106 protein-coding genes, 1 tRNA gene and 1 pseudogene (2 of these 108 running past the window's edge) are annotated in these 114,464 nt (G+C 61.0%); 59 read left to right on the forward strand and 49 right to left on the reverse strand.

The genetic code is table 11. The features are described from left to right. On the forward strand, positions 1–590 hold the 3' end of the coding sequence (locus F8N62_RS09410; RefSeq protein WP_150710705.1) for an arsenic transporter. Its footprint begins 694 nt before the window's first position; only the last 590 of its 1,284 coding nucleotides appear in the window; its start codon lies beyond the left edge, outside the window; it ends in the stop codon at positions 588–590. A gap of 112 nt (positions 591–702) precedes the next feature. Here F8N62_RS09410 and F8N62_RS09415 read toward each other — a convergent pair whose 3' ends face one another. After that, positions 703–1,653, reverse strand: a complete 951-nt coding sequence (locus tag F8N62_RS09415; protein ID WP_150710706.1) for a DUF1853 family protein — start codon at positions 1,651–1,653, stop codon at positions 703–705. Positions 1,654–1,776: 123 nt separating this feature from the next. On the opposite strand from F8N62_RS09415, the gene F8N62_RS09420 reads away from it, so the two are divergent. Genes F8N62_RS09420 through pepN form a run of 6 tightly spaced genes read left to right on the forward strand, consistent with a single transcriptional unit; the run spans position 1,777 to position 8,285 of the window. Then, positions 1,777–2,667 carry an NAD(+) kinase gene (locus F8N62_RS09420; RefSeq protein ID WP_007906781.1) on the forward strand — a complete coding sequence of 297 codons (891 nt, stop codon included), beginning with the start codon at positions 1,777–1,779 and terminating at the stop codon, positions 2,665–2,667. Further along, on the forward strand, positions 2,664–3,638 hold the full coding sequence (locus tag F8N62_RS09425; protein ID WP_412071973.1) for a metallophosphoesterase: 975 nt from the start codon (positions 2,664–2,666) through the stop codon (positions 3,636–3,638). The genes F8N62_RS09420 and F8N62_RS09425 overlap by 4 nt, the downstream gene beginning before the upstream one ends. Continuing rightward, positions 3,635–4,516 (forward strand): rhomboid family intramembrane serine protease, encoded by an 882-nt coding sequence (locus F8N62_RS09430; protein WP_150710708.1) that lies wholly within the window; start codon positions 3,635–3,637, stop codon positions 4,514–4,516. Before F8N62_RS09425 ends, F8N62_RS09430 begins: the two co-directional genes overlap by 4 nt. A 13-nt stretch (positions 4,517–4,529) precedes the next feature. Continuing rightward, the gene (locus F8N62_RS09435) at positions 4,530–4,790 is read left to right on the forward strand and encodes a YeaC family protein (protein WP_150710709.1); all 261 of its coding nucleotides are present in this window, start codon (positions 4,530–4,532) and stop codon (positions 4,788–4,790) included. Further along, positions 4,787–5,617 carry a DUF2797 domain-containing protein gene (locus tag F8N62_RS09440; RefSeq protein WP_150710710.1) on the forward strand — a complete coding sequence of 277 codons (831 nt, stop codon included), beginning with the start codon at positions 4,787–4,789 and terminating at the stop codon, positions 5,615–5,617. Before F8N62_RS09435 ends, F8N62_RS09440 begins: the two co-directional genes overlap by 4 nt. Before the next feature lie 10 nt (positions 5,618–5,627). Next, positions 5,628–8,285: an aminopeptidase N gene (gene pepN, locus F8N62_RS09445; RefSeq protein ID WP_150710711.1), complete on the forward strand. Its 2,658-nt coding sequence runs from the start codon at positions 5,628–5,630 to the stop codon at positions 8,283–8,285. Between the two features lie 908 nt (positions 8,286–9,193). On the opposite strand, the gene F8N62_RS09450 is transcribed toward pepN, so the two are convergent. The 11 genes from F8N62_RS09450 to nirS are packed head-to-tail and all read right to left on the reverse strand — an operon-like array spanning position 9,194 to position 18,092. Then, entirely contained in the window at positions 9,194–10,687 is a 1,494-nt protein-coding gene (locus F8N62_RS09450; protein ID WP_150710712.1) for a cytochrome D1 domain-containing protein, read from the reverse strand. After that, positions 10,684–11,523, reverse strand: coding sequence for a uroporphyrinogen-III C-methyltransferase (cobA, locus tag F8N62_RS09455; protein ID WP_150710713.1), 840 nt, complete (start codon positions 11,521–11,523; stop codon positions 10,684–10,686). Before cobA ends, F8N62_RS09450 begins: the two co-directional genes overlap by 4 nt. A gap of 53 nt (positions 11,524–11,576) precedes the next feature. Next, entirely contained in the window at positions 11,577–12,755 is a 1,179-nt protein-coding gene (nirJ, locus tag F8N62_RS09460) for a heme d1 biosynthesis radical SAM protein NirJ (protein WP_150710714.1), read from the reverse strand. 25 nt (positions 12,756–12,780) lie between these two features. After that, entirely contained in the window at positions 12,781–13,284 is a 504-nt protein-coding gene (locus tag F8N62_RS09465; protein WP_150710715.1) for an Lrp/AsnC family transcriptional regulator, read from the reverse strand. Further along, positions 13,259–13,702: an Lrp/AsnC family transcriptional regulator gene (locus F8N62_RS09470; RefSeq protein ID WP_150710716.1), complete on the reverse strand. Its 444-nt coding sequence runs from the start codon at positions 13,700–13,702 to the stop codon at positions 13,259–13,261. The genes F8N62_RS09465 and F8N62_RS09470 overlap by 26 nt, the downstream gene beginning before the upstream one ends. Next, complete coding sequence (locus F8N62_RS09475) at positions 13,695–14,210, reverse strand: Lrp/AsnC family transcriptional regulator (RefSeq protein WP_150710717.1); 516 nt, start codon at positions 14,208–14,210, stop codon at positions 13,695–13,697. The genes F8N62_RS09470 and F8N62_RS09475 overlap by 8 nt, the downstream gene beginning before the upstream one ends. Further along, complete coding sequence (locus F8N62_RS09480) at positions 14,207–14,665, reverse strand: Lrp/AsnC family transcriptional regulator (RefSeq protein ID WP_150710718.1); 459 nt, start codon at positions 14,663–14,665, stop codon at positions 14,207–14,209. Before F8N62_RS09480 ends, F8N62_RS09475 begins: the two co-directional genes overlap by 4 nt. 1 nt (position 14,666) lies before the next feature. Then, complete coding sequence (locus F8N62_RS09485; RefSeq protein ID WP_150710719.1) at positions 14,667–15,845, reverse strand: cytochrome D1 domain-containing protein; 1,179 nt, start codon at positions 15,843–15,845, stop codon at positions 14,667–14,669. Further along, positions 15,842–16,168, reverse strand: coding sequence for a c-type cytochrome (locus F8N62_RS09490; protein WP_150710720.1), 327 nt, complete (start codon positions 16,166–16,168; stop codon positions 15,842–15,844). Before F8N62_RS09490 ends, F8N62_RS09485 begins: the two co-directional genes overlap by 4 nt. Positions 16,169–16,184: 16 nt before the next feature. Beyond that, complete coding sequence (locus F8N62_RS09495) at positions 16,185–16,499, reverse strand: c-type cytochrome (protein WP_150710721.1); 315 nt, start codon at positions 16,497–16,499, stop codon at positions 16,185–16,187. 24 nt (positions 16,500–16,523) lie between these two features. Next, a complete protein-coding gene (gene nirS, locus F8N62_RS09500; protein WP_224791360.1) occupies positions 16,524–18,092 on the reverse strand; it encodes a nitrite reductase in 1,569 nt (522 codons plus the stop codon). A 315-nt stretch (positions 18,093–18,407) separates the two neighbouring features. Here nirS and F8N62_RS09505 point away from each other — a divergent pair, with 315 nt between their 5' ends. The 6 genes from F8N62_RS09505 (at position 18,408) to F8N62_RS09535 (ending at position 24,896) form a co-directional block, all read left to right on the forward strand. Continuing rightward, a complete protein-coding gene (locus F8N62_RS09505; RefSeq protein WP_150710723.1) occupies positions 18,408–19,211 on the forward strand; it encodes a CbbQ/NirQ/NorQ/GpvN family protein in 804 nt (267 codons plus the stop codon). Continuing rightward, positions 19,195–19,782, forward strand: coding sequence for a cytochrome c oxidase subunit 3 family protein (locus tag F8N62_RS09510; RefSeq protein ID WP_150710724.1), 588 nt, complete (start codon positions 19,195–19,197; stop codon positions 19,780–19,782). The genes F8N62_RS09505 and F8N62_RS09510 overlap by 17 nt, the downstream gene beginning before the upstream one ends. A gap of 11 nt (positions 19,783–19,793) precedes the next feature. After that, positions 19,794–20,051, forward strand: a complete 258-nt coding sequence (locus F8N62_RS09515; RefSeq protein ID WP_150710725.1) for a cytochrome C oxidase subunit IV family protein — start codon at positions 19,794–19,796, stop codon at positions 20,049–20,051. Between the two features lie 1,053 nt (positions 20,052–21,104). Then, complete coding sequence (locus F8N62_RS09525) at positions 21,105–21,545, forward strand: c-type cytochrome (RefSeq protein ID WP_150710726.1); 441 nt, start codon at positions 21,105–21,107, stop codon at positions 21,543–21,545. A gap of 3 nt (positions 21,546–21,548) precedes the next feature. Further along, entirely contained in the window at positions 21,549–22,976 is a 1,428-nt protein-coding gene (locus F8N62_RS09530) for a cbb3-type cytochrome c oxidase subunit I (protein ID WP_150710727.1), read from the forward strand. Between the two features lie 78 nt (positions 22,977–23,054). Further along, on the forward strand, positions 23,055–24,896 hold the full coding sequence (locus F8N62_RS09535) for a nitric oxide reductase activation protein NorD (RefSeq protein WP_150710728.1): 1,842 nt from the start codon (positions 23,055–23,057) through the stop codon (positions 24,894–24,896). A 134-nt stretch (positions 24,897–25,030) separates the two neighbouring features. On the opposite strand, the gene F8N62_RS31845 is transcribed toward F8N62_RS09535, so the two are convergent. Beyond that, entirely contained in the window at positions 25,031–25,222 is a 192-nt protein-coding gene (locus F8N62_RS31845; protein ID WP_150710729.1) for a protein DnrP, read from the reverse strand. Continuing rightward, positions 25,219–25,902: a Crp/Fnr family transcriptional regulator gene (locus tag F8N62_RS09545; RefSeq protein WP_150710730.1), complete on the reverse strand. Its 684-nt coding sequence runs from the start codon at positions 25,900–25,902 to the stop codon at positions 25,219–25,221. The genes F8N62_RS31845 and F8N62_RS09545 overlap by 4 nt, the downstream gene beginning before the upstream one ends. Before the next feature lie 582 nt (positions 25,903–26,484). Here F8N62_RS09545 and F8N62_RS09550 point away from each other — a divergent pair. Together F8N62_RS09550 and F8N62_RS09555 are read left to right on the forward strand one after the other, a co-directional pair. Then, positions 26,485–27,675, forward strand: a complete 1,191-nt coding sequence (locus F8N62_RS09550; protein WP_150710731.1) for an NnrS family protein — start codon at positions 26,485–26,487, stop codon at positions 27,673–27,675. A gap of 28 nt (positions 27,676–27,703) precedes the next feature. Next, positions 27,704–28,141 carry a hypothetical protein gene (locus F8N62_RS09555; protein ID WP_150710732.1) on the forward strand — a complete coding sequence of 146 codons (438 nt, stop codon included), beginning with the start codon at positions 27,704–27,706 and terminating at the stop codon, positions 28,139–28,141. Positions 28,142–28,261: 120 nt separating this feature from the next. Here the strand turns inward: F8N62_RS09555 and ytfE are convergent, their stop codons facing one another. Then, positions 28,262–28,936 carry an iron-sulfur cluster repair protein YtfE gene (gene ytfE, locus F8N62_RS09560; protein ID WP_150710733.1) on the reverse strand — a complete coding sequence of 225 codons (675 nt, stop codon included), beginning with the start codon at positions 28,934–28,936 and terminating at the stop codon, positions 28,262–28,264. 153 nt (positions 28,937–29,089) lie between these two features. Here ytfE and norR point away from each other — a divergent pair, with 153 nt between their 5' ends. From norR to ubiT, 7 genes are all read left to right on the forward strand, one after another. Beyond that, positions 29,090–30,619, forward strand: coding sequence for a nitric oxide reductase transcriptional regulator NorR (gene norR, locus F8N62_RS09565; protein ID WP_150710734.1), 1,530 nt, complete (start codon positions 29,090–29,092; stop codon positions 30,617–30,619). Positions 30,620–30,697: 78 nt separating this feature from the next. Further along, positions 30,698–31,345 carry a pyridoxamine 5'-phosphate oxidase gene (gene pdxH, locus F8N62_RS09570; RefSeq protein ID WP_150710840.1) on the forward strand — a complete coding sequence of 216 codons (648 nt, stop codon included), beginning with the start codon at positions 30,698–30,700 and terminating at the stop codon, positions 31,343–31,345. Positions 31,346–31,559: 214 nt separating this feature from the next. After that, the gene (moaB, locus tag F8N62_RS09575; RefSeq protein WP_150710735.1) at positions 31,560–32,114 is read left to right on the forward strand and encodes a molybdenum cofactor biosynthesis protein B; all 555 of its coding nucleotides are present in this window, start codon (positions 31,560–31,562) and stop codon (positions 32,112–32,114) included. Continuing rightward, the gene (glp, locus tag F8N62_RS09580) at positions 32,111–33,346 is read left to right on the forward strand and encodes a gephyrin-like molybdotransferase Glp (RefSeq protein WP_150710736.1); all 1,236 of its coding nucleotides are present in this window, start codon (positions 32,111–32,113) and stop codon (positions 33,344–33,346) included. Before moaB ends, glp begins: the two co-directional genes overlap by 4 nt. A 75-nt stretch (positions 33,347–33,421) precedes the next feature. Further along, positions 33,422–34,417, forward strand: a complete 996-nt coding sequence (ubiU, locus tag F8N62_RS09585) for a ubiquinone anaerobic biosynthesis protein UbiU (protein ID WP_150710737.1) — start codon at positions 33,422–33,424, stop codon at positions 34,415–34,417. 10 nt (positions 34,418–34,427) lie between these two features. Beyond that, the gene (locus F8N62_RS09590; protein WP_150710738.1) at positions 34,428–35,318 is read left to right on the forward strand and encodes a U32 family peptidase; all 891 of its coding nucleotides are present in this window, start codon (positions 34,428–34,430) and stop codon (positions 35,316–35,318) included. Beyond that, positions 35,312–35,782 (forward strand): ubiquinone anaerobic biosynthesis accessory factor UbiT, encoded by a 471-nt coding sequence (gene ubiT, locus F8N62_RS09595; protein ID WP_150710739.1) that lies wholly within the window; start codon positions 35,312–35,314, stop codon positions 35,780–35,782. The genes F8N62_RS09590 and ubiT overlap by 7 nt, the downstream gene beginning before the upstream one ends. 512 nt (positions 35,783–36,294) lie before the next feature. Here the strand turns inward: ubiT and F8N62_RS09605 are convergent. The 3 genes from F8N62_RS09605 to F8N62_RS09615 all read right to left on the reverse strand — a co-directional run bounded on the left by F8N62_RS09605 (position 36,295) and on the right by F8N62_RS09615 (position 39,502). Then, the gene (locus F8N62_RS09605) at positions 36,295–36,969 is read right to left on the reverse strand and encodes a Crp/Fnr family transcriptional regulator (protein ID WP_150710741.1); all 675 of its coding nucleotides are present in this window, start codon (positions 36,967–36,969) and stop codon (positions 36,295–36,297) included. Between the two features lie 86 nt (positions 36,970–37,055). Next, positions 37,056–37,703, reverse strand: a complete 648-nt coding sequence (narL, locus tag F8N62_RS09610; protein ID WP_150710742.1) for a two-component system response regulator NarL — start codon at positions 37,701–37,703, stop codon at positions 37,056–37,058. After that, positions 37,700–39,502: a HAMP domain-containing protein gene (locus tag F8N62_RS09615; protein WP_150710743.1), complete on the reverse strand. Its 1,803-nt coding sequence runs from the start codon at positions 39,500–39,502 to the stop codon at positions 37,700–37,702. The genes narL and F8N62_RS09615 overlap by 4 nt, the downstream gene beginning before the upstream one ends. 304 nt (positions 39,503–39,806) lie before the next feature. On the opposite strand from F8N62_RS09615, the gene F8N62_RS09620 reads away from it, so the two are divergent. From F8N62_RS09620 to F8N62_RS32290, 13 genes and pseudogenes are all read left to right on the forward strand, one after another. Continuing rightward, a complete protein-coding gene (locus tag F8N62_RS09620) occupies positions 39,807–41,111 on the forward strand; it encodes an MFS transporter (RefSeq protein ID WP_150710744.1) in 1,305 nt (434 codons plus the stop codon). Beyond that, on the forward strand, positions 41,089–42,486 hold the full coding sequence (locus tag F8N62_RS09625) for a NarK family nitrate/nitrite MFS transporter (RefSeq protein ID WP_150710745.1): 1,398 nt from the start codon (positions 41,089–41,091) through the stop codon (positions 42,484–42,486). The genes F8N62_RS09620 and F8N62_RS09625 overlap by 23 nt, the downstream gene beginning before the upstream one ends. 69 nt (positions 42,487–42,555) lie before the next feature. Then, positions 42,556–46,329, forward strand: a complete 3,774-nt coding sequence (locus F8N62_RS09630; RefSeq protein WP_150710746.1) for a nitrate reductase subunit alpha — start codon at positions 42,556–42,558, stop codon at positions 46,327–46,329. A gap of 1 nt (position 46,330) precedes the next feature. Then, positions 46,331–47,869 carry a nitrate reductase subunit beta gene (gene narH, locus F8N62_RS09635; RefSeq protein WP_150710747.1) on the forward strand — a complete coding sequence of 513 codons (1,539 nt, stop codon included), beginning with the start codon at positions 46,331–46,333 and terminating at the stop codon, positions 47,867–47,869. Between the two features lie 2 nt (positions 47,870–47,871). Continuing rightward, positions 47,872–48,627, forward strand: a complete 756-nt coding sequence (narJ, locus tag F8N62_RS09640; RefSeq protein WP_150710748.1) for a nitrate reductase molybdenum cofactor assembly chaperone — start codon at positions 47,872–47,874, stop codon at positions 48,625–48,627. Then, positions 48,620–49,300 (forward strand): respiratory nitrate reductase subunit gamma, encoded by a 681-nt coding sequence (narI, locus tag F8N62_RS09645; protein WP_150710749.1) that lies wholly within the window; start codon positions 48,620–48,622, stop codon positions 49,298–49,300. The genes narJ and narI overlap by 8 nt, the downstream gene beginning before the upstream one ends. A gap of 10 nt (positions 49,301–49,310) precedes the next feature. Then, positions 49,311–50,255, forward strand: coding sequence for a peptidylprolyl isomerase (locus F8N62_RS09650; protein WP_150710750.1), 945 nt, complete (start codon positions 49,311–49,313; stop codon positions 50,253–50,255). A 25-nt stretch (positions 50,256–50,280) separates the two neighbouring features. After that, positions 50,281–51,273, forward strand: coding sequence for a GTP 3',8-cyclase MoaA (moaA, locus tag F8N62_RS09655; RefSeq protein WP_150710751.1), 993 nt, complete (start codon positions 50,281–50,283; stop codon positions 51,271–51,273). A 261-nt stretch (positions 51,274–51,534) separates the two neighbouring features. Continuing rightward, the gene (locus F8N62_RS09665) at positions 51,535–53,544 is read left to right on the forward strand and encodes a ribonucleoside triphosphate reductase (protein WP_150710753.1); all 2,010 of its coding nucleotides are present in this window, start codon (positions 51,535–51,537) and stop codon (positions 53,542–53,544) included. A 167-nt stretch (positions 53,545–53,711) separates the two neighbouring features. Then, positions 53,712–53,879 carry an anaerobic ribonucleoside-triphosphate reductase gene (nrdD, locus tag F8N62_RS09670; protein WP_150710754.1) on the forward strand — a complete coding sequence of 56 codons (168 nt, stop codon included), beginning with the start codon at positions 53,712–53,714 and terminating at the stop codon, positions 53,877–53,879. Then, positions 53,876–54,571 carry an anaerobic ribonucleoside-triphosphate reductase activating protein gene (locus tag F8N62_RS09675; RefSeq protein ID WP_191632366.1) on the forward strand — a complete coding sequence of 232 codons (696 nt, stop codon included), beginning with the start codon at positions 53,876–53,878 and terminating at the stop codon, positions 54,569–54,571. Before nrdD ends, F8N62_RS09675 begins: the two co-directional genes overlap by 4 nt. A 92-nt stretch (positions 54,572–54,663) precedes the next feature. Further along, positions 54,664–55,188, forward strand: a pseudogene (locus F8N62_RS32285) (MCP four helix bundle domain-containing protein); the annotation flags it as partial. Between the two features lie 390 nt (positions 55,189–55,578). Then, entirely contained in the window at positions 55,579–56,283 is a 705-nt protein-coding gene (locus F8N62_RS32290) for a methyl-accepting chemotaxis protein (protein ID WP_412071974.1), read from the forward strand. Positions 56,284–56,316: 33 nt separating this feature from the next. Here F8N62_RS32290 and F8N62_RS09685 read toward each other — a convergent pair whose 3' ends face one another. The 5 genes from F8N62_RS09685 to F8N62_RS09705 all read right to left on the reverse strand — a co-directional run bounded on the left by F8N62_RS09685 (position 56,317) and on the right by F8N62_RS09705 (position 59,859). After that, entirely contained in the window at positions 56,317–57,696 is a 1,380-nt protein-coding gene (locus F8N62_RS09685; RefSeq protein ID WP_150710756.1) for a 4Fe-4S binding protein, read from the reverse strand. Next, entirely contained in the window at positions 57,684–58,538 is an 855-nt protein-coding gene (locus tag F8N62_RS09690; RefSeq protein WP_150710757.1) for an FTR1 family iron permease, read from the reverse strand. Before F8N62_RS09690 ends, F8N62_RS09685 begins: the two co-directional genes overlap by 13 nt. Positions 58,539–58,559: 21 nt before the next feature. Beyond that, positions 58,560–58,892, reverse strand: coding sequence for a cupredoxin domain-containing protein (locus tag F8N62_RS09695; RefSeq protein WP_150710758.1), 333 nt, complete (start codon positions 58,890–58,892; stop codon positions 58,560–58,562). Beyond that, positions 58,893–59,417 carry an iron transporter gene (locus F8N62_RS09700; protein ID WP_150710759.1) on the reverse strand — a complete coding sequence of 175 codons (525 nt, stop codon included), beginning with the start codon at positions 59,415–59,417 and terminating at the stop codon, positions 58,893–58,895. It lies immediately after the preceding gene. An 88-nt stretch (positions 59,418–59,505) separates the two neighbouring features. Next, entirely contained in the window at positions 59,506–59,859 is a 354-nt protein-coding gene (locus F8N62_RS09705; RefSeq protein WP_150710760.1) for a hypothetical protein, read from the reverse strand. A 146-nt stretch (positions 59,860–60,005) separates the two neighbouring features. Here F8N62_RS09705 and F8N62_RS09710 point away from each other — a divergent pair, with 146 nt between their 5' ends. Next, positions 60,006–60,236: a DUF3079 domain-containing protein gene (locus F8N62_RS09710; protein WP_150710761.1), complete on the forward strand. Its 231-nt coding sequence runs from the start codon at positions 60,006–60,008 to the stop codon at positions 60,234–60,236. 126 nt (positions 60,237–60,362) lie between these two features. On the opposite strand, the gene F8N62_RS09715 is transcribed toward F8N62_RS09710, so the two are convergent. From F8N62_RS09715 to F8N62_RS09750, 8 genes are all read right to left on the reverse strand, one after another. Continuing rightward, on the reverse strand, positions 60,363–60,809 hold the full coding sequence (locus F8N62_RS09715; RefSeq protein WP_150710762.1) for a GNAT family N-acetyltransferase: 447 nt from the start codon (positions 60,807–60,809) through the stop codon (positions 60,363–60,365). A gap of 63 nt (positions 60,810–60,872) precedes the next feature. Then, positions 60,873–61,259 (reverse strand): DUF1850 domain-containing protein, encoded by a 387-nt coding sequence (locus F8N62_RS09720; RefSeq protein ID WP_150710763.1) that lies wholly within the window; start codon positions 61,257–61,259, stop codon positions 60,873–60,875. Continuing rightward, positions 61,256–63,283 carry a TRAP transporter permease gene (locus F8N62_RS09725; protein WP_150710764.1) on the reverse strand — a complete coding sequence of 676 codons (2,028 nt, stop codon included), beginning with the start codon at positions 63,281–63,283 and terminating at the stop codon, positions 61,256–61,258. The genes F8N62_RS09720 and F8N62_RS09725 overlap by 4 nt, the downstream gene beginning before the upstream one ends. A 77-nt stretch (positions 63,284–63,360) precedes the next feature. Next, the gene (locus tag F8N62_RS09730; protein WP_150710765.1) at positions 63,361–64,314 is read right to left on the reverse strand and encodes a TAXI family TRAP transporter solute-binding subunit; all 954 of its coding nucleotides are present in this window, start codon (positions 64,312–64,314) and stop codon (positions 63,361–63,363) included. 97 nt (positions 64,315–64,411) lie between these two features. Beyond that, positions 64,412–65,695 carry a C4-dicarboxylate TRAP transporter large permease protein DctM gene (gene dctM, locus F8N62_RS09735; RefSeq protein WP_150710766.1) on the reverse strand — a complete coding sequence of 428 codons (1,284 nt, stop codon included), beginning with the start codon at positions 65,693–65,695 and terminating at the stop codon, positions 64,412–64,414. Then, the gene (locus F8N62_RS09740; RefSeq protein WP_150710842.1) at positions 65,692–66,324 is read right to left on the reverse strand and encodes a TRAP transporter small permease; all 633 of its coding nucleotides are present in this window, start codon (positions 66,322–66,324) and stop codon (positions 65,692–65,694) included. Before F8N62_RS09740 ends, dctM begins: the two co-directional genes overlap by 4 nt. Positions 66,325–66,386: 62 nt before the next feature. Beyond that, positions 66,387–67,382 (reverse strand): TRAP transporter substrate-binding protein, encoded by a 996-nt coding sequence (locus F8N62_RS09745; protein WP_150710767.1) that lies wholly within the window; start codon positions 67,380–67,382, stop codon positions 66,387–66,389. Between the two features lie 614 nt (positions 67,383–67,996). Beyond that, a tRNA-Ser gene (locus F8N62_RS09750) sits at positions 67,997–68,084 on the reverse strand. Between the two features lie 123 nt (positions 68,085–68,207). On the opposite strand from F8N62_RS09750, the gene F8N62_RS09755 reads away from it, so the two are divergent. Further along, positions 68,208–68,879: a Bax inhibitor-1/YccA family protein gene (locus F8N62_RS09755; RefSeq protein WP_150710768.1), complete on the forward strand. Its 672-nt coding sequence runs from the start codon at positions 68,208–68,210 to the stop codon at positions 68,877–68,879. A 65-nt stretch (positions 68,880–68,944) separates the two neighbouring features. Here F8N62_RS09755 and F8N62_RS09760 read toward each other — a convergent pair whose 3' ends face one another. After that, a complete protein-coding gene (locus F8N62_RS09760) occupies positions 68,945–69,382 on the reverse strand; it encodes an Lrp/AsnC family transcriptional regulator (RefSeq protein WP_059182827.1) in 438 nt (145 codons plus the stop codon). 135 nt (positions 69,383–69,517) lie between these two features. Between F8N62_RS09760 and F8N62_RS09765 the strand changes: the two genes are divergently transcribed. Next, complete coding sequence (locus F8N62_RS09765; protein ID WP_150710769.1) at positions 69,518–70,411, forward strand: DMT family transporter; 894 nt, start codon at positions 69,518–69,520, stop codon at positions 70,409–70,411. 39 nt (positions 70,412–70,450) lie between these two features. Here the strand turns inward: F8N62_RS09765 and F8N62_RS09770 are convergent, their stop codons facing one another. Together F8N62_RS09770 and F8N62_RS09775 are read right to left on the reverse strand one after the other, a co-directional pair. Then, positions 70,451–71,494: an FUSC family protein gene (locus tag F8N62_RS09770; protein ID WP_150710843.1), complete on the reverse strand. Its 1,044-nt coding sequence runs from the start codon at positions 71,492–71,494 to the stop codon at positions 70,451–70,453. A gap of 44 nt (positions 71,495–71,538) precedes the next feature. Continuing rightward, on the reverse strand, positions 71,539–73,164 hold the full coding sequence (locus F8N62_RS09775; protein WP_150710770.1) for an NADP-dependent glyceraldehyde-3-phosphate dehydrogenase: 1,626 nt from the start codon (positions 73,162–73,164) through the stop codon (positions 71,539–71,541). A gap of 185 nt (positions 73,165–73,349) precedes the next feature. Between F8N62_RS09775 and F8N62_RS09780 the strand changes: the two genes are divergently transcribed. From F8N62_RS09780 to F8N62_RS09820, 9 genes are all read left to right on the forward strand, one after another. Further along, the gene (locus tag F8N62_RS09780; RefSeq protein WP_150710771.1) at positions 73,350–74,237 is read left to right on the forward strand and encodes a Dyp-type peroxidase; all 888 of its coding nucleotides are present in this window, start codon (positions 73,350–73,352) and stop codon (positions 74,235–74,237) included. A gap of 191 nt (positions 74,238–74,428) precedes the next feature. Next, positions 74,429–75,181 carry a GntR family transcriptional regulator gene (locus tag F8N62_RS09785; RefSeq protein ID WP_150710772.1) on the forward strand — a complete coding sequence of 251 codons (753 nt, stop codon included), beginning with the start codon at positions 74,429–74,431 and terminating at the stop codon, positions 75,179–75,181. Next, positions 75,178–76,923 (forward strand): fumarate reductase/succinate dehydrogenase flavoprotein subunit, encoded by a 1,746-nt coding sequence (locus tag F8N62_RS09790; protein ID WP_150710773.1) that lies wholly within the window; start codon positions 75,178–75,180, stop codon positions 76,921–76,923. Before F8N62_RS09785 ends, F8N62_RS09790 begins: the two co-directional genes overlap by 4 nt. A gap of 26 nt (positions 76,924–76,949) precedes the next feature. Then, entirely contained in the window at positions 76,950–77,195 is a 246-nt protein-coding gene (locus F8N62_RS09795) for a ferredoxin family protein (protein WP_008060065.1), read from the forward strand. 233 nt (positions 77,196–77,428) lie between these two features. Further along, on the forward strand, positions 77,429–78,835 hold the full coding sequence (locus tag F8N62_RS09800; RefSeq protein WP_150710774.1) for an ABC transporter substrate-binding protein: 1,407 nt from the start codon (positions 77,429–77,431) through the stop codon (positions 78,833–78,835). Between the two features lie 133 nt (positions 78,836–78,968). Further along, entirely contained in the window at positions 78,969–79,751 is a 783-nt protein-coding gene (locus F8N62_RS09805; protein ID WP_150710775.1) for an ABC transporter permease, read from the forward strand. Beyond that, on the forward strand, positions 79,751–80,599 hold the full coding sequence (locus tag F8N62_RS09810) for an ABC transporter ATP-binding protein (RefSeq protein WP_150710776.1): 849 nt from the start codon (positions 79,751–79,753) through the stop codon (positions 80,597–80,599). Before F8N62_RS09805 ends, F8N62_RS09810 begins: the two co-directional genes overlap by 1 nt. Beyond that, complete coding sequence (locus F8N62_RS09815) at positions 80,596–81,558, forward strand: HEAT repeat domain-containing protein (RefSeq protein ID WP_150710777.1); 963 nt, start codon at positions 80,596–80,598, stop codon at positions 81,556–81,558. Before F8N62_RS09810 ends, F8N62_RS09815 begins: the two co-directional genes overlap by 4 nt. Then, the gene (locus F8N62_RS09820) at positions 81,555–81,830 is read left to right on the forward strand and encodes a DUF971 domain-containing protein (RefSeq protein ID WP_150710778.1); all 276 of its coding nucleotides are present in this window, start codon (positions 81,555–81,557) and stop codon (positions 81,828–81,830) included. The genes F8N62_RS09815 and F8N62_RS09820 overlap by 4 nt, the downstream gene beginning before the upstream one ends. 153 nt (positions 81,831–81,983) lie before the next feature. Here the strand turns inward: F8N62_RS09820 and F8N62_RS09825 are convergent, their stop codons facing one another. Continuing rightward, positions 81,984–82,721 carry a TorF family putative porin gene (locus F8N62_RS09825; RefSeq protein ID WP_150710779.1) on the reverse strand — a complete coding sequence of 246 codons (738 nt, stop codon included), beginning with the start codon at positions 82,719–82,721 and terminating at the stop codon, positions 81,984–81,986. A 105-nt stretch (positions 82,722–82,826) separates the two neighbouring features. Then, entirely contained in the window at positions 82,827–84,569 is a 1,743-nt protein-coding gene (locus F8N62_RS09830) for an amidohydrolase (protein WP_150710780.1), read from the reverse strand. 103 nt (positions 84,570–84,672) lie between these two features. Here F8N62_RS09830 and F8N62_RS09835 point away from each other — a divergent pair, with 103 nt between their 5' ends. From F8N62_RS09835 to uvrA, 7 genes are all read left to right on the forward strand, one after another. Next, positions 84,673–85,593 carry a LysR family transcriptional regulator gene (locus F8N62_RS09835; protein WP_150710781.1) on the forward strand — a complete coding sequence of 307 codons (921 nt, stop codon included), beginning with the start codon at positions 84,673–84,675 and terminating at the stop codon, positions 85,591–85,593. A 176-nt stretch (positions 85,594–85,769) separates the two neighbouring features. Beyond that, entirely contained in the window at positions 85,770–86,387 is a 618-nt protein-coding gene (gene lexA / locus F8N62_RS09840) for a transcriptional repressor LexA (RefSeq protein WP_150710782.1), read from the forward strand. Then, positions 86,387–87,004: a translesion DNA synthesis-associated protein ImuA gene (gene imuA / locus F8N62_RS09845; RefSeq protein ID WP_150710783.1), complete on the forward strand. Its 618-nt coding sequence runs from the start codon at positions 86,387–86,389 to the stop codon at positions 87,002–87,004. Before lexA ends, imuA begins: the two co-directional genes overlap by 1 nt. A gap of 7 nt (positions 87,005–87,011) precedes the next feature. Continuing rightward, the gene (locus F8N62_RS09850) at positions 87,012–88,427 is read left to right on the forward strand and encodes a Y-family DNA polymerase (RefSeq protein WP_150710784.1); all 1,416 of its coding nucleotides are present in this window, start codon (positions 87,012–87,014) and stop codon (positions 88,425–88,427) included. Further along, positions 88,403–91,501 carry an error-prone DNA polymerase gene (locus F8N62_RS09855; RefSeq protein ID WP_224791356.1) on the forward strand — a complete coding sequence of 1,033 codons (3,099 nt, stop codon included), beginning with the start codon at positions 88,403–88,405 and terminating at the stop codon, positions 91,499–91,501. The genes F8N62_RS09850 and F8N62_RS09855 overlap by 25 nt, the downstream gene beginning before the upstream one ends. A gap of 481 nt (positions 91,502–91,982) precedes the next feature. Then, the gene (locus tag F8N62_RS09860) at positions 91,983–94,094 is read left to right on the forward strand and encodes a PAS domain-containing sensor histidine kinase (protein ID WP_150710786.1); all 2,112 of its coding nucleotides are present in this window, start codon (positions 91,983–91,985) and stop codon (positions 94,092–94,094) included. A 147-nt stretch (positions 94,095–94,241) separates the two neighbouring features. Then, positions 94,242–96,878 carry an excinuclease ABC subunit UvrA gene (gene uvrA / locus F8N62_RS09865; protein WP_150710787.1) on the forward strand — a complete coding sequence of 879 codons (2,637 nt, stop codon included), beginning with the start codon at positions 94,242–94,244 and terminating at the stop codon, positions 96,876–96,878. 85 nt (positions 96,879–96,963) lie between these two features. On the opposite strand, the gene F8N62_RS09870 is transcribed toward uvrA, so the two are convergent. The 6 genes from F8N62_RS09870 to F8N62_RS09895 are packed head-to-tail and all read right to left on the reverse strand — an operon-like array spanning position 96,964 to position 102,391. Next, complete coding sequence (locus F8N62_RS09870) at positions 96,964–98,907, reverse strand: response regulator (RefSeq protein WP_150710788.1); 1,944 nt, start codon at positions 98,905–98,907, stop codon at positions 96,964–96,966. Then, positions 98,897–99,772 carry a sensor histidine kinase gene (locus tag F8N62_RS09875; protein ID WP_150710789.1) on the reverse strand — a complete coding sequence of 292 codons (876 nt, stop codon included), beginning with the start codon at positions 99,770–99,772 and terminating at the stop codon, positions 98,897–98,899. The genes F8N62_RS09870 and F8N62_RS09875 overlap by 11 nt, the downstream gene beginning before the upstream one ends. Further along, positions 99,765–100,775: an ATP-binding protein gene (locus F8N62_RS09880; RefSeq protein WP_150710844.1), complete on the reverse strand. Its 1,011-nt coding sequence runs from the start codon at positions 100,773–100,775 to the stop codon at positions 99,765–99,767. Before F8N62_RS09880 ends, F8N62_RS09875 begins: the two co-directional genes overlap by 8 nt. After that, positions 100,772–101,176, reverse strand: a complete 405-nt coding sequence (locus tag F8N62_RS09885; protein ID WP_150710790.1) for an anti-sigma regulatory factor — start codon at positions 101,174–101,176, stop codon at positions 100,772–100,774. Before F8N62_RS09885 ends, F8N62_RS09880 begins: the two co-directional genes overlap by 4 nt. Next, positions 101,173–101,535 carry an STAS domain-containing protein gene (locus tag F8N62_RS09890; RefSeq protein ID WP_150710791.1) on the reverse strand — a complete coding sequence of 121 codons (363 nt, stop codon included), beginning with the start codon at positions 101,533–101,535 and terminating at the stop codon, positions 101,173–101,175. Before F8N62_RS09890 ends, F8N62_RS09885 begins: the two co-directional genes overlap by 4 nt. A 4-nt stretch (positions 101,536–101,539) precedes the next feature. After that, positions 101,540–102,391 (reverse strand): STAS domain-containing protein, encoded by an 852-nt coding sequence (locus tag F8N62_RS09895; RefSeq protein WP_150710792.1) that lies wholly within the window; start codon positions 102,389–102,391, stop codon positions 101,540–101,542. Between the two features lie 215 nt (positions 102,392–102,606). Between F8N62_RS09895 and F8N62_RS09900 the strand changes: the two genes are divergently transcribed. Next, positions 102,607–102,795: a hypothetical protein gene (locus F8N62_RS09900; RefSeq protein ID WP_150710793.1), complete on the forward strand. Its 189-nt coding sequence runs from the start codon at positions 102,607–102,609 to the stop codon at positions 102,793–102,795. Between the two features lie 57 nt (positions 102,796–102,852). On the opposite strand, the gene F8N62_RS09905 is transcribed toward F8N62_RS09900, so the two are convergent. Next, positions 102,853–103,374 carry a DUF4142 domain-containing protein gene (locus F8N62_RS09905; RefSeq protein ID WP_150710794.1) on the reverse strand — a complete coding sequence of 174 codons (522 nt, stop codon included), beginning with the start codon at positions 103,372–103,374 and terminating at the stop codon, positions 102,853–102,855. A gap of 217 nt (positions 103,375–103,591) precedes the next feature. Here F8N62_RS09905 and F8N62_RS09910 point away from each other — a divergent pair, with 217 nt between their 5' ends. Next, a complete protein-coding gene (locus F8N62_RS09910; protein ID WP_150710795.1) occupies positions 103,592–103,825 on the forward strand; it encodes a DUF465 domain-containing protein in 234 nt (77 codons plus the stop codon). A gap of 110 nt (positions 103,826–103,935) precedes the next feature. Continuing rightward, on the forward strand, positions 103,936–104,154 hold the full coding sequence (locus F8N62_RS09915) for a hypothetical protein (protein WP_150710796.1): 219 nt from the start codon (positions 103,936–103,938) through the stop codon (positions 104,152–104,154). A gap of 119 nt (positions 104,155–104,273) precedes the next feature. Here the strand turns inward: F8N62_RS09915 and F8N62_RS09925 are convergent, their stop codons facing one another. The 6 genes from F8N62_RS09925 to F8N62_RS09955 all read right to left on the reverse strand — a co-directional run bounded on the left by F8N62_RS09925 (position 104,274) and on the right by F8N62_RS09955 (position 111,213). Continuing rightward, positions 104,274–105,326, reverse strand: a complete 1,053-nt coding sequence (locus F8N62_RS09925) for an SMP-30/gluconolactonase/LRE family protein (protein ID WP_412071975.1) — start codon at positions 105,324–105,326, stop codon at positions 104,274–104,276. A 29-nt stretch (positions 105,327–105,355) separates the two neighbouring features. Then, entirely contained in the window at positions 105,356–106,495 is a 1,140-nt protein-coding gene (locus tag F8N62_RS09930; RefSeq protein WP_150710799.1) for a sterol desaturase/SRPBCC family protein, read from the reverse strand. A 104-nt stretch (positions 106,496–106,599) separates the two neighbouring features. Continuing rightward, complete coding sequence (locus F8N62_RS09935) at positions 106,600–107,463, reverse strand: LysR family transcriptional regulator (RefSeq protein ID WP_150710800.1); 864 nt, start codon at positions 107,461–107,463, stop codon at positions 106,600–106,602. A 196-nt stretch (positions 107,464–107,659) separates the two neighbouring features. Next, a complete protein-coding gene (locus F8N62_RS09945; RefSeq protein WP_150710845.1) occupies positions 107,660–109,507 on the reverse strand; it encodes an amidohydrolase in 1,848 nt (615 codons plus the stop codon). Positions 109,508–110,123: 616 nt separating this feature from the next. Further along, the gene (locus F8N62_RS09950; protein ID WP_020293838.1) at positions 110,124–110,438 is read right to left on the reverse strand and encodes an SCP2 sterol-binding domain-containing protein; all 315 of its coding nucleotides are present in this window, start codon (positions 110,436–110,438) and stop codon (positions 110,124–110,126) included. Positions 110,439–110,502: 64 nt separating this feature from the next. Beyond that, the gene (locus tag F8N62_RS09955; RefSeq protein WP_150710801.1) at positions 110,503–111,213 is read right to left on the reverse strand and encodes a histidine phosphatase family protein; all 711 of its coding nucleotides are present in this window, start codon (positions 111,211–111,213) and stop codon (positions 110,503–110,505) included. Positions 111,214–111,414: 201 nt separating this feature from the next. Here F8N62_RS09955 and sohB point away from each other — a divergent pair, with 201 nt between their 5' ends. Both sohB and F8N62_RS09965 read left to right on the forward strand, forming a co-directional pair. Then, positions 111,415–112,437: a protease SohB gene (gene sohB, locus F8N62_RS09960; protein WP_150710802.1), complete on the forward strand. Its 1,023-nt coding sequence runs from the start codon at positions 111,415–111,417 to the stop codon at positions 112,435–112,437. A 184-nt stretch (positions 112,438–112,621) separates the two neighbouring features. Next, positions 112,622–114,464, forward strand: the 5' end (the start) of a protein-coding gene (locus F8N62_RS09965) for a leucine-rich repeat domain-containing protein (RefSeq protein ID WP_224791357.1). The gene runs 2,042 nt beyond the window's last position; the window shows 1,843 of its 3,885 coding nt (coding positions 1–1,843); its start codon is at positions 112,622–112,624; its stop codon lies off the right edge, out of view.

Raw genomic sequence — 114,464 nt, forward strand, 5'->3', positions numbered from 1 at the left:
TGATCCTCTTGCTTGGCTGCTTCGCGCTTGAGCCGCTGGGGATTCCGATCAGTGCGATCTCGGCGGTGTGTGCGGCATTGCTACTGGCTATCGCGGCCCGGGGCCACAAGATTTCAACGCGCAAGGTGATGAAAGAGGCGCCTTGGCACATCGTGGTTTTCTCGCTGGGCATGTACCTGGTGGTGTACGGCCTGCGCAACGCCGGGCTCACCGATTATCTGGCCGGTTGGCTGGACGGTTTTGCCGGTTACGGCATCTGGGGCGCGGCCATGGGCACCGGGGTGCTGACGGCGCTGCTGTCGTCAATGATGAACAACATGCCCACGGTGTTGGTGGGTTTGCTGTCGATCGATGCCAGCCAGGCGACGGGCGTGATCAAGGAGGCGATGATTTATGCCAACGTCATTGGCAGCGACCTGGGGCCGAAGATTACCCCGATTGGCAGTCTGGCGACGTTGTTGTGGTTGCATGTGCTGGAGCGCAAGAACATTCGGATCGGCTGGGGGTATTACTTCAAGGTCGGGATTGTGTTGACGGTGCCGGTGTTGTTGGTGACGTTGGCGGCATTGGTAGTGCGGTTGTCCTTTTAAACCGAGCTGGCCCTTTCGCGAGCAGGCTCGCTCCCACAGGGGGGGCGAACGCCGCTGGTCCAATGTGGGAGCGAGCCTGCTCGCGAAGAGGCCGGACCAGACAGCAAAAATCTTACCCACTGCCCGGCACATTCGGCCAAAGATCCGCCACCAGAAACAATCGCTCCGCTTCCTCCCAATCCCCCTCGGCATTCTCGATCAGCCTCACCAGCAACTGCGCCGGCGCCAGCGGTTCCAGCGCGCCGATCCAGGTGTCCAGCTGTTCCGCGCTCCAGGTCTGTTCCGCCGGATAATGCGCCGGCGCCAGCCAGGCGTGGCGGGGCAGGGGTTGCCAACGCCCGAACGGACGTTGCGCGACAAAATCCTGCCAATCCTTTTGATGCAACCAACTGCCACGCAAATGCTGCGGATGCGCGCCGCTCGGCGACTCGGCTTGCCCCGGCCACGGGTACAGCAGATAACCGCCCAGCCACAACTGCGCACTGAATTGCTGGATGTCCAGCGCGGCCAGCACTTCGCGGCTCTCGGGGCGTGCGGAGATCGGCAACTGATGCTCGCTCAGGTGCGCCAGTTTGCGGTCGAGCCGGTCGTGGCAACCGGGGCCGAGCCACTGCGCCGTGTCCTGCCCGTCGCCCTGCTGCGGACCGAGGTAAAGCTTGATCGCCAGTTCCAGATGATGCACACCGTCGCGATCGCGCAGCAGCATGTCCAGCTCGCCCAGCGTGTGCCCTTCGCGGCGGATCGGCAGATTGGCCGCAATCAGATCGATCCCCGGCGCGTGACGCACGGCGTATTGCCACAGGCGTTCATAGTACAAACCCAGACGCCGGGTCCGCGCTTGGGCCAGCCAGTGCAGCAAATCATAACTGTCGCGATCCAGCTGTCGCAGCCACAGCTCCAGGCGTTCTGGAGCCTGTACCCAATCGCTGCCGGCCAACGGATGACGCTGCGGCCACGGCGTGACGTCGAGCATCGGCGGCGCGAGGATGACCCAGGCCAGATCGCGCACTTCAGGGTGGCGCAACTGGTGGGGTAACTGCAGCAAATCGGGAAATAGGATCATCTTGCGAGCATAGCCCTAATCGTCAGTACGCCGTCGTGGCTGAAAGGATTTTGTCTATCCCGCGCTTTCGCCCATAATCGTGTCTTTCGCCGTCGCAGGCCGCCGCGTCCCTCTAGGAGCCCCATGGAGCAATTTCGTAATATCGGCATCATCGGTCGCCTGGGCAGTTCACAGGTGCTGGATACCGTCCGCCGACTGAAACGGTTTCTGCTCGATCGTCACCTGCACGTGATCCTCGAAGACACCATCGCCGAAGTCCTGCCGGGTCATGGCCTGCAAACTTCGTCGCGCAAGATGCTCGGTGAAGTCTGTGACATGGTGATTGTGGTCGGCGGCGACGGCAGCCTGCTCGGTGCCGCGCGCGCCCTGGCCCGCCACAACATCCCAGTGCTCGGCATCAACCGCGGCAGCCTCGGCTTTCTGACCGATATTCGCCCCGACGAGCTGGAAGTCAAAGTCGCCGAAGTGCTCGACGGCCACTACCTGGTGGAGAATCGTTTCCTGCTGCAAGCCGAAGTTCGCCGTCACGCCGAAGCGATTGGCCAGGGCGACGCGCTCAACGATGTGGTGCTGCACCCCGGCAAATCGACGCGGATGATCGAGTTCGAACTGTACATCGACGGCCAGTTCGTCTGCAGCCAGAAGGCCGACGGCCTGATCGTCGCCACTCCGACCGGCTCGACCGCTTATGCGCTGTCCGCCGGCGGACCGATCATGCACCCCAAGCTTGACGCTATTGTGATTGTGCCGATGTACCCCCATACCTTGTCGGGTAGACCCATTGTGGTCGATGGCAACAGTGAGCTGAAAATCGTCGTGTCCAAGGATATGCAGATTTACCCGCAAGTCTCGTGTGACGGGCAGAACCACTTCACCTGTGCGCCCGGCGACACCATCACTATCAGCAAAAAAGCGCAGAAGCTGCGGCTGATTCATCCGCTGGACCACAACTATTATGAAGTCTGCCGGACCAAGCTCGGCTGGGGCAGCAAGTTGGGGGGTGGAGGCGACTGATGCTCGATCCCGCGCGTAGCTACGACCTGATCGGTGACGTGCACGGTTGCGCTCTGACCCTTGAGCACCTGCTCGACCGGCTCGGTTATCACAAACAAGGCGGCGTCTGGCGGCACCCGTCGCGCATGGCGGTGTTCGTCGGCGACATCATCGACCGCGGCCCGCGGATTCGTGAGGCGCTGCACATCGTCCACGATATGGTCGAGGCCCGGCAGGCGTTGTGCATCATGGGCAACCATGAATTCAACGCGCTGGGCTGGAGCACCCCGGCGCCTCCCGGCAGCGGCAAGCAGTTCGTTCGCGAGCACACGCCGCGCCACGCGCGCCTGCTCGGTGAAACCCTGACCCAGTTCGAAGATCATCCGGGCGACTGGCACGACTTCCAGCAGTGGTTCTACGAATTGCCGCTGTTTGTCGACGCCGGACGTTTTCGCGTGGTGCACGCCTGCTGGGATGCCGGGCTGATCGGTCCGCTGCGTGCGCTGTTTCCCGACGGCTGCGTCGATGAACATTTCCTCCAGGCCTCGGCCGTGCCGGGCAGTTTCGCCTGCACCGTGTTCGATCGCTTGCTGCGCGGCACCGACATGCGCTTGCCCGACGGCTTGACCATGACCAGTGGCGATGGCCTGACGCGCTCGTTCTTCCGCACCAAGTTCTGGGAAGACGACCCGCAAACCTACGGAGACATTGTGTTCCAGCCTGATGCCTTACCGGAGCCCGTGGCCCAGACGCCGCTGTCTTCCACCGAAAAAACCACCTTGCTGCGTTATGGCGTCGATGAGCCCTTGTTGTTCGTCGGCCATTACTGGCGCAGCGGCAAACCGGCGCCGATCCGCCCGAACCTCGCCTGCCTCGATTACAGCGCCGTGCTCTACGGCAAACTGGTCGCCTACCGGCTGGACCAGGAAACCCGGCTCGATCCGCATAAATTCGTCTGGGTCGATGTCGAGCGGCCGGAGGTGCTGCGATGAGTACGGTGGCGGTATTGCGCTTGCCGCTGGCGGTGGATCTCAGCGGGTTCGTCAACTTGCTGCAACGCATGCAGGTGCCTCACCGCGTCAGCGAAGAAGCCGGCGAACAGGTGCTCTGGGTGCCGGCCAATATCAGTGAAGACGTGCGCTCGCTGTACGAACGTTTCCCCGCCGGCGACCCTGAGCACCAGCTGGACATCCCCGTTGCGCAAACCACCTCGCGTCCCGGTTTCGCCGAACAGCTGCGCCACGCCAAGGCGACCGCGCTGGTGCTGCTGTTGAGCCTGATCGTCGGCGCGGTAACGCTGTTGGGCGAAAACCTCGACACGATGCGCTGGCTGACGTTCCTCGATTTTCGCGTCATCGGCGAGTACATCCATTTTGTGCCCCTGGCCGACAGCCTGGCAGCGGGGCAGTGGTGGCGTCTGGTGACGCCGATGCTGATTCACTTCGGCATCCTGCACCTGGCCATGAACGGCATGTGGTATTGGGAGCTGGGGCGGCGCATCGAGTCGCGCCAGGGCAGCATCAACCTGATCGGCCTGACCCTGTTGTTCGCCCTGGTGTCCAACTACGCGCAGTTTTATTTCAGCGGCGCGACCCTGTTTGGCGGGTTGTCCGGCGTGCTGTACGGCCTGCTCGGGCATTGCTGGATCTTCCAGTTGCTCTCGCCGAATCGCGCGTATCGCCTGCCGCGTGGCGTACTGGTGATGATGCTGGTGTGGCTGGTGCTGTGCCTGTCCGGGCTGGTCTCGATGATCGGCTTCGGTGAAATCGCCAATGCGGCACATGTCGGCGGGTTGCTCGTCGGATGCCTGACCGGTTTCTTGGGTGGTTTGTACAACCGCCGTAAACTGCCGTCCAAAACTGTTATGTGAGCGCGGAGAATCAATGTCCTCTTTCAACGAAATGATCAACAACATCACCCCGGAGATCTACCAGAGCCTGAAACTGGCGGTGGAAATCGGTAAATGGTCCGACGGTGGCAAACTCACCGCCGAGCAACGCGAGCTGTCGCTGCAAGCGATGATCGCCTGGGAGATTCAGAACCTGCCCGAAGACCAGCGCACCGGTTACATGGGCGTTCAGGAATGTGGCTCCAAGTCGATTGAAGTGCCGAATATCCTGTTCAAGTCGGATGCCATCCATTGATCGAGATTGGCCGCGGTGCAATCAGCAAAATGTCGGCGCGCCTTGACGGAGCCGACGTGCAGTATGCGTTTCGACTGGGCGACGCCGAGGTGCCGGTCAATCCGTTGATCGGCAGCACGATCCGCCTGGAATACCTGGGAGCGATTTTCTGCTCGCATTGCGGGCGCAAGACCAAAACCAGTTTCAGCCAGGGCTACTGCTACCCGTGCATGACCAAACTGGCGCAATGCGACCTGTGCATCATGAGCCCGGAGCGCTGCCATTACGACGCGGGCACGTGCCGCGAGCCGGAGTGGGGCGCGACGTTTTGCATGACCGATCACGTCGTCTATCTGTCCAACTCGTCCGGGGTGAAAGTCGGGATTACCCGCGCCACCCAGCTGCCGACCCGCTGGATCGATCAGGGTGCCCGTCAGGCGTTGCCGATCATGCGTGTATCGACCCGCCAGCAATCTGGTTTCGTCGAAGACCTGTTCCGCAGTCAGGTGGCTGACAAGACCAACTGGCGTGCTTTACTCAAGGGCGAAGCCGTTTCGGTGGATTTGGCTGAAGTTCGCGACCGCTTGTTTGAAAGCTGTGCCGAGGGCCTGCAAACCTTGCAGGAACGATTTGGCCTGCAGGCGATCCAGACCATTGCCGATGTCGAACCGCTGGAGATTCGCTACCCGGTCGAGCAGTACCCGGCCAAAATCGTCAGCTTCAACCTGGACAAGAACCCGATTGCCGAAGGCACGCTGCTGGGGATCAAGGGCCAATACCTGATTTTCGACACCGGCGTGATCAATATTCGTAAATACACGGCTTATCAGCTCGCCGTGCATCAGTAAGGACTCCAGCATGCGCACCGAACAACCGAAGATGATCTATTTGAAAGACTATCAGGCGCCCGAATACCTGATCGACGAGACGCACCTGACCTTCGAGTTGTTCGAGGACCACAGCCTGGTCCATGCGCAACTGGTGATGCGCCGAAACCCTGACCGTGGCCCGGGCCTGCCGCCGCTGGTGCTGGACGGCCAGCAACTCGAACTGCTGTCGGTGACGTTGGCCGACCGCGAATTGAGCGCCGCTGATTACCAGCTGACCGACAATCACCTGACCCTGCACCCGGCCAGCACCACCTTCACGGTCGACACCAGCGTCAGGATCCACCCGGAAACCAACACCGCCCTGGAAGGCCTGTACAAATCCAGCGGCATGTTCTGCACCCAGTGCGAGGCCGAAGGCTTCCGCAAGATCACCTATTACCTCGACCGCCCGGACGTGATGAGCAAGTTCACCACTACGGTGGTCGCCGAACAGCACAGCTATCCGGTGCTGCTGTCGAACGGCAACCCGATTGCCAGCGGCCCCGGTGAAGAAGGCCGGCATTGGGCGACGTGGGAAGATCCGTTCATGAAACCGGCGTATCTGTTTGCGCTGGTGGCCGGTGACCTGTGGTGCGTCGAAGACACGTTCACCACCATGACCGAGCGTTCGGTGGCGCTGCGCATCTACGTCGAGCCGGAAAACATCGACAAGTGCCAGCACGCGATGAACAGCCTGAAAAAGTCGATGCGCTGGGACGAAGAGGTCTACGGTCGCGAGTACGATCTGGACATCTTCATGATCGTCGCGGTCAACGACTTCAACATGGGCGCCATGGAGAACAAGGGCCTCAACATCTTCAACTCCAGCGCCGTGCTGGCCCGCGCCGAAACCGCCACCGACGCCGCGCATCAGCGGGTTGAAGCGATTGTCGCTCACGAATACTTTCACAACTGGTCGGGCAACCGCGTGACCTGCCGCGACTGGTTCCAGTTGTCGCTAAAGGAAGGCTTCACCGTGTTCCGCGATTCCGGTTTCTCTGCCGACATGAACTCGGCCACCGTGAAACGCATCCAGGACGTGGCTTACCTGCGCACCCACCAGTTCGCCGAAGACGCCGGTCCCATGGCCCACGCCGTGCGCCCGGACAGCTTCATCGAGATCTCCAACTTCTACACCCTGACCGTGTACGAAAAGGGTTCGGAAGTGGTCGGCATGATCCACACCCTGCTCGGCGCAGACGGCTTCCGCAAAGGCAGCGACCTGTATTTTGAACGCCACGACGGCCAGGCCGTGACCTGCGACGATTTCATCAAAGCCATGGAAGATGCCAATGGCGTTGACCTGACCCAGTTCAAACGCTGGTACAGCCAGGCCGGTACGCCACGATTGGCGGTGAGCGAGTCTTACGATGCGGCGGCGAAAACCTACAGCCTGACCTTCCGCCAGAGCTGCCCGGCCACCCCGGACAAAGTAGAAAAACTGCCGTTCGTGATTCCTGTGGAGCTGGGCCTGCTCGATTCCAAAGGCGCGGCGATTGCCTTGCGCCTTTCCGGCGAAGCCAGCGCTCAGGGCACTTCGCGGGTGATTTCGGTGACTGAGGCCGAGCAGACCTTCACCTTCATCGACATCGCTGAGCGGCCGCTGCCTTCGTTGCTGCGCGGCTTTTCGGCGCCGGTGAAACTGAGCTTCCCGTACAACCGCGATCAACTGATGTTCCTGATGCAACACGACAGCGACGGTTTCAACCGCTGGGATGCAGGCGAGCAATTGTCGGTGCAAGTGCTGCAAGAATTGATCGCTCAACAGCAGAAGGGCGAACGACTGGTGCTGGATCAGCGCCTGATATCGGCGTTGCGCAGCGTGCTGTCGGACGAGACGCTGGATCAGGCGATGGTCGCCGAAATGCTCTCGCTGCCGGGCGAGGCGTACCTCACCGAAATCAGTGAAGTGGCTGACGTTGACGCCATCCACATCGCTCGCGAGTTTGCCCGCAAGCAATTGGCCGACGGTCTGTTCGAGGCGTTGTGGCTGCGTTATCAGGCCAATCGCGACCTGTCGAAGAAGACGCCCTACGTGGCCGAGGCCGAGCACTTCGCCCGGCGCGCGCTGCAGAACATTGCGCTGTCGTACCTGATGCTCAGCGGTAAACCCGAAGTCCTGGCGGCAACACTTGAGCAGTTCGAAACCAGCGACAACATGACCGAGCGCCTGACGGCGTTGGCGGTGTTGGTCAATTCGCCTTTCGAAGAGCAGAAGGCTGCGGCGCTGGCGAGTTTTGCCGAACACTTCAAGGACAACCCGCTGGTCATGGATCAGTGGTTTAGCGTGCAGGCGGGCAGCACGTTGCCGGGTGGTCTGGAGCGTGTGCGTCAGTTGATGCAGCATCCGGCGTTCAACCTCATGAACCCGAACAAGGTGCGGGCACTGGTTGGCGCGTTTGCCGGGCAGAACCTGATCAACTTCCATGCGGCGGATGGCTCGGGCTATCGTTTCCTGGCGGATCTGGTGATCGAGCTGAACGGCTTCAATCCGCAGATCGCTTCTCGTCAATTGGCGCCGCTGACGCGCTGGCGCAAATATGACGACGCTCGTCAGGCGTTGATGAAAGGCGAACTGGAGCGGATTCGTGCTTCGGGTCAACTGTCCAGTGATGTGTTTGAAGTGGTCAGCAAAAGCCTGGCGTGATACTGGCTTCGCTCCCATAGCGTTTACCCCGAACCCTGTGGGAGCTGGCTGGCTACGGTTTTGATGGTGTACATATCCGTTTCTGCGGTAACGGCTGATATTGGTTTCGCCCTTACGGCGAGTCACTTTGAAAAGCGCAAAGTAACCCAACGCTCTTGCCCCACCACTCGGCACCTCGCCTGGGCTCGGTGTGCCCTCACTCCGGCATTGCTCCGCGGGTCGCCGCGAAGGGCCATCCCTGGCCCAGCGCGGCTAAACCGGCATCCTTGCCGGTTTCCCCGCTGCGCAATGCCTGCGTTCGGCCAGCGTGGTTTTATGGGGCGCCTAAAATCAAAATCAAAACCGAGGCGGCCTTAGAGCCGACCTGACGGTGAGTTCGATCAAGTCATCGGCGCCGAACACAAATACCGTCGCCAACAACAATCACCTGTGGGAGCGAGCTTGCTCGCGATAGCGGAGGGTCAGCCGACATCGATGCTGGATAATAAATCGCCATCGCGAGCAAGCTCGCTCCCACAGGGAATTTGCTCGGCCCAGAGGTTGTGCATGATCAAGGCAGCGAAGCGCGCCCACTTGATACCCCGGTCGGCCCGGAGGCCGCCGCGGTTGTGATTTTGATTTTGATCTTGAGCGCCCCGTTAAACCACGCTGGCCGAACGCAGGCATTGCGCAGCGGGGAAACCGGCAAGGATGCCGGTTTAGCCGCGCTGGGCCAGGGATGGCCCTTCGCGGCGACCCGCGGAGCAATGCCGGAGTGAGGGCACACCGAGCCAGAGCGAGGTGCCAAGTGGTGGGGCAAGAGCGTTGGGTTACTTTGCGCTTTTCAAAGTGACTCGCCGTAAGGGCGAAACCAATATCAGCCATCACCAAAAAAACGGATATACACCCCAAAACAAAGCACAAGAAGCCTAGTGCGAAGTCCCCTCAACAAACTCAATCTTGTTCCCCACGTTGTACTTCCCCGAAGGCTTGTTCATCGGGATCCGCTTAATCTCCTCCAACGTCCCGCTGTCATAAACAATCAAAGCCCCCTCATTCGCCCAAATACTCAGCAACAAATAACGCCCGTCACGAGTGAACTCCACGTGCGCCGCCGTCTTCCCAGGCATCGGCCGCAAAGTGTGGGCAATTTCCAGCGTCTGTTTATCAATCAAATGAATCGCATCGTTATCCGGCCCAAAGAACACATCAGTCCAGGCATACCGCGAATTGACATGACTGCGCATAAAGAAACCCGGCCCCAACGTCGGGATCTCCTTGATCAAGGTCCAGGTCTTGAAATCGATCACCGAGATCAGCCCCTTGCTGATATTGGGCGTGGCAAACACCCACTCACCGTTGCGCTGCCAATAAGTCCCGGACCCCAGGTGCGGCATGCCTGGCAGCGGTATGTCGGTCACCACCTTGCCGCTGTCGAGATCGATCACCTGACCACCCTTGGCCTTGCGCGAAGTCGCCAGCAACTGCTTGTAGTCCGGCGAAAAGGAAAAATCGTCCAGCACATCCTCGGCGTGGATTCGTCGCGGTTCGAAGTCTGGTGTACCGGCGCTCGAGAGCTCCCAGACTTCCTTCACGTCCTTGAGCGCAACGATGAAACTGTCCCGAGGCGGGGCGGTGTAGACCGCGCTGACCCGTGACGCAGTGCCGTCCTGACCGACCGCAGGAATGGTTTTCACCAGCGACAGGTCGCGGGCATCCAGCACCACAAGGTTGCCCGGCAAATAATTACCCACCAGCACCCAGCGCCCATCCTTGCTCACCGCCAGGTTGCGGGTGTTCAGCCCGGCGCGGACCTCGGCGATCAGCTTGAGGTTGTGCAGGTCGTACAGGCTGATCCAGCCATCACGCGAGGCGACGTAGACGAAGCGCCCATCCGGCGAAAACTTCGGCCCGCCGTGCACGGCAAAGTGCGAAGAGAACCGCGCCAGCACCTCGAATCGATCGCCATCCAGGATGTCCAGGTGGTGATCGCCGGCTTCCACCACGACGAACAGGTTCAGCGGGTCGGCACCGTGCTGCGGCGTGGCGGGGAGCTTGCTGAGGTCCGCGAGTATCGAGTGACTGCCACGAATGTCGTCGTTGTTCCAGGTCGGCGGGGTGGCGGGCGGTTGCTGAAGGTAATTCACCAGCGCGTCGATGTGTGCCGGGTCGAGGACCTTGGCAAACCCGGCCATCTGGCTCGCCGGGCGACCGTTCTGAATCACGCTGCGGACCTCCTCGGGTTTGATCCGGCTCAGACTCTCCGGCAGCAACGCCGGCCCGGCACCGCCGAAACGATTGGCACCGTGGCAGCTTTGGCAATGCTGCCGGTAGTTGTCCGCTGCTTGTTCAAGTGCCGCAGCAGCAGCGCCGGCCTGGGCGACACCGATCCATAAAAAGGGCACCAGCAGCCCGCGCTTCATAGCGCCACCCTGGCATGGCGTTGCCGCGTCTGAACCGGATAGAAGCGCGCCGGGTGTTCCATCGGTTGCGCGGCGAACAGGTCGACCACTTTGCCGATCACCGTCAGCGTCGGAACTCCGGGTGGGCAATCCAGCGCCAACGTCGGCAGTTGGTGCAGCAGGCCACGAGCCACGTGCTGGTCGCTCCGCGTGCCGTTGCTGATCAACGCAGCCGGGGTGTCGGCGGCGAGCCCGGCTTCAATCAGGCGCTGGGCGATTAGCCCGAGATTAGATAAGCCCATGTAAAACACTAAAGTCTGGCTGCTGTCGGCGAGGTCGCGCCAAGGCAGTTTCAGCTCGCCATCCTGTTGCAAATGCCCGGTGATGAAACGACAGGAATTGACCAGATCGCGATGCGTCAGCGGGATGCCGGCGTAGGCACTGCAACCGGATGCGGCGGTAATGCCCGGCACTACCTGGCAGTCGATGTTGCGTTGCAGCAGGTACTGTAATTCCTCGGCGCCGCGCCCAAAAATGAACGGGTCACCGCCCTTGAGCCGGACCACGCGCTGGCCTTGATCGGCGAGGTCTGCCAGCAGTTCGTTGATCTGCGCCTGGGGCAGGCTGTGGCAGCCGCTGGCCTTGCCGACGTAATGCCGGGCGCAGGTGAGGGGGATCAGCGTCAGCAGTTCGGGGCTGATCAGGCGGTCGTACACCACGGCATCGGCCTGCATCAACAGGCTCCAAGCGCGCAGGGTCAGCAGGCGCGGATCGCCGGGCCCCGCGCCGACCAGAGCCACTTCGCCCGGTCTGAACAGGGACGCCAGTGCGGCCGGTAAAACAATTGATGGGTACATGGGACGTCCTTGGTTTTTTCATCAGGTTGGCCGGGGCTCGCCGGGCGGATGCTTCAATGCATAACGCAAGGGATGGTCGTGACCGGCGGCATGCCGATTTCTTCATCGCTGAGGTGGCAACCGGGGTCTTGGCCCCAGAGATCGCCTTCGGCCCAGGCGCGGGTTCGGGTGTTGCCGTTGCAGATACTCAACCAGCGGCATTGCCCACAGCGGCCACCAACGGCGCGCGGATGCGTTCGCAGTTGCTGCAGCAAGGCGTCCGGCCGGTCCAGCCACAGCGTGCGAAACGGTGTGCGCCGCACGTTGCCGACCGAGTGCTGCCACCAATAGGTGTCCGGGTGCACTTCGCCGGTGTTGTCGATGTTGGCGATGCCGCTGCCGGAGGCATTGCCGCCCCAGGCGCGCAGCATGTGTTCCAGACGCGGGTAATGTTCGGGGAGGTGCAGACCCACCCATTGCAGCAGGAGAACGGCGTCGGCATCGTTGTTGCCGCTGACGAAATCGCTGTCGCGGCCCTCGGCGATGTCGTCCCAGGCCTGCTGGAAAATCAGCGTCATCGCCTCGCGGCTCATCTGTTGCCGGGCGTCGAGCTGGCGGCTGCGTTTGCCGCGACCGCTGTAGTTGAGGTGCGACAGGTAAAACTTTTGCACGTCGTACTCGCGCATCAGCGCCAGCAGTTGCGGCAGTTGCCCGTGGTTTTCCTGGGTCAGGGTGGTGCGCAGGCCCACGCGAATCCCCTGTTCGCGACAGAGGCGGATCGCCCGCATGGAACTGGCGAAGCTGCCCTTCAGTTGGCGGAAGGCGTCGTGAGTGGCTTCCAGACCGTCGATGCTGATGCCGACATAATCGAAGTTCGCCGTGCGGATTTGCGTGATGTTTTGCTCGTTGATCAGCGTGCCGTTGGTGGACAACGCGACAAAGAAACCCTTGGCGCGGGCGTAGGCGCTGAGCACAAACAGGTCGTCACGCAACAGCGGTTCGCCGCCAGACAGAATCAGCACCTTGACGCCGGCAGCGTGCAGATCGTCGATCACGGCGAGTGCGGCGGGCGTATCCAGTTCATCGCGAAAGACACTGTCGGCGGAGGTCGCGTAACAGTGTTTGCAGGTCAGGTTGCAGCGTCGCAGCAGGTTCCAGATCACCACGGGTGGCCGGTTGCTGCCCGGTGGGCTGGTTCGGGGGGCAGGCGTCTGGCTGGCCAGCGCGCGCAGGTATTGGCTGATCCTCAACATGCAACTCTCCTTGAGTCGCGCCTGTTCAGCGCGACGCGGGTGGCAGGCGCAATCCGGTTTTTTTCAGGATGCGGCTGCTCACCAGCATCTCGTCGGCGGCGCAGGCATCGCCCAGTAAATAGCGCAGGTGTTCACGGTAACTGTCGATCTCTTCGCTGCTGCGCCCGTGGACCATGGCGAACAGGTTGTAGCGCCAGCCCGGTCGGCGTGGGCGTCGATAACAATGGCTGACAAAGGGCTGCGCGCCGATCAGGGCGCCCAGGCGCGAGATGTCCGCGTCGCGGATATCCCAGACCGTCATGCCGTTGTAGCGGTAGCCCAGACGATAGTGATTGGGGACCGCCGCGATCCGGCGGATAGCGCCTTCGGCTTGCAATCGTTTCAACAGATCCAGGGTGGATTCAATGCTCAGGTCGAGCTGTTCGGCGAGCCAGGCCCACGGGTCGTCCAGCAACGGCAACCCCGCTTGGGTCAATTCGATCAGGCGGTGAGCCAGGGTGTCTTCAGACCGGGAAATACAAACCGACATGGTAGGTCTCCTCTTTGGGCAGGTTCAGCGGCGGCAGGCCGGTCAGGGTTTCGATGTGCTGCAGGGTGTCGGCAATCCCTTGTTCGGTGGCGCAGCCGAGCACAAACCACATGTTCCACGGGTGCTCGCGGCGATAGTTGTGCGCCACTTCCGGCAGTGCATGCAGCTGCGCGGCGACGTCTTCGAAGCGGTCTTCCGGCACCGCCAGCGCGGCGAGGGTGAAGGCGCCGCCGAGGCGTTCGATGTCGAACATCGGGCCGAAGCGGGTGAGCACGCCGTCTTCGAGCAGGGCGTGAAGGCGATCGAGCAATTCGGCGCTGCTGCTGTGCAGTTCGGCGGCCAGCACCTGCCACGGGTGACGCACCAGCGGCAGGCCCAGTTGCAGGCGATTGATCAGTCGGCGGTCGAGGTCATCCAACGTCGGGCGCTCCTGTCGATGCGGGGGCAAAGCGGCCACCGCATTGTTTGAAGGCGTGGGTGGTGAAGAGCAGTTGGTGCGGCAGATCACTCAACAGATGTTCCTCCAGCAACGTCTGTATCTGCGCCACGACTTGCTCTCGCTTACGCCCGTGGACCATGCAGAACAGGTTGTAGCGCCACTGCGGCAAACGCCGCGGCCGTTGATAGCAAAGGTTGATGCCGGGCGCTCGGCCGAGGCGCTGGCCGACTTCGTCGATCAGGGCGTCGGGTACGTCGAGGACCAGCATGGCGTTGGCGGTGAAGCCCAGCGCCCGATGGTTGAGCACCAGGCCAATCCGGCGAAACAGCCCCTGCTCGTGCCAGGCGTGCATTTGTTCGAGCACCTGTTTTTCGTCGGCGTCGATCCGTTCGGCGAGGGCCTGATAGGGGCGCGGGGTCAGCGGCAATCCGCCTTCGAGATGCCGACGCAGGGCCAACGCTTGCCTGGGGCTCAATCCCGATTTCATGGCTGTTCTCCGAGGGCGAAGCCGAGGTCGATGCGGTACGCGGTCAACATCGGCAAATCCAGCGGGGTGAGGCCGGTGTCGCGCTCCAGTTCTTCGAGTATGCGTTCGAGGTGCTGGCGATCAGGGCCGGTCAAAACGAACCACAGGTTGTAGTAATGCTCCCGCGCATAGTTGTGATTGACCTCCGGGTACTGGCTGACGCGTTCGGCGATCTGTTGCAGGCGTTCGGCGGGCACGGCGAGGGCGGCGAGGGTGCTGGCCCCGGCGCGGCTGTGTTCGAACACCGGGCCGACCCTCGACAAGGCCCCGGCCAGTTCCAGACGTTGCAGGCACGCCATCACGTGCGCCTCGCTGCAACCGAGAACCCGGGCCATCTCACGGTAAGGTTCCGCGCACAGCGGCATGCCGTGCTGGAAGCGGTCGATCAGTTGGCGGCTGAGCAAGTCAAGGTTCATTTCAATAGCCCATTTTTTGCGCGCGACTGCTGAAGAAGATGCCGCTCGGTGCGGTGGCCGGCAGGGTGCTGATCAATGTGAGGCTGTACGGGTCCCAGACCTGCACCTGATTGCCATCGCGCAACGACAGCCATAGCTGATCGCCGCGCGCGGTGAATTCCATGTGCAGTACGGCGGGGCCCGGTTGCAGATCGGCGACGATGGCGTGGGTCTCGGTGTCGATCACTTGCACCCGATCATTGTCCGGGTAGGCGAAATTGACCCACAGCTGCCGACCGTCCGGGCGCGACGTGACGAACACCGGTTGCCCGGCCACGGCGATGGCCGCGCTCTGCTGCCAGGTGCGCGCATCCATCACCAGTACCTGATGGCGCCCGACGGCGGGCACAAAGGCCTGGTTGTCGGCGACGGCCCAGCCTTCCAGATGCGGCATCTTGTAGACGGGCAGTTTTGCCTGGCCACGTCCGTAGTCACCGAGCACGCGTTTCACCCCGCGCTCCGGGTGCCAGAGGTCGAGTTGCGCCATGCCGTCTTCGCCGAACAGCCCGGCCATGTAGTAGCGGCCGTCCGGGGTGATCAGCGCATCGTAGGGTTGCTGGCCGATGGCGGTGAAACGGCTGATCTGCGGGGAGGTGCTCTGGCTGAAATCGAGGGTCCAGATCTCGCCGGTATCGAACAGGCTGAAGACGAAACGTTGGCCCGGCGCGTCGACCAGCCCGACCACGCGAGAGCGTTTGCTGCCGTCGGCCAGCGGTGTCGCCGGAATGTCCGCCACCAGCGCCAGGGTTTGCGCATCGAATACCTTGACCCCGCCGGGCACATAGTTGGACACCGCGATCAACTTGCCGTCCTGACTGATCGCGCCGCCGATGCTATTGCCGCCCTGGATCACGCGATGGTCGATGCGTTGGGTCAGCAGGTCGAGCTTGCTCAACCCACCGTCGCGGCCAAACACATAGGCGTAACGCTGGTCGCGGGAGAACACCACCGAGGCATGGGACAGGTCGCCCAGGCCCTCGAGCCTGGCCAGCGTGGTGCGGGTGTCGCTTTCGATGATTTGCACACTGCCGGTGGCGCGCTCCACCACCACGCCCAGATCGCCGGTGCCACGCAATGGCGGCTGGACACACGCGGACAACAACAGCGCGCTCGCCGCGCACAGCAGGGTTGATCGGATCATGGTGCGGGGTATCCCTGTAGAAGAAGGTCGACCAGCCAACGGATGTCATCCGCGCCGAGCAACGGCGCCCAACCGGGCATGGCCGTGCCGGTGCGGCCATGGGTGACGGTGGCGATCAGGCTGTCCCGGGATTTGCCGGCCAGCGCCGCGCGAGTCAATTCCGGACCCAGCCCGCCGGTCATGTGCAGGCCATGGCAGGCGCCACAATCCTGCGCCAGCAAGTGTTCGAGTTGCGCCTGACGCGGGGCGTCCGGCGCGGCAACCGTGGTTGCGCAAATGAGGAGGAGGGCCGCCAGAACCACCGCGTGTCGATAAACCTTCATGGCGCCCTCCAGGCGTTTACTTGAGTGTCAGGACCCAGGTCGCGAGCAGCTTCGCTTCCTCATCCGTGACCGGGTTTGCCGGCATTGGCATTGGCCCCCAGTTACCTTGGGTGCCGTTCTTGATGTGGCTGGCCAGGGTGTCCACGGCTCCGGGTACACCCGCGTTTTTTGCCGCGACCTCCTTGAGCGCCGGGCCGACCAGCTTGGTGTCGATGGAGTGGCAAGCCGCGCAGGGTTTGCTTTTGAATAGTTCCAGTGCGTCTTGAGCCAAGGCCGGTTGCACACTGAGCGCAGCCGTCAGGGCGAACAGTGAAAACAGAGTATTTTTCATGGTGTTTCCTTGCATTGATGGAGCTCAATAGATGTCGTGTTGGGTGTTGTAGACGTTGAACTTTCCGGTGGGTGTGATCAGTCGTTTGTCCTTGATGACTGACTTGAGCTTCAGCGTTTTGTCGTCGATCACCACCAACGCCGATTCTTCGGCCTGACCGCTCCACACGGAGAACCAGACTTCATCACCGGCCTTGTTGTATTCCGGCTGCACGACGCGCATCGCCCCTTGCTTGATGCCCGCGTATTCGGCGATCGGCAGCACGGTGTAGCCGGCGTCGAGCTTGTCGATGTTGAACACCGCCACCGATTGGCTGAGCTTGGCGTCCGGGTTCAACGTGGTGTCGACATACAGGTGGCGGGAGTTGGGGTGGGTCTTGATGAACAGCGATCCACCGCCCTGGCCCTTGATCGAAGCGACCTGTTTCCAGGCGTATTGCGCATGCTTGACCGGGTCGGTGCCGATCAGCGAAATGCCTTCATCACCCAGGTGACTGGTGGCCCAGACCGGCCCGTAGGTCGGGTGGTTGAAGTTGGCGCCGCGCCCCGGGTGCGGGGTTTTGCCGACGTCCACCAGCGCGGTCAATTTGCGCTCCTTGGAGTCGATCACGGCGACCTTGTTGGAGTTGTTGGCGGCGGTCATGAAGTAGCGGTGGGTGCTGTCCCAACCGCCGTCATGCAGGAACGGCGCGGCGTCGATGTAAGTGACGGTGAGGTTTTTGATGTCCTGGTAATTGACCAGCATGACCTTGCCGGTTTCCTTGACGTTGACGATGAACTCCGGCCATTCGTGGGAGGCGATGATCGCCGCGACGCGTGGCTCAGGGTGATATTCCTGCTTGTCGACGGTCATGCCCCGCGTCGAGACGATCTGCTTCGGCTCAAGGGTTTCGCCATCCATGATGGTGAACTGCGGCGGCCAGTAGGAACCGGCAATCGTGTATTTGTCTTCGTAGCCCTTGAACTTGGAGGTCTCGACGGAGCGCGCCTCGATGCCGACTTTGACTTCGGCCACCTTGGTCGGCTCGACTGGCCACAGGTCGATCATGTCGATGCGTGCGTCCCGGCCAATCACCAGCAAGTAACGACCCGAAGCGGAGATCCGCGAGATGTGCACCGCGTATCCGGTCTCGATCAGCTTGACGATTTTCTTGCTGTCGCCGTCGATCAGGGCAATCTTGCCGTCATCGCGCAACGTCACTGAAAACAGGTTGGGCAGGTCGAGTTTGCTCAGTTGTTTTTTCGGACGATCCTCGGGTTTGACCAGCACCTTCCAGGTTTTCAGCGTCTCGGCCATGCCCCATTCCGGTGGCGTCGGCGGCGTGTGCTGAACGAACTTGGCCATGGACGTGATCTGATCCTTGGTCAGCGCATTCGACGTGCCCCAGTTCGGCATGCCCGCCGGTGAGCCGTAGGTGATCAACGCCTCGAGGAACGGTTGCCCGCGGGACTGGGTGATGTCCGGGGTCAGCGGCTTGCCGGTCGCCCCTTTGCGCAGCACGCCGTGGCAGCCGGCGCAGCGCTGGAAATAGATTTCCTTCGACGAGTCGAACTCGCTCTGGCTCATGTCGGGAGCGCCGGCGGATTTGACCATGGGCGGTGAGGCGGCGGCGGGATCGTCGGCCCAGGCTGCGTGAGACACCGCGAAGGCCAGTGTCGAACACAATGTGGCGACGGTCAGGGCCAACGTTTTTCTATTGCTGATCAGCATTCCATTTCTCCTCAGGCAAGACCTTTGCGATGCACTGAAACCACAGCACAGGACGCAGGTTCTTAATGCGTTGCAAGGCTATGCCCGAGCGGGCCAATGCCCGCTTGACGGCGATCAAGTTTGCCGCTCATGTCACTTGCCAGTTTGTCGCAGGGGCCCGTAGCGTGTGCCTCAATTCCGCTGTGAAACAGGTGCCCCATGGACCCCATCCCGTCAGGCGAACACAAGGCCGAACCCTTCTACCAACCGCTGAACAATGAGCAGGCACTGTTCGAACAGGCCTGGCGCCACGGCATGCCCGTGCTGATCAAGGGACCGACCGGTTGCGGCAAGACCCGGTTCGTCCAGCACATGGCCCATCGCTTGAATCTGCCGCTGTACACCGTGGCGTGCCACGACGATTTGAGCGCGGCCGACCTGATCGGCCGTCACCTGATCGGTGCCCAGGGCACGTGGTGGCAGGACGGACCGCTGACCCGGGCGGTGCGCGAGGGTGGCATTTGTTACCTCGACGAAGTGGTTGAAGCGCGCCAGGACACCGTGGTGGTACTGCACCCGCTGGCCGATGATCGTCGCGAGTTGTTCCTGGAGCGCACCGGCGAAGTGTTGCAGGCGCCGCCGTCATTCATGCTGGTGGTGTCGTACAACCCCGGTTACCAGAACCTGCTCAAAGGCATGAAACCCAGCACCCGCCAGCGTTTCGTGGCGATGCGTTTCGGCTACCCACCCGTGGCGGAGGAAGAGCGCATTGTCGCCCGTGAGGCGCAGGTGGACAGCGCGCTCGCGGCGCAAGTGGTGAAGCTGGGACAGGCGTTGCGCCGGCTCGATCAACATGATCTGGAGGAGGTCGCCTCGACGCGGCTGCTGATTTTCACCGCGCGGATGATCCGCTCCGGCATGAGCCCGAAAGAAGCGTGCATGGCGTGCCTGGCCGAGCCTTTGAGTGATGATCCATTGACCGTTGCGGCGCTGATGGACGTGGTTGATGTCCACTTCGGCTGAATCCGGTGGCGTTGCGCCGAGGGCATTGCCGGGCGATCTGGCTATGTGGTTTTTCATCCTCGCCGAGCTGTCGGTGTTCGCCATTCTGATTCTCGCGTTCGCCGTGACCCAGGCACTCAAGCCGCAGCTGTTCAGTGAAAGCCGCCTGCTGCTGAACACCTCGACCGGGCTGGCAATGACCCTGAGCCTGCTCACCGCCGGACTGTTCGCGGCGCTGGCGCAGGAGCACGTCAGGCACTCGCGACCCCGTCGTGGCGCGGTGTTCCTGCTCGCAGCGTTGCTAGTCGCCAGTGTCTACGTGGTGTTGAAACTCTCCGAGTACCGCCACTTGCTGGCCTCGGGTCTGGGCATGGAGCACAACACGTTTTTCACGCTGTACTGGATTCTGACCGGCTTTCATTTTCTGCATGTGTTGCTCGGCCTGTTCATCCTCGGATGGCTGGCCGAGCGTTGCCGTTGTGGTCTGTACGACGCCGGTAATCGAAGCGGGTTTGAATCCGGCGTGTTGTATTGGCACATGGTCGATCTGATCTGGGTGGTGCTGTTTCCGCTGGTCTATGTATTGGGATGACGGGAGGTTTTATGTCTGCTTCCAGATTATTGCTCGTCTGCTGGGCCGCACTGGCCACGTTGAGCGTGAGCACCGTGTTGCTCGCGCAATCCGGTGGCACCTGGGTGCTGTCTGTGGCGATTTTGCTGGTGGCGGTGGGCAAGGCGTGGCTGATTACCGACGGTTTCATGGAAATGCGCCACGCGCCGCGATTGTGGCGGCGGTTGATGGTGGGGTGGGCGGTGGTGTTGGCGGTGGTTGTGGGGTTGACGTTGGTGTTGGTTCGCTGAAGATCTGATGGCGGCTTCATGGCCTACCGTTTTTTCGGTGGTGTACATATCCATACCTGCGGTAACGACCGCTAGTGGTTTCGCTCTTACAGCGAGTCACTTGCAAAAGCGGCAAGTAACCAAGCGCTTTTGCCCCTGTCGTTCGGTGCCTCGCCAAGGCTCGGCATGCCCTCACTCCGGTCCTGCTCCGTGGGCCCGCCGCCATCGGCCATCCATGGCCGAGGGCGGCTAACCCGGCATCCTTGCCGGGTTACCCACTACGCAGAACCTGCGCTCGGCCTCTCGATGGGGCGGGTGCCTCAAAAGCAGATCAAAAGCCCGCGAGGCGGCCTACGGGCCGACCTGACGTTTAGTTCGGGCAGGTCATCGGCGGGTTACCCAAATGCCATATCCAACAAAATTTCCCTGTGGGAGCGGCGGTGCGACGATTCGACTTGCTCGCGGACGCGGTGTGTCATTCAACAATGAAGTCGACTGACACGTCTCTTCGTGAGCAAGCCCACAGGTACGCATTGCAAGTCGAGTGTGTGCGCACGATCAACCCAGCGAAGCGCGCCCGCTTGATGCCTCGGTCGGCCCGCAGGCCGCCGCGGTTTTGTTGTTGCGGTGAGCGCCCCCTCGAGAGGCCGAGTGGAGGTTCTGCGCAGTGGGTACCGCGGCAAGGATGCCGCGGTAGCCGCCCTCGGCCATGGATGGCCGATGGCGGCGGGCCCACTGAGCAGGACCGGAACGAGGGCATGCCGAGCACTAGCGAGGCACCGAACGACAGGGGCAAGAGCGCTTGGTTACTTGGCGCTTTTCCAAGTAACCCGCTGTAAGAGCGGAACCAATAGCAGTCGTTACCGCAGGAATGGATATGTACATCAAAAAACCCGTCGCCTGACCCCCGTATTCGCGAGCAGGCTCGCTCCCACAGTTTGAAGTTTGTGGGGCATGGCAATCTGCGTTGCCCCCAATACCCGACCATAACCATCTGGCTTTCTTGATCGCCATCAAGCAGGTTTCAACCCTTCGCTTCCTATCATGGACGGGCCAAGCAAAGAGGAAGCGACCATGTCAGAGACCTTCACCAAAGGCATGGCCAGGAATATCTATTTCGGAGGGAGCGTTTTCTTCTTCCTGATATTCCTGGCCTTGACCTATCACACGGAACAGACCTTCCCGGAGCGCAGCAATGAAGCGCAATTAACCGAGTCGGTGATTCGCGGCAAGACAGTCTGGGAGCAAAACAACTGCATTGGCTGCCATACGCTGCTGGGCGAGGGCGCGTACTTTGCGCCTGAGCTGGGCAACGTGTTCCAGCGTCGCGGCGGTGAGGAGGGGTTCAAGCCTTTCCTGCATGCCTGGATGAAAATGCAGCCGCTGGGTGTGCCAGGCCGGCGCGCGATGCCGCAGTTCAAGTTGAGTGAGCAAGAGGTGGATGACATCGCCGAGTTCCTCAAGTGGAGCTCGAAAATCAACACCAATGGCTGGCCGCCAAACAAGGAGGGCTGAGCGATGAGTATTGCCAATCCACATCTGAAATTCGCCTCGCAAGCCGTGGCCAAACCGTACTTCGTGTTTGCCCTGATCCTGTTTCTCGGTCAGGTGCTGTTCGGTTTGATCATGGGCTTGCAATACGTGATCGGAGACTTTCTGTTCCCGATCATTCCCTTCAACGTGGCGCGGATGGTGCACACCAACCTGCTGATCGTCTGGCTGCTGTTCGGCTTCATGGGCGCGGCTTACTACCTGATTCCGGAAGAAGCCGACCGTGAGCTGCACAGCCCGAAACTGGCGATCATCCTGTTCTGGGTGTTCGCAGCGGCCGGTGTGCTGACCATCCTTGGTTACCTGCTGGTGCCTTACGCGGGCCTGGCCCGGCTGACCCACAACGAGTTACTGCCGACCATGGGCCGGGAGTTCCTCGAGCAACCGACCATCACCAAGATGGGCATTGTGGTGGTGTGCCTGGGTTTCCTCTACAACATCGGCATGACCCTGCTCAAAGGGCGCAAAACGACCGTCAGCATGGTGATGATGACCGGGCTGATCGGCCTCGCGGTGTTCTTCCTGTTCTCCTTTTACAACCCCGGCAACCTGGCGCGTGACAAGTTCTACTGGTGGTGGGTGGTGCATCTTTGGGTGGAAGGCGTGTGGGAACTGATCATGGGTTCGATGCTCGCGTTCGTCCTGATCAAGATCACCGGCGTGGACCGGGAAGTCGTCGAGAAATGGCTGTACGTGATCATCGCGATGGCGCTGATTACCGGGATCATCGGCACCGGTCACCACTTCTTCTGGATTGGTGCGCCCGAGGTCTGGCTGTGGGTCGGCTCGATCTTCTCCGCGCTCGAACCGCTGCCGTTCCTGGCCATGGTGATCTTCGCCTTCAGCATGGTGAAGAACCGTCGCCGGCAACACCCCAATCGCGCAGCCACGCTGTGGGCCAAGGGCACCACGGTGACGGCGTTCTTCGGGGCTGGCGTCTGGGGTTTTCTGCACACACTGGCACCGGTCAACTTCTACACCCACGGTTCGCAACTGACGGCCGCTCACGGTCACCTGGCCTTCTACGGTGCTTACGCGATGATCGTAATGACTTTGATCAGCTACGCCATGCCGCGCTTGCGCGGGTTGGGTGAAGCCGGTGACGAGCGCTCGCAGACCCTCGAAATCTGGGGGTTCTGGTTGATGACACTGTCGATGGTGATGATCACGCTGTTCCTCACCGCTGCCGGTGTCGTGCAGGTCTATCTGCAACGCTGGCAGGCCGACGGCATCGCGTTGCCGTTCATGGCCACGATGGAACATTTGCAGGTGCTGTTCTGGGCCCGACTGGGTTCCGGTGTGGGTTTCCTCGCCGGGTTGCTCTGCTACTTGTTCAGCTTCAAGCAACGTGGCCGCGCGGCCTTGCGCGCCCCGGCCGCCGTGGTTCCGTCATGAGTCTGCATCAGCGCTAGAAAAGGTCGGCCCGGCTGAGACAGCGGGCCGTTTTTTTTGCTTTGCAAGAGGGTAAACAGCATGGCCTTTACCGTCGAACTGGAAGAGTGGGTCGGCAGTGTCTGGCACCGTTTCATCACCCGACGCGCCAGCCCGGATTTTCCCGAAGCGCGGGTCGAACTGATCAGCCAGCAACGCCCGTTGGCGCTGTTGTTTCGCGCCATGGGCGGCGCCAATGGGGTCGGTGTGGAAGCGGCCAGCGACCGCGATCTGCTGCTGCGGCGCAACGTCTTGCAGCAGATCGCCGGGACCTGCAAGCAAGTGCCGCTGGCGTGGTGTGATGCGGCCAACCTGCGCTTGCCGTCGAGCCTCGCGGTGTTTCCTGAGGTGACGCTGAACGAAGAGCTCTATCGTTGGCTCGCGCTGCTGGCCGCGCAGGCCGGTCCGATGCGCCACTGGGGCCGGGACAATCAGCGCTGGACGCAACAACTGCTGCAGCGATTCCCGGCGTTGCGCGCCCGCTACAAGCGCCTGGTCGATGCGCACCTGCAATTGCGCCCCGATCCCGCTTCGATGAACCAAAGCGAAGCCGCACTGGAACGAGCGTTATGCCAGGCCTTGCGCGAGCCGGGCAGCGTCGAACATTTTCCGCGCAGCGACCGCGCCGCATGGCCGCTGCCGCTGTGGCTGTACCCGCCGCAACACCTCGCCAGCCCGCAGGCTGCCGACCTCGGCGATGAATCTGAAGAGTCGTTGACCACGCCGCCTGGTGAACAGAAAGGCGGGCGCAAACGGGCCACGCGGATCGATGAAAGCAGCCGCGATGGCGGGCTGTTGGTGGTGCGCCTGGAAAACCTGTTCAGCTGGACCGAACATGTCGATCTGGATCGCTGGTCGGACGACAGCGAAGACCCGGACGCCGCCAGAGTCGCCGATGACCTCGATGAACTGACCCTGTCGCGCACCCGTCTGCGCAAGGGTGGCGGTCTCAAGCTGCACCTGGATCTGCCGCCGACGGATGTCGACGATATTCCGCTGGGCGAGGGCATCAAATTGCCGGAGTGGGACTATCGCCAGCAGCGCCTGCAAGACGGTTTCGTCAACCTGCAAATGATGGTGCCCCGCGATTGTGAAGCGCAGCCATTGCCGCAACGGCTGAAAGCTTCGGCTCACCGCTTGCGGCGCCAGTTCGAGCACCTGCGCAATGACCGGCAGTGGCTACGCCAGCAACCCCAGGGCTCGGAACTGGACATGCAGGCCTGGCTGGATTTTCACGTCGAGCGCGAGCATGGCCAATCTGCCGAACGCGGGTTGTTCATGGAACAACGGCAAACCCGTCGCGACCTCGCCTGCCTGTTGCTGGCCGACGTGTCGATGTCCACCGACGCGCACCTGAACGATGAGCACCGGGTGATCGATGTGATCCGCGACAGCCTGCTGCTGTTCGGCGAAACCCTGTCGGTGCTCGGTGATGATTTCGCCCTGTACGGGTTTTCCTCATTGCGTCGCCAGCAAGTGCGGATGCAGGAACTCAAGTCCTTCACCCAGCGCTATGACGACCACACCCGCGGTCGTATCCAGGGGCTCAAGCCGGGTTACTACACCCGGATGGGCGCTGCGATTCGCCAGGCCACCCAACTGCTGGGCAGCAGTAAACGACGCAGCAAGCTGTTGCTGCTGCTGACCGATGGCAAGCCCAATGATCTGGATCTGTACGAGGGGCGTTACGGTGTGGAAGACACCCGCGAGGCGGTGCGGGAAGCGCGGCGCCAGGGGTTGACGCCGTTCTGTATCACGATTGATCGCGAGGCCGGGGATTACCTGCCTTACATGTTCGGCGCCAATGGCTACACCTTGATCCGCCAACCGGAACAACTACCGCTGCGCTTGCCGCAGTTGTATCGCCAGCTGACCCAGCCTTGAGCCGTTCTGTAGGAGCAGCCGGTCGACGCTCGATTGCTCGCGATGAACGTTAACGATAACGCGTGTTACCTGGGTAAACGCATCGCCCTCAGGTCCATCGCGAGCAAGCTCGCTCCTACAGGTCCATCGCAGCTTTAGCGTGGCAACCAGAAAAACATCGCCACGCAAAAGATCGTCAGGCCGATGCAAAACCACGTGAACCTACGCTGCCGGCGTTCCCCGGCGCGCGCGGCCAATGCCGGCAGGGGCATGCCGCATTGGCGGCATTCGGTTTCAGTGGATCGATTGGCGTGTTGGCAATACAGGCAGACGGGCTTCGCGTTCACTCGAATTGCTCCAGACGCGGACGATCGAGAATGGCGATCTGGCGGCCGTCCTGGGTAATGATTTTTTCATCGATCAAGCGGCGGATGATCCGCGAAAAAGTTTCCGGCTGGATCGACAGGTGACCGGCAATCAATTGCTTGGCCATCGGCAGTTCGAACTGGCTGCCGACGGTTTGCTGGCGCACCAGTTGCGTCAGCAAATAACGCACGACCCGGTGCGTGGCGTTTTTCAGCGACAGGGTTTCGATTTCGTTGACCCGTTGATGCAGACGCACGCAGAGCTTGCCCAGCAGCGCAAAGGTCAAACGGCTGTTGCTCTGCAGCAGGCGCATGTAAGTGCTGTTGGATAACCGGTAGAGCTGAGTCGGGCACACCGCCTCGGCCGAGGCCACGTAGTTCGGCGTGTCCATCAGCATCATCGCTTCGGCGAAGGTTTGCCTATCGCTGATGACCTCGAAGACTTTCTCCTGCCCGTCGGGTGTCAGGCGGTAGATCTTCACCGCCCCGGCAATCACAAAGTAAAACGAATCGGCCGGCTCGCCCTGACGGAACAGCGGTTCGCCTTTGTCGATGCTGAGGAGGTGGCTGGTACTCATCAATTCATCCAGTTGTTCGTCGTTCAACGGCTCGAACAAATGATGGCTACGCAAAATCTGGTGATGGACGCGATGAAGCACCATGGGAATTCATCCTGAAAAGGGGGAGGGCTTTGCGATCAAAAAATCAGACGAGGCCGAGAGAGATGCCGCTGGCCAACGCCAGAACGGAGGTCAACACCACAAACCAGGCCAGTGGCTGGACAACTTTTTTCATGACGGCTCCCGGAAATTGAAACGTTAAGATTTTCCTGAGCTTGAGCAAGACGCGGGCCATGCGTTGAGGGCTTTGTTTACTGCGGTTATTTAACATCAGGGTTAAAACAACCCTCTCAATAAGGGTAAAAAAGACCCTGCTAGGGTCATTTAAACCCTGTGAAGAAATTCTGTGGTGAGGGGATTTATCCCCGCTGGAGCGCGAAGCGCTCCCAAAAATCCTGCACCGCTACACCTTCAAGAACGCACCAGCCGTTATTAACGACTGCTGCGCAGTCAACGGGGATAAATCCCCTCACCACATGGTTTCCAATCAACTCCGAGGCACGCCCCTTGCACACTTGATCTGCGACAAAGGCAATGCATCGGCAATGCCCGATAATTGCACCTGCATTACCACGGCGCATGCAGCCGGGCGCCGGGTTTGCAACACGTTAAAGGAGTGGCTTTATGCAAGTGCTTGACCGCCGTAAAGCAATGGCCATCGCGCCGCTGTTCCGTCTGGCCTTTCGGCCCTTTTTCCTCGCCGGCTGCCTTCTCGCCGTGTTGGCCATTCCCCTGTGGCTGGTGGCCTTCAGCGGGTCGTTGTCCGGTTGGCAGCCGGCCGGTGGCTGGTTGGGCTGGCACCGCCATGAACTGCTGTTCGGCTTCGGCCTGGCGATTATCGCGGGCTTCCTGTTGACGGCGGTGCAGACCTGGACCGGTCGCCCCGGGCTCAGCGGCACACCGCTGGCCGCGCTGGCGTTGCTGTGGTTGTTGGCGCGCGTGGCCTGGCTGGTGAATGCGCCTTGGCCGGTACTGGTGGTGCTGGAAATGGCGTTTCCGCTGGCGGTCGCGGTCTTGATGGGCTTCACGCTGTGGAAGGTTCGGCAGCAACGTAACTACCCGATTGTGGTGGTGCTGTTGCTGCTGGCCGGGGCCGACGCGTTGTCTATGTTCGGGCTGATCGAAGGGCATGAAGGCTGGCAGCGCCAGGGCGTGCTCACCGGCCTCTGGCTGGTGGCCGCGATGATGGGGTTGATCGGCGGCAGGGTGATTCCGTTTTTCACCCAGCGCGGCCTCGGTCGGGTTGACGCCGTTGCGCCCTGGCCGTGGCTGGATTGGCTGCTGCTGATCGGCTCGCCACTGGTTGCGTTGTTGTACGCCGTCGGGCCTGCGCTCAACCCCAATGTCTGGGTGGGCCTGCTGTTCGCAGCGCTGGGTGCCGGGCATCTGGTGCGTTTGGTGCGCTGGCATGATCGCGGACTGTGGCGCGTGCCGTTGTTGTGGTCGCTGCACTTGGCATACGGCTGGTTGGCGCTGGCGTGCGTCGGCATGGCGCTGTGGCATTTCGGCGTGTCGATCAACCCAAGCCTGGCGGTGCATTGCCTGACCATCGGCGCCATAGGCGGTCTGGTGCTGGCGATGATTGCGCGGGTCAGCCTCGGGCATACCGGACGTGCGCTGGAGCCGCCGTCAGGCATGACGTTGGCGTTCATTTTGCTCAACCTGGCGTGTCTGAGTCGGGTCGTGCTGATCGTGTTTTTCCCGTTGCCCGCCTTGTGGCTGGCCGGCCTGTGCTGGACGCTGGGCTTTGCGCTGTATGCCTGGCGTTATGGGCCGATGCTGTTGCGGGCCCGGGTAGACGGTCATCCGGGATGAGCAGGCCAACGAATGGAGGCTGTCGCTGATGTACCCCTTTTTACTGGTTACGCATTTGCTGGCAGCCATCGCTTTTATCGGCACGCTGTTTTTCGAGGTGGTCATTTGGCATCACGCTCGCCAGCCGTTGGCCGCCACCGCGCAAGCAACGGCGGATCAAGCGATTGCCGTGCGTTCGCGCAAGGTTCTGCATGGCGTGGTGTTGCTGTTGTACGGCGCCGGCATCGCGCTGGCGTGGCAGCACCGCGGCGCATTGAGCCAGCCGCTGGCCAGCAGCTTTGGCACATTACTGAGCCTGAAAATCATTCTGGCGCTGAGCATCATCGGCCATTATTTGCTGCTGGCGTTTTGGCTGAAACGCGCACGTCTGTCCACGACCCGAGCGAGCTGGATTCGCCGCAGCATTCTTGCGCACATGGTATTGATCGTGATCCTGGCCAAGGCGATGTTCTATTGGCAGGGTTGATTGCGCCGGACAACCTGTGAATCGGTGTGACGCCATTCGCGAGCAAGCCCGCTCCCACATTGGAATACGTCCACCCTGTGGAAGCGGGCTTTCTCGCGAAAGCGATCTCACTGTCTTCGATCAAGGACGCGGGTTAAGGGCATTGATGAACAGCACATTGTTTTCCAGATGGATGTGTTGCATCAGGTCATCCTTGAATTCCAGCAACCCGCGATAGAGCGCGCGCCAGGTGTTACAGGCATCGGCCGGCGGGGTGATGTGGTGGGTCAGGGCGAGCATCTTCTCCAGCGCTTCGCCATGTTGATCGTGTTCGAAACGCAGCACCTGAATCGGCGGTGCGGCCTGGGGGCCGATGCCTTGTTGCAGCATCGGGAACAGCACTTGTTCTTCCTTGAGCATGTGGCCTTCGAGTTCTTGCTGCATGTCGGTCAGCAGGTCGGCCAGGCCGTTGGGGCAGCTGCTGCGGGCACCATGTACGTGCTCGACGCGACGAGCGAGGCGGATCAGTTCCGGCAGTTGCTCGCGGTGGCGGGCGTGATAGCGCGCAAGGAGGTGGGCGATCAACGCCTCGGTCGTTTCTGTGCGCCAGTCGTGCTGGGTTTCGCCGGTGTCTTGCAGCGTGTGCAGGGCATCGGCTATCAGCAGCGGATCGAGGTCTTTGCCGAGGGCCGCTTCGCGCAGGCTTTTATGACCGCCGCAGCAAAAGTCCAGTTTGAACGAGTGAAAAATCCGGGTGGCGCCGGGAATGTCGCAGGCCAGTTGGCCGAGGCTTTGTTCCAGCAGGGGATGGTTCATCAGGGTTCCTTGTTTGGGTTTCAACGGTTCCCAGACTCATTGCATCTGCCATGCCACAGTTAACCGATTGATAATTCGCAATTAAATTTTAGGTGTGGTGATGTGCACCCCGACGCATTAGGGTGAATCCCACCATAGAGGGTAATTACTACCATGCTGCGTGAAAGCCTGGCCGCCGACCTGATCGTCGAGTTGCCCAATGCCGTGCGGTTACAAAGACTGGTGCAAACCCTGCGCGAATACTTCAACAGTGGCGCGGTGGGATTGTTGCGTCTGGACGACGACAGCCTGAGGCCGGTGGCGACGGTCGGGCTGGTGCATGAAGCGTTGGGACGCCGGTTCGTCATCGCCCAGCATCCACGGCTGGCGGCGATCATGGCGTCGCGCGAGCCGGTGTGGTTCGAGCCCGACAGCCGCCTGCCGGACCCTTACGACGGCTTGCTCGACAACCACGTCGGCGAACCTCTGCCGGTGCATGACTGCATGGGCGTCAGCCTGTATGTCGAGGGCCGGATCTGGGGCGCGATCACCCTCGATGCGCTGCACGCCGGGACCTTCGACAGCCGTGCGCGGGAGGAACTCAAACGCTGCACCTTGCAGATCGAAGCGGCGGTGCGGGTCACCCGGCTGGAACAGGAAAACCGCAGCTTGCGCCTGTCCCGCAGCGATCCCCAGGATTTGCGCATGCCGGTCGAGGAGGGCGAGATCCTCGGGCAAAGCGAGGTACTGCACCAGTTGCTGAATGAGCTGGACGTGTTGGCCGACTCCGATTTGCCGGTGTTGCTGTTGGGTGAGACCGGCGTTGGCAAAGAGCTGTTCGCCCGGCGCTTGCATCGTCTTTCCCGGCGCAGCCACAAGCCGCTGATTCAGGTCAATTGCGCGGCGTTGCCGGAGTCGTTGGCGGAGAGTGAATTGTTCGGGCACGTCAAAGGCGCCTTTTCCGGCGCCACCAGTGACCGCGCCGGGCGGTTCGATGCGGCCAACGGTGGCACGCTGTTTCTCGATGAAGTCGGCGAGTTGCCCTTGAGTGTGCAAGCGAAGTTGCTGCGCACCCTGCAGAATGGCGAGATCCAGCGACTGGGGGCCGACAAGCCGCTGCACGTCGACGTGCGTATCATCGCCGCCACCAACCGGCACCTGCCGGACAGCATTCGCGAAGGCTTGTTTCGCGCCGATCTGTATCACCGGCTCTCGGTGTACCCGGTGCCGATCCCGTCGTTGCGCGAACGCGGTAATGACGTGTTGATGCTCGCCGGGCATTTCCTCGAGCTCAATCGGGCGCGACTGGGGCTGCGTGGTTTGCGCCTGTCGCCGGCAGCTGAGCGCGCTTTGCTGGCCTATACTTGGCCGGGCAATGTGCGCGAGCTGGAGCACGTCATCAGTCGAGCCGCGTTGAAGCAGCTCAGTCGCGGTACGAGTCGCGCGTTGATCATGACCCTGGAACCGGAGATTCTCGATCTCGACAGTGCGACGAGCGCCCCCGGGGTGGTTGTCGAGCCGTCCGCAGACGTGACACCTGATCTGCCGTTCCAGCCGCTGGGTGAAGCGGTCGATGATTACCAGCGCAAGAAAATCCTCCAGGCCCTGAGCCTGTCCGGGGAAAACTGGGCCAGCGCCGCACGGATTCTGGAAGTCGACCCGAGCAACCTGCACAAACTGGCGCGGCGGCTGCGGCTCAAGTAATCGGTAGTGTTGATGGTGGTCAATGTCCAGGTGCGCAGTGCCTCGCACACTGCGCAAAACCTTCCGGAGATCACTGTCATGCCGCTGTCCCTGGCCCAGATGCGCCGCAACTACACCCTGTACGGCTTGCAGGACGAGCACGCGCTGGATGATCCGTTGGCGATGTTCAAGCAATGGATGCAACTGGCTCGCGACACCGAGCGCGCGCCTGTCGAAGCCAATAGCATGACGTTGGCGACCGTCGACAGTGAAGGGCGGCCGCACTGCCGCGTGCTGCTGCTCAAGGGCTTCAGCGAGCAGGGTTTTACTTTTTTCGGCAACTACCAGAGCGGCAAGGGTCAGCAACTGGCGGCCAATCCTTATGCCGCCATGACGTTTTTCTGGCCGGCACTGGAGCGCCAGGTGCGGATCGAAGGCCGGGTGTCCAGGCTTGACCCGACGCTGTCGGACGCCTACTTCGAGTCCCGTTCCATGGCCAGCCGTCTCGGCGCCTGGGCTTCCCCGCAAAGCGCTCCGCTGGCGAGTCGGGCTGCGCTGGAGTCGATGCTGGCCGAGACCATCAAGCGCTTCGTCGGCCACACCGTCTCGCGCCCCGAACATTGGGGCGGTTACTGCCTGCTTCCGGATCGCATGGAGTTCTGGCAGGGCCGGACCGACCGGTTGCATGACCGGATGGATTACCGGTTGCATGAGGGGGTGTGGAAACGCAATCGCCTGGCGCCTTGAAGCGTAAAAGATCGCAGCCTTCGGCAGCTCCTACATTGAAAACGCGTACGCCTGTAGGAGCTGCCGAAGGCTGCGATCTTTTGGGCACCTTGAAAACCTGGCCGACGCCCATCAACTCATTCCGCCCAACGAGGTACCTCCTTCGAGGAATAGGCTCATCGCGCAATCCGGTTCAGGCTTTGCGTCATACCCTAATCCATGGGAAGACCTGACTATGGCCCATCTGGCGCAACGCACCTTTGAACCCCTGAACATCGCCGTGCTGACCATCAGCGATACACGCACGTTCGACACCGACACCTCCGGACAAACCCTCACCGATTTGCTGCAAACCACCGGGCATGTGTTGATCGATCGTGAGCTGGTCAAGGACGATATTTACCAGATACGCGCCACCGTTTCCCGGTGGATCGCCGACCCTGAAGTGCAAGTCATCCTGATGACCGGCGGCACCGGTTTCACCGCTCGCGACAATACGCCGCAAGCTGTTTTGCCTTTGCTGGACAAACACGTGGAAGGCTTCGGTGAACTGTTCCGCCAGGTGTCCCTCGAAGAAATCGGCATGTCCAGCCTGCAATCCCGGGCATTGGCCGGCATGAGCAACGGCGTGCTGGTGTGCTGCGTCCCCGGTTCGCCCGGTGCCTGCCGGACCGCGTGGAACAAGATCCTGCTCGAACAGCTGGACAGTCGCACCGGCCCCTGCAATTTCGCCCCGCATCTGAAACCTCAGGCGCAGCGCGCCATTGAGGCCTGCGAGACTCGCTCATGACCGGCCGGGTGTGTGACCTCGTCCACCTGATGCCGGTGGACGAGGCGATCAGCCGTCTGCTCGATCAGGCTCCGCCGCCGCCTCAAGTGCAAACGATCAGCCTCGATCAAGCGATGGGTCGGGTGCTGGCTGCGGATATCCATTCCCCGGTCAACCTCCCGGCCTGGGACAACAGTGCCATGGACGGTTACGCGCTCAGGGCCTCTGACCTGCCAGCGGATGGCGGTGGTTTGTCGATTGGCGGACGAATTGCTGCGGGCGATCAGGCATCTTCGCCCTTGCTTGCGCAGCAAGCGGTGCAGATTTTTACCGGCGCGCCTTTGCCGCCGGGCGCCGATACCGTTGTGCCGCAAGAGCGTTGCCGCGTCGATGGCGAGCGCGTCTGGTTTCCACCGGTCTGCGTGGGCGATCACGTTCGCAAGGAAGGCGAGGAGGTTCGCCGCGGTCACCTTTTGCTCAAGGCCGGCAAGCGCCTGCGCGCTCAGGAGCTCGGGTTGCTGGCCGGTGCCGGCATTGCGCAGGTCGAGGTCTATCGACCGCTGCAAGTGTGCCTGCTCAGCAGCGGCAATGAATTGCGCGAGCCGGGCGATCTCCTGGCACCGGGGCAAATCTACAACAGCAATCGCTATTGCCTGGCGGCGTTGTTGCGCGGCTGGGGCGTCGAAGTGCACGACTATGGCGTCATGGCCGATGAGTTGGCGGCCAGTCGGCATGCCTTGAGTCTGGCGTCGTCCGAATGCGACCTGTTGCTCAGCACCGGCGGCGTTTCGGTCGGTGAGGAGGATCATCTCAAGCACGCTATCCAGGAACTGGGCAGCGTCGATTTCTGGCGGCTGGCGATTCAGCCCGGCAAGCCGCTGGCCTTCGGCGAAGTGGCAGGCAAACCGTGGATCGGCATGCCGGGCAATCCGTCGGCGGCACTGATTACCGCGCTGGTGGTGGTGCGTCCGTTTCTGCTGCGGGCCCAAGGTGTGACCGACGTGATGCCGCGACCATTGGCCGTGCCAGCCGGCTTCGACTGGCTGCAACACAATAAGCGTCGGCAGTACCTGCGGGCGAAACTGGCGCCCGGCGCCGATGGCCAATTGCACGTTGAACTGCACCCGCAGCAAAGCTCGGCGATGTTGACGGCCGCGTGCTGGGCTGACGGGCTGGCGGTGATCGAGTGCGAACAGCAGGTGCGCAAGCACGACAACGTGATGTTCCTGTCTTTCGCCGACCTGATGCAGTGAGGGCAATTGATTGCCGTCAAGGCTGTGCCTGCCGGTCTGGCTAGACTGGCAGCGCGATTTTTCTGAGGATTACCCATGCAACTGGTCTGCCCGGCAGGGAATCTGCCTGCACTGAAAGCGGCGGTGCGCCAAGGCGCGGATGCCGTGTATGTCGGTTTTCGCGATGACACCAACGCCCGGCATTTCGCCGGGCTGAACATGGATGACAAACAGTTCGACGCCGCCGTCGCTCACATCCGCCAGCACCAGCGCAAGCTGTACGTCGCGGTCAATACGTACCCGCAACCCAAGGGCTGGGAGCGCTGGCAGCGAGCGGTGGACCGGGCCGCCGATTTCGGCGTGGATGCACTGATCGCCGCTGACCCCGGGGTGCTCAACTACGCCAGTCAACGCCATCCGCAACTGGCCCTTCACCTGTCGGTTCAGGGTTCGGCGACTCACGCCGCCGCGCTGGAATTTTACGCGCAGCGCTACGGGATTCGCCGCGCGGTGCTGCCACGGGTGCTGTCGTTGGCGCAGGTGCGTCAGGTCGCGGCCAGCAGCCCGGTACCCATCGAAGTGTTTGGCTTCGGCAGCCTGTGCATCATGGCCGAAGGACGCTGCCACCTGTCTTCGTACATCACCGGCGAGTCGCCAAACCTGTGCGGCGTCTGTTCGCCGGCCAAGGCGGTGCGTTGGAGCGAGGACGCCGAAGGCTTGAGTGCGCGGCTCAGCGAAGTGCTGATCGACCGCTACACCCCCGACGAACCGGCCGGTTACCCGACCTTGTGCAAGGGCCGGTTCCTGGTGGACGGCAAACGCTTTCACGCGCTGGAAGAACCCACCAGCCTCGACACCCTGGACCTGCTGCCGGAGCTGACCGCCATCGGCGTCGAAGCCGTGAAGATCGAAGGCCGCCAGCGCAGCCCGGCCTATGTTGAACAAGTGACCCGGGTCTGGCGTGCGGCGCTGGATGCCCATCGCGGCGCACCGGGCAGTTTTCGCGTCAAGGAGGAATGGCGCCAGGTGCTGGCCGGTCTGTCCGAAGGCAGCCAGACCACCCTGGGTGCTTACCATCGATCATGGCAATGAGGGACGCGACATGAAGCTCAGCCTGGGACCGGTCCTGTTTTATTGGGACAAGGAACAACTCAGCAACTTTTACGCCGAGATGTCGGCGCTGCCTCTGGACGTTATTTACCTGGGGGAAACCGTGTGCTCGAAACGCCGGGCCTTTTCACTGGATCAATGGCTGGGACTGGGGCGCGAGTTGCAGGAGTGCAGTCAGGCGCAACTGGTCATTTCCAGCCTGACCCTGATCGAAGCGGCGTCGGAGCTGTCCAGCCTGCGCCGGCTGTGCGACAACGGCCAACTGTTGGTGGAAGCCAACGACATGGGGGCGGTACAGTTTCTCGCCGATCGGCAGTTGCCGTTCGTGGGCGGCCCGGCCCTAAATTTATACAACGGTCATGCATTGGCGCAGTTGATCGACAGTGGAATGATCCGTTGGGTGCCGCCGGTGGAATGTTCGGCGGCGCTGATCAAAGATGTGATCGGCCAGGTGCGTGAATTGGGCCTGGCGGTGCCGGAAGTGGAAATCTTTGCCTACGGGCATTTGCCCCTGGCCTATTCCGCACGCTGCTTCACTGCCCGCGCGGAAAACCGGCCCAAGGACGACTGCCAGTTTTGCTGCATCAACTACCCCGACGGCATGGCGCTGACCAGCCAGGAAGGGCAGCCGCTGTTCACCCTCAACGGCATTCAAACCATGTCGGCGGACGTGACCAATTTGCTCGCCGATTATTCCGGGCTGGTGGCCTGTGGCGCTGATGTGTTGCGTTTGAGTCCGCGCGCCCAAGGCATGACCGAGGTGATTGCGGCTTATCAAAGGGTGCGTCTGGGCGAAACACCGCCGCTGTTTGTCGAGGGCTGCAATGGCTACTGGCATGGTCAGGCCGGCATGTTGCGCGTCGAGGAGGTCGGCCTGTGTTGAACCGTAAAAAATGGCTGTTGAAAGGGGCCGACCGGTTATTACCGCTGGTGCGGCGGGTGCCTTTCGCGGTGCAGCGCCTGGCGTTGCATCAGGCGCTGAACCGCTGCCTCGCCGAGCCGTTGCGCGATGGTGAGTTCGAGGTGCTGCGCGGACGCTGGTTGTGCCTGCGGATTCCGGATCTGGGCTTGTCCTGGTTTCTGACGCTCACTCGTCAGGGCCTGCGAATCGCCGAACGCGGCACGGCGGACGTGACCATCAGCGGTAACTGGCGCGAGTTTCTGCTGCTGGCCAGCCGTCAGGAAGATCCGGACACGCTGTTCTTCCGCCGGCGTTTGGTGATCGAGGGCGACACCGAGCTGGGGCTGGCGCTGAAGAACCTGATCGACAGCCTTGATCCTGATGTGTTGCCCGTGTGGTTGTGGCGCAATCTGGAGCGGGCGGGGAAGGGGTTGGCGGCGCAGTAGAACCTGCTGACACCGATCAAAATGTGGGGCAGCGGTGCGACGATTCGACTTGCTCGCAAAGTGGGAGTGTCAGTTGCCATAGATGTTGAATGCCAGTCCGCCTTCGCGGGCAAGCCCGCTCCCACATTGGAATCACTTCAAGTCCGGAATAGGCGAACGATCAAACCAGCGAAGCGCGCCCGCTTGACGCCCAGGTCGGCCCAGAGGCCGCCTCGGTTTTGATGTTGATTTTGACCTTAGGCACACCGAGCCCAAGCGAGGTGCCGAGTGGTGGGGCAAGAGCGTTTGGGTTACTTTTGCGCTTTCAAAAGTGACTCGCCGTAAGGGCGAAACCAATAGCCGCCGTTACCCCAGGAATGGATATGTACACCATCAAAAAACCCATCGCCTGACACAACGCTTTCGCGAGCAGGCTCGCTCCCACAGGGGATTTATGTTGTCGTTCAGACCATAGTTTCCTGGCGATTCCTATGCTGGCGAACCCAATGCGCATTGACCGCATTCAATTGTGCCTATTGGAACGCTGCCAGATCCTCCTCCAGGAGGATGCTGATGTTGCGTCGTTCCATGGCAATCAGCCCACCGTCCACCAGGCGATGGAGGATCCGCGAAAAGGTTTCCGGCTGAATCCCCAGCTTCGACGCCACCAGGCGTTTGGACATCTGCAAGACGATCTGGCCGGTGACCGGGTGACGTTCCTGAAACAGAAAGTTGATCACCCGCCGGCTCGCGCTGGCCATGGTCAAGGTGTCGATATCGCGCAGCCGCAGGTGCAGGTGAATGCTCATGCTGGCGAGAATGGCCAGGCAGACTTTCGGCTGGTCCTCAAGGGCATTGCGATAGTGGTTGCCCTCGATGCTGACGAGCACGCTGTCCTTCAGGGCGGTGGCGCTCACCGGGTACAGACGGGCCTGGCTGAACAGCAGGGCTTCGGCAAAGGTTTGCCCGGGCAGGATGATTTCCACCAGGTTTTCCTGGCCTTCACCCGTCAGCCGGTACAATTTGATCTGGCCGCTGACCAGCAGGAAAAAGCGTTTCGCCGGATCGCCCTGGTGCATCAGCGTGCTGTGGCAGGGCAGGCGTTTGAGCATCGCCAGGGCACAGACTTCCTCGAAGACGGACTCCGGCAACTGGCTGAACAGATGATGACGGCGCAACGTTAAAACGATGGAAGGGTGGGTCAGCATGGCGTACCTCCGCTGACGGTCATAGTAAAGAGCGCAGGCCGGTTGACCTATGCCTCTGCCGGCCTACCTCCAAGGAGGCATGCGCCTCAGCCGGCATTGCGCAGATGCTCCATGGCCCACACGGCAGCCTCGACCCGCGAGCGCAAACCGAGTTTGTGCAGCAGGTTCTTGACGTGCACCTTGACCGTCCCTTCGGTGATGCCCAGCTTGTGCCCGATGACCTTGTTGCTGAAGCCGCTGGCGATGGTTTTCAACACCTGGCGTTCGCGTTCGGTCAGTTCCACTACGGCCTGGCGCGGCGGTGAACGCAGCGCCTGCGCCATGACCTGAGTCAGGCCGGGGCTGATCACCAGTGCGCCATCGAGGGCATCGCGGATGTACTGGATCAACAATTCAGGTTCCATGTCCTTGAGCAGATAGCCGTCGGCATCGAGGCGCAGGGCGTCGCGAATATCGTCTTCGGCGTCCGACACGGTGAACAGCAACACTTTGCCGGTGTAGTGCATCGCCCGCAGGCGGCGCAGGGTTTCAATGCCGTTCATTTGCGGCATGTTGTTATCGAGCAACACCAGGTCCGGTTGCAGCGGTTCGATCAGGGTCAGGGCTTCTTCGCCATGGCTGGCTTCGCCGACGATGAGGAAATCCTCTTCCAGTTCGAGCATCTGGCGGATGCCGCGACGCATCATCGGATGGTCGTCTACCAGCAGGATTCGGTGTTGCGGGGACGTGTTCATGTGACGCTACCTTGTGTGTGCCGTCCGAGAAACTCCGGGTGGAATTCCAGTTGGACGAGGGTGCCTTGCGGCTCCCTGGAAAAGATCTGCAATTGCCCACGCAAGCTGCGCGCCCGCTCATCCATGATGTTCAGGCCGTGATGCTCGCGCTGGTCGACGTTGCCGCTGAAACCACGCCCGTCGTCTTTGACCAGCAGCCGGACGGTTTCGCCGTCCTGACGCAGTTCCAGCCAGGCGTTTTGCGCATGGGCGTGGCGCAGGCAGTTGGAAAGGGCTTCGCGGGTAATCTGCAGAATGTGAATTTGTTCGCTGGCCGACAGCTGAAACGCCAGCGCATCGACGTGCAGGTGCACCTGGAATTGTCCGCGCCGGGTGAACTCCTCGGCGGTGTCTTTTAGTTCCTGCACCAGCCCGGCGTCGTGAATCTGCAAACGGAACGTGGTGAGCAACTCGCGCAATTGGCGATAGGCATTGTTCAGCCCCTCGCGCAATTCGGCGGCGACGGTTTCCAGGGTCGGCACCGGTTCGCCCCGACGCATCAGGGTTTGCAAGCGGCTGACTTGCAGCTTCATGTAGGACAAGGCCTGCGCGAGTGAGTCGTGCAGCTCGCGGGCGATGATCGTGCGTTCTTCAAGCAGTAGCAGGCGATGGTCCTGTTCCCGCTGACGCTTGAGCGAGAGCGAGGTGCCGATCAGGTTCGCCAGCGCCTGGATCAGTTGGGTTTCCCAGGCTTGCGTGGGATGGCCGTCGACAAAGTGCGCCTTGAGTTCCCCGAGTTCGCTGCCCTGGTTGCTGATGCTGAAAGTTTGCGGGTTGGCATCGTGGTGTTTCTCGCACGTGGCGCAGTCGCTGCTGGCGCAGACTTCACGGATGTCCGCCCCATGCAGGGCAATCAATTGCTGGGCCGGCGCCTGCGTTTCGCCTTGCAGGCACAGCGACAGACGCAGGCCGGGCAGACGCTGCTGAAAGCGCCGGATCAACTCATCCAGCCCTTCGGCATTGGCCAGGCGCGTGGCCAGGCTGCGGCTGCTTTGATACAGCAACTCCAGGGCGGCATTGGCTTGTTGCAGGTTCAGGGTCTTTTGCTGGACCTGGCTTTCCAGCGTGCGGTGCGACTCTTCGATGGTCTCGGCCATGGCGTTGAAACTCATGGCCAACTGGCCCAGTTCGTCCTGGGACTGATGGTTGACCCGCACCTTAAAATCGCCGCGACGAAAGCGCTGGGTCGCGTCCACCAGTTCTTTGAGCGGCGTGACCACGCCGTATTGCAATTCGTACAGTCCGATCAGCAAGACAATCATGGTGGTGAACAGGGCCATGCCCTGAATCACTTGTTGCCAGCCTTGCTTTTGCTCGCTCTGGCGCTGCAGCAGGCTGACGAACTGGTTCAGTTGTTCCACGAACGGCTGGGCCTGCGCGTGAAAGGCCGGGGCGTCGCCGCGCTCCAGTGCCGGGCGCAATGCCTCGTCCCATTGTTGCTGGATGCGCGCGTAACTGATTTGCAGTGCCGTGCTCGGGCCATCTTCCAGCACGGCCTTGAGCGACTGGCTGTTGAGGCGACGTTGCAGGCTGTCGGTGATGCCGGCGAGTTCTTCGGGCGTGGCGCCGGCGGCGAGCTTCCAGTTCAGGTGATAGGTCTCCATGCGCACCGAACCTGCGGTGTTGATGGCGGCGCCATCGCCCTGGCTGAACCAGGCGATGAGCCCGGCGCTTAACGAGCTGGCGAGGGCGAGCACGGCGATCAGGATCACCGCGAGCCCGGCGCGCGCGGGCAGGGAGCTGCGCAACCAGCGAATCATCGGCGCAGGCCCGTGGAAAAGACAGGAAAGTAGAGCATGTGCAGCTCCAGAGTGAGGTGGGCCACCGATCCCGGTCGCGCTACCTCTAAAGAGTTGCCGACGGATCCCTGTCGACAGAACACTGGGTAGAAACAACTAAAACGCTGATAAACAAAGGGTTTCAAGCATTCTCTGAACTACCTCCTTGGAGGTAGGCCGCGCAAGCATAGGCCTGTGCCCCCTTGGGCTTCGTTGACATGGATCAAGTTTTTGCAGGGTTGCCCTCTCTAGTCTGCCGCCATGGCTAACTGACTGGAGAGCATTTGTGACCCAACCCCGTGTACAACAAGGCTTCGTGCTGGGCATGAGCACACTGGCCTTCACCGTGTGTTTCATGGTCTGGATGATGTTTGCCGTGCTCGGCGTGCCGATCAAGGAACTGCTCCAGCTCAACGAAACCCAGTTCGGCCTGCTGGCTGCGACCCCGGTATTGACCGGCTCGCTGGTGCGCTTGCCGCTGGGTCTGCTGACCGACCGCTTCGGCGGGCGCAGCGTGTTCTTTCTGCTGATGCTGTCCTGCGTCGCGCCGCTGTACCTGATCAGCCACGCCACCGCCTACTGGCAGTTCCTGGTCCTGGGTTTGTTCGTCGGCCTGGCCGGCGGCTCGTTTTCGGTCGGGATCGCCTACGTCGCCAAATGGTTCGACAAAGAGAACCAGGGCTTCGCCATGGGCATCTTCGGTGCCGGCAACGCTGGAGCGGCGGTGACCAAGTTTCTCGCCCCGGCGTTGATTGCCGCGGGCAGCTGGCAGCTGGTGCCGAAAGTCTTCAGCGCCATCCTCTTTATTACTGCGCTGCTGTTCTGGTTTCTCAGTGCCGAAAACAAAGACCACCGCAGTGCCTCGGGCGCCACGTTGCGTGAGCAGTTGAGTTCGCTGAAAGACCCTGCGGTGTGGCGCTACTGCCAGTACTACTCGATCGTCTTTGGCGGCTATGTGGCCCTCGCGCTGTGGATGACCAAGTACTACGTGCAGGAATACGGTTTCAGCCTGCAAAGCGCGGCGCTGCTGGCGGCGTGTTTCTCGCTGCCTGGTGGCGTGCTGCGTGCGGTCGGCGGCTGGATGTCGGATCGCTGGGGCGCGCAAAGCGTGACCTGGTGGGTGTTGTGGGTCAGCTGGATCTGCCTGTTCCTGCTCTCGTACCCGCAAACCCAACTGCAAGTGCAGACCATCAACGGCACCGTGGACTTCCACATCGGCCTCAATCCCGCGCTGTTCACCGTGCTGCTGTTTGTCATGGGCATTGCCTTCGCGTTCGGCAAGGCCTCGGTCTTCAAATACATCGCCAATGACTACCCGAAAAACATGGGCGCGGTCTCCGGCATCGTCGGTCTGGCCGGCGGCCTCGGCGGTTTTGTCCTGCCGATCATGTTTGGCGCCCTGGTGGACCTCACCGGCGTGCGCTCTTCCTGCTTCATGTTGATGTACGGCGTGGTCTGGGTCTCCCTCACCTGGATGTACTTCAGCGAAATACGCAAAAGCCCGGTGCTTGGTAAAGAACCGCCGCTGCGCCTGTCCCCGATTTCCAGCATTGCCCAAGGAGAAGAACATGTCCGTTCTGCAAAAGCCTGACAAAGGGCCGGTCATACATGACTGGCGCCCCGAAGACCCGGCGTTCTGGGGAAGCAGCGGCAAACAGACCGCCACGCGCAACCTGTGGATCTCCATCCCCGCACTGCTGTTGGCCTTTGCGGTGTGGATGGTCTGGAGCACGGTGATCGTGCGCCTGAACGCCATCGGCTTCAGCTTCACCACTGACCAGTTGTTCTGGCTGGCGGCGTTGCCGGGCTTGTCCGGGGCAACCTTGCGCGTCTTCTACTCCTTTATGGTGCCGATCTTCGGTGGCCGGCGCTGGACCGCCCTGAGCACCGCGTCGCTGTTGTTGCCGTCAATCTGGATGGGCTTCGCCGTGCAAGACCCGAGCACCTCGTACAGCGTGTTCGTGCTGATCGCCTTGCTCTGCGGTTTCGGTGGCGGCAACTTCGCATCGAGCATGTCCAACATCAGCTTCTTTTACCCCAAGTCGCAGCAGGGCACAGCCCTGGGCCTCAATGCCGGGTTGGGTAACCTGGGCGTGTCAGTGATGCAGTTCTGCGTGCCGCTGGTGATTACCTTCGGCGTGTTCGGCTTCATCGGTGGTGAACCACAAACCCTGCCCGACGGTGGCCAATTGTGGCTGCAGAACGCCGGGTTCATCTGGGTGCCGTTCATTGTGCTGGTGACGGTGCTGGCCTGGTTCGGCATGAACGACCTGTCCAGCGCCCGCGCCTCGTTCAGCGAGCAGGCGGTTATCTTCAAACGCAAGCACAACTGGCTGATGTGCTGGTTGTACCTGGCGACGTTCGGCTCGTTCATCGGTTTCTCCGCCGCATTTCCATTGCTGATCAAAACCTCCTTCCCTGACGTGATCGCCTTGAAATTCGCCTTCCTCGGTCCGTTAGTGGGCGCGCTGGTTCGGCCATTGGGCGGCTGGCTGGCGGACAAGCTCGGCGGCGCGAAAGTGACCTTGTGGAACTTCGTGGCGATGATCGTGATGGTCTTCGGCGTCATGCACTTCCTGCCGCAGAACGGCGAGCCCGGCAACTTCTACGGCTACCTCGGCATGTTCATGCTGCTGTTCATTACCACGGGCATCGGCAACGGCTCCACCTTCCGCATGATCCCGGTGATCTTCCGCACCCAGCATGAAAAAGCCGCTGTGGGCAAACCGCCTGCCGTGCGCGAACAGGCGCTCAAGGATGCCGGCAAAGAATCGGCCGCCGTCCTCGGTTTCAGCTCGGCCATGGGCGCCTTCGGTGCGTTCTTCATTCCCAAATCCTTCGGCACTTCGATGGCCCAGACCGGCGGCCCGGAGATGGCCTTCTACATGTTTGTCGGTTTTTACCTGAGCTGCATCGTCGTGACCTGGTGGTGGTACGCCCGCAAAGGCGCCGCGACACCCTGCTGAGACGACCCGAATCCAACCATTGCGTGGGCGGGGCACAGAACCCCGCAGCAAGCCTGAGAGGACTACAACGTGAGTCATTTACTGGATCAACTGCGGTTTTTCAATCGCAAGCAAAACGAGTTTTCCGACGGTCACGGAGAGACCCGCAAAGAGTCTCGCGACTGGGAGAACGTCTACCGTTCGCGCTGGCAGTACGACAAGATCGTGCGCTCCACCCACGGGGTGAACTGCACCGGCTCGTGCTCGTGGAAAATCTACGTCAAGAACGGCCTGATCACCTGGGAAACCCAGCAGACCGACTACCCGCGCACCCGCAACGATTTGCCCAATCACGAGCCTCGTGGTTGCCCGCGTGGCGCCAGTTACAGCTGGTACATCTACAGCGCCAACCGGCTCAAGTACCCGAAAATCCGCAAGCCGTTGCTCAAGCTGTGGCGCGATGCGCGGCTGACCATGGCGCCGGTGGAAGCCTGGGCCAGCATCGTCGAGGACAAGGCCAAGGCCGACTCCTATAAAAGCAAACGCGGCATGGGTGGCTTCATTCGTTCCAACTGGGAGGAAGTCAACGAGATCATCGCTGCGGCCAACGTCTACACCATCAAGCAATACGGCCCGGACCGTATCGTCGGCTTCTCGCCGATCCCGGCCATGTCGATGGTCAGCTACGCTGCGGGTTCGCGTTACCTGTCGCTGATCGGCGGCGCCTGCCTGAGTTTCTACGACTGGTACTGCGACTTGCCGCCAGCCTCGCCGATGGTCTGGGGCGAGCAGACCGACGTGCCGGAATCGGCCGACTGGTACAACTCCAACTACATCATTGCCTGGGGCTCCAACGTTCCGCAGACCCGCACCCCCGACGCGCACTTCTTCACCGAAGTCCGCTACAAGGGCACCAAGACCGTGGCGATCACTCCGGACTACTCGGAAGTCGCCAAGCTCACCGACCTGTGGCTGAACCCGAAGCAGGGCACCGACGCGGCGCTGGCGCAAGCGTTCAACCATGTGATTTTCAAAGAATTCCACCTCGACAAACCGAGCGCCTATTTCACTGACTACGCCAAGCGCTTTACCGATTTGCCGGTGCTGGTGCTGCTCAAGCAAATGGTCGACAAGGCGCCGGGCGAGGGCTACCAGCCGGACCGTTTCCTGCGCGCCAGCGACCTGACCGACAACCTCGGCCAGGAAAACAACCCGGAATGGAAAACCATCGCCCTGGATGTCAGCGGTGAACTGGTATCGCCACAGGGTTCGATCGGTTATCGCTGGGGCGAGAAGGGCAAGTGGAACATTCTGCCCCGTGAAGGCGGCGAAGGTCGCGAGATCGACCTCAAGCTGAGCCTGATTGGTGATGACGTCGCCGAAGTGGCATTCCCGTATTTTGCCGGCGAGTCCCACGAGCACTTCCAGCACGTGGCCGGCGATGCCGTGCAATACCGCCGCGTGCCGGTGCACAACGTGGTGCTGGCCGACGGCAGCGTGGCCAAAGTCGCCACAGTGTTCGACCTGTCGGCCGCCAACCTGGCGATTGACCGTGGCCTGGGTGGCGACAACGTCGCCAAGGACTACAACGACGCCTCGGTGCCTGGCACCCCGGCGTGGCAGGAGCAGATCACCGGCGTCAGCCGCGAGAAAGCCATCCAGATTGCCCGTGAGTTCGCCGACAACGCCGACAAGACCAAGGGTCGCTCGATGATCATCGTCGGCGCGGCGATGAACCACTGGTACCACATGGACATGAACTACCGCGGGCTGATCAACATGCTCATGCTTTGCGGGTGTGTCGGCCAGACCGGTGGCGGTTGGGCACACTATGTCGGCCAGGAAAAACTGCGCCCGCAATGCGGCTGGCTGCCTCTGGCGTTCGGCCTCGACTGGAACCGTCCGCCACGCCAGATGAACGGCACCAGCTTTTTCTACGCCCACAGTTCGCAGTGGCGCCACGAGAAGATGAGCATGCACGACGTGCTCTCGCCATTGGCCGACAAATCGCAATTCCCCGAGCATGCGCTGGACTACAACATCCGCGCCGAACGCGCCGGCTGGTTGCCCAGCGCACCACAGCTCAACACCAACCCGCTGCACATCTGCCGTGATGCGGCGGCGGCCGGCATGGACCCGAAAGACTACGTGGTCAAGTCGCTGCAGGACGGTTCGCTGCGCTTCTCCTGCGAGCAGCCGGACAGCCCGGTGAACTTCCCGCGCAACATGTTCATCTGGCGTTCCAACTTGCTGGGTTCTTCGGGCAAAGGCCACGAGTACATGCTCAAGTACCTGCTCGGCACCAAGAACGGGGTGATGAACGAAGACATCGGCCAGGTCGGCGACTGCAAACCTGAAGAAGCCGAATGGGTGGACGAGGGCGCCATCGGCAAGCTCGATCTGGTGACCACGCTGGACTTCCGCATGTCCTCGACCTGCGTCTATTCCGACATCGTGTTGCCGACGGCGACCTGGTACGAAAAAGACGACATGAACACCTCGGACATGCACCCGTTCATTCACCCGTTGTCGGCGGCAATCGACCCGGCGTGGGAATCGCGGTCCGACTGGGAAATCTACAAAGGCATCGCCAAGGCGTTTTCCAGCATGTCTGAAGGGCACCTGGGCGTGGAGAAGGATCTGGTGACCGTTCCGCTGATGCACGACAGCGTCGGCGAACTGGCCCAGCCGTTTGGCGGCACCGACTGGAAAAGCGACGGCGTTGCACCAGTGCCGGGCAAGAACGCGCCGAACCTGCACGTGGTCGAGCGTGACTACCCGAACATCTACAAGCAGTTTTCGTCGCTGGGGCCAATGCTGGAGAAACACGGCAACGGCGGCAAGGGCATCAACTGGAACACCGACAAGGAGGTGAAATTCCTCGGCGAGCTCAATCACCACGAACGAGACGCCGGCATCAGCCAAGGCCGTCCGAAAATCGACACGGCCATTGATGCGGCGGAAGTGATCCTGTCGCTGGCCCCGGAAACCAACGGTCATGTCGCGGTCAAGGCCTGGGCCGCGCTGTCGGAATTTACCGGCATCGACCACAGCCATCTGGCCGTGGGCAAGGAACATGAGGCGATTCGCTTCCGCGACATCCAGGCACAGCCGCGCAAGATCATTTCCAGCCCGACCTGGTCCGGTCTCGAAGACGATCACGTCAGCTACAACGCCGGCTACACCAACGTTCACGAGGGGATTCCGTGGCGCACCATCACCGGTCGCCAGCAGTTCTACCAGGATCACCCGTGGATGCAGGCGTTCGGCGAGCAACTGATGAGTTACCGGCCGCCGGTCAACACCCGCACCATCGAAGGGGTGAAGGGCAAGCGCAGCAACGGCCACAAGGAAATCGTCCTGAACTGGATCACGCCGCACCAGAAATGGGGCATCCACAGCACCTACAGCGACAACCTGCTGATGCTCACCCTCAGCCGTGGCGGACCGATTGTGTGGCTGTCGGAGAACGACGCGAAAAGCGCCGGCATCGAGGACAACGACTGGATCGAATGCTTCAACGTCAACGGTGCGCTGACCGCCCGGGCGGTGGTCAGTCAACGGGTCAAGGACGGCATGGTGATGATGTACCACGCCCAGGAACGGATCGTGAACGTGCCCGGTTCGGAAACCACCAAGACCCGTGGCGGCCACCACAACTCGGTGACCCGCGTGGTGCTCAAACCGACGCACATGATCGGCGGCTATGCCCAGCAGGCCTACGGTTTCAACTATTACGGCACGGTCGGTTGCAACCGCGATGAATTCGTCGTGGTGCGCAAAATGTCCAAAGTCGACTGGCTCGATGGTTCGTCCGGCGATGACCTGCCGCGTCCTCTGCCGACCGATCTCGAGGAGAACTGAGATGAAGATTCGCTCACAAATCGGCATGGTGCTGAACCTGGACAAGTGCATCGGTTGCCACACTTGCTCGATCACCTGCAAAAACGTCTGGACCAGCCGTGAAGGCATGGAATACGCCTGGTTCAACAACGTCGAAAGCAAACCCGGGATCGGCTACCCCAAAGAATGGGAAAACCAGGACAAGTGGAAGGGCGGCTGGATCCGCAACGCCAACGGCACGATCAACCCGCGCATCGGCGGCAAGTTTCGCGTGTTGGCGAACATCTTCGCCAACCCGGACCTGCCGAGCCTTGACGATTACTACGAGCCGTTCGACTTCGATTACCAGCACCTGCACACCGCGCCGCTGGGCGAACATCAGCCCACTGCGCGCCCACGCTCGCTGATCTCCGGCAAGCGCATGGAGAAAATCGAGTGGGGCCCGAACTGGGAAGAAATCCTCGGCACCGAATTCGCCAAGCGCCGCAAGGACAAAAACTTCGACAAGATTCAGGCGGATATTTACGGCGAGTACGAAAACACTTTCATGATGTATTTGCCGCGCCTGTGCGAGCACTGCCTCAACCCGACGTGCGCGGCAGCGTGCCCGAGCGGGGCGATCTACAAGCGTGAAGAAGACGGCATCGTCCTGATCGACCAGGAAAAATGCCGGGGCTGGCGCATGTGCATCAGCGGCTGCCCGTACAAGAAAATCTACTTCAACTGGAAAAGCGGTAAATCCGAGAAGTGCATCTTCTGCTACCCGCGTATCGAAGCCGGGATGCCGACTGTTTGCGCCGAGACCTGTGTCGGGCGCATCCGTTACCTCGGCGTGTTGCTGTATGACGCCGACCGCATCAGCGAAGTGGCGAGCACCGCCAACGAGCAGGATCTGTACGAGAAACAATTGGAGATTTTCCTCGACCCGAATGACCCGGCAGTGATCCGTCAGGCCCTGGCCGACGGTGTGCCGCAATCGGTGATCGATTCCGCCCAGCGTTCGCCGGTCTACAAAATGGCCGTGGACTGGAAACTCGCGCTGCCGCTGCACCCGGAATACCGCACCTTGCCGATGGTCTGGTACGTACCGCCGCTGTCGCCGATCCAGAACGCTGCGACCGCTGGCACCGTGGGCATGAACGGGGTAATCCCGGACGTCGACAGCCTGCGGATTCCCCTGAAATACCTGGCCAACCTGCTGACCGCTGGCGATGAAAAGCCGGTCAAGCGTGCGCTTAAACGCTTGCTGGCGATGCGTGCCTACAAGCGTTCCGAGCAAGTCGACGGGGTGCAGGACCTGCAAGTGCTGGCGGATGTCGGCTTGAGTGTGAACCAGGTCGAGGAAATGTACCGCTACCTGGCCATCGCCAATTACGAAGACCGTTTTGTGGTGCCGACTGCGCACCGTGAAGATGCCATGAGCGACGCGTTTGCCGAGCGCTCCGGCTGCGGTTTCAGTTTTGGCAGCGGTTGCAGCGGCAGCTCCGACACCAACATGTTCGGCGCGAAGAAAGCCAACCGCCGCGACATCCTAAAAACCGTGCAGTTGTGGGAGGAATGAGCATGCAAATTCTCAAAGTGATTTCGCTGCTGCTCGATTACCCGACTGAAACCCTGGTCAGCGGCCGCGATGAGCTGGAACAGGCGATTATCCAGTCCCGGGAAATCAGCCCGAAACAGCGCGGTGCGTTGTTCGAATTGCTCGAACTGATCTGCGCCAATGACTTGATGGACGGGCAGGAGCACTACGGTGCGCTGTTCGGTCGGGGGCGCTCGCTGTCGTTGCTGTTGTTCGAGCATGTGCACGGTGAATCCCGCGACCGTGGCCAGGCCATGGTCGACATGATGGCCCAGTACGAAGAGGCCGGTTTTGCCATCGGCGTCAAAGAACTCCCGGACTACATCCCGTTGTACCTGGAGTTCTTGTCCACCCGCGAAGACCTCGAGGCCCGCGAGGGCCTGGCGGATGTTTCGCACTTGCTGGCCTTGCTCGCGGCGCGTCTGGAAGAGCGTGAAAGCGCCTACGCCAGTTGCTTCCGGGCGCTGCTGCAGATTGCCGGGGCCGAACCGCATCAGGCCGTCGCCGACCTGCGCGCCCAGGTCGCGGCGGAACCACGCGACGACTCCCTCGAAGCCCTCGACAAGATCTGGGAAGAGGAGGCCGTGGACTTCCTCCAGGCCGAACAGCAGGACCGTTGCAGTTCGCTGCCTAGCGCACCGGGCAAGGCCCGCGAAGAAAGTGCGGTGCCGTTGCACTGGGTGGATTTTCAGCATGAAGGGCTGGCCGCTGCGCCAGCGAAGGAGGTGGGCAATGTCTAAATGGAATCTGTTGTTGTTCGGGATTTACCCCTACGTCGCGTTGGCCATTTGCCTGATCGGCAGTTGGGCGCGCTTCGACTTGTCGCAGTACACCTGGAAGGCCGGTTCGAGCCAGATGCTCAACCAGCGCGGCATGCGCGTGGCGAGCAACCTCTTCCACATCGGCGTGCTGTTCGTGCTGGCCGGGCATTTCGTCGGCCTGCTGACCCCGGCGTCGGTTTATCACCATGTGATCAGCACTGAGAACAAGCAGTTGCTGGCGATGGTGTCCGGCGGTTTCTTCGGTCTGCTGTGCCTGATCGGCCTGCTGATGCTGGTCAACCGGCGCCTGACCGATCCTCGGGTGCGTGCCACTTCCAGCCCTTCGGACATCCTGATTTTGCTGGTACTGCTGGCGCAGTTGCTGCTCGGTCTGCTGACCATCGTCGCGTCCACCGGACACATGGACGGTTCGGTGATGGTGATGCTCGCCGACTGGGCGCAGAACACCGTGCTGTTGCGGCCCATGGAAGCGGCGGCGTCCATCGCGCCGGTCGGTTTGACTTACAAGCTGCACGTGTTTCTCGGCCTGACCCTGTTCGTGCTGTTCCCCTTCACCCGTCTCGTTCACATGATCAGTGCACCGATCTGGTACCTGGGACGCCGTTATCAAATCGTTCGGCAGAAATTCTGAGGAGACAATCATGTCAGGTGGATGTGGATGTGGTGGCGGTAACGGGGGCAGCGGTGGCTGCGGTTCTTCAAAACCAACAGAGTTGCCGGATGATTCCGTGCAGTTCGAAGCGCTCGCAGTTGAAGCGCCGGCGGCGGATGACGCCCCGGCCCAACTGATCGCCAGCAGCGAACAGGAGTGGCCGATCATCACCGTCAACGAGGTGTTGATCACCCCGGAAACGATGGCCCAGGAACTGCAATATCACCCGGCGGAAAGCCGCGAAGAGGCGGTGTTTCTGGCCGCCCGAGCGCTGGTGATTCGCGCATTGCTGCAGCAGCGCATTACCGAACTCGGTGTGTCGCTGGAGATCGGCGCGGGTGAGAATGAAGAAGAAGCGGCGACGCGCCTGTTGCTCGAACGTGAAGTGCAGGTGCCGCAGTGCGATGAGGAAACCAGCCTGCGTTATTACGAAAACAACCGCGGGCGCTTTCACAGCGCGCCGTTGCTGGCGGTGCGGCACATCCTGCTCGAATGCGCGCCGGACGATGTCGAGGCCCGCGAGCTGGCGCGCGAACAGGCGCAAATTCTGTTGCAGCGGCTGGAGGAGTTTCCCGGCAGTTTCGCTGAACTGGCGGTGAAATATTCGGCGTGCCCGTCCAAGGCTCAAGGCGGTTCGCTGGGGCAGATCAGCAAGGGTCAGACCGTGCCCGAACTGGAGCGGCAGCTGTTCACGCTGGCGCCGGGGCTGGCGAGCAAACCGCTGGAAAGCCGATACGGCTGGCATGTGGTCAGCGTCGATCAGCGGATCGAAGGCAAGCCGTTGCCTTATGAAGTGGTGTCGACGGCGATCCGCACGCAGTTGCAGCAAGGCGTCTGGCAAAAAGCCCTGGTGCAGTACCTGCAAACGCTGATCGGGGCGGCCGATATTCGTGGCATCCACTTGCAGGGCGCCGACTCACCGCTGGTGCAGTGAGCCGCGTGGCCAACCGGGAGACGGGATGAACGCTGTGATGCAGGATGGTTTTGGGCGGCAGATCGATTATCTGCGGATGTCGGTGACGGACCGCTGTGATTTTCGTTGCGTGTACTGCATGGCGAAAAACATGACGTTTCTGCCGCGTCAGCAGGTGCTCACGCTGGAGGAATTGCAGCGGTTGGCAACGCTGTTTGTCGGCATGGGGGTACGCAAGATCCGTTTGACGGGCGGCGAACCGCTGATCCGCCCCGGCATTGTCGACCTGTGCCGCAACATCGCCGCGTTGCCCGGTTTGCGCGAACTGGTGATGACCAGCAACGGCTCGCAACTGGGCCGCCTGGCCCGGCCGTTAGTGGATGCCGGCGTCAAGCGCATGAACATCAGCCTCGACAGCCTGGACCGGGAAAAATTCCTCGCGATCACCCGTAATGGCGATCTTGATCAGGTGCTCACCGGTATCGAAGCGGCGCGGGACGCCGGGTTTGAACGGATCAAACTCAACTGTGTGGTGATGAAGGGGCGCAACTTCGATGAGGTCCCGGCGCTGGTGCAATACGCCATCGACCAGCGCATCGACATCAGCTTTATCGAAGAAATGCCCTTGGGCGACGTCGGCCGATCCCGGGGCGAGTCGTTCTGTTCCAGCGAAGAAGTGCGCACGCTGATTGCTACCCGTCATCGCTTGCTCGACAGCACTGAAAACAGCGGCGGACCGGCGCGATACGTGCGCCTGGAACGCTATCCCGATACCCGGATCGGTTTCATTTCACCCAACAGCCACAACTTCTGTGGCAGCTGTAACCGGGTGCGAATGACTGTGGAAGGGAAGCTGTTGTTGTGTTTGGGGCAGGACGATGCGCTGGATCTGAGAGGGTTGCTGCGGCGCTATCCGCTGGATGACCAGCCGGTGATCAGCGCGGTGCAGAAGGCGCTACGCGGCAAGCCACTGCGCCACGACTTCACCCCGGACGGGGAGGTGCAAATCGTACGGTTCATGAACATGAGTGGCGGTTGACCAGGTCTGTGAAACACACAAAGCCCCTGTGGGAGCGAGCTTGCTCGCGATAGCGGTAGACCACTCGACGTCAATGTCGACTGTGCTGCAGTCATCGCGAGCAAGCTCGCTCCCACAGGGTTTTTCGCTGTTACACGTAAGTTTTTTTTCACCGCGCAATCTTGATATCGATCAATTGCAGATCCACCCTTTGTCCGTAACCTCCACTGCATGTTGTGTTTTTAGATTCATAAAAATCTATATGTAGTGTCTGGAGGCCGAATGCAGAGCACGCTGATCTCAAAAGGATGTAACCGTTTGCACAAGCGCAATGGCGATCTGGTTGCCTTTGATGCCGACAAAATTCGTCAAGCGTTGATCGCGGCCGGCAAGGCCACTGGTGAGTACACCGAGGTTGAAGTCGAGGGCTTGCTCGAGGCGGTTCTCACCCGTCTGGAAGGGTTGCCAAGGCTGCATGTCGAGCAGATCCAGGACCGGGTCGAACGGGTGCTGATGGACGCCGGTTTTTTCTTCGCCATGCGTGCCTATATCGTCTATCGCGAACAACACGGCCGCCTGCGCCGCGACCGCCGGACCATGGTCGAGGTCGCGACCTCCATGAACGAATACCTCGACCGTGAAGACTGGCGAGTCCAAGCGAATGCCAATCAGGGCTATTCCCTCGGTGGGCTGGTGTTGAACGTCTCGGGCAAGGTCACCGCCAACTACTGGCTGGACGAGGTCTACAGCGAGGCCATCGGCCAGGCTCACCGCGAGGCGGATTTGCATGTGCATGACCTCGACATGCTCGCCGGTTACTGCGCAGGCTGGTCGCTGCGCACCCTGTTGCACGAAGGGCTGAACGGTGTGCCGGGGCGGGTCGAGGCCGGTCCGCCCAAGCATTTGAGTAGTGCCCTGGGGCAAATGGTCAACTTCCTCGGCACCTTGCAAAACGAATGGGCCGGCGCCCAGGCGTTCAGCTCGTTCGACACCTACCTGGCACCCTATGTGCGCCAGGACCGGCTGACTTATCAAGAGGTGCGCCAGGCGCTTCAGGAGTTCATTTACAACCTCAACGTCCCGTCGCGCTGGGGCACCCAGACACCGTTCACCAACCTGACATTCGACTGGGTGTGCCCGGAGGATTTGCGTGAGCAGATCCCTGTCATCGGCGGTGAGGAAATGCCGTTTGCCTACGGCGACCTGCAAGTCGAAATGGACTTGCTCAACCGTGCCTACATCGAAGTGATGCAGGCCGGCGATGCGAAAGGGCGGGTGTTCACCTTTCCGATCCCGACCTACAACATCACCCATGATTTTCCGTGGGACAGTGAAAACGCCGACCGCCTGTTCGAGATGACCGCTCGCTACGGTCTGCCGTATTTCCAGAACTTCCTCAACTCGGACATGCAGCCCAATCAAGTGCGCTCGATGTGTTGCCGCCTGCAGCTGGACGTGCGCGAATTGCTCAAGCGTGGCGGCGGTTTGTTTGGCTCGGCGGAGCAGACCGGATCGCTCGGCGTGGTGACCATAAACTGCGCGCGCCTGGGTCATGTGTTCAAAGGCGACACCAGCGGTTTGCTCAAGCGGCTGGACACCTTGATGGAGCTGGCGATGGAAAGCCTGGAGGTCAAGCGCAAGGTAATCCAGCACCACATGGATGCCGGTTTGTACCCGTACACCAAGCGTTACCTCGGTACCTTGCGCAACCATTTCTCGACCATCGGCCTCAACGGTCTGCATGAAATGCTGCGCAATTTCAGCAGCGACGAGGAGGGCATGCACACCGAATACGGTCGGCAGTTCGCCCTGAGGTTGCTCGACCATGTGCGTGCCACGCTGGTGCGTTTCCAGGAAGAAACCGGCCACCTCTACAACCTCGAAGCGACGCCGGCCGAGGGCACCACCTACCGTTTCGCCAAGGAAGACCTCAAGCGCTATCCCGACATTCTCCAGGCCGGCAGCCCGCAAGCGCCGTACTACACCAATTCCTCGCAACTGCCCGTGGGCTATACCGAAGACCCCTTCGAGGCGCTGGAACTGCAAGACGAACTGCAATGCAAATACACCGGCGGTACCGTCCTGCACCTGTACATGGCCGAGCGAATTTCCTCGACTCAAGCCTGCAAGCAACTGGTGCGCAAAGCCCTCGGACGTTTCCGCCTGCCGTACCTGACCGTGACCCCGACATTCTCCATCTGCCCGGTGCACGGCTACCTCGATGGCGAGCACGAATTCTGCCCCAAATGCGACGAGGTCCTGCTGCTCAAAGCAACCAGCACCGCTCACTGACGCCAGCCCCCTGTAGGAGCGAGCTTGCTCGCGATGGACGTCAACGCTAACGCTGGACACCTGAATGAACGCGTTGGCCTGACGTTTTTCGCGAGCAAGCTCGCTCCTACAGGGAGCGGCAGCACCGTTTATTGATTTCGATCCACTCAACCGCAAGGAGCTTCACCATGAATGCATCGCAAGCACTGCCCCAGGCTCAACGTCAACGTTGTGAAGTCTGGACCCGAGTGATGGGTTATCACCGTCCGGTGTCCGCGTTCAACCCGGGCAAACAATCGGAGCACCGCGAACGGGTGCATTTCACTGAAAGCGCGGCCGTGGCCGGGCGCCAATGAGTCGAATGCTGCGGGTCGGGGGCATGGTGCCCCTGACCACTATCGACTATCCCGGACAGCTTGCCTGCGTCCTGTTTTGCCAGGGTTGCGCCTGGCGTTGTCGCTACTGCCACAACCCGCAGCTGATCCCGCCTCGTGGCACTGAGGAAGTGGACTGGCGGCGGGTTTTGGCGTTTCTGCAACGTCGTCAGGACTTGCTCGATGCCGTGGTGTTCAGTGGCGGTGAGCCGACCTTGCAGGACGGTTTGCCCGGCGCCATGGAGGAAGTGCGCGCAATGGGCTTTCGCATCGGTCTGCACAGCGCCGGGATCAAGCCGGCTGCGTTCGCCAGGGCACTGACCGGGGCCGACTGGGTCGGCTTCGACGTCAAGGCGTTGCCCGAAGATTGCCAGGCCATCACCCGCGTCGAGGGCAGCGGCACCGCCAACTGGCGCAGCCTCGAGCATCTGCTGGACAGCGGGGTCGACTACGAATGCCGCACCACCGTGCATTGGCATCTCTTCCAACCCGATCGCCTGTTGATCCTCGCGCAGCGATTGAGCGCGCTGGGGGTCAAACGCTTCGCCGTGCAACTGGTGCGCACCGAGCGAATGTTCGATCCATTGCTGCCGAGCGTTTCGGCACACGCCTTGCTACCCGAACTGTGGGAAGCGATGCGCGCGTTGTTTCCAGCGTTCGTACTACGGGGGTAAGCGAACCTGCGGATCAAGTGACAACAGTGACATCCACCATGAATTTCAAATGCGCTGCCAATCAGGCAGGTATCAAACGGGGAGCATTTGATATGGCTAAATTAACCACGGCACAACGGATCGTCATCGGCTTTGCAATCGCGCCGCTGGCGCTGATGGGCATGGCGTTTTACGCGTTGCACGATCTGGCAACGCTCAAGGAACAGGCGGTGGTCATCGTCAAACAGGACTGGCCGAAGATCGAGCCGATCATGGTGATTGCCACCGGTGTGCGCGATAACGCGCGCAACACCCGGGATTTGCTGATCGACAAGGACAATCAGCAAGTGCAACAGTCGATCGACACCACCAAGAAACGCATCACCCAGGCGCTCGAAACCCTTGAGCCATTGTTCTATCTGCCCGAGGGCAAAGCGGCTTATGCCGCGCTGAAAAAGCATCGCGAAGCCTACGTCGCCGCGTTCACCCAGGTGCAGGTGTTGATTCGACAGGGCGCTGCCGATGACGCCGTGGCGCAACTGAAACAGAAGGTCGTTCCGGCCGAAGCCGAGGTGTATCGCAGCCTCGATGCGTTGATGGCGCTGCAAGGCAAAATCTTCGTCGACCGCGAACAGTCGGCGCAAGCACTGTACAGCGATGCCCGGCGCAACATGCTCGGGCTGTTCCTGTTCTGCCTGGCCTTGGTGATTGCTGCGGCAATCGTCGTGACGCGCAGTGTGACCCGGCCCTTGGGTGGCGAACCGGACGATGCCGCACGGTTGCTGAGTGAAATCGCCGGCGGCGACCTGACGATTCAGGTGCCGGTGCAAAGCAGTGCCGGCGGCAGTGTGATGATGAACATGCACCAGATGCAGCAAAGTCTGAACGCGATGGTCAAGCACATCGCGACCTCGGTGGACCGCGTCGCCAGCTCCTCGGAAGAGCTGAGTGCGGTCAGCAGCCAGACCAGCAGCAACTTGCAATTGCAGGGTCTGGAAATCGAGCAGGCTGCGGCGGCGGTGAATCAGATGACCGCTGCCGTGGATGAAGTGGCGCGCAACGCCGTCAGCACCTCCGAGGCCTCAAAGCAGTCTGAGCAAACGGCGCAGCGCGGCCGTGAACAGGTTCAGGAAACCGTGGTTTCAATCGGCGAACTGGCCGAGGGTGTCACCGATACCTCGCAACGCATCGGACAGCTCGCGGGCCGGGTGCAGGACATCAGCAAGGTTCTGGACGTGATCCGCAGCATCGCCGAGCAGACTAATTTGCTCGCCCTCAACGCGGCCATTGAGGCGGCGCGGGCCGGAGATGCCGGACGCGGTTTTGCCGTGGTCGCCGATGAAGTGCGTGCATTGGCCCATCGCACTCAGGTATCGACCCAGGAAATCGAGCAGATGATCGGCAACATTCGCCAGGACACCGCGCACGCGGTGACTGCGATGCAGAGCAGCAGCCATCTGGTGCGGACGACCCTTGAGGTGGCGCAGCGCTCGGGTGAAGCACTGGATGAAATCACCCGGTCGATCTCGCAGATCAATGAGCGCAATTTGATGATTGCCAGTGCCACCGAGGAACAGGCACTGGTGGCGCGGGAGGTGGATCGCAATCTGGTGGGGATTCGCAACCTGTCCGAGCAGGTCTTGCTCGGCGCCCGGCATACCGACACAGCGGGCCATGAATTGGCACAGATGGCCGGTGAACTGCATCAGACGGTGGCGCGCTTCAAAGTCTAGGTCGTGCGCGGTGGTGGTTGTGGATGAGGGCACTCAGGACCAGCCCCAGAACTGCAACCACCAGCCAAACCCGATCAGACCGTTGGCCAGCAACAGACACGCGCTGCCCGCCACGCGCCTTGGCCGGGAAAGACTCTCGCGGTTCAGCCGTTTCCATCCCAGCAGCACACTCCAGCCCATCGCGGCCAGCAACAGGCACGCCCTCGCCGGTTGCACCCACTCCAGCAGCAACCCTTCGTAACGCAACAATTTCACCGTGGTGGCCGACAGCCCGAGAAACAGTCCGGCACCACCGAGGGGCGTGAGGGTCAGCGCCAGGGGCGAATACAGTGCGCGATCACCCGCCAGACGGGCCGTCAGCCGTAGAAGGATCATCAACAGTGCGCCGAGCAGCAGTGAACTCAAGCCCAGATAAGTGACGATGCTGAAGCCGTCGAGCCAGCTGAAGCTGTCATTGAGTCGCGGGTAATGGGTGAGCAGCCACCACGGCGCATTGTCGTTCAGCGCCCACAGCTGGTCGTGCTCGACCAGCCATTGCGCGAGGGTTTGTTTGAGGGCGATGAACCATGGGCTGACCGTCCACTGAAACGCGCCCATCGCCAGGCCGATCACACCGAACAGCAGCAGGCGTGCGTCCCAAGGCGAAAGCATCTGCTCGGTCGCTTGAAGAATCTCCTGATTACCGGAGCGGGCGATCAGTTGCACCGCACCGCGTTGCCCGCTGCAACGGCCACAGGCATGACAGTCACTCGCACCGCGCATGCGGCGAATATCGAGCAATGGCGCGCAATTGGGTGGCGGCAGGCGTGGCGCGAGGTTTTCTTTCCAGCGCTGTTCATCCACCCGGAAGTGCACCGGCGCCAGGCGGGCGAGCAGGGCGAAGACGCCGCTGACCGGGCACAGGTAGCGGCACCAGACCCGCTTGCCCCGGGCGAATAACAGGCCGACGGCCACCGCTGCCACGGTCGAACCGCCGAGAATCAGCAACGCCGCTTGTGCGTAGTCATAAACGCTGATCAGTTGGCCATAGAGGGTCGTCAGGCAGAACGCCAAGGTTGGCCAGCCACCCCAACGCAACCAGCGCGGCACGCCCAGGCCTTTGCCGTAATGGCTGGCCCATTCGCTGAGTGAACCTTCCGGGCACAGCACGCCGCACCAGAGGCGGCCGAACAGCACAATCGACAGCAACACGAAGGGCCACCAGATGCCCCAGAACAGGAACTGCGCGAGCAAGGTCAGGTTGTCGAGCATTCGTGCCTGACTGTCGGGCAGCGGCAGTAGCGCAGGGGTCACCAACAGCACGGCGTAGAAAACCACAACCACCCATTGCGCAGCGCGAATGAGCGGCGCATGACGGCGCATGCCGTCACCCAGGCGCTGCAGCCATCGATTGCGCCAGCTCAGTTGAGGCATGGGACTTTGTCCGCAGTGCGTTGCCGCAGCCAGCCGGCGACGACCAGCCAGTAGCCGATCCACACCAGCAAGGTCAGGCTGCTGGGCGTCGCCCGGTACCCGGCGAAACCGGCCAGAAAACCGCCCAGGCCATGGCTGTCGCCGAGCACCGCGCTGCTGTCCCAGAGTGCTTCGCCGGCGAGGCTGTAAATCATTTCGGGCACGTCCAGTGCGAGCAGTTGACCGCCGATTCTCTCGGTGCCACTGACCAGCAACGCTGCGCCAAGCATGAGCAGGATCCCCTCGCTGATGGCAAAGAATCGTTGCCAGGAAATGAACCGGCGACTGCTTTGCAGCAGGCTGATGGTCAGTGCCGAGAGCACCAGTCCCAACGCCCCGCCGATGGCAAACAAACCGAGCTGCGGCCCACGTAACTGAGCGCCTGCGCCGTAGAGAAACACCACGGTTTCACTGCCTTCGCGGCTGACCGCCAGCATTGCCAGCAACAACACCCCCCAGCCGCCCTGACGAGCCAGATGGCTATCAGCGTGACGTTGCAGATCCTGTTTGAGGGTGCGTCCGTGATGGTGCATCCAGCCGACCATTTGCACGATCAACAGACTGGCCACCAACGCCAGTGCAGCCTGGAACCATTCGCTGGCCGACCCGCTCATGGTCTCGCCGGCAAACAGCACCAGCACGGCGAGTACGCCCGAGAGCGTCAGCCCCAGCGCCACGCCGGCCCAGAGGAATTTGACCAGCCGGCCGGCCTGACTCTGCTGGCTGACCCAGGCCAGAAGAATGCCGATCACCAGCAACGCCTCGACGCTTTCGCGCCAGACGATGAACATTGATTGATTCATGGAAACTCCTTGCAGCGTGGCTCATTTCGCGAGGATGCCGCCCTCGGGCAGTTGCGGATTGAACTCGTCGAAAAAGGGATAGTGACCGGGTCTCAGCGGATGAATCACGACGAAGGTGGTCACGCCCGGCGACAGTACTTTTTCAACCCGCAACGGCGTGCTTTCGAATTCGGCCGGTCCTTGGCCGGCGTTTTTCAGGACGATCTTGAACCGCTGCCGGGCCGGCACCTCCAGCAACGCCGGGGTGAAGTGACCATCGCGCAGAATCAATTGATAAGTCGGTAACTCGGCATGGACCGTCAAAGGCGCGGCTGCTGCGGCCAGCATCAGCCAGGCGAGCGGCAGGCGCTTCATTCAGTAGCCACCTTTTTTGCCGATGCCGGCGTAGATGAATTCGTAATGCAGTTCGCAGCGTTCGAACCAGGGCGCGACACCGGTTTCCTTGTCGGTGTGGCGTCCCAAGGAAGCATGGCCGCCCGGCGGCAGCACGGTGAACGTCAACTGATACTTGCCTGGCCCCAACAGCTTCACGTTGTCGCCATAGTGCGGGCCGTCATTGGCGACCATGGCGTGGAAATCGCCTTTGAGTTCCGGTTCGCTGCCTTGTTTTTTCAGGCTGAACGAGACGTTGAGGTAAGGCACGAAACTGCCTTCCTGAAAGCCCTGTCGATTATCGGCGGTGGCGCGGATATCAGCTTCCAGATGTACGTCCGAATCCGCTGTGGCGCGCATCATGCCCGCCGGTGCCATTTCGATCGGTTGCAGGTACACCGCGCCGACTTCCAGACCGGGACACAGCTGAGGTTCGCCGATCGGGTATTCCTTCGCGTTAGCCAGCGGTACAAGCAAAAGCAGGGCGAGTGTGAGAGGGGTGCGCATGATTTCTTCCTGGACACTGACGAGTAGGAACCCGAGTCTAGGAAGCTTTGCTGCGAACAATAATGATTGCCATCAAGTTTTGCGCAAATTAACCCGGCGGTTCGTCACGCTGGCGAAATCGCTGGGCGCGTTCGACGCTGTGGCTCATCTGCGCGGCCGCGTGCACGGTCAAGGGGTGTTGGGTAAAACCGGGCCGGGGGGAAATGTACTCGGCCATTTCCCGGGCGACGGCGAGCTGACGCTCGGAGCCTTGCGCCAGCAGTGCGATCACCAGGTTTTCCAGGGCAATCACCCGCACACGCAAGTGGACCAGTTCGGCGTTGGTCAAGACGGGCGGTGTGGCAAAGGCTTCGCCATCAAGGGAGTCGTCTTGATTGTCCCAGGTCGACAGGGGTGGAGAGTCGGGGTTTTCAGCGCCTGGGAGCGGGTTTTTATTAAGCATCAGCGAGGTCTCCAAATCTGTTCAGCCTTCAGTAGCTTAGTCGCAGGATCGCGACAGGAGGAGGTCAGGTCCTTGATATCGATCAAGGTTGGCGCTGCACACAGACTGTAGCGTGGGCAAACGCCACTCATTGATCGGAGATCGGCATGGCCAAGCACTTTCCTGACAACCCCAGCCACCCCGAGCGCATTTGCTGGGGATGCGACCGTTATTGCCCGGCGAAGTCGCTGGCATGCGGCAATGGCTCCGAGCGTACGATGCACCCGGCGGAGCTGTTTGGAGAGGATTGGAACGTGCCGGGCGACTGGGGCGTCGAGGCGGTTATTGCGACAGACAAGGCTGCCGTTCAGCGTGTAGAGGACGATCCGGTGGGCTGATGGTCGGGGCTCGCCTCCGGCCGGTTGCTGCCTGTCATCAAAGGCTATAAACGATCCCAAGCTGCTGTTCACAGGACGCTTCTGCACGCGTGAGTGATACCCGTGCGTAGAAGGACAATCCATTGGTCATTTGATATGTCGATAGACCTTTGTTGTGCGGACCGAGAATCCTGCCCCCTCGTATAAACGATGGGCAGATTCACGATCTGGATTGGAGGTTAAATCCAGAGTTCTCGCGCCGAGATCATGGCTTTTTTCTATTGCTGCTTGTATGAGTGCTTTGCCAACCCCTTGGCCTCGAGCACTGGCACCTACTACGACGTCTTCGATCCAGGCGCGAATGCCTGTGGGGATGCGAAAATGAACCAGGGTTAGCGCCCCCAAAATGCTTGCTCCACCTGCTGCTCTCACTACCAACAAATGGGAGCACTCTGAATCCACAATCTGCTTCAAATCTTCCATTGTCATCGCTTGAGCGTTTTTGGAAAGCTGTGGGAGTAGGTTATTCAAAGATCTGAGCAGTATCGGATCGGTCTCTTGAACCACCTCGACTGTAGCGAATTGATTTGTCATTAGAGATCCTCAAGTGAAGGGGGTGAAGCTTCGATGGTTCAATTTGACACCTTCTTCAAAGGGTCAGCCGACGGTGCATGTCCACATTTGCAGGGTCGGCTCGCTGGCGTCCGGTGCTCCAACCCACTGGCTCATCGCGTGACATTCGCCTGCGAAGCACAGCTGGTAATCGCCGGCTTCCGGCGTCCGGCCAAGATTCAGCGGTTGCAGGGGTGGCATCGAGCGCCGGTAGTGCCAACTGCCATTTTTCAATTGAGCGTCCTCGGGGATTTCCATTCCCGCGCCGTTTCCGCGAACTCTAGCTTCTTCCAGCACCAGACCTTGCCGGGTGACGCGGTAGTCTTCCTCCCAGCGAATTTTTTCGATGCTGTGGTGCCACGCCAGGGTGAAGCTGGTAACGGGTAGCTGGGCCCAGACGACTCCAGCCAGTCCCAGGCACAGGCCGATCATGCCTTGGCCAGTCCGGTCTGACGCGAACGCCAAAGGTGCTGGAGGATAATGAGCACGCCAAGCACGAAGCCGATTTCATCGGTCAGCGGGAGCGCCGCGACCAGCAAGGCACCAGCGGCAAAACTCGACAGACGCTCCCATAGGGGCATTTTCTGTTGCAAGTAGCCGGTGGACGCCATGCCCCAGAGCCCGATCGCTAACGTTGTCTTGATCAGCATGTAGGCGGTCATCCACAAATTATCGCCTTGCAACATGAGCGCCGGGTTGTAGACCGCCATGAACGGAATGACAAAACCCGCCAGGGCAATTCGGACCGCCCACAGGCTGATCTTGAACCCGCTCTCCTTGGCAATCGGTGCTGCGGCAAAGCAGGCCAGCGCAACCGGTGGTGTCAGATCGGCGAGAATGCCGAAATAAAAAACGAACATGTGGGACACGATTAGAGGAACGCCCAACTCTAAAAGGGCAGGGGCTGCGATTGAGCTGGTGATGATGTAATTGGGAATCGTCGGAATGCCCATGCCCAGCACCAGGCACGTAATCATGGTCAGTATCAGCGACAGCAGCAGATTGTCTCGTCCAATGGCCAATATGTAACCCGCGAAAGTGGAGGCGACGCCCGTCAGTGACACCACGCCGATGATAACGCCCACCAGCGTGCAGGCAATCCCGACCGGTACCGCATGGCGCGCGCCTTCGACCAACGCATGCAGGCAGATGGTCAGCGTTTCGTGGCCGCCCTTGATAAACCAGCACATCAACACCAACACCGCGATCACCGCAAAAATCACACCGATCCCCAGCTGGAAAAAACCGGTACAGAGGATGCCGAGCGCTATCCAGAAGGCACAGCGCAGGCCGAAGTTGTTCACCCGAAGAATGATCGCCGAGCCGAGAATTACTATGGCCGTCAGTGCCAGTCCGACCATGCCCGAGAATAGCGGCGTGCGCCCGGAAAAAAGCAGATAGACCAATACCAGCAATGGAATCAACAGGTACCAGTTGTCTTTGACTGCGCCGAGCGCGCTGGGGCATTGATCTTTCGGTAACCCCTTGAGGTTGGAGCGCTTGGCTTCCAGATGAACCATCCAGAACACCGAGCCAAAGTAGAGGATGGCGGGAATCAAGGCCGCCTTGGCAATCTCCACGAACGGTACATTGATGGTCTCAGCCATGATGAAGGCAACCGCGCCCATGACCGGCGGCATCAATTGGCTGCCCATGCTGGAGGTCGCTTCCACCCCGCCGGCGAATGCCGGCTTGTAGCCAAAGCGCTTCATCAGCGGAATGGTGAATTGCCCTGTGGTCACGACGTTGGCAATCCCCGAGCCGGTAATAGTCCCCATCAACGCCGACGAGACGACCGCGACTTTGGCCGGTCCGCCCAGCTTGTGGCCGAACAGACCCATGGCGAAGTCGGTAAACAGCTTGATCATCCCGGCCTGTTCGAGGAACGCTCCGAACAGGATAAACAGATAGATGTAGGTGGCCGACACGTAGGTCGGTGTGCCGTACAGCCCTTCGGTGCCAAACGATAGTTGATTGATGATCTGATCGAAGCCGTAACCCCGATGTGCCAGATCACCCGGCAGATATTCGCCGAACAGACCGTAGGCCAGGAACACCCCGCAAATGATTGGCAAGGCAATGCCCATCACCCGCCGGGCCGCTTCGAACACCAGCACGATCAGCAACACACCGATCACCGTGTCTGCGGTCGTCAGCTCCCCGGAGCGCTGGATCAGGTCAACCTCGAACACCCACTGATACATCGCCGTGGCAATGGCGGCGAGGCTGATGAACCAGGCCAGCGGCTGCCAGGGACGGTCCCTGCCGTAGGCGGGGTAGCTTATAAATACTACCCACAGCAGGAAGCCGACGTGTACGGCGCGCAGAATCTGGCTTGAGACAGGTGAAAACGCTGCGGTGACGATCTGAAAGATCGAGAACAGCAACGCCACGTAGAACAAGGATTTTGGCCAGTCCCGCGGGTTCGCACCGATGCCGTGTTGATCTTCACTCATTAGCTGCCTGCCTCATGACCGCATTGAAAAAGACCGAACATTGAGTCCGCCGACATCTGACTGCAACGCCTTGCGCCTTACAGCGCGCCTTTTTCCTTGTAGTAGCGCTCGGCCCCCGAATGCAACGCAATCGGCAGGTTTTTACCGGCGTTTTCCAGTGTGATGTCCTTGGCTGCCGAATGAGAGTTGCCCAGGCGTGCGAGGTTTTCGAACAGCAGCCGGGTCATCTGATAAGCCACTTCTTCTGGCACATCAGCGCTGGTCACCAGGATGTTGATGATGGCCACCGTCGGCACCGCTTCGGCTTGCCCGTCGTAGGTATTGGCCGGAATCATTGCACTCTGATAGGCCGGGTTACCGATTTTCGCCACAACGTCCGTCGGTATGGAGACATAGTTCAGTGGCATGACGGAGGACAGGTCACGAATGGCCGCCATGCCCAACCCGGAGGATTGCAGCGTGGCGTCCAGTTGCCGGTTTTTGATGAGCTCGACCGATTCGGCAAAAGGCAGATATTGCACGCTACCCATGTCTTCATAGGTCAATCCCGCCGCTTTGAAAATCGCCCGTGCGTTCAGCTCCGTGCCTGATTTCGGCGCACCGACCGAAATGCTCTTGCCTTTGAGGTCCGCCAGCGTCTTGATCCCCGATTCCTTGTTAGCGACGATTTGAATGTAGTTAGGATAAGCCGCGGCAATCGCGCGCAATTTGGTCAACGGCGCTTTGAACCCTGCGTCTTCAACGCCATTCTTCGCATCGGCCACCGAGTCGCCCAATGCCAGTGCCAGCTCGCCACGACCGGCTTGTACCAGGTTCAGATTCTCCACGGACGCTTTGGTGGCTTGAACCGAAGTTTTCACGCCGGGAATGCCGTCGCTGTAGATCTGCGAGAGGCCGACCCCAATGGGGTAGTAAACCCCGCTGGTTCCCCCGGTCAGGATGTTGATGAACACCGGCGCGGCCTGCACGGTGGTGGTGGTGACGGCCAGTGTGGCGGCGGCCAAGAGGGCAAAGCGGCTTTTTACTCGCATGGGAATTTCTCCGTCTTGTTATGGCTTTATGCAGAGTGATTCCACTGTAGTTGATCCAGGCGCAGAGAGTGGTTTTTGAAACCGGTCTCTGCGCGCATCACCGCATGCCCAGCCAGTTCGGTAGAACCAGGGAGATCCAGGGCACGTAGGTAATCAGGACCAGGAACAGAAGCAGAATCGACAACCAGGGCATAGCCGCTTTTATGGTTGCGGGTAATGACATTCCCGTAACCGCCGAGGTGACGAACAGGTTCAGACCCACCGGCGGCGTGATCAGGCCGATTTCGAGGTTGACCACCATGATGATGCCGAGGTGAATCGGGTCGATGCCCAGCTGCATGGCGATGGGGAAGAGGATCGGCGCCAGGATCAGGATGATGGCCGACGGTTCCATGAACGCCCCGGCAATCAGCAGCACAATGTTCATCACCAGCAGGAAGGTCACGGGTGTCAGGCCCGCATCAATCACCCAGGCGGTAATCTGTTGCGGCAGCTGTTCGGTGGTCAGCACATGGGCGAAGAGCATGGCATTGGCAATGATGAACATCAGCATGATGCTCAGCTTGGCGGAGTCCAGCAGGACTTTTGGCGATTCACGAAACGTCAGGTCCTTGTAGACGAACAAGGCGATGAACGCCGAGTAAACGGCCGCCACAGCCGCCGCTTCGGTCGGGGTGAACATCCCGGAGTAGATGCCGCCCAGGATGATGACCATCAGCAACAGGCCCCAAACTGCCTGGCGTGCCGTACCCAGCAGCTCCCGGAATGATGCGCGAGGCAAAGCGGGCAGATTTTTCTTAATGGCTACGATATAGATCGCCACCATCAGCGCGGTACCCAATAACAAACCCGGCACCACCCCGGCCATGAACAGCTTGCCGACAGAGGTCTCGGTGGCCGCGGCATAGACCACCATCACGATCGATGGGGGAATCAGGATGCCCAGCGTCCCGGCGTTACAGATAATGCCTGCACCAAAAGCTTGCGGATAACCGGAGCGGACCATGCCGGCAATGGCGATAGACCCCACGGCAGCCACAGTCGCGGGACTGGAGCCGGAGAGGGCGGCGAACAACATGCAGGCCAACACCGCGGCGATGGCCAGGCCGCCGCGAATATGTCCGACACAGGCATTGGCGAAGTCGATCAACCGACGGGCAACGCCACCGGTGGTCATGAAGGCACCGGCGAGGAGGAAAAACGGAATGGCCAGCAGCGTGTAATGCTCCGAGGTCTCGAACAGTTTGATCGCCAGGGAGCGCACGGAGTCGGGACTGAAAAAAATGATGGTCAAGGAACCGGCCAGTCCCAGGGAAATGGCGATGGGAACACCGATAAACATCAAGACAAACAGGGCCACAAACAGGAAAGCAATGGTCATGACTTGTCATCCTCGTTTTCGGCGAGTTTCAAAGCGTCAGCGGCTTCGTCGGCCAGGCCCAGACCGGTCTGGCGGTTCTGCAGGATGCGCACGAAAATTTCGCCGAAACGGATGAAAACCAAGGCAAAACCCAAAGGTACGATCAGTCCGATGTGCCATTGCATGATGCCGACATGGCCCAGATCCTCGGCACCGATGCCTGCAATCATCAACGTTTGAATCCATTCGAAGCTGGCGACGCTGAGCAGTCCTGCATAGGCCAGACAGCACACGCAAGCCAGCAAACCTATGTACTTTTGCACCGGTCTACTGGTCAGTCTGACGAGCGCGTCAACCCCGATATGCCCGGCCGTGCGCACGCCATAGGCCAGCCCGAAAAAGATCAGCCAGCCAAACAAGGTTTTGGTCAGCGCAGTGCTCCAGGTCATCGTCTGAGCCATCCCCATGACTGTGTCGCCAATGGCGAACAACGGAACGCTTGCACCTTGCCAAGCATCGGCAAGCCAGTAAAAAAAGCTGTAGAGGTTGTTGAGGATCACGTAAACGAATGTGACCAGGGTCATGGCAGCCAGAAGGAATACGATAAAACCCTCCTCGAAGTGTTCCCAGATTCGCCGAAGCGCTTTCATGGATGACATCTCCCATCGAGTGAAGACTGGCAGGCGCCGCCCCGGCAGCACCTGCCTTGCGATCATTGCGCCTTGTTGGCGTTTTCGGCGGCGGAGATCAGTTCAGGGCCGATATCGCCTTCAAACTTCTTCCATACCGGTTTCATCGCTTCTCGCCATTGCTCGCGTTCCTGCGGTGTCAGGGTGATGATTTCAGTGGTTTTGGCCGCGATGATGCGCTGCTTGTCACCGTCATTCAGTTGTTCCGCTTCCTTGTTCACCTGCGCAGTGACTTCACTGACGATCTTGTCCAGTTCGCTGCGAATATCCGGTGGCAGACCGTTCCAGAACTTGGTGTTGGTGATGAGCATGTAATCGAGCAAACCATGGTTGGATTCAGTGATGTATTTCTGCACTTCGTGCATTTTCTGGCTGTAGATATTCGAGTAAGGGTTCTCCGCACCGTTGACCACACCGGTCTGCAGCCCCTGATAAACCTCGGCAAAACTCATCTTGCGCGGATTGGCGCGCACAGCCTTGAACTGTTCCTCAAGCACGGCTGACGCTTGCACGCGGAACTTCAGACCCCGGGCATCGGCGGGCACGCGCAGTGGCTTGTTAGCCGACAGTTGCTTCATCCCGTTGTGCCAGTAGGCCAGGCCGGTGATGTTTTTACTTTCCATGGACTTGAGCAGCCCCTGGCCCTCTGCACTCAACTGGAAGCGGTTGACGGCGGCGATGTCATCGAACAAAAAGGGCAAATCGAAGAGTTGGACGGTTTTTGTGTACTGTTCGAACTTGGCCAGGGAGGGTGCAATCATTTGCACATCCCCCAGCAACAGCGCCTCCATCTCTTTGCCGTCTCCAAACAGCGAGGAGTTGGGGTAGACATCGACCTTGACCTTGCCGGCCAAGCGTTCCTCTACGAGTTTTTTGAACAGCAAGGCGCCTTGACCCTTGGGCGTCTGTTCAGCGACCACATGTGAGAACTTGATAACCAGCGGATCTGCCGCCATGGCCGCGTTCATTGGGCCTAACGCAAGGGCGCAGGCGAGTACCGTGTATAGAGATCTGAGCATTTGCGGGATTCCTCTTGTTTTTATTCTTCAAATGGCTCAATGCGTTGAGCGCATTTGTAGGTCGGGACAGGAGCAAGTCTAGGCAGAAATCCATGATTTGGAGGGGAATAGCCAATAAGGTGAAAAAGCCTGCCGGGAAATGGTCAGATCTCCACCCTGATTTTTCATTGGTATTTTTGCGGCTGATTTGTACTGGCTGCGAATCGAGCGTCGGAAGGGCAGATGGGCGGCCATGTGCACCCGTTTTCGTCGTCTATGCTGACTTCCGGGATCGGTCCGCGCCGGATCGATTTGCGCATGCTGTGAGCGTATTGAGCCTGTAGCTACCTGTACTTAGTCTTCCCAATCACCGTGATGGGTGAGTCAGAAATGAGCACAAGGCGCTGTATTTTCGTGGTGTTCGCGTTGTCCTTGTTGCCGGCCGGCTTGCCCGAAGCGGCGCAGCCGGACGTGGTGTACGGTCAGGTGCAGTCCTGAGCGCACATCGCCGGAGCCGCGAGTCGATCACCGACGCACCTGACGAGGAGGGGGGGTGGACGGATATGGTCTGGCAAGTTTTTCCAAACGCCAGAAACGACAAAGCCCTGAATAATCAGGGCTTTGTCGTATAAAGATGGCGGAGGCGATGGGATTCGAACTCATGGACCTGTTACAGTCGACGGTTTTCAAGACCGTTGCCTTAAACCACTCGGCCACACCTCCGTTTGCGTTGCGGGCGCCATAATACCTGAATGAAACACACTGTCAAACTCTCTGCATGGCTTGTTACAGGGCGTCTGTTATGATCTTTGCGACTGAACGTTTCAAACCAACAGGAGTGTCGCCATGCGCGAACAGGATTACGCAGTTAATAACAGCGTGCAGGCTGAGCAGCTAGAGGTTAGCCGCGTCCTGCGCAACACATACGGCTTGCTGGCTCTGACGCTCGCATTCAGCGGCGTGATGGCGTTTGTCGCCCAGCAGATGCGTGTTGGCTACCCGAATATTTTCGTGGTGCTGATCGGTTTCTACGGCCTTTTCTTCCTCACCAACAAACTCCGTGATTCGGCGTGGGGCCTGGTGTCGGCATTTGCCCTGACCGGTTTCATGGGTTTCCTGCTCGGCCCGATCCTCAACCGTTACCTGGGTATGCAGGGCGGCGCGGAAGTGGTCAGCTCGGCGTTCGCCATGACGGCACTGGTGTTCGGCGGTCTGTCGGCCTATGTGTTGATCTCCCGTAAGGACATGAGCTTCCTCAGTGGCTTCATCACTGCCGGTTTCTTCGTGTTGCTGGGAGCGGTAGTCGCCAGCTTCTTCTTCCAGATCAGCGGTCTGCAACTGGCGATCAGCGCGGGCTTCGTGCTGTTCTCGTCGGTCTGCATTCTGTTCCAGACCAGCGCCATCATTCACGGCGGCGAGCGTAACTACATCATGGCGACCATCAGCCTGTATGTATCGATCTACAACCTGTTCATCAGCTTGTTGCAGATCTTCGGCATCATGAGCCGCGATGATTAATCGTCGCCCATGAGTAAAAAACCCGCTTCGGCGGGTTTTTTCTTGCCTGCGATTTGGGCGAAGGCTCAGGCCATTGGCGGCAACCGGCGTTTGACCGGGGTTTTCTTCACAATAGCGGTGTTGGTTTCGGCGTGGGTGTTAAGGCGGTCGAGCAGGGTGTCCAGCTGTTCCATAGAGCGCACATGCAGGCGGGCGATGAAGCAGTCGTCGCCGGTGACCTTGTCGCACTCTGTGAACTCGGGAATGGCCTGGATCTGCCGTTCCACTTCCTGCAACTGGCCCGGCAGCGGGCGGATGCGCACGATGGCCTGGAGTTGATAGCCAAAGCACTTGGGATCAATTTCGACGGTGTAGCCCTTGAGCACGCCGCGTTCTTCAAGGCGACGCAAACGCTCGGCGACGCTGGGCGAGGACAGCCCGCTGAGATGCGCCAGGGCTTTGAGCGAACGCCGCGAGTCCTCCATCAATGCGCTGATCAGCACTTGGTCGATATCGTCAGTCATGGCGAAACCTCGATTAGGCAGTTATTCAAATCCACCTTTATAAAAAAGGCAGAAGGCGAGTTTAGCCTGCTTTTTGCGCTGGAGAAGCCCCCTGTCGAATGGGCATACTTTGGGCTCAATCACAGGAGTCTGATGATGGACAACACACTTCGTCGCGGGTCATTCGAGATGACCGCCGCCATGCTGATTTCCGGGACCATCGGCTGGTTTGTACTGGTGTCCGGGCAACCGGTGCTGGACGTGGTGTTCTGGCGTTGCGTGTTCGGCGCCGGCACCTTGTTACTGATTTGCGCGGCTTTCGGCTTCCTGCGGCCCGGCATTCTGACCCGGACCACCTTTCTCCTGGCCGTGCTCAGCGGTGTGGCGATTGTCGGCAACTGGGTGCTGTTGTTTGCCTCTTACTCCCGCGCCTCGATTGCCATCGGTACGGCGGTCTACAACGTTCAGCCGTTCATGCTGGTCGGCTTGGCCGCGCTGTTCCTCAACGAAAAAATCACCTTGCAGAAACTGTTCTGGCTGGGCATTTCGTTTTTGGGAATGCTGGCGATTGTCAGTGCGCACGGCGAACAGGGCAGTGGCGGTAACGATTACCTGATGGGCATTGCGCTGGCACTGGGCGCTGCGTTCCTCTACGCGATTGCCGCGCTGATTATCAAACGCCTGACCGGTACGCCACCGCACCTGATCGCGCTGATTCAGGTGACCACCGGCGTGTTGTTGCTGGCGCCATTCGCGCACTTTTCGGCCATGCCGCAAGCACCGGGGGCGTGGGCCAGTCTGGTAACACTCGGCATCGTTCACACCGGCGTGATGTACGTGTTGCTTTATGGCGCGATTCAAAAATTGCCGACGGCACTCACTGGCGCCTTGTCGTTCATCTACCCGATCGCAGCGATTTTCGTCGACTGGTTCGCCTTTGGCCATCGCCTGGAAACGCTGCAATGGATTGGCGTCGCCGCGATTTTGCTGGCCGCTGCCGGTATGCAACAGGGCTGGAGCCTGAAGTTTCGGCGTCCAGTGGAGCTATAACAAATATTTCGGTCCGTGAAGATCAAATGTGGGAGCGCATCAGATGTTCCAGCGCGGCGCCGTCTTGGCCAGGCGCTGGCGCATCTCGCCAATATTGGCCGCCAGTTGCCGGACCAGTAGGCGGTAACCATCCAGCGGCTGATAGACCGGTGCATCGAGGCTTGCATCCGCCGGCCATTCAACCGGCCGATTGAGCCGCCCGGATGCACCGGATTTCAGCGCCCGCGCCATACCGATCAACTGCACCCGAACCAAACGATGCTCCACTTTCAACGCCAATTGCAGATTGGCCATGGCATCGGGGTCGTTGGCATCCGGCCGGGTATTGCCGAGGATTTCCAGGGTGCTGACGCACATTCGTAGATGCCGCTGGATCGCATCGAGTTCGGTCATGGAAATCTTCACTTCCTTGGACACCGACGGCATCAGCGAGCGCAGTTGCACCATCACCGCGTTCAGGCGGTTCATCACTTTCACGTGCTCGTCATCGGTGACGGGCTGGCCATTGATAATGCGCCCGTAAATTGTCGCGCAATCGCGCAAGGCATCTGCCAGGTTGTAGCGCCAGGAATACACCGCGTACAGCGGCAGGGCGAAGGAAAACGCCAGGGCCAGGGCGATGCCGATCAGGATGTCGACCCCGCGCCACAGCCCGTCGCTCATCTGGTTGTCGCCATGTCCGGCGACGATGAACACGGTGATCGCCGACAGCAGTGCGGTGTAACCGCCCTTGCCGATGGCGTGGTACGAGAAAAATCCGCAGACCACCGACATCGCAAAATAGGTCAGCCACGGCATTCCGAGCCAGGCCTGTTGCGCCACCAGCGCCAGGCCGACGCCAGCACCAATCAACGTGCCGATCGCACGCTCGGCGGCTTTTTTGCCGATATTGCCGTGGTGCTGCAAACCGCCGATCACCACCAGCATCGTCACCGACGCCCATTCACCGTGGGGCAGGTTGATGCCGGTGGTCAGCAGGATCGTCGCCAGCAACCCCAGCGATACGCGAACCGCGTGGATCAGTCTGGCGTGGCGATAGCGCCGGTACGGGTCCAGCAACGGACGCAATATCCGGCGCAGCAGCGGTGGCAATCGATGGGCTCTGGAGGTGCTCAGGCGGGTTGTCCTCAGAAAATGTAATCGGTGGTCAGGAAACTCGAACTGCGGCCGCTGATGATCTCGCTGATCAGGTCCTTGTTGGTCTCCTGGAACTTGGTCGCGACCAGTGTGCGAATCGAAAACACCCGCAGCGCATCATGCACCGACAGCGTGCCTTCGGCGGAGTTCTTGCGGCCGTTGAACGGGTAGGTGTCCGGACCGCGCTGGCACTGGGCGTTGAGGTTGATCCGCCCGACCTGGTTGGCGAAGGTGTCGACCAGCCGGCCGACCGCCACCGGGTTGGTGCCAAAGATGCTCAACTGCTGGCCGAAGTCCGATTCCAGAACGTAATCGATCACCGTGTCCAGATGTCGGTACGGCACGATCGGCACCACCGGGCCGAACTGTTCTTCCTGATAGACGCGCATTTGCGGCGTCACCGGGTACAGCACCGCCGGATAGAAGAACGACGCGCGAGCTTCGCCGCCATTCGGGTTGACCACGCGAGCGCCTTTGCTTTCGGCATCCGCGACCAGCGCGTGCAGATAGTCGACCTTGCCCGACTCCGGCAGCGGCGTCAGTGCCACGCCGTTTTCCCACGGCATGCCGGGTTTGAGGCTGGCGAGTCTGGCGTTGAATTTTTCGATGAACGCCTCGACCACGTCTTCATGGACGAAGAGGATTTTCAGCGCGGTGCAGCGTTGGCCATTGAAGGACAGCGAACCGGTCACCGCTTCGTTCACCGCGTTGTCCAGGTCCACTTCGGGCAAAACGATGCCTGGGTTCTTCGCGTCCAGGCCCAGCGCCGCACGCAAACGGTGAGGTTTGGGGTGCAGTTTTTTCAGGTCGCTGGCGGCTTTGTTGGTGCCGATAAAGGCAAAGATATCGATCTTGCCGCTGGCCATCAGCGCGCTGACCGTCTCGCGGCCGCTGCCGTAGATGACGTTGATCACCCCGGCCGGGAAGCTGTCGCGGAAGGCTTCCAGCAGCGGGCGAATCAGTAGCACGCCGAGTTTGGCCGGTTTGAACACTACGGTATTGCCCATGATCAGCGCCGGAATCAGCGTGGTGAAGGTTTCGTTCAGCGGATAGTTATAGGGGCCCATGCACAACGCCACGCCCAGCGGAACGCGACGGATCTGGCCGAGCGTGTCCTGTTCCAGCTCGAAACGGCTGGAGCGGCGGTCGAGTTCCTTGAGCGCGTTGATGGTGTCGACGATGTAGTCGCAGGTGCGGTCGAACTCTTTTTCCGAATCCTTGAGGTTCTTGCCGATTTCCCACATCAGCAACTTGACCACCGCCTCACGCTGTTCGCGCATGCGCCCGAGGAAGGTTTCGACGTGTTGGATGCGTTCGGCCACGCGCATGGTTGGCCACAAACCCTGACCCCGGTCGTAGGCGCGAACGGCGGCGTCGAGGGCGGTCAGTGCGGTCTCGGCATCGAGCAGCGGCGTGCTGCCGAGGATCACTTGTTCATCGCCGTTTTCACCGGTCAGGTACACCGGGCTGCGGACCTGGGCGAGGGGGCCCGACCAGGTTTTGAGTTCGCCATCGACCAGGTATTCACGTTGCTCGGTCTGGCCGTCGAGGCGGTATTTTTCCGGGATGTCGCCGGCGGCGGGGAACAGGTTGCCGAGGATAGGTGCTGTGGTCATGTCGCTACTCCATGTGATGTAAGCCATGCGCTGGCGGCTTGCCGTTCAGATTCACTTCACAGGTTATACGCCTTATTGCCCCGACTTTTTAAGTGCTCCTGCGCAGGAACTCGCGATCTTTTGACCTGACAACACACAACGGGCGATGCGGCGGGTAAACTTCGCGCTCTTTTTAAGGAGTTCATATGAGTTACTACCAGCCGGGCATTCTCGCCACCCCTGTTCCACCCCAAGCCCGTCATCTGTTCTTCGCGCTGGAATCGGTCGATGCATTGCCGGCCGCGCTCGACAAACTGATGCAGCTGGTGGACGGAAAGTCGGCGGTGGTCGGTTTTGGTGAATCCCTGGTCAAGGCGCTGCACGTGCAGATCGACGGACTGCGGCCGTTTCCGGCGCTGACCGGCGTTGGTGTCGATAACCCGTCGACCCAGCATGCGCTGTGGTGCTGGTTGCATGGCGTCGACCGTGGCGAGTTGCTCAATCGCAGCAGCGCCATCGAAGCCGCGTTGGCCCCGGCGTTGCGCCTGGTGCAGATGAATGAAACCTTCCGCCACCTCACCGGCCACGACCTTACCGGTTACGAAGATGGCACCGAAAACCCGCATGACGAAGCCGCCATCGGCGCAGCGTTGCTGAGCGAAGGTGCCGAAGGTCTGGTGGGCGGCAGCTTCGCCGCGATCCAGCAGTGGCAGCATGACCTGAAGGGTTTCCACGCGATGCCGTCCGAAGAGAAGGACAACATCATGGGCCGCCGTTTGAGCGACAACGAAGAAATCGATGACGCGCCGATTTCTGCCCACGTCAAACGCACCGCCCAGGAAAGCTTCGCCCCGGAAGCGTTCGTGGTCCGTCGTTCGATGCCGTGGATCGAAGGCGATCGTGCAGGATTGATGTTCCTTGCGTTCGGTTTTTCCCTGGATGCGTTCGAAGCGCAACTGCGGCGCATGAGCGGTCTGGAAGACGGCATCACCGATGGTTTGTACCGCATCAGCCGGCCGATCACTGGCGGCTACTACTGGTGCCCGCCGTTGAAGGACGGACATCTGGATCTGCGCGCATTGCGTATGGGCTAAAACGATCAAAAGCTCAAAAGATCGCAGCCTTCGGCAGCTCCTACCGGGTGATCGTGGTGTAGGAGCTGCCGAAGGCTGCGATCTTTTTTCTTTGGCACGCAGAATCTAACCTTATTCTCAAAAGGTATTTCTCAACCCATTCGTTAGAACTTTAAGATCACGTCATAACTCGTTATAACAAGTGATCTGCCATGACCGATAACGTTCTAGCGCTCAGCAGCGTGCCTTTACATACCCAACTGCGCGACGTGCTGCGCGCTCGCATTCTCGATGGCCAATACCCGCAAGACAGCCAGATGCCTTCCGAAAGCGAGCTCGGCGCGCTGTTCAAGGTCAGCCGCATTACCGTGCGCCAGGCCCTCGGTGATCTGCAGAAAGAAGGGCTGATCTTCAAGATCCACGGCAAGGGCACGTTCGTCGCCAAGCCGAAAACCTTCCAGAACGTCAGCACCCTGCAAGGCCTGGCCGAGTCCATGACCGGTCGCGGCTACGAGGTGATCAACCGCCTGCGCAGCTTCAAATTCATTCCCGCCGACAAGCTCGTAGCCGAGCGCTTGCAGGTTGCCGAAGGCGAGACCGTGGCGCAGATCAAACGGGTGCGTCTGATCAATCGCGAGCCGATCTCGCTGGAAATCACCTACCTGCCCAAAGCCCTCGGCGAACGGCTGGAAAAGGCTGACCTGGTCACCCGCGACATCTTCCTGATTCTTGAAAACGACTGCGGCCTGGCGCTCGGTCATGCCGACCTGGCCATCGACGCGGTGCTCGCCGACAGCGACCTGACCCAGGCGCTGAACGTCGAAGCCGGCTCGCCGATCATGCGCATCGAGCGTCTGACCCGCGATGCCAGTGGCCATCCCGTGGACTTCGAACACCTTTACTACCGCGGCGATGCGTTCCAGTACCGCCTGCGGATCGACCGGCAAAAAGGCGCGCAGATATGAATCACAGCCCTGAAACCAGAAGCACGCTTGAACAGGAATACGACATTGTGGTGATCGGCGGCGGCACCGCAGGTCCGATGGCCGCGATCAAGGCCAAGGAGCGCAACCGCGAGCTGCGCGTGCTGTTGATCGACAAGGCCAACGTCAAACGCAGTGGCGCGATCAGCATGGGCATGGACGGCCTGAACAACGCGATCATTCCCGGGCACTCGACGCCGGAGCAGTACACCAAGGAAATCACCATTGCCAACGACGGCATCGTCAATCAGGCAGCGGTGTACGCTTACGCCACCCACAGTTTCGAAACCCTCTCGCAACTGGATCGTTGGGGCGTGAAGTTCGAAAAGGACGAAACCGGCGACTACGCGGTGAAAAAGGTCCACCACATGGGCGCCTACGTGTTGCCGATGCCGGAAGGGCATGACATCAAAAAGGTTTTGTACCGCCAGTTGAAACGGGCGCGGGTCAGCATTACCAACCGGGTGGTTTGCACACGTTTGCTGACGGACGAAGAGGGCGCAGTCAACGGCCTGATGGGCTTCGACTGCCGCACCGCCGACTTTCACGTGATCAAGGCCAAAGCGGTGATCCTCGCGTGCGGCGCCGCCGGGCGTCTGGGTTTGCCGTCCTCGGGTTACCTGATGGGCACCTACGAAAACCCGACCAACGCCGGTGACGGTTACGCCATGGCCTATCACGCCGGGGCCGAACTGGCGAACCTCGAATGCTTCCAGATCAACCCGCTGATCAAGGATTACAACGGCCCGGCCTGCGCTTACGTCACCGGTCCGCTGGGCGGCTACACCGCGAACAACAAGGGTGAACGCTTCATCGAGTGCGATTACTGGAGCGGCCAGATGATGTGGGAGTTCCACCAGGAACTCGAAAGCGGCAACGGCCCGGTGTTCCTCAAACTCGATCACCTGGCCGAGGAAACCATCCAGAACATCGAAGAGATCCTGCACAGCAACGAACGCCCGAGTCGCGGCCAGTTCCACGCCAATCGCGGCACCGATTACCGCACGCAGATGGTCGAGATGCACATCTCGGAAATCGGCTTTTGCAGCGGGCATTCGGCGTCGGGTGTGTGGGTCAACGAAAAGGCCGAGACCTCGGTCAAGGGTTTGTATTCGGCCGGTGACATGGCCGCCGTGCCGCACAACTACATGCTCGGCGCGTTCACCTACGGCTGGTTTGCCGGCACCAACGCGGCGGATTTTGTCGCTGGCCGCGAGTTTTCAGCGGTCGATGCCCGGCAGATCGAAACAGAGAAAGCCCGGGTGGATGCGCCACTCGACCGCGAACACGGCCTGCCGCCGGCGCAGGTCGAGTACAAGCTGCGGCGCTTCGTCAACGATTACCTGCAACCGCCGAAAGTCACCAAGAAGATGCAGATCGGTCTGCAACGTTTCAGCGATATCCAGCGCGATCTCGATCAGATCAAGGCCCACAACGCCCACGAACTGATGCGCGCCATGGAAGTCAGCATGATCCGCGACTGCGCCGAAATGGCCGCCCGCGCTTCGTTGTTCCGCGCCGAAAGTCGCTGGGGGCTTTACCACTATCGGGTCGATCACCCGCAGCGCAACGACAGCGACTGGTTCTGCCATTGCCACTTGAAGAAAGATGAAAACGGCCAGATGAGCAGTTTCAAGAAAGCCGTCGAGCCTTACATCATCCCGCTGGATGCCGAAGAAATGCAGGCCTACGACCGGCTGCGTGTCGGTGCCTTTGCGGCCTGAGCCCCATCAGAAAAAGAGACCGCGAAATGGCCTATCAACCCCAGGAAATTTTCTTCCGCTCCAACGCGCCGGTTACGGTCGACGAAGATCTTTGCATCGCCCACAAAGGCTGCACCGTGTGCGTCGACGTCTGCCCGATGGACCTGCTGGCGATCAACCCGGCCACGCAAAAGGCCTACATGGCCTTTGACGAATGCTGGTATTGCATGCCGTGCGAAAAGGACTGCCCGACCGGGGCCGTAAAAGTCGACATCCCGTATCTGTTGCGCTAACCGACAGGACGCCATCGCTGGCAAGCCAGCTCCCACAGGGATCTCCGCCAGCCGCAAATCTTGTTTACACCGACGAAACCTGTGGGAGCTGGCTTGCCAGCGATGAGGCCGCCACAGACAACCAAAAAGCCATCCGGCAACACCGGACGCTCGCTTCAAACACCCCTCGTTTCCCACCACGCCCTGATCGTGGCGGAGACGAACATCCTATAAATGATTCGAGGGGATTCACAATGCTATTGCGTGCAGCTTTCGCCGGTCTGGTACTGGCTTCGTTCACCTTGTCGGCCTCCGCCGAAACCATCCGCATTGCCATCGGCACCCAGGACACCACGATCAACTGCGCCGCAGGCGGTCTGTTGATTCGCGAGTTGGGCCTGCTCGATAAATACCTGCCCCACGACGGCGCCTACAAAGACGCGAAATACCAGGTGGAATGGAAAAACTTCACCAGCGGCGCGCCGCTGACCAACGAGATGGTCGCCGGCAAACTCGACTTCGGCGCCATGGCCGATTTCCCCGGTTCGTTCAACGGCGTCGCCTTCGAAACCGCCGGCAAGCACAGCCTGTTCATCAGCGTGCTGTCGGGCAGCATCAAGGGCAGCGGCAACGGCATCGTGGTGCCGAGCGCATCGGGCGTGCAGTCGCTCGCCGAACTCAAGGGCAAAACCATTTCCGTCCCGTTCGCCTCGACCGCGCATGGCATGTTGCTGCGCGCCGTGGCGGCTCAAGGTTGGGACCCGCTGAAAGATGTGAACATCATCGCCCAGCCGCCAGAAGTCGCCGGGTCGGCGTTGCAGGCCGGGAAGATCGATGCCCACGCCGACTTCGTGCCGTTCGCCGAACTGTTCCCGAGCCGTGGTTTCGCGCGCAAGATTTATGACGGTTCACAGGCGAACGCGCCGACCTTCCATGGCGCACTGGTCGATCAGGCCTATGCGAAAAAGTACCCGGAAATTGTCGTCGCCTACCTGCGCGCCAGCCTCGAAGCCAACCAGCTGTTGACGGCGGAACCGGAGAAATACAGCGAGCTGATCGCCAAAGTCACTGGCGTCGATGCCGAGGTCAATTACCTGTTTTACGGCCCGCTCGGCGTTCAGACCCGCGACCTGAGCTGGAAACCGGAATACCGCCAGGCCGTCGGCACCGCCATCGACACCCTGAAACTGTTGAAGAAAGCTGATCGCGGCCTCGACCTCAATACCTTCATCGACGACCAGTACATCCGCGCCGCGTTCAAGGCCTCGAACCTGGATTACACCGCGCAACTGGCGAACTACGCACAGACGCCGCTCAAAGGTGTGGATGCGGCGAGCGGCAAGGCCATCACCGACATTCACCGGGTGGCGGAGATCTGGGTGCGCGGCGAACCGAAAGTCCGTCAGTACGCTTCGGCGGAGGCGGCGTTCACGGCGTTGGCCGGCTTGAAATCCGAAGGCAAAAACATTCGCGCGGTGTATGCCCAGGCGAGTGACAGCGGGATCAAGTTGCTGGCGGATCAGGCGTGGTTTGCCAGTGATGCGCAAGGGCGGTTGAGTGCCTTCCTGCTCAAGGGCCAGGCCCAGCAATTCGCCACGGCCCAGGGCGGCAAAGTCCTCGACTTCACCGACGCCACGACCCAGGCGGTTGCCGTTCGCTAAAAAGCCTGATCACTGAGCCCTGTAGGAGCTGCCGAAGGCTGCGATCTTTTGATCTTGACCTCCAGCAATCCTGAATCAGCCAAAAGATCGCAGCCTTCGGCAGCTCCTACAGGTTCGCTATTGGAAGTTATGTATGTCCCGATCATTGATCCGCTGGATTCCGCGAGCAGCCTCAATTCTGCTCTGCCTTGCATTCTGGCAACTCGCCGCGAGTGGCCACTGGAACCTCGGCCTGGTCACTTTCGCCAACGTGCCAACACCCTTGGCCGTGATTGAAGCGGCGATGGGCCTTGGCGACTCCGGCAAACTCGCCCAGCACCTGAGCAGCAGCCTCAGCCGGGTGTTCGCCGGTTACCTCGCGGCACTGATTATCGGCATCGCGCTGGGCCTGGCCATCGGCCGCTCGAGATGGGCCGAAGACCTGTTGCTGCCACCGCTGGAAGTGTTGCGCCCGATCCCGGCGGTGGCGTGGATTCCCCTGGCCATCCTGATGTTCCCGTCATCGGAACTGTCGATGGTGTTCATCACCTTCACCGGCGCGCTGTTTCCGATTCTGCTCAACACCGTGCACGGTGTGGAAGGCGTCGATCCGCGACTGATCGCTTCGGCAAAAAGCCTGGGTGCCGGACGGCGGGCGATTCTGCTGGAGGTGATTTTGCCCGGCGCCGCGCCGAGCATCATCACCGGCCTCGCCATCGGCATGGGCACTTCGTGGTTCTGCCTGGTGACGGCGGAAATGATCTCCGGCCAGTACGGCATCGGCTATTACACCTGGGAGTCCTACACCATTCAGAACTACGCCGACATCGTCGTCGGCATGTTGCTGATCGGTGTGCTCGGGATGGGCAGCAGCCTGCTGATCAAACGCCTCGGCGGTTTGTTCACGCCTTGGCATCGACCACGAGGAAAAGCCTGATGAGCGTATTTCAACACCCTGAAGGGCGGATCGATATCTGTGGATTGTCGATCAGTCTGGGGCAGGGCAGCGCCGCGTTCGAAGCCGTGCAACACCTTGATTGCCAGATCGAACCGGGGCAGTTCGTGTGCATTCTCGGGCCGTCCGGTTGCGGCAAGTCCACCTTGCTCGGCGCGTTGGCCGGGCATCTGACGACGTACAGCGGAACCCTGAATGTCGACGGTTCTCCGGTCGCCGGTCCTTCGCCGCAGCGTGGCATGGTGTTCCAGCATCACACGCTGTTCCCCTGGCGTACGGTGCGCGACAACGTGGCGTTTGGCCTGAAAATGCGCGGCATCGGCAAGGCCGAACGGCACACGGCCGCCGACGACATCCTTGCGCTGGTCGGCCTCGACGGTTTTGCCGAACGTTGGCCCGACCAGTTGTCCGGCGGCATGCAGCAACGGGTGGAAATCGCCCGGGTGCTGATCAACCGTCCGCGTCTGTTGCTGATGGATGAGCCTTTCGGCGCCCTTGATGCCCTGACCCGCTTGAACATGCAGGCGTTGCTGCTGGATATCTGGACGCGGATTCGCACCACCGTGGTGTTCGTCACCCATGACATCGACGAAGCGCTGTTCCTCGCTGACCGCTTGCTGGTCATGAGCTCGCGTCCCGGCCGGATCATCGAAGACCTGCGCCTCGACTTTCCCCGGCCGCGCACCACCGAACTGGTGACCAGCCACGAGTTCTCGCGCCTCAAGCGTCATTGCCTCGAATTACTGCGTCACGAAGACGGTCGGCAGCTACCGCGCCTGAACCCTCTCGGACTGCCTCCTGAAAACAAACTGCCGCGATTTGCCCTATGACCTCACTATTCGATGTAACCGATAACCAAGAGATTCTTGCCCTGCAACCGCGCCTGACCGATGCCGACGCGGGTGTGCGCCGGATTGCCCTGATCGAACTGGCCGACCTCGAAGAACCGGACGGCTTGCTGTGGCTGGTCAACCGACTGGCCGCCGACCCGACCGAAGACGTTCGTGCCGAAGCCGCGCGCTTGCTGGAGGCCTGGGAGGATGAGCCGGTCGTCGAGGCGCTCTGCCAGGCGTTGACCGATCCGTCGCCGGCCGTGCAAGCCGCCGCCGCGCAAAGCTTGAGCCTGCTTAAGAGTGAATCCGCGGGCCGGGTGGTTTTGCCGTGGACCGGGCACACCGACATCAACGTGCGCATCGCCGCGTTCAGGGCGTTGCGCGAGTTGCGCTTTCCCGGTGCCGCGACGGCTGCTTCAAGCGCCTTGAGTGATGAAGACGCCAGCGTACGTCGCGAAGCCGTGGGCGTGCTCGGCTGGCTCAAACAGCTGGATGCCTTGCCCGCGCTGGCACGACTGGCCAGTGACGACCCGGACACAGAAGTCCGCCGCGCCGCCACCGGGGCCTTGGGTCTGGCGTCTGACGCCCAGGTGCTGCCGGCGCTACGCCAGGCCTTGCGGGATCACGCCTGGCAAGTACGCGAGGAAGCCGCGACCACGCTGGGCAAGGTCGGCCACACCGATGCCGGCCCGGCACTGGTCGACGCGCTGAGCGACGATTACTGGCAAGTGCGCCTGCGCGCCACCCGCAGCCTCGGGCGCTTGCGTTACACCCCGGCGTTGGACGCGCTGATCGAAACCCTCGGCCATCGCATCAGCAACCTGCGCAAGGAAGCCGCGCTGGCGCTCGGCGAATTGAACGACAAAGGTGCCATCGCCCCGTTGCAGGCTACGCAAGACGACGGCGATCCGGAAGTGCGCAAAGCCGTGCGCATTGCCTTGAGTCAGCTGCAATGAGCCCGCTGACGATCGGCAATTCGCGCAGCACACAGCAACTGCGATTGAACTGGCCGGATGGGCGTGAGCAACGGCTGGATCACGCCGGGTTGCGCCGCCAGTGCCCGTGCTCGCAGTGCCGGGCGTTTCGCTTGCAAAGGCTGACGCCAATGGTCGATTCACGTGTTCAAGTGATCGAGTTGAACGCCCAGGGCTACGGCCTGCAACTGATCTTCAGCGACGGCCACGACCGCGGAATCTACCCGTGGGCCTACCTGGCTGCCCTCACCTGAATGCTTGTAGGAGCTGCGTAGGAGCTGTGTAGGAGCTGTCGAGTGAAACGAGGCTGCGATCTTTTGATCTTGTTTTTAAAAAATCAAAATCAAAATCAAAATCAAAAGATCGCAGCCTCGTTTCTCTCGGCAGCTCCTACGGGGGCTCTGTGGTCAGAAGGATTTGCTGATGCTCGCCACTACGGTCGCGCTGCAGACATCATCAAACCCCCAATTGCTGGCGCACTGGCTTTTCGACAGGTCGGTGTCGATGTAGCTCAACCCCAGCATCACACCGGCCAGTTCGTGGGTCAGTTTGACTTCCCATTCGCGGTACGAGTCTTGCGCATGGCCGGAGCTCGAGTACAGGTGCGGATCCTTGAAATCCATGTTGCCGTATCGCAGTTTCAGGCCGGTGTCGTAAGGCAACTCCGTTTCATACCCAACGTAGCTATAAAGCGAGCTTTGCTGGCTGTCGATACCCTGTGCATCGGCGGAGTAATAGGCGGCCAGTTTCACCCCGTAAGCGCTGAGGATGGCGTAGGTCTCGCCCTGATTGAACTGGCTTTCTTTGGGATAGGCGTATTTCAGGTAACCAAGGTCCAGGCTGACCGCATCGGTCGCCTGCCACAGCCAACCGGCGTAGTAATCGACTTCCTGTCGGGTTTTCAGGCCGCCGCCGAAATCGACGTTGGAACTCCAGGCGCCGAGGTACAGGCCGCTACTGTGAGCGAGGGTCACACCGGCCTGAATCGCGGGATCGTTCTGGGTTTGGGAAATGCCGCGGGTGCGGTAATCGCTGGCCAGGGTCAGGTCGACCAGCACGGCGAAGTCGTCATTCAAAGGCAATGCCTGGCTGCTCATGGGCAGCACGCTCAAGGAACCGAGGGCGAACAGGGTGAAAGCTTTCATGGGTGCATCCCGCTATTGTGATTGTTATGGGCAGTTTTTCGCGCAAGGCTGCGCCGCTCCCCGGCAATGCGTGCGGGGGACGGGCAGTGGTTCGGGTGATTATTTTTAGAGGGGGCGTGTGTAGACTTCGCGGCCGGCAAACCAGGTTTGCAGCACTTGGGTGTCATGCAGGGCTTTGTTGTCGACGCTGAAGACATCGCGGTCGAGCACGATGAAATCGGCTTGCTTGCCAGTGCTCAGCGAACCGATCTGCTGCTCCAGGCCGATGGTCCGGGCCGCGTTGAGGGTGTAGGCATAGAACATGGTTTCGCGGTCCAGGCGCTCGTCGGCGTTGAGCACGCCCAGCGGGCCGTCGCGGGTGATGGCCTGGGCCATGGCGTTCCACGGGTTGGATGAGGATACCGGCCAGTCGCTGGCGCCCGCGATGGTCGCGCCCTGTTTGAGCAGCGAGTGCGCCGGGTATTGGTAGCGGAAGGCGAGGGCGCTGACGTACGGCTTGATCATGTCCAGGGTGTAATCGTCGGCGGTGGCCCACAGCAGCTGCATCGAGGCGATGACGTCGAGCGGTTTGAACCGCGCAAACTCTTTCGGGTTGACCATTTGCAGGTGCGTGATCGAATGCGTCACGCCGCTTTGGCGATCCTTGCGCGCCTGAGCAATGCCGTTCAGCGCCTCACGCACCGCGCGGTCGCCGATGGCGTGGATGTGCACCCGCCAGCCGCGCTGATCGATGGCGCTGACCAGCTCGCCGAAATGCTTGGGATCGATCAGCAGTTCGCCCTGTTTGTGCGAATTGCTGTACGGATCGATCATCGCCGCGCTCTGCGCCGGGTACTCGATCACGCCGTCGGCGAAAATTTTCACGCCCGGCAGGGACAGGTTGGGGATGCCCTGAAATTGCTGACGAACCTTGTCAAGCGTCTCGAGATCGGCCGGTACGCTTTTCGGATTGGCCACCAGCAGCGCGGCCACGTGGACGCTCATGCCGCCGGTTTCGGACAGCGCTTTGTAGGCGGGCAGGACGCCGACGGTTTTCTCCGTCGGTTTGAGCGCGAACACCGGCTCGCCGGGCGCGGCGTTGGCGGCGGGGTCCATCCACGCGGTGATGCCGAGGCTGTTGTTGTAGCGCACAGCCGATTGCGCGGCTTTGAGCATGTTGGCGGCGCTCGGCACCGGCATTTTCGAGGCGACGCGATCCCAGCCGGCGTCCACCACGAAACCGTTGGGGTTGCCATCGGCGAGTGTGCCGATCGTGTCTTTCTCGGCGTCCGGCAGGGTTTTCAGCAGCGCTGCATTAATGCCCGCGCGTTCCAGCATGACGTTATTGGCCCACGCGGTGTGGTGGTCGCTGCCAGTGAACACCACCGGCACCGTGGCCCATTCGCCGCTGTTGAATTTTTTGCCCAACGCTTCGGCCTGGGCCCAGTAAGCCGAACTCATGCCGGCCACGCTCAGGACATCGCCATGCTTCGCCTTACCATCGTCACGCCAGCCTTTGAGGCGTTTTTCCAGTTCGTCGAGGTCAACCACCTCGTCTTCCATGTTGGCGGAAGCCATCTCCAGACCGCCGAAAATCGCGTGGGAATGGCTGTCGATCAGGCCGGGCATCAATGCCTTGCCGCCGAGATCGACCACCTTGGTTCCGGATTCGATCAAGGCCTTGATCTGCGCGTCGCTGCCGACTTGCAGCACTTTGCCGTCCTGCACCGCCAATGCCTGCACGTTCGGTTGGGCGCGGTCGGCGGTGAAAATCTTGCCGTTGAGCAGCACCAGATCGGCGGCTGCCATGGCTTCCATCGAGGCAAAACCCATTGCGGCCATCAATAGATTCGGGATGAATCTTTTCATTGAATGTTTCCTTGTTATTGCGTCTGATGGCCAGATTAGTGGCTTGTCGCGCTCGGCAGAACGCCTCGCTCACGAAAAACGTTTTTGCCTGAATGGAAAAAGAATGGACAAGTTGGGTGCGTTGAAAATGTTCGTGGTCACGGCGCAACTGGGCAGTTTCAGTCGGGCGGCCGAGCAACTGGGCAAGACGCCGTCGGCCCTGACCAAGGCGGTCAATCATCTGGAAGCCGAACTCGGCGCGCGATTGTTCGAGCGCAGTACGCGGCGAATTCTGCTGACGGAATCGGGACGGCTCTACCTGGAGACGGCGCGTCAGGTGTTGCAGCGTCTGGACGAGGCCGGCGAGGAGATCGAGCAGTTGCAACACGGCCTGCGCGGCAGTCTGAAAATCACCGCGCCGCTGGCGTACGGCCAGGCTTTTCTCGATCAGGTCTGTGGCGGTTTTCTGGAGCAATACCCGCAGATCAATCTGCAAGTGGACCTCTGCGATGAGTTCGTCAACTTGCTGGAAAGCGGCTACGACCTGGCCTTGCGCGAAGGCCATGACGATTTGCCGGGGTTGATTGCCCGGGTCGTTGGCAGCAATCGGCTGGCGTTGTGTGCCAGCCCGGCGTATCTGGCGCGCAAGGGGTTGCCGGTCACGCCACAAACCCTCGATGACCACGAATGGCTGCTGTATCGCCATCCGTTGCTCAGCCGCGAATTCTGGTGGGCCGAACGCGACGGCCAGCGTTTGAGCCTGCCGCAACCCCCGTCGCCGCGACTGCGCAGCGACAATTACGACCTGCTGTTGGCCAATGCGCTGGCCGGACGCGGCTTGCTGCACACACCGCTGTGGAGTGCCGCGCCGTACATTGCCGACGGACGGCTGGTGCGGGTGATGGCTGATTACGAGATCGACCCGGACAGCTTTGGCGCGCACATCCTGGCGGTGTACCCGAGTCATCGGCGGGCGACGGCCAAGGTCGTGGCGTTTATCGATTACATCGCAGGGTTTCTGGCGTCCTCTGTAGAAGCTGCGTAGGAGCGGTGTAGGAGCTGTCGAGAGAAACGAGGCTGCGATCTTTTGATCTTGTTTTTAAAAAATCAAAGTCAAAAGATCGCAGCCTCGTTTCTTTCGACAGCTCCTACGGTCCATACACGCAATTCCTACAGGCGGTTCCTACAAATCCTTGCCAGGGAAATGCCGAAAGAGTACAAATGTACTCCATGACGACTTTAACTCCCCGCCGTACCGCCATCCTGACCTTTATCCGCGATCGAATCGCGGAGCACGGTCAGTCCCCGAGCCTCGCTGAAATCAGCGAGGCCTTTGGTTTCGCCTCCCGCAGCGTGGCGCGCAAGCATGTGCTGGCGTTGACCGAGGCCGGTTTCATCGAGGTCAATGCGCATCAGGCCCGGGGCATTCGTTTGCTTGGGCAGCCGGCGCGGCCCGAGTTGCTGGACATTCCTGTCCTCGGCCGGGTCGCAGCGGGTGCGCCGATCGGGGCCGATGCCGAGGTCCACAGCCGTTTGTTGCTCGACCCGTCGATCTTCTCCCGGGTGCCGGATTACATGCTGCGGGTCAAGGGTGACTCGATGATCGAGGACGGCATTCTCGACGGTGACCTGGTGGGCGTGCACCGCAACCCCGAAGCGCTCAACGGCCAGATCGTCGTGGCGCGGCTGGACGGCGAAGTCACGATCAAACGTTTCGAGCGGGTCGGTGACGCGGTGCGCCTGTTGCCGCGCAACCCGGCCTATAAGCCAATCAATGTTCAGCCCGATCAGGATCTCGCCATCGAAGGCGTGTTCTGCGGCCTGGTGAGGCAAGGGTGATGGGCGCCGTCGTTGCACTGGATACGCTGTTCAATGGCGGCCAGGTCTGGAAGGGCCGGCCTGCGCCACCCACTGCCAGCCCGCAACCCACCGGGCATGCCACGCTGGATGCGGCGTTGCCCACCGGCGGCTGGCCGGAAGCGGCGCTGACCGAAATCCTCCTGGCGGGGCAGGGCGTCGGCGAGTTGCAACTGGTGTGGCCGGCGCTGGCGCGGCTGGCGGCGGCGGGCGAGCGCATCGTGCTGGTGGCGCCGCCCTACGTCCCCTATCCGCAAGCCTGGCAAAACGCCGGGGTTGACCTGCGCCAGTTGTCGATCATCCAGGCCAGCGAGCGCGATGCCCTGTGGGCGGCGGAACAATGCCTGCGCTCGGGCAGCTGCGGCGCGGTGCTGTGCTGGCCGCACAAGGCCGATGACCGGGCGTTGCGGCGCTTGCAGGTGGCGGCGGAAACCGGCTCGACCCTGGCGTTTGCCTACCGCTCGATCAATGAAGCGATCAACCCGTCACCGGCCGCGCTGCGCATCGCCATCGACGCCAGGCCTGCGCAACTGCGCGTGCTCAAGTGCCGTGGCGGGCTGGCCCGTTCGGCGCCGATTGCCTTCCCCGTGGGGCATTGAGGTTGCCATGCGCTGGGTGTGTATTCTTTTCCCGCAATTGGCGCTGGACGCGGTACTGCGTCAGCGCGCCGATCCCGATGAACCGCTGGCGCTGCTGACGGGCCCGGCACAGCGTCGGGTGTTGCAGGCGGTCAACGCGTCGGCACGAGCGCTGGGATTGCGTCCCGGCCAGTCGATGACCGCCGCGCAGGCCTTGAGCAAAGGCTTTGTCACCGCCGAATACGACGTCGCCGAAATCGAGCATTGGCAACAGTTTCTCGCCGCGTGGGCCTACCGTTTCAGCTCTCAGGTCAGCGTGCATTACCCGCGTGCGGTGGTGTTTGAAATCGAGTCGAGCCTGGGGTTGTTCGGCGACTGGCCGCAGCTCGAAAAGCGCTTGCGCGACGAACTTGGCGAGCTGGGGTTTCGCCACCGCATCGTTGCCGCGCCCAACCCGGTGGCGGCGCGGATTCTGGCTAACGCCTATGACGGTCTGGTGGTGCCGGACGATCAAGCCTTGCAGCATCATCTGGGGCAATTGCCCGTCGACCGGATCGGGCTGGAGGCCAACGTCGCCACGGCGTTGTCGCGCATGGGGCTACGCACCTTGAATCAGGTGCAGGCGTTGCCCCGGCACAGTCTGGCCCGGCGGTTCGAGTCTCAGGTGCTCAAGCATCTGGATGCGCTGCTCGGCACACGGCGACTGGCGCTGGCGTTTTACCTGCCGCCGGACCGCTTCGATGTGCGCATCGAGCTCAATTTCGACGTGCAGTCCCATCAGGCGCTGCTGTTCCCGTTGCGCCGCTTGACCGGTGATCTGGCGGCGTATCTGTGCGGACGCGACAGCGGCGTGCAGCGTTTCGACCTGCACCTGGAACACGCCGGCTTGCCGGACAGCGTGATCAAGGTCGGTTTGCTCAGCGCCGAACGCGATCCGGCGATGCTCTTTGAACTGGCCCGAGGCCGTCTGGAACAAGTCCAGGTGGAAGCGCCGGTGCGCGGTTTCCGCCTGCGCGCCGAAGACTTGCCGGCTTTCGTTCCCCAGTTTCAGGAACTGTTCGACGACCGTCCGCAGCAGTCCTTGCCTTGGGAGCAACTGCGCGAACGCTTGCGCGCGCGGCTGGGGGATGACGCGGTGCATGGCTTGCGCTTCCAGGCCGATCACCGGCCGGAGTGCGCGTGGCAAGCCAATGTCGACAGTCAGCGCTGCGCCGTCATGCCTGGCGTGCAGCGTCCGGGCTGGTTGCTGGCGCAACCGCAGGCGGTCCACGAAGGTTCGACGCGCATCCTCATGGGGCCGGAGCGTATCGAGACCGGTTGGTGGGACGGCGCCGACGTGCGCCGGGATTATTACCTGATCGAAACCCGTAATGGCCAGCAGGGCTGGGCCTATCGTGCGGTCGGTGAAAGCGGCCCGTTGTGGTTGCAGGGCTGGTTCGCATGAGCATCGGTTATGCCGAGCTGCATTGCCTGTCGAACTTCAGTTTCCAGCGCGGGGCCTCCAGCGCCCTTGAACTATTTCAACAGGCGAAAAAACAGGGCTATCAAGCGCTGGCGATCACCGATGAATGCACCCTGGCCGGCATCGTCCGCGCCTGGCAGGCGGCGAAATCCGTGGAGTTGCCGCTGATTATCGGCAGCGAAGTGCGGATCGAGAACGGCCCGAAACTGGTGCTGCTGGTGGAAAATCTTGCGGGCTATCAGAGCCTGTGCCGGCTGATTACCCGAGCGCGGCGCCGTACGCAAAAAGGTCAGTATCAAGTGTTGCGGGAGGATTTCAGCGAGCCGATGCCGGGGCTGCTGGTGTTGTGGGTGCCGGATGCCGTGGATGATGTGGCCAGCGGCCACTGGCTCAAGCAGACCTTCGCCGAACGAGTGTGGCTGGCGGTCCAGCTACATCGCAGCCAGGACGACAGCGGGCGATTGAGCGCATTACTGACGTTGGCCAGGGCAGTGCACATCCCGGCAGTGGCCAGCGGCGATGTGCACATGCACATCCGTGGCCGTCGCGCCCTGCAGGACACCATGACCGCCATCCGTCATCACGTGTCGGTGGCCGAGGCCGGATTGCGCCTGCACCCCAATGGCGAACGGCATCTGCGCAGTCTCGACGCCTTGCACGCGATCTATCCGCAAGCCTTGCTCGATGAAACCCTGAACATCGCCCGGCGCTGCACCTTTGACCTCGGCCAATTGCGTTATCAGTACCCCCGCGAATTGGTCCCGCAAGGACACAGCGCAGCGTCCTGGCTGAGTGAACTGACCGAACGGGGCATCCGCGAGCGCTGGCCTGAAGGTGCGAGCGACAAGGTGCGCGCGCTGATCGACAAGGAACTGGGGCTGATCGCCGAGCTGGGTTATGAAAGCTATTTTCTGACGGTTCAGGACATCGTCGCCTTCGCCCGGCGCGAGAGAATCCTTTGCCAGGGGCGAGGCTCGGCGGCCAACTCGGCGGTGTGTTTCGCCCTGGGCATCACCGAGATCGACCCGGACCGGATGAACATGCTGTTCGAGCGTTTTCTGTCCAAGGAACGCAACGAGCCGCCGGACATTGATGTGGACTTCGAGCACGAACGCCGCGAAGAAGTGCTGCAGTATGTGTTCCAGCGCTATGGCCGCACTCGCGCGGCGTTGACCGCGGTGGTCAGCACCTACCACGCTGCCGGTGCGGTGCGCGATGTCGCCAAGGCCTTGGGGCTGCCGCCGGATCAGATCAATGCGCTGGCCGATTGCTGCGGGCACTGGAGTGACAACACGCCGCCCGTCGAACGCCTGCTTGAAGGCGGCTTCGATCCCGAGAGCCCGGTGCTGCGCCGGGTATTGAGCTTGACCCAACAGCTGATCGGTTTCCCCCGGCACTTGTCGCAGCACCCCGGCGGCTTCGTCATTTCCGAGCAGCCGCTGGACAGCCTCGTGCCGGTGGAAAACGCGGCGATGGCCGAGCGCACCATCATCCAGTGGGACAAGGATGATCTGGACGCGGTCGGGTTGCTCAAGGTGGATATTCTGGCCTTGGGCATGCTCAGCGCGATTCGCCGCTGTTTCGATTTGCTGCGCCGTCATCGCGGCCGGGACTTGAGTCTGGCGACGGTGCCTTCCGAAGACCCGCAAACCTACGAGATGATCAGCCGTGCCGACACCGTCGGCGTGTTCCAGATCGAATCCCGCGCACAAATGTCCATGCTGCCCAGGCTCAAGCCCCGCACGTTTTATGATCTGGTGATTGAGGTGGCGATTGTTCGGCCCGGACCTATTCAGGGCGGCATGGTGCATCCGTATTTGCGCCGACGGAACAAGGAAGAACTGGAAAGCTACCCCTCCGAACAGTTGAGGGATGTGTTGAAACGCACCCTCGGCGTGCCGCTGTTTCAGGAACAGGTCATGCAGATCGCCATCGTCGCCGCCGACTACAGCCCCGGCGAAGCCGATCAGTTGCGCCGTTCCATGGCGGCCTGGAAACGTCATGGCGGACTGGAGCCGCACAAGGAACGCCTGGCCGCCGGGATGAAGAAAAACGGCTACACGCCGGAGTTTTCCGCGCAGATTTTCGAGCAGATCAAAGGTTTCGGCAGTTACGGATTTCCCGAGTCCCACGCCGCCAGTTTCGCCTTGCTGACGTACGCCAGTTGCTGGTTGAAATGCCACGAACCGGCGGCCTTTGCCTGTGCGCTGATCAACAGCTGGCCGATGGGTTTTTACAGCCCGGACCAGATTCTGCAGGACGCTCGCCGGCACCATTTGCAGATTCGCCCGGTGGACGTGCGCGCCAGCGACTGGGATTGCAGCCTTGAACCGATCATCGGCGCGCAGCCGGCGATTCGCCTGGGGTTACGGATGATCAAGGGCTTTCGCGAGGACGATGCCCGGCGCATTGAAGTCGCGAGGGCGAAAGGTGCGTTCATCGACATTGCCGACCTCGGCGAACGGGCGCGACTCGATGCCCGTGCGCAAGAGCAACTGGCCGATGCCGGCGCGCTGCGCGGTTTGGCCGGTGACCGCCATCGGGCGCGCTGGGAAGTGGCGGGGGTGCAAAAACAATTGGGCTTGTTTGCCGGTTTGCCGAGTCAGGATGAGGACAGGGTGTCGCTGCCAAAACCCACGGTGGGTGAAGACCTGCTGGCCGATTACAACAGCGTCGGCACCACCCTCGGCCCGCATCCATTGGCCCTGCTACGAGGCGAGTTGAAAGCCCGGCGCTGCCGCAGTTCGAAGGAATTGCTGGCGATCGAAAATGGCCGCCCGGTCAGCGTCGCCGGGCTGGTGACCGGCCGCCAGCGCCCGGGCACCGCCAGTGGGGTGACCTTCGTCACCCTTGAAGACGAGTTCGGCAACGTCAACGTGGTGGTCTGGCGCGACCTGGCTGAGCGGCAGCGACAAGTGCTGGTCGGCTCGCAACTGCTCAAGGTCGATGGGCGCTGGGAGCAGCAAGGCGAGGTGCGCCATTTGATCGCCGGGCGTTTGAGCGACCTGAGCCCCTTGCTCGACGGTATCAGCATCCGCAGCCGGGATTTTCATTGACCCCCACTGTAGGAGCTGCCGCAGGCTGCGATCTGTTGATTTTTGTTTTTGAGGACCCTGAGGATCAAAAGATCGCAGCCTGCGGCAGCGCCTACTTGATCACCGGCCAAAACCGCTCGCCTCCGTCCATGCCTGCAACGAGCGCGTCGGCTTGCGCCTGATCGATTCTGGACGTCGCCGCCACGCTCAAAACTGGCTACCATCCGATGAAGCATTTGATTGAGGTATAACCTCCCTACTAAAAGCTGGATTCGCAACCTGTGGGAGCGGGCTTGCCCGCGATAGCGGTATAGCAGTCGATAAAAATATTGACCGTCACGCCCTCATCGCGGGCAAGCCCGCTCCCACAGGGATCTGTGGCAGCCACAGATTCTGGTTCACTGAAATGAGCCACAAGATTCAGCCCATACCTCCATGAAACCATTGGCGCGCGCGATGCTCGAAACAGACGACGCCATTCACACGGACACAGAATCAGTCGATGCAGTTTCTAGACGATAGCCACGGGTGTGCCGGATGGGAGGGTGAAATGGCCGGGCGCATTCGTGCGTTCGATTGGAGCCGGACCGAGCTGGGGAACCTCGAGACCTGGCCCGCCAGCCTGTGCAGCGCGGTGCAGTTATTGCTCGCCTCGCCGCTGCCGATGGTGATGCTGTGGGGCCGCCTCGGCTACATGATCTACAACGATGCGTACTCATCGTTCGCCGGAGGCCGACACCCGTATCTGCTGGGCTCGCCGGTGGAACTGGGCTGGCCGGAAGTCGCCGAATTCAACCGGCACGTGGTCGATACCTGTCTGGCCGGCGGCACCTTGTCCTATCACAATAAAGAACTGGTGCTGTTGCGCGACGGCGTTCCCGAGGATGTCTGGCTTGACCTCTATTACAGCCCGGTGGCCAATGACCGCGGCGAGCCGGCCGGGGTCATGGCGATGGTGGTCGAAACCACCGACCATGTGATCTCCGAGCGCCGGCGCCAAGAGGCCGAAGACGCCTATCGCGCCGACAATGAACGAGTGCGCCTGGCGTTGAATGCCGGGGCTTTGCTCGGCTCGTTCGTGTGGGACATCAAGGGCAATCTGCTGTCCGGCGATGAGCGCTTTGCCCGCACCTTCTCCTATCCGGCCGAACGCAACCTCGGCGACCTGCCAACCGAATTCGCCGAAGCGCGGATTCACCCTGACGACCGCGACTGGGTCAAGGAACAGGTCAATCAATCCGTGACCACCGGCGAGCCCTTCAACGCCGAGTACCGGGTGCTGCGCCCGGATGGCAGTTACTTGTGGGTACAGGCCAGCGGCTGCTGCGAGTTCGATGAACAGGGCCAACCGTTCCGCTTTCCCGGCGTGTTGATCGACATCCACGAACGCAAGACCGCCGAAGAATCCTTGCTCAAGTTCACCCGTAACCTGGAACAGCGCGTTGCCGATGAAGTCGGTGCGCGGCTGGCGGCGGAAGAACAGTTGCGCCAGTCGCAGAAACTCGAAGCCATCGGCGGCCTTACCGGTGGCGTGGCCCATGACTTCAATAACCTGTTGCAAGTGATCGCCGGCAACCTGCATTTGTTGGCGCGGCATGAGCCGGACAATGCCAACGTGCAGCGTCGGGTCTCGGCGTCGATTGCGGCAGTGGAACGCGGGGCAAAACTGTCTTCGCAATTGCTCGCCTTCGCCCGTCGCCAACCGTTGTCGCCGGCGGTCTGCGACCCGCGCCAGATCTTCGAAGGCCTGGGCGAATTGTTGCAGCGGGCACTGGGTGAAACCATCCAGATCGATGTGCGGCTGCCGCAAGCCTCCTGGCATATCAACGTCGATCGCAACCTGCTGGAAAACGCCATCCTCAACCTGGCGATCAATGCGCGCGACGCCATGCAGGGTGAAGGGACCATTGAATTGAGTGCCGAGAACGTCGCCCTTGACCGCAGGTTCTGCGCCGGTAAAGGCATCGTCGCCGGCGATTATGTGCGTGTCGCCGTGGCCGATACGGGCGCCGGCATGCCAGCGCATATTCTGGCTCAGGCGTTCGAGCCGTTTTTCACCACCAAGGCCGATGGTCAGGGCACGGGGCTGGGGCTGAGCATGGTGTTCGGGTTCGTCAAACAGAGCGGCGGGCACATCGAGATGTCCAGCGTCGAGGGGCAGGGCACTCGGGTGCAGCTGTATTTTCCGCGAAGCCTGCGGCCGTTGCCGAGTGAACCGGCGACCCCGGATGCGCAGCATCGGGGCGGGCACGAAACCATTCTGGTGGTCGAGGACAACGAGGCGGTGCGCAGCTCGGTGGTGGAGCTGCTGTGTGAAGAAGGCTACCGGGTCCTGACCGCTGCCAACGGCGACGCCGCGATGCAGATGTTGCTGGACGGCGTGGCGGTGGAGCTGATCTTCACCGACGTGGTCATGCCTGGGTTGATCAAAAGTTCGGACCTGGCGGCCTGGGCCAAAGTGCAGACGCCACCGGTGGCAGTGTTGTTCACGTCTGGCCACACCCGCGACATTATTTCGCGCAACCACCAACTCAGCCCCGACACGTTTTTACTCAGTAAACCCTACAGCCCCGAGGCGCTGACCCGAATGGTCCGCACCGTGCTCAATGGCTGAACCCCAATTCCCTGTAGGAGCTGCCGAAGGCTGCGATCTTTTGATCTTGGGCATCGCACCAGAGAAAGATCAAAAGATCGCAGCCTTCGGCAGCTCCTACGGTCTGAATCGTGCCCAATCGCAGGCAGACACTATTCAAGGTATCCCATGACCACCAAGCGCACCTCCAATCCCCCTTCCGGCATGGTCCGAGTGCGTGGTGCCCGTGAGCACAACCTCAAGAACGTCGACGTTGATATCCCGCGTGACGCCTTGGTGGTGTTCACGGGCGTGTCCGGCTCGGGCAAATCGTCGCTGGCCTTTTCGACCTTGTATGCCGAAGCGCAGCGACGCTATTTCGAATCCGTGGCGCCTTATGCGCGGCGTCTGATCGATCAGGTCGGAGTGCCGGACGTCGACTCCATTGAAGGCCTGCCGCCCGCCGTCGCCTTGCAACAGCAACGGGGCACGCCGAGCACGCGCTCTTCGGTGGGCAGCGTGACCACGCTGTCGAGCCTGATCCGCATGCTCTACTCCCGCGCCGGCAGCTATCCGCCGGGACAGCCGATGTTGTATGCCGAGGATTTTTCGCCCAACACGCCCCAAGGCGCGTGCCCCGACTGTCACGGCTTGGGACGGGTCTATGAAGTCACCGAAGCCCTGATGGTCCCGGACCCGAACCTGACCATTCGCCAGCGTGCGGTCGCGTCCTGGCCCACGGCGTGGCAGGGACAGAACCTGCGGGACATCCTCGTGACGATGGGTTACGACGTCGATAAACCCTGGCGTGATCTGCCGAAAAAGCAGCGTGACTGGATTCTCTTCACCGAAGAAACCCCGACGGTGCCGGTGTACGCCGGGCTCACGCCGGCAGAAACCAAAGTCGCCCTCAAGCGCAATATGGAACCGAGCTATCAGGGCACCTTCACCGGGGCGCGGCGCTACATCCTGCACACGTTCAGTCATTCCCAAAGTGCGTTGATGAAGAAGCGTGTTTCGCAATTCATGCTGGGCAGCCCGTGCCCGTTGTGCGACGGCAAACGGCTGAAACGCGAGGCCTTGTCGGTGACCTTCGCCGGCTATGACATCGGCGAGTTATCGCAAATGCCGTTGCTGCAAGTGGCCGAGGTGTTGCGGCCGGTGGCCGCTCACAGCTACCTCGAACAGGCCGATGAGGCGGGAGAGGTCTTGAGCCATGAGCAGACCCGCGAGGCGCGTGAGCAACGCGTGGCCCATGGCGCCAGCGCTCACGCCAATGCACCGGATGTGCGGCACACGCCCAACCTGTCGGTGGAGAAACGCCTGGCGGCGCAACGGATCGCCCAGGATTTGCTGGAGCGGGTCAGCACCCTGACCGATCTGGGCCTCGGTTATCTGGCGCTGGAGCGCAGCACGCCGACCTTGTCATCCGGCGAGTTGCAGCGCCTGCGCCTGGCGACGCAACTGGGTTCGCAATTGTTCGGGGTGATTTACGTGCTGGATGAGCCCTCGGCCGGCTTGCACCCGGCGGATGGCGAAGCATTGTTTGAAGCCCTGCAACGTTTGAAGGCCGCCGGGAACACCTTGTTTGTGGTCGAACATGACCTGGAAACCATGCGCCGCGCCGATTGGTTGATCGATGTCGGCCCGGCGGCGGGGGAGCATGGCGGGCGCATTCTGTACAGCGGTCCGCCCGAGGGACTGGCCGAAGTGGCCAACTCGCAGACTCGGGCTTACCTGTTCGCCGAGCAGGTCACTCAACCCCGAACCAGCCGCAAACCGACCGACTGGCTGCGGCTGGAGGGCATCACTCGCAACAACTTGAACAACCTCAGCGTCGAGTTTCCGCTGGGCTGTTTTACCTCGGTGACGGGCGTCTCGGGTTCAGGTAAATCAAGCCTGGTCAGCCAGGCGTTGCTGGAGCTGGTGGGGGCGCATCTGGGGCGTGCGGCCAGTGACCCCGAGGCCGAAGAGCTGAGCCTTGAGGACGATGCGCCGCAAGTCAGCGGCGGTCAGGTCAGCGCGGGGCTGGAGTCGATCAAGCGTCTGGTGCAAGTCGATCAGAAACCCATCGGCCGCACGCCGCGCTCGAACCTGGCGACCTACACCGGGCTGTTCGACAACGTGCGCAAGTTGTACGCCGCGACACCCGAGGCCCAGGCCGCCGGGTATGACGCCGGACAGTTCTCCTTCAACGTCGCCAAGGGCCGCTGCCCGACCTGCGAAGGTGAAGGCTTTGTCAGCGTCGAGTTGCTGTTCATGCCCAGCGTCTATGCACCGTGCCCGACGTGTCATGGCGCACGCTACAACCCGCAGACGCTGGCCATTATCTGGCAGGGTTTGAACATCGCGCAGGTGTTGCAGTTGACGGTGGACGAAGCGGTCGAGGTGTTCACGGAGCAACCGGGAATCCGTCGTTCGCTGGAAGTGCTGCGCGATATTGGCCTGGGTTACCTGCGTCTCGGCCAGCCGGCCACTGAACTGTCCGGCGGTGAAGCGCAGCGAATCAAACTGGCCACCGAGCTGCAACGCAATCAGCGTGGGGCAACGTTGTATGTGCTCGATGAGCCGACTACGGGGTTGCACCCGCGGGATGTCGATCGCTTGCTCGAGCAGTTGAATACGCTGGTGACGGCGGGGCACACGGTGATCGTTGTCGAACATGAAATGCGCGTGGTTGCGCAGAGTGACTGGGTGATCGACATCGGGCCGGGGGCCGGGGATCAGGGCGGCAGGATTGTGGTGGCGGGCACGCCGCAGAAAGTCGCCAAGAGCAAAAAGAGCCGGACCGCGGCGTTTTTGGCCCGGGTGCTGGGGTCGCGATAAATCAAAAGATCGCAGGCTGCGCCAGCTCCTACACTGGATCGGCGTGCCCGGGTAGGAGCTGGCGAAGCCTGCGATCTTTTGATCTTCAGGCGCCGTCGAGGGTGCGGCGAACCTTGTCCAGCAGCTCGTTGATCTGAAAGGGTTTGATCAGCATGTCCATGCCATCGCCGAGGAACACCTGGCGATTGATCGCATTCTCCGCGTAACCGGTCATGAACAGGATCGGCAACTTTTCGCGCCAACCCCGGGCCACATCCGCCAGCTCCCGCCCGTTCATGCGCGGCAGTCCGACGTCCGTCAGCATCAGATCAATGGACGGGTCGTTTTGCAGCCGTTCCAGCGCGCTTTCGATATCACCCGCTTGCGTGCAGCGATAGCCGGCGTCCGCCAGCACCTCGGCGACAAACAGGCGCACCGCCGGCATGTCTTCGACGATCAGCACATGTTCGCCCAAACCTTGCTGATCCACGTACTCCGGCACGACATCAGCAGTGGTCGGGTCCGAGGTGGCCGGCAACATGATCGTGACTTCAGTGCCGCGCCGGGCCACGCTGCGAATGTGCGCATCGCCCCCCGATTGCCGGGCAAACCCGTAGATGCTCGACAGCCCCAGCCCGGTGCCCTGGCCCAGTGGCTTGGTGGTGAAAAACGGCTCGAAGACTTTATCGATCACATGGTGTTCGATGCCCGTGCCGTCGTCGCGCACTGCCAGCGCGACATAGGCGCCGTCCGCCAGTTTCAAATCGCCATGCGAGTAGGCCGCATAGGTGCTGACCCAGATATTCCCGCCCTGGGGCAGGGCATCGCGCGCGTTGATCACCAGATTCAGCACCGCACTTTCCAGCTGTATCGGGTCGACCAGCGCAATGGCGGCCTTGGAGGTCAGTTCGAGTTTCAGCGCGATGTGTTCACCAATGGTGCGCACCAGCAATTCTTCCAGCGAACGAATGTGTTCATTGACGTCCACCGGCCGGGTGTCGAGCGGTTGCTGACGGGCAAAAGCCAATAGGCGATGCGTCAATGAGGCGGCGCTGGTGGCCGAACCCAGCGCGGCTTCGGCGTAAAACCGGACTTTGTCGGTGCGCCCGTCGTCGATGCGTTTCTGGATCAGCTCCAGGCTGGTGATAATGCCGGTCAGCAGATTGTTGAAGTCATGGGCGATGCCACCGGTGAGTTTGCCCAGCGCGTCCATTTTCTGCACTTGCAGCAACTGCGCTTCGGTGCGCACCCGTGAGGCGATTTCATGTTCCAGCTGCGAGGTTGCATCGTCGAGCCGGGCCAGGTGCGAGCGTTCGCGGTGGCGGTGTTCGGTGACATCCTCGACAAACACCAGGCTCAGCTCTGGCGTGCGATAGGGCGAGATCTGCCACTCGGTTTCCCGCACCTCGCCCTCGACACGCATGTTCAGCGTGCCTTTCCAGCGCTCGCCAGCCGTCAGGCGCACGCCCAGTTCGTCGAGGATCGACTCCTGCTGATCGGCGAAGCACTCGCGCAGGGCGTCCGGATCGCGATTGTCCTGGATCAGGCGGGAGAACGCGTGGTTGCATTCATGCACTTTGAACTGCGCGTCCAGCACGGCGATGGGCGCCGAGACGTTGACAAAAATCTCGCGAAAACGCGCCTCGCTTTCCCGCAGGGCGTTTTCGGTATCCCGGACCCGCAGCAGCGTGCGCAGCGTTGCGAGCAGCACATCCGGGTCGATGGGATGAATCAGGTAGGCATCGGCACCGGCATCGAGGCCGGTGATGATGTCGCCGGTCTGGATCGAGGCGGCGGAAACGTGGATCACCGGCAACAGCGCGGTGGAGGCCTCGGAGCGCAATTTGCGCACAATGTCGAAGCCGCTCATGTCCGGCAGGTTGACGTCGAGGATCAGCGCATCGATCGATTCGCTGGCGATCAGGGCCAGCCCGTCGCCGCCGGTGCCTGCTTCGAGCACCACGTAGGCATGCCGTTCCAGACGTCGACGCAGGGCGTAGCGCGTGGCGACGTTGTCATCGACGATCAGCAGGCGGATATCACGTTTCATCGGCAGGCTCCATGGCGATGGCCAGCGGGATGATCACGAAAAAGGTCGAACCGACCCCCGGCGTGCTCTCGACCCCGACTTCACCTCCCAACAGTTCAGCGAAGCGTTTGCACAAGGACAAGCCCAGGCCGGTCCCGCGCAAACGTTTTTGCAGGGGCGAGTCGACCTGGGAAAAGTCTTCGAACAATGCCCCATGTAGCTCCGCAGCGATACCTATTCCGGTGTCCGCCACGGCGAAGCGTACCCGGTCGTTGCCCTGCAGCCGCGCGGAAACGCGGACTTCGCCGCGGGTGGTGAACTTCAGCGAGTTGGAAATGAAGTTGCGCAGGATCTGCGCGAGTTTCTTGTCGTCGGTGTACAGCCGTGGCAGCCCGACCGGCTCTTCGAAAATCAGGTCCACGGCACTGGCATCGACAATGGGCCGGAACATGCCGCGCAGGGCGGAGAACAGATCGAACATGTCGAACCAGGCGGGCGAGATGCTGATGCGCCCGGCTTCGATCTTCGCCAGGTCCAGCAGGTCGTCGACCATGTCGCTCAGTTCACGGGCGGCGGTGCTGACGAAGGCCACCTGCCTGTGCTGTTCCAGGCTCAACGGCCCGTCGAGTTCATCGGTCAACAGGCTGGCGATGCTCAGGATCGAACCCAGCGGGGTGCGGAACTCATGGCTCATGTACGACAGGAAACGGCTTTTGAGGTCCGACGCCTGGCGTAACTCTTCGGCCTGAGTGTCGAGCTCGGCGTACAGCGCCAGAACGCCCTGGTTGGTTTCGTCCAGCTCTTCACGCAGTGCCATGGCTTCGCTTTGCAGACGCGCGACCAGTGCGGCTTGCTCGTCAATTGGAGTCGGGGGCTTCTCAGCCATGGGCGGTCTCCAGGGCAATGACCAACACCGTGACGTCGTCCCGGCCACGGCAGAAATCGCGGTGCAGCAGGGCGGCAATCACGGCGGGATGACGATGCACCAGGCCGGGGTAGTCTTGCAGGTTCCAACGGGACTGCAGGCCGTCGCTGTACATGATCAACAGTTGTCCATTCACATGAGCATAGTCAAAGGGTTGCGCTTTCCGGTATTGCCCGCCGACGATGCCGGGATGGGAGGCCAGTCCGCGGGATTTGTCCGGCGCGATCAGGCACGCACCGATGTTGCCAATGCCGATGAATTTCAGCGCATTGGCGCTGCCGTCGAACTGGGCAATCGCCAGGGCGCCGCCGCGGCTGCCGATCATGGACCGGTGGATGTCTTCGAGCAACAGGACCGGCGTATCGAACGGCGACAGGGCGAAGGTTTTTTCGCCGTCGCGGGCGCCCCGTTCCGCTTCTTCACCATGGCCCAGGCCGTCGATCACCAGCGCACTGATGCGCGGCCCGTCGAACGCCAGGTGCCAGACATCGCCGCAGGCCGGATCGTGGTGCAAGGCGTGCTGGCTGACACCAAACCGTCGATCCGCTGCCTTGTCGTTGCGCGGGTAAAACCGAGTCAACAGCACGGAGCCTCGCGCGTCGCTGTAGGCGTCGAACACATCAGCCTGGCGCGACATGGCGCCAAGGCCGATGCCCTGGGTGCCACGGGTGGAAAAACCGTCGGCCAGGCACGCATGCAGATCGAAACCCTTGGCGCGGTCGATGGCGAGCATTTCAATGCCCGCACCGGCTGTCCGCGCTAACACGTTCAGGTGCAGTTCACCGCGGGAGGCGTGCTTGAGAATGTTGCTGGCCAGCTCAGTGGCGACCAGCGCAACACGCCCGGCGTCGGTGGCGTCGAACCCGTATTGTTCCGCCAGTTGCTGGGCGGTGCGGCGTGCATGACCGATCTGGCTGCTGTCTTCGATCGGCAGCACCTGCGTCATCGAACCGCGAATGTTCATGTCCATCGGGTGATCGTTATGCGAGTGCCCTGGCCCGGCGCGGTGTCGAGTTCGAACTCTTCCACCAGCCGTTTGGCGCCCGTGAGACCCAACCCCAGGCCGCTGCCCGAGGTCCAGCCGTCGGTCATCGCCAACTTTATATCGGGGATGCCCGGCCCCTCATCGCGAAAGGTCAGGCGCAATCCGGTGCGCGCGTTTTCCTCGAGAATTTGCCAGTCCATGTCGCCGCCACCGCCATAGACCATGGTGTTGCGCGCCAGCTCGCTGACGGCCGTCACCAGTTTGGTCAGGTCGATCAGGCGCATGCCGCATTCGGTGGCCAGCTTGCGCGCGGTCTGGCGCGCCAGCACCACGTCCTGTTCGATATGAATGGGTTGGCTGCCGCTGCTGCGCACGGTCATTGCCCGTTCACTCGATCCTGAAGCAGTTTCATTCCGCGTTCGACATTGAGCGCGGTGCTCACGCCGGGCAAGGTCATGCCGAGTTCAACCAGCGTAATCGCTACGGCAGGTTGCATGCCCACCAGCACGGTTTCAGCGTCCATGATTTTCGACAGGCCTGAGATCGTGCCGATCATCCGGCCGATGAACGAATCGACCATGTCCAGCGCGGAAATATCGATCAACACGCCACGCGCAGACGTGGCGTTGATCCGTTCAGACAGGTCGTCCTGCAGGGTCAAGGCCAGTTGATCGTGCATGTCGACCTGAATGGTCACCAGCAGAAAGGCGCCCATTTTCAGAATTGGAATGCGTTCCATCGGCTTATACCGTCTTGCTGACGGTAATGCCCAGTCGGGTCAGGGCCAGTTTCAATGCATCGGCAAGGTTGGCTTTGGTGACGACGCCTTGCAGATCGAGGCCCAGGTGCACGATGGTCTGGGCGATTTGCGGACGCACGCCGCTGATAATGCAATCGGCACCCATCAGGCGAATGGCGGTCACGGTTTTCAGCAAATGTTGAGCGACCAGCGTGTCCACGGTCGGAACGCCAGTGATGTCGATGATGGCGATTTCCGAGCCGGTATCGACGATCCGCTGCAGCAGCGATTCCATCACTACCTGGGTGCGTTGCGAGTCCAGTGTGCCAATCATTGGCAGCGCGAGTACGCCGTCCCAAAGCTTGACCACGGGGGTGGACAGCTCCAGCAGTTCTTCCTGCTGACGCTTGATCACCGCTTCGCGGGATTTCTGGAACGTGCGGATGGTGTGCATGCCCAGCGCATCGAGCAATACGGAAATTTCCCAGATTTGCTCGGCCAACAGCGCAGGATTGTCCTGGTAGTGGTTTTGCAGCAGTGCAAACAGAGGACCTTTCAGGGCGAAGATAAAGCTCGCGGTCTGGTGCGAATCCTGGCCGAGGAGGGCGCGGCTATGGGAGAGTTTTTCAAGGAACTGGCGAATGTCGTCCCAGCCTGGCGCCGCCACATTCGAGCCGTTGCCTTGTTCGATACCCGAGACGATCAGTTGCAGGAATTCAGTCGTCTGCTGTTTCAGGTCCTGCTCTTTGATATTGCGTGTGGCGCCGCTGGTGTCGAGGCCGTTAGACCACTCGCCAAGCAGTTGCGTCTGATTTTTCTTGATCGCGTCGAGTGTGGTGGTTTGCAGTGCTGCCATGTGCGTGGACTCCGTAGGTCATATGCGCCGATTCCCCGAAAAACGACCGGTGCAAGTCAGTGACATTTGTCGAATCAAATAGTTGTTCGCTGCCCGCAGGAAATTTTCATCCGGCGCACACCGCATCGGTGGCTTATTCGAGGGAACGTTGCCTGAGGCAAAGTTTCGAAACTACAAGAGTAACTGTTCAGCCGCGTAATTGCAGTGAGGTGTTTATGACAGATGCACGAGAGATCGACGACGATGCAAAAACTGCCGAACCGGAAAGTGCCGATAAGGCGGTAGACCAGAAAAACGTCCACACCGATAACGACAACGAGTTCAGCCCGGGTTTCAAACCACACCCGGATCGACCTGCGCCCGGCGAGGACACTGATGCCGACATCGACACCGATGGCGGCTAACCACACGGGCACAAAAAAGGCCGCATCAATGGATGCGGCCTTTTTTTCAGAACGTTGTTACTTGCCCGGATGCGCGGCTTGCAGTTTTTTCGCCATAGCGAGGTGTTTTTCCAGGCCCGGCAGCATTTTTTGCGCGAAACCTTTCAACTCCGTGGCGCCTTTGACCTTGTCGTCGGTCACGGTATTGGCTTCTTTCTTGAACAGCTCGATGGTGTCTTCGTGCGCCTTGACCTGATTGTTGGCGTAGGCGGCGTCGAAGGACTCATCACGCATGTCGAGGATCTTTTCCTTGGCCTGCTTTACCAGCGTGGTGGTGTCTGGCACCTCGATGTCGTTTTTCTTCGCGATGGCCGCCAGTTCATCATTTGCCTTGGAATGATCGGTGATCATCATCGTGGCAAATTCCTTGACGTCGGCCGAGGCACTTTTTTCCAGAGCCAGCCGGCTGGTTTCGATTTCGGCGATGCCGCCGGCAGTCGCGTTATCGACAAAATCATTATCAGTGGCCGCGAATGCCGCGCCCATGCTGGTGCTCAAGGCCACAGCCAATGCGAGGCGGCGCAGGGTGAATCCGTCCATTGGTTATTCTCCACACAGGTTTTCATGGGCGATCAAGTGATCGTTATGCTGTGGAGGTCGACAGACGGGCAAAGGTTTTATCGGCTTTGCAACAGGACGACGAACGGGCACCGCTGGTCTGATAGGCGGTCGACAGAACGCGCTAACCGAGGCCATTCTGATAGTTGGTGAACGCAATCAATCGCGTTTGCTACCGATCAACAAACGGAGGTGTTCCATGCCGGTGATTCACGATCTTTATCAGGACCTGAAACTCTCAAAGGAAGAGATCCAGCAAAAACGCACCAAGGATCCGTTACTGGATTCGCTGATCAACAAGTATTCGCAGGCGGATGCCGAAGTGGTGAAGGCGGAGCAATCCAAATCAAATGATGACGCCGTGAGGAAGCTCAAGGAGACGCGGTTGCAGGTCAAGGACAAGATCGTCAAACAACTTCAGGCGCCATCTTGACGTGCCGGGCCCAGCCACCGACGACCGGTGACTGAACATTTGGAACGGCGATAAATACCGGCACCTCGAATGATCAGAGTCCGACTTTTCGGCTCCATGCGAGGTGCCTCATGACTGACACAAAATTCCCCAGCGAAGAACAGGGCGGCTACGATCCCATCCCTACCCAACCCGAACCCTTGAGCCCGGGGCGCACTACCGTGAATCCCGAAGACGAGCCGGGAATCGACGAACTGCCGAACAACGAAGGCGCCATTCCCATGGACCAGGACGACGGAACCGACCTCGACCCGGAACGCGTGCGCGATGGTCAGCCCGCTCCCCGTTAGTTTGCAAGTCACGAAACCTGTGGGAGCGAGCCTGCTCGCGAAAGCGGTCGATGATCCGGCATTGATATCGATTGACACACCGCATTCGCGAGCAGGCTCGCTCCCACATTTGATCCTGGTTATTTCACCAATGCGCTGCTCAGCGGCAACCGCACCATGTGCCTGGCCTTCAACGACCCAAAATACAACCACTCGCCATACTCGCGCACTGTGGTGATCGGCGAATAGTTGTCGCGGCTGCCGTCCTGCAGATTGGCGATCACCTTGCCCTCGACGTCCAGCCCTAACGCAAATCCACGTTTCTCCACTGGTGTGGGCAAAACGGTCATCGCTCGCGCAATCACTTTGCGGGCAAAGGGATGGGCTGCCGTGGCATCCAGCAGCGCGTTGCGCGGTGCATATATCGCTACCCAGAAACGGTCCCGGCCATTGAACGACAGGTTGTCCGGCAGCCCCGGCAAGTTATCGATGAATACATCGTGGGTGCCGGCCTTCGGACCGCTCAGCCAGTAGCGGCTGATGCGGTAGGCCCCGGTTTCGTTCACCAGGACGAAGGCTTCATCCGGCCCCAGAGCCACGCCGTTGGCAAATTCCAGCTTATCCAGCAGGACGGTGGTCTTGCCGCTCTGAAAGTCATAGCGCAGTAATCGGCCATCGCCGCCGTGCTCAATGATCGCCGCGCCATCATGGCCGTAACCGAAGCGGCTGGAGGCGTCGCTGAAATAGGCGTAATGGCCGGACTTGTCGATAGCCACGTCGTCGGTAAAACCAAACGCCACACCGTTGGCCGTAGTAGTCAACGGAATCAAGCGTCCTTGCGCGTCAAGCGACAGCAAACCCTTGACCCCATCGGCGATCACCAGCAAACCATTGGGATGGCGCGCCAGGCCCAAGGGCCTGCCGCCGGTATCGGCCAATACTTTGGTGGCCTTGCCGTCGAGGCTGGTGCGAATCAGCCGACCGTCATGCAGGCCGGTGATGAGCACGTCGTCTTCCAGCAGCAAGGCCTCTGGCCCGTCAATGTCCTCGACGCCTACACGCTCCACCGCTTTAAGGCGCTGATTATCGGCGTAGGGCCCACTGGTGAGGGAAGGCGCCGGTGGCGGTGTCCACGCCACCGGTTGCACCTTGGTGGGCATCAGCAGCAGGAAGGCGGCAATCGCCACGATCATCAACACCACAACGCGGCGGAGGGCTCGGCTCACGCGGTGACTCCTGCCGGGGCCAACTGCTTGAGCGCCATGTCGCGCAGCGCGAGCATGGATGCGGCGGACTCCCGATCGATCCGGCGTCGCAGCAACAGGCGATTGGCGATGCGCATCGCGAGGCCGCTGAACTGGTACTCAAGGGTGCGGACAAACCGCGTGCCGTCGCCGTCGGCCTCACATTCGTAGGTCACCACCAATGCCAGACCGTTGTCGCCATGAGCCTGTGCGCTCCAGCGGCGACCGGGCAGATACTCGTTCACCGCCCAGGTCAAATGCCCTTCGCGGCCACCGGCCCTGATGTCTTCTTCAAACCGCGAGCCCGCATGCAACGGGCCGCCCGGGCCCTCGACTTTCAGCGACGAGGGGTGCCACTCCGGCCACCGGGTCACCGTGCTGGCGTAGGCAAGCACTTCAATCGGGTTGCCGGCAATCTTGATCTGATGCTGCATGCGGGTCATGGGCGTACTCGTCAGGTAGGTCGGCTCGGGCTCCCAATACAGGGTGCCGAACAGGTAGTCCGTGAGTGGAAAAACGATGTTGAAATTGCGTTCCTGCATCAGCTCCCGACGGTGATGCAGTTCGTGCAGGCGGCGCATCTGGCGAATCCACGGCAAGCGCGTGAGCGGATTCTCGGGCGGTAGATGTTCGCAGGCATGGAACACTTCGTACGTCAGGTAGCCCAGGACCAGACAACCCGCGACCAGCCCGGCGACATTCGTATCGAACTGCCGCAACAGCCACCAGACGGGCAGGGTGATCACCAGCGTGTGCACCACGATCAGCCAGGCCGGGAACAGAATCACCCGCCAGTCACGGGCGCTGTCGTAGGTCATGTAGCCGGGCGCGAAGAAGCTGTGGTGGTCACCGGTATGGCGCGCGTAAAACAGCCGCGCGAAGCTCTTTTTGTGGTGCCCAAGGTGGCGATGGACCGTGTACACGCCCACATTGAAAACCAGCAGGGTCAGGGGCAGCGCCAACCACTCCAGCGGCTGCACCTGCTGCACGGTGCTCCAGAAGCCGGCGATGGCCAGCAGCCCGAATATCAGGACAAACGCGCCATGCAGCCACGGGTTGTAGCGGGGGTGAATATCTGCGCGGTAGCGGCTGCGAAATGCCTCGGTGGTCTGCCTCACTGCGTTCACCTGTGGTTTTTGTTATCCCAGCAGATTAGACGATCCCGGCGTTTTCGGCGGGTTGCCTTGAGGACACAAATGCCATGCTCCGGTGTAAACCGCGCTCAGGTCAGCGGGTTCCAGCGCTGGGACCAGTCATCGTCGGACCGGATCACTTCGCGCAACAGGTCAAACGCCCGTTGCAGGGTCGCCGAATCGCGATCTCTCGAGTAGACCAGATAGGTCGGGTAGCTGAATTCCGGGGCTTTGGGCACTTGCTCCAGCACGCCGCTTTCCAGATAACTGTGCACGACGCGCGTGCGGAAGTAGGCACTGCCGCCGTTTTCCAGGATGTATTGCAACGCCAGTGGGCCAAGGTTGAAACTCAGCGCGGCTTTGGCTTTTTCAGGCAGTGCAGCATCGTGCTGACGGCGGAAGTCCGGGCCCCAATCGATGTACACGTAAGGATCAGGCTTGCCGGCGAGGCGCACGAGGATCAGCTTTTCTTCCAGCACTTGCTCGACTTGCAGGCGCGGCCAGTATTCGGGCTGATAGACCAGGGCGGCATCGAGCACGCCCAGTTCCAGTTGGCGCAGCAGGTTTTCGCCGTCACGTATTTCCATGCGCAGTGCATGGCCGGGAATTTTTTCCCGCAGTTCCCCGGCCCAACTGAGCATCAACGGGTTGCACAGGCTGACCTCGCCGCCGATGTGCAGCACATTGTGGTAGCCCTCGGGCAATGGCAAATCCCGGCGCGCGGCGTCCCAGGTTTCGACCAGTTGATTGGCGTACACCACAAAGGCTTCGCCGTTCGGCGTCAGTCGGGCGCCGGCACGGTTGCGCACGAACAGGGTGCTGCCCAGTTGGCTTTCAAGTTTCTGCACGCGTGCGGTAATCGCGGTTTGGGTGACGTGAAGTTTTTCCGCCGCAGCGGCGAGGCTGCCGTGGCGGACGATTTCCAGAAAAGTGCGGGCGAGGTCAATGTCCATGGGGAAGCCGGTGCGGGAGGTGCGTGCATTGTAAACAACAATGCCATGCCCAACAAAAATCCCCTGTGGGAGCGAGCCTGCTCGCGAATGCGGACTGCCATCCACTAAGGATGTTGACTGACGAGACGCCATCGCGAGCAGGCTCGCTCCCACAAAGGTTGCGGGTCATACCCGCAAGGTACGACAGCCACTCAATTCAAAATGCAAAACAGGAACAGCCAAACGCCCCCCAGAATCCCTGAAAATCACTCACCGGTGCCGAGGACAATCGCGCCCGTTCATGGCGATGAGCATGCACCGCGCACGCCCCGACACACTGATGAGCCTGCGCCGTCATCGGCGCCAGCGGTCTCCAGTGGCCGGGCACGTTGACCACCGGTGACCACTCCGGCACCACAGGCACCGGCGGCGGGCCGAGTTTTTCGAATTCGGCGGTGCCATAAACAATCTTGCCATCGACAATGGTCAGCACCGACTCGATCCATTTCACCGCTTCGTCCTCGATGTGGAAATAGTCCGCCGACAGGGCGATCAAGTCCGCCAGTTGCCCGACCTTGATCTGGCCCTTCTTGCCTTGCTCGGACGAAAACCACGCGCTGCCGTGGGTGAACAGTTCCAGTGCGGTGTCGCGGCTCAAACCTTGGGGGTATAACTCCAGGCCCCCGACTGTGCGCCCACTGACCAGCCAATACATCGAAGTCCACGGGTTATAGCTCGACACCCGCGTGGCATCGGTGCCGGCGCCGACGGGCACGCCTTCGGCAAGCATGCGCGCAATTGGTGGTGTGTGTTCGGCGGCCTTGGCGCCATAACGATCGACGAAATATTCGCCCTGGAACGCCATGCGGTCCTGAATCGCGATGCCGCCCCCCAAGGCTTTGACGCGCTCGATGTTCTGCGGGGTGATGGTTTCGGCGTGATCGAAAAACCACGGCAAGCCGTCAAACGGAATGTCGCGATTGACCTTCTCGAACACATCGAGCATGCGGCTGATGGACTCGTTGTAGGTGGCGTGCAAACGGAACGGCCAGCGCTGTTCGACCAGATGGCGTACCACCGGCTCCAGCTCCCGCTCCATGGTTTGCGGCAGATCCGGACGCGGCTCAAGGAAATCCTCGAAATCCGCCGCGGAAAACACCAGCATTTCCCCGGCGCCGTTGTGCCTCAGGAAGTCATCACCCTGGCCGTAATGCGAAGTGCTGGTCCAGTTCTTGAAGTCGGTCAGCTCTTCCTTGGGTTTTTGGGTGAACAGGTTGTAGGCAATGCGTACCGTCAGCTGTTGGTCTTTGGCCAGTTGCTGAATGACTTGATAGTCGTCCGGGTAATTCTGATAACCGCCGCCGGCATCGATGGCGCTGGTGACGCCGAGCCGATTGAGCTCGCGCATGAACTGCCGAGTCGAGTTGACCTGATACTCCAGCGGCAACTTCGGCCCTTTGGCGAGGGTCGAGTACAGAATCATCGCATTGGGGCGAGCGATCAGCATGCCGGTCGGGTCGCCATTGGCATCGCGCTGAATTTCACCGCCCGGCGGGTTGGGCGTGTCACGGCTGTAGCCGACCACCTTCAACGCCGCGCGGTTGAGCAGGGCGCGGTCGTAGAGGTGCAGCACGAACACCGGGGTGTCTGGCGCCGCTTTGTTCAGTTCATCAAGGGTTGGCAGGCGCTTTTCGGCGAACTGGAATTCATTCCAGCCACCGACCACCCGCACCCATTGCGGCGTGGGTGTGCGGTCGGCCTGATCCTTGAGCATGCGCAAGGCATCGACCAGCGACGGCACGCCTTCCCAGCGCAGCTCGAGGTTGTAATTCAAGCCGCCACGGATCAGGTGCAGGTGCGAATCATTGAGACCGGGAATTACCGTGCGCCCGTGCAGGTCGATAATCTGTGTGCCGGGGCCTTGCAGCGCCATGGCCTGGGCATCGCTGCCGACCACCACGAAGCGTCCATTCTTGATCGCGACGGCACTGGCCTGAGGTTTTTTGCGATCGACGGTGTGCAGGCGTCCGTTGTACAGAATGAGGTCGGCCGGGGTCTCGGGCATGGTTTTACTCCCTGCGAATAGAGGGCTGATCCAGGCACCGACGGCACCTGCCGAAAGGCCTTGCAGTACACGCCGACGGTTGAAACCGTCGAAGTCGTCAGGTGGGGTCATGGCAATGTTCTCCGCTCGGTTCCTTTATAGAAGAAAGGGGATTGCACAGCCGATGGCTGACGCATGCGGCCAGAAGGAATATAGACGGCAAATGCGCAGTGGGCCTGTTTTAACGCTCGGACAGATCGCTGGATGGACAGTGTAGGAGCTGCCGAAGGCTGCGATCTTTCGATCTTTACTGCCACGGAAAGCAGGATCAAAAGATCGCAGCCTTCGGCAGCTCCCACGTTGAAAACGACGAATCCCACCACGAGGGGCGGGATTCGTTTGCAGCCAGGCGGACGGCAAATGCGCAGTGGGCCTGTTTTAACGCTCGGACAGATCGCTGGATGGACAGTGTAGGGAGCTGCCGAAGGCTGCGATCTTTCGATCTTTACTGCCACGGAAAGCAGGATCAAAAGATCGCAGCCTTCGGCAGCTCCTACGTTAAAAACGACGAATCCCGCCACGAGGGGCGGGATTCGTTTGCAGCCAGGCGTGCTCCCTTGTGCAGGGAGCGGCGCAATCAGGCCGGGAACAGCTCGGACAATTTCATCGCCAGCATCATGTCGCCTTCAGCGCGTAGTTTGCCGCCCATGAACGCTTGCATGCCGTCGGTCTCGCCGCTGACGATGCCTTGCAGGGTTTCGCCGTCCATCACCAGCGTGACCTGCGCGTCCGGGTTTTCGCCTTCTTGCAGCTCGCAAGTGCTGTCTTTGACGATCAGCGAGAAGTTTTTGGTGTCGTCGATGCGGAAACCGAAAACCAGGTCCAGACCGGCAGCGGCGGCTGGGTTGAACTTGGCTTTCATTGCTTGTACGGCGTCGGCTACGGAGGTCATGGTTCGATCCTTTCTTGGGTAATTAGAGCTGGGTGATTACAGCCAGGGTCACAATAGTCCGGACTCAGCGAAACGTGATGAGTTCCGGGGCTTTCAACAGTTGCAGGTGCGCCTGACTGTTGAAAGAAGCCAATGCCAACTCGCGCCCACGAAACTTCAGTTGGCTGAGCGAGGTGTTGACGATTTGCCAGTTCAGTTCAAAGGCCTGTTTTGCCGGCATTTGCGTAATGAGGTGGAGCAGGGCGGTGATGGTGCCGCCGGAGGTGAACACGGCGATTTTCTGAGTGTTGTCGGCGCTTTCGAGGATGCGCTGGAGTCCGGCCTGGACACGCTCGACAAAGCCCAGCCAGCTTTCAAGGCCTGGCGTGTCATAGGTGCCGGCCAGCCAGCGTTCGATGATCAGGGCGAAAATCCGCTGGAATTCGGCACGGTTTTGCGCGGCATTGCGCAAGACCTCCAGTGCGTCGGGCTCATCGTCCAGCATGGCGGGCAACAGCGCGCGGATCACCGCATCGGCGTCGAACTCGTTGAACGCCGAGTCGGTTTCCACCAATGGCACCGGCTGGCCCACGGCAGCGAACTGCGCCAATGCACTGCTGGCGGTATGTTGCTGGCGGCGAAGGTCGCCCGCGAGGCAGCGATCAAAGGTGATGCCCAGCCCGGCAAGGTGCTGACCGAGGACTTCTGCCTGGCGAATACCGGTCGGCGACAGGACGTCATAGTCGTCTGCACCAAAGGAGGCCTGGCCATGTCGAATCAAATAGATGCTGCCCACGTCCGCGTCATCCCGGTACGTTGAAGGTTCGGCGAGGTTATGAGGATGACGGTGAGCTGTCAATGAAAAAACATACGCTTGTTTGAAAGCCCCGTTTTAGCCTGTTGCCAGAGGTTTCCCGACTGGCCGCCAGACCGGGGCATGGGTATGCTGGTGGTATCCGCGCAGGTTCAGGTTGCGCATCGTACTAAAGGAGTCACTGTGGAGTTTTTGTCCGAATACGCCAGTTTCCTGGCCAAGACCGTGACACTGGTGATCGCCATTCTGGTGGTCCTGGCCAGTTTTGCGGCGTTGCGCAGCAAAGGTCGGCGCAAGTCGGCGGGACAGTTGCAAGTCAGCAAACTGAATGATTTCTACAAAGGGCTGCGCGAACGCCTGGAGCAGACCTTGCTCGACAAGGACCAGCTCAAGGCGCTGCGCAAGGTCGAAGCCAAGACTGATAAAAAACAGAAGAAGAAACCCGAGGCCAAATCCCGGGTGTTCGTGCTGGATTTCGACGGCGATATCAAAGCGTCGGCCACGGAGAGCCTGCGCCACGAGATCACTGCGCTGCTGACCCTGGCGACGCCAAAGGATGAAGTGGTGCTGCGCCTCGAAAGCGGCGGTGGCATGGTGCACAGCTACGGCCTGGCGTCCTCGCAGCTGGCGCGCATCCGCGACGCCGGCGTGCCGCTGACCGTGTGCATCGACAAGGTCGCGGCCAGCGGTGGCTACATGATGGCGTGCATTGGCGAGAAGATCATCAGCGCACCGTTCGCCATTCTCGGCTCGATCGGTGTGGTGGCGCAGTTGCCTAACGTCAATCGCCTGCTCAGGAAGCACGACATCGACTTTGAAGTGCTCACTGCCGGCGAATACAAGCGCACCTTGACCGTGTTTGGCGAAAACACTGAAAAGGGCCGCGAGAAGTTTCAGGAAGACCTCGACGTCACTCATCAGCTGTTCAAGAATTTCGTCTCCCGCTATCGCCCGCAACTGGCCATCGACGAGGTGGCCACCGGCGAAATCTGGCTCGGCGTTGCCGCGCTGGACCTGCAACTGGTGGACGAGCTCAAGACCAGTGACGAATACCTCTCAGAACGGGCGAAGAAATCCGAGCTGTACCACCTGCACTATGCCGAACGCAAAAGCCTGCAAGAGCGCATCGGCATGGCGGCCAGCGGCTCGGTCGACCGCGTTCTGCTCACTTGGTGGAGCCGGTTGACCCAGCAACGTTTCTGGTAACCCCCGAAGCCTGAACGGCATTACCTACAAAAAACCGTGGACCCTTCCACGGTTTTTTTTCGTCTGCAATACGTCTGTCCATTCGCAGCGAACTTTCCCTACAGTGCTGTCGATCACTCCGACGGTGGACCGAGGCCGGATTGGGTAGGGTAGTGTTTCTGAATTGACTGCAAAGGAATGCATCATGACTATGTTTTCGCCCCATCAAGTGTCTCCCCCGTACCCGACACTACCCCTGCGAATGCGTGACGAATTGAAAGCGGCGGTGGACACCGCGCTGCCGCAAACCCCCGGCCAGTTTGGCGGTCATCTGATCAGGCAAAAGTGGGGCGCGGACATCGATCCGCAGACGGCCTTGCTGGTGACCCTCGATTACGACTACCGGGGCCACGAGGCACAGAACGGCATTCATCAAGGGCAAGTGGGGAGCTCGCGCACGCTGGTGCAAACGCTGCTTTCCAATTACCAGACCGTCGGCGACGGGCGCTTTGGTGAAACCGCTTTTGGTTTATATACGCCGCCAGATGTCGGGCCAGCTGTTCGTATTGTCGAAAATGTCGACGAATTCGCTGATCACGGCAGCGGTAATCATCGTACTTACGAAGGCATTTATCGCCAGACAACCCCGCAAGCCTATGGGCCTGATACCCAAATCAAGCTGAGACCGGCCGATTTCAAGAAATGGGTCTGGGAACTGGATTTGAAGGATTTGTATGAATCCTACCTGCAACGGTCCTGGCCTTCGGACGAAACCATTGCAGCTTCCAGACCTTACCCATTGAGAACCTCGGCCAAGGCTGCTTTTGTCATGACCGCGTGGTTGCAACATCAGGAAAACAGCGTGTCCCCAAAAGGCCTGGCGCTGGCGATGCGTGCGGCGGGATTGCCGGCCGATCAAACATGGGACGCGTTGACAATGGGCCAGCTGCAAGCTTCGACGCGGCTGTCTGCCGGCGTCGAGGGCGGTCGATTAAAGCTCTATCGATACACCGCGAGGGATATCTGGTGCTACCGCGACCGATCCACCGGCCGCGTGCTGTTGTATATCCCCGGCAATTCGTCACCGCTGCATGAGTTCGCCAACAGCGGCCAACTGCACCAATGGATAGTTGAACAGGGAAAAACAGCCGCAACCCGACAGGCAGTGGCTGCGCACTTCGCTGATGAGGATCGCGAAGACGGGACGTTTCATGCGGGCGTGCTCACGGCGCTGGAGGGCATGGCGATTTATCCGCGCCAGTATCACCTGACCAAAGAATCGGGGTTTTTCAACAACGACGGTTATTGGGACCCGGCCGATTACATCGACATCGACATGACTTCCTCGAGCACTGATTCGTTCGCGCAGTTGGTCCTCAGCATGAAGCAGTCGGCCATCGCCAGTAACCAGATCATCCGCGACGACGCCGATGTCAATCGCGCCAATTTGAGCGCCATCGTCGAGCCCATTGTCCAGTGGGTCAATCAGTTCGGCCCGCTGGCGCTGTTTGTGCCTGGAGGGGAGGGGTTGTTGGTCCTCGCCGGGATGATCGACGTCGGGTATGGCCTGGATCAGGCGGTCAACGGGGAGACTGCCAGTCAGCGTTCGCAGGGTGTGACCCGAACCGTGTTCGGTGTGCTCAATGCGCTGCCGCTGATACCTGCCGTGGGTTCGCTTGGCAAAGACGGGGCGCAGTTGGCTGAGCTGACAGAGCTGGAGCACGACAGCGGCGGCTCAAGCCAGCCGATCGAAGAACACGTGGCGCCCCCAGCGCCCCTGCAACCGCAAGTACCGATGCTGACGCGAGTAGACCTTCTGCGCGGCGTCGGTGCCCCGGCCGGGACCTTCACGGATGAAGTGCTGGCACAGATTGGCAAGGTCAGCGCCGTCGATAACGACATGCTGCGGCTGATGCAGGCCGGGCGTGCGCCGACGCCGCTTCTGGCCGACATCGTGGATCGATTCAGGATCGATCAAGAAGTTACAGCACTGGGCGACCCATCGACTGCGCCGGCCGAATTCAACCGTCGATATCAGGCGCTTCAGC

Origin of the sequence: Pseudomonas fluorescens (genome assembly GCF_902497785.1) — a bacterium.
GTDB lineage: Bacteria > Pseudomonadota > Gammaproteobacteria > Pseudomonadales > Pseudomonadaceae > Aquipseudomonas > Aquipseudomonas fluorescens_BO.

Coding starts and splice junctions, on each gene's coding strand:
- F8N62_RS09935 (WP_150710800.1), bottom strand. CDS start 107,463: ATGGACATTGACCTCGCCCGCACTTTTCTGGAAATCGTCCGCCACGGC.
- F8N62_RS09880 (WP_150710844.1), bottom strand. CDS start 100,775: ATGAACATTCGCGGTTCGATGACGCAGGTGCTGCCGATCGAAGACAGC.
- narI (WP_150710749.1), top strand. CDS start 48,620: ATGTCTAAATGGAATCTGTTGTTGTTCGGGATTTACCCCTACGTCGCG.
- F8N62_RS09550 (WP_150710731.1), top strand. CDS start 26,485: ATGCAAGTGCTTGACCGCCGTAAAGCAATGGCCATCGCGCCGCTGTTC.
- nrdD (WP_150710754.1), top strand. CDS start 53,712: ATGAATGCATCGCAAGCACTGCCCCAGGCTCAACGTCAACGTTGTGAA.
- F8N62_RS09530 (WP_150710727.1), top strand. CDS start 21,549: ATGAGTATTGCCAATCCACATCTGAAATTCGCCTCGCAAGCCGTGGCC.
- F8N62_RS09545 (WP_150710730.1), bottom strand. CDS start 25,902: ATGGTGCTTCATCGCGTCCATCACCAGATTTTGCGTAGCCATCATTTG.
- F8N62_RS09820 (WP_150710778.1), top strand. CDS start 81,555: ATGAGCCCGCTGACGATCGGCAATTCGCGCAGCACACAGCAACTGCGA.
- F8N62_RS09805 (WP_150710775.1), top strand. CDS start 78,969: ATGTCCCGATCATTGATCCGCTGGATTCCGCGAGCAGCCTCAATTCTG.
- F8N62_RS09695 (WP_150710758.1), bottom strand. CDS start 58,892: ATGAAGCGCCTGCCGCTCGCCTGGCTGATGCTGGCCGCAGCAGCCGCG.
- moaB (WP_150710735.1), top strand. CDS start 31,560: ATGGCCCATCTGGCGCAACGCACCTTTGAACCCCTGAACATCGCCGTG.
- F8N62_RS09465 (WP_150710715.1), bottom strand. CDS start 13,284: ATGTCGGTTTGTATTTCCCGGTCTGAAGACACCCTGGCTCACCGCCTG.
- F8N62_RS09740 (WP_150710842.1), bottom strand. CDS start 66,324: ATGAAAGCGCTTCGGCGAATCTGGGAACACTTCGAGGAGGGTTTTATC.
- F8N62_RS09715 (WP_150710762.1), bottom strand. CDS start 60,809: ATGACAAATCAATTCGCTACAGTCGAGGTGGTTCAAGAGACCGATCCG.
- F8N62_RS09760 (WP_059182827.1), bottom strand. CDS start 69,382: ATGACTGACGATATCGACCAAGTGCTGATCAGCGCATTGATGGAGGAC.
- F8N62_RS09510 (WP_150710724.1), top strand. CDS start 19,195: ATGTCCACTTCGGCTGAATCCGGTGGCGTTGCGCCGAGGGCATTGCCG.
- F8N62_RS09830 (WP_150710780.1), bottom strand. CDS start 84,569: ATGAAAAGATTCATCCCGAATCTATTGATGGCCGCAATGGGTTTTGCC.
- ubiU (WP_150710737.1), top strand. CDS start 33,422: ATGCAACTGGTCTGCCCGGCAGGGAATCTGCCTGCACTGAAAGCGGCG.
- narL (WP_150710742.1), bottom strand. CDS start 37,703: ATGAACACGTCCCCGCAACACCGAATCCTGCTGGTAGACGACCATCCG.
- F8N62_RS09615 (WP_150710743.1), bottom strand. CDS start 39,502: ATGATTCGCTGGTTGCGCAGCTCCCTGCCCGCGCGCGCCGGGCTCGCG.
- F8N62_RS09925 (WP_412071975.1), bottom strand. CDS start 105,326: ATGATCGTGGCGATTGCCGCCTTCCTGCTGCTGATGCCCACCAAGGTG.
- F8N62_RS09755 (WP_150710768.1), top strand. CDS start 68,208: ATGCGCGAACAGGATTACGCAGTTAATAACAGCGTGCAGGCTGAGCAG.
- dctM (WP_150710766.1), bottom strand. CDS start 65,695: ATGACCATTGCTTTCCTGTTTGTGGCCCTGTTTGTCTTGATGTTTATC.
- F8N62_RS09810 (WP_150710776.1), top strand. CDS start 79,751: ATGAGCGTATTTCAACACCCTGAAGGGCGGATCGATATCTGTGGATTG.
- F8N62_RS09555 (WP_150710732.1), top strand. CDS start 27,704: ATGTACCCCTTTTTACTGGTTACGCATTTGCTGGCAGCCATCGCTTTT.
- F8N62_RS09665 (WP_150710753.1), top strand. CDS start 51,535: ATGCAGAGCACGCTGATCTCAAAAGGATGTAACCGTTTGCACAAGCGC.
- F8N62_RS09675 (WP_191632366.1), top strand. CDS start 53,876: ATGAGTCGAATGCTGCGGGTCGGGGGCATGGTGCCCCTGACCACTATC.
- nirS (WP_224791360.1), bottom strand. CDS start 18,092: ATGGTCAAATCCGCCGGCGCTCCCGACATGAGCCAGAGCGAGTTCGAC.
- F8N62_RS09745 (WP_150710767.1), bottom strand. CDS start 67,382: ATGCTCAGATCTCTATACACGGTACTCGCCTGCGCCCTTGCGTTAGGC.
- F8N62_RS09730 (WP_150710765.1), bottom strand. CDS start 64,314: ATGCGAGTAAAAAGCCGCTTTGCCCTCTTGGCCGCCGCCACACTGGCC.
- F8N62_RS09890 (WP_150710791.1), bottom strand. CDS start 101,535: ATGGAACGCATTCCAATTCTGAAAATGGGCGCCTTTCTGCTGGTGACC.
- F8N62_RS09825 (WP_150710779.1), bottom strand. CDS start 82,721: ATGAAAGCTTTCACCCTGTTCGCCCTCGGTTCCTTGAGCGTGCTGCCC.
- F8N62_RS32290 (WP_412071974.1), top strand. CDS start 55,579: ATGACCGCTGCCGTGGATGAAGTGGCGCGCAACGCCGTCAGCACCTCC.
- F8N62_RS09725 (WP_150710764.1), bottom strand. CDS start 63,283: ATGAGTGAAGATCAACACGGCATCGGTGCGAACCCGCGGGACTGGCCA.
- F8N62_RS09505 (WP_150710723.1), top strand. CDS start 18,408: ATGGACCCCATCCCGTCAGGCGAACACAAGGCCGAACCCTTCTACCAA.
- F8N62_RS09895 (WP_150710792.1), bottom strand. CDS start 102,391: ATGGCAGCACTGCAAACCACCACACTCGACGCGATCAAGAAAAATCAG.
- F8N62_RS09780 (WP_150710771.1), top strand. CDS start 73,350: ATGAGTTACTACCAGCCGGGCATTCTCGCCACCCCTGTTCCACCCCAA.
- F8N62_RS09835 (WP_150710781.1), top strand. CDS start 84,673: ATGGACAAGTTGGGTGCGTTGAAAATGTTCGTGGTCACGGCGCAACTG.
- cobA (WP_150710713.1), bottom strand. CDS start 11,523: ATGTACCCATCAATTGTTTTACCGGCCGCACTGGCGTCCCTGTTCAGA.
- F8N62_RS09495 (WP_150710721.1), bottom strand. CDS start 16,499: ATGAAAAATACTCTGTTTTCACTGTTCGCCCTGACGGCTGCGCTCAGT.
- F8N62_RS09700 (WP_150710759.1), bottom strand. CDS start 59,417: ATGCGCACCCCTCTCACACTCGCCCTGCTTTTGCTTGTACCGCTGGCT.
- F8N62_RS09590 (WP_150710738.1), top strand. CDS start 34,428: ATGAAGCTCAGCCTGGGACCGGTCCTGTTTTATTGGGACAAGGAACAA.
- F8N62_RS09415 (WP_150710706.1), bottom strand. CDS start 1,653: ATGATCCTATTTCCCGATTTGCTGCAGTTACCCCACCAGTTGCGCCAC.
- F8N62_RS09785 (WP_150710772.1), top strand. CDS start 74,429: ATGACCGATAACGTTCTAGCGCTCAGCAGCGTGCCTTTACATACCCAA.
- glp (WP_150710736.1), top strand. CDS start 32,111: ATGACCGGCCGGGTGTGTGACCTCGTCCACCTGATGCCGGTGGACGAG.
- F8N62_RS09435 (WP_150710709.1), top strand. CDS start 4,530: ATGTCCTCTTTCAACGAAATGATCAACAACATCACCCCGGAGATCTAC.
- F8N62_RS09535 (WP_150710728.1), top strand. CDS start 23,055: ATGGCCTTTACCGTCGAACTGGAAGAGTGGGTCGGCAGTGTCTGGCAC.
- F8N62_RS09850 (WP_150710784.1), top strand. CDS start 87,012: ATGCGCTGGGTGTGTATTCTTTTCCCGCAATTGGCGCTGGACGCGGTA.
- pdxH (WP_150710840.1), top strand. CDS start 30,698: ATGCCGCTGTCCCTGGCCCAGATGCGCCGCAACTACACCCTGTACGGC.
- F8N62_RS09900 (WP_150710793.1), top strand. CDS start 102,607: ATGACAGATGCACGAGAGATCGACGACGATGCAAAAACTGCCGAACCG.
- F8N62_RS09800 (WP_150710774.1), top strand. CDS start 77,429: ATGCTATTGCGTGCAGCTTTCGCCGGTCTGGTACTGGCTTCGTTCACC.
- F8N62_RS09450 (WP_150710712.1), bottom strand. CDS start 10,687: ATGAAGCGCGGGCTGCTGGTGCCCTTTTTATGGATCGGTGTCGCCCAG.
- F8N62_RS09705 (WP_150710760.1), bottom strand. CDS start 59,859: ATGCTTAATAAAAACCCGCTCCCAGGCGCTGAAAACCCCGACTCTCCA.
- F8N62_RS09795 (WP_008060065.1), top strand. CDS start 76,950: ATGGCCTATCAACCCCAGGAAATTTTCTTCCGCTCCAACGCGCCGGTT.
- F8N62_RS09490 (WP_150710720.1), bottom strand. CDS start 16,168: ATGAAGGTTTATCGACACGCGGTGGTTCTGGCGGCCCTCCTCCTCATT.
- F8N62_RS09815 (WP_150710777.1), top strand. CDS start 80,596: ATGACCTCACTATTCGATGTAACCGATAACCAAGAGATTCTTGCCCTG.
- ytfE (WP_150710733.1), bottom strand. CDS start 28,936: ATGAACCATCCCCTGCTGGAACAAAGCCTCGGCCAACTGGCCTGCGAC.
- F8N62_RS09625 (WP_150710745.1), top strand. CDS start 41,089: ATGTCCGTTCTGCAAAAGCCTGACAAAGGGCCGGTCATACATGACTGG.
- F8N62_RS09515 (WP_150710725.1), top strand. CDS start 19,794: ATGTCTGCTTCCAGATTATTGCTCGTCTGCTGGGCCGCACTGGCCACG.
- F8N62_RS09720 (WP_150710763.1), bottom strand. CDS start 61,259: ATGATCGGCCTGTGCCTGGGACTGGCTGGAGTCGTCTGGGCCCAGCTA.
- F8N62_RS09485 (WP_150710719.1), bottom strand. CDS start 15,845: ATGATCCGATCAACCCTGCTGTGCGCGGCGAGCGCGCTGTTGTTGTCC.
- lexA (WP_150710782.1), top strand. CDS start 85,770: ATGTACTCCATGACGACTTTAACTCCCCGCCGTACCGCCATCCTGACC.
- F8N62_RS09945 (WP_150710845.1), bottom strand. CDS start 109,507: ATGCCCGAGACCCCGGCCGACCTCATTCTGTACAACGGACGCCTGCAC.
- F8N62_RS09710 (WP_150710761.1), top strand. CDS start 60,006: ATGGCCAAGCACTTTCCTGACAACCCCAGCCACCCCGAGCGCATTTGC.
- narH (WP_150710747.1), top strand. CDS start 46,331: ATGAAGATTCGCTCACAAATCGGCATGGTGCTGAACCTGGACAAGTGC.
- pepN (WP_150710711.1), top strand. CDS start 5,628: ATGCGCACCGAACAACCGAAGATGATCTATTTGAAAGACTATCAGGCG.
- F8N62_RS09885 (WP_150710790.1), bottom strand. CDS start 101,176: ATGACCGTGCGCAGCAGCGGCAGCCAACCCATTCATATCGAACAGGAC.
- imuA (WP_150710783.1), top strand. CDS start 86,387: ATGGGCGCCGTCGTTGCACTGGATACGCTGTTCAATGGCGGCCAGGTC.
- F8N62_RS09685 (WP_150710756.1), bottom strand. CDS start 57,696: ATGCCTCAACTGAGCTGGCGCAATCGATGGCTGCAGCGCCTGGGTGAC.
- nirJ (WP_150710714.1), bottom strand. CDS start 12,755: ATGTTGAGGATCAGCCAATACCTGCGCGCGCTGGCCAGCCAGACGCCT.
- F8N62_RS09420 (WP_007906781.1), top strand. CDS start 1,777: ATGGAGCAATTTCGTAATATCGGCATCATCGGTCGCCTGGGCAGTTCA.
- F8N62_RS09790 (WP_150710773.1), top strand. CDS start 75,178: ATGAATCACAGCCCTGAAACCAGAAGCACGCTTGAACAGGAATACGAC.
- F8N62_RS09525 (WP_150710726.1), top strand. CDS start 21,105: ATGTCAGAGACCTTCACCAAAGGCATGGCCAGGAATATCTATTTCGGA.
- F8N62_RS09860 (WP_150710786.1), top strand. CDS start 91,983: ATGCAGTTTCTAGACGATAGCCACGGGTGTGCCGGATGGGAGGGTGAA.
- F8N62_RS09915 (WP_150710796.1), top strand. CDS start 103,936: ATGACTGACACAAAATTCCCCAGCGAAGAACAGGGCGGCTACGATCCC.
- norR (WP_150710734.1), top strand. CDS start 29,090: ATGCTGCGTGAAAGCCTGGCCGCCGACCTGATCGTCGAGTTGCCCAAT.
- F8N62_RS09605 (WP_150710741.1), bottom strand. CDS start 36,969: ATGCTGACCCACCCTTCCATCGTTTTAACGTTGCGCCGTCATCATCTG.
- F8N62_RS09905 (WP_150710794.1), bottom strand. CDS start 103,374: ATGGACGGATTCACCCTGCGCCGCCTCGCATTGGCTGTGGCCTTGAGC.
- F8N62_RS09480 (WP_150710718.1), bottom strand. CDS start 14,665: ATGAACCTTGACTTGCTCAGCCGCCAACTGATCGACCGCTTCCAGCAC.
- F8N62_RS09910 (WP_150710795.1), top strand. CDS start 103,592: ATGCCGGTGATTCACGATCTTTATCAGGACCTGAAACTCTCAAAGGAA.
- F8N62_RS09950 (WP_020293838.1), bottom strand. CDS start 110,438: ATGACCTCCGTAGCCGACGCCGTACAAGCAATGAAAGCCAAGTTCAAC.
- narJ (WP_150710748.1), top strand. CDS start 47,872: ATGCAAATTCTCAAAGTGATTTCGCTGCTGCTCGATTACCCGACTGAA.
- F8N62_RS09430 (WP_150710708.1), top strand. CDS start 3,635: ATGAGTACGGTGGCGGTATTGCGCTTGCCGCTGGCGGTGGATCTCAGC.
- F8N62_RS09775 (WP_150710770.1), bottom strand. CDS start 73,164: ATGACCACAGCACCTATCCTCGGCAACCTGTTCCCCGCCGCCGGCGAC.
- moaA (WP_150710751.1), top strand. CDS start 50,281: ATGAACGCTGTGATGCAGGATGGTTTTGGGCGGCAGATCGATTATCTG.
- F8N62_RS09690 (WP_150710757.1), bottom strand. CDS start 58,538: ATGAATCAATCAATGTTCATCGTCTGGCGCGAAAGCGTCGAGGCGTTG.
- F8N62_RS09870 (WP_150710788.1), bottom strand. CDS start 98,907: ATGAAACGTGATATCCGCCTGCTGATCGTCGATGACAACGTCGCCACG.
- F8N62_RS09765 (WP_150710769.1), top strand. CDS start 69,518: ATGGACAACACACTTCGTCGCGGGTCATTCGAGATGACCGCCGCCATG.
- F8N62_RS09650 (WP_150710750.1), top strand. CDS start 49,311: ATGTCAGGTGGATGTGGATGTGGTGGCGGTAACGGGGGCAGCGGTGGC.
- uvrA (WP_150710787.1), top strand. CDS start 94,242: ATGACCACCAAGCGCACCTCCAATCCCCCTTCCGGCATGGTCCGAGTG.
- F8N62_RS09475 (WP_150710717.1), bottom strand. CDS start 14,210: ATGAAATCGGGATTGAGCCCCAGGCAAGCGTTGGCCCTGCGTCGGCAT.
- F8N62_RS09875 (WP_150710789.1), bottom strand. CDS start 99,772: ATGGCTGAGAAGCCCCCGACTCCAATTGACGAGCAAGCCGCACTGGTC.